Origin of the sequence: Rhizobium sp. GR12 (genome assembly GCF_036596185.1) — a bacterium.
Lineage (GTDB): Bacteria > Pseudomonadota > Alphaproteobacteria > Rhizobiales > Rhizobiaceae > Agrobacterium > Agrobacterium nepotum.
On sequence record NZ_JASXTH010000014.1, the window covers coordinates 1 to 115343 of the forward strand.

General features: G+C 59.4%; 102 protein-coding genes and 2 pseudogenes. 56 read left to right on the forward strand and 48 right to left on the reverse strand.

The window, feature by feature from the left end; translation table 11 throughout:
- From QSK43_RS21675 to QSK43_RS21685, 3 genes and pseudogenes are all read left to right on the forward strand, one after another.
- On the forward strand, positions 1-314 hold a 314-nt coding region (locus QSK43_RS21675), incomplete at its 5' end, for a hypothetical protein (protein ID WP_332305217.1).
- A gap of 286 nt (positions 315-600) precedes the next feature.
- Positions 601-822, forward strand: a pseudogene (locus QSK43_RS21680) (fumarylacetoacetate hydrolase family protein); the annotation flags it as partial.
- A 21-nt stretch (positions 823-843) separates the two neighbouring features.
- On the forward strand, positions 844-1623 hold the full coding sequence (locus QSK43_RS21685) for a 2-keto-4-pentenoate hydratase (RefSeq protein WP_332305218.1): 780 nt from the start codon (positions 844-846) through the stop codon (positions 1621-1623).
- Between the two features lie 111 nt (positions 1624-1734).
- On the opposite strand, the gene QSK43_RS21690 is transcribed toward QSK43_RS21685, so the two are convergent.
- Together QSK43_RS21690 and QSK43_RS21695 are read right to left on the reverse strand one after the other, a co-directional pair.
- The gene (locus QSK43_RS21690; RefSeq protein WP_332305219.1) at positions 1735-2685 is read right to left on the reverse strand and encodes a bile acid:sodium symporter family protein; all 951 of its coding nucleotides are present in this window, start codon (positions 2683-2685) and stop codon (positions 1735-1737) included.
- 727 nt (positions 2686-3412) lie between these two features.
- Positions 3413-4327, reverse strand: coding sequence for a nucleotidyltransferase and HEPN domain-containing protein (locus QSK43_RS21695; protein WP_332305220.1), 915 nt, complete (start codon positions 4325-4327; stop codon positions 3413-3415).
- Between the two features lie 768 nt (positions 4328-5095).
- On the opposite strand from QSK43_RS21695, the gene QSK43_RS27220 reads away from it, so the two are divergent.
- Positions 5096-5419 (forward strand): ATP-binding protein, encoded by a 324-nt coding sequence (locus tag QSK43_RS27220; protein WP_442967877.1) that lies wholly within the window; start codon positions 5096-5098, stop codon positions 5417-5419.
- Between the two features lie 56 nt (positions 5420-5475).
- Here QSK43_RS27220 and QSK43_RS21705 read toward each other — a convergent pair whose 3' ends face one another.
- The 5 genes and pseudogenes from QSK43_RS21705 to QSK43_RS21725 all read right to left on the reverse strand — a co-directional run bounded on the left by QSK43_RS21705 (position 5476) and on the right by QSK43_RS21725 (position 16196).
- Positions 5476-5673, reverse strand: coding sequence for a hypothetical protein (locus tag QSK43_RS21705; RefSeq protein ID WP_332305221.1), 198 nt, complete (start codon positions 5671-5673; stop codon positions 5476-5478).
- 2 nt (positions 5674-5675) lie between these two features.
- The gene (locus QSK43_RS21710) at positions 5676-12620 is read right to left on the reverse strand and encodes a hemagglutinin repeat-containing protein (protein WP_332305222.1); all 6945 of its coding nucleotides are present in this window, start codon (positions 12618-12620) and stop codon (positions 5676-5678) included.
- A gap of 36 nt (positions 12621-12656) precedes the next feature.
- Positions 12657-13109, reverse strand: a complete 453-nt coding sequence (locus QSK43_RS21715; protein ID WP_332305223.1) for a hypothetical protein — start codon at positions 13107-13109, stop codon at positions 12657-12659.
- Between the two features lie 18 nt (positions 13110-13127).
- Positions 13128-15026: a ShlB/FhaC/HecB family hemolysin secretion/activation protein gene (locus tag QSK43_RS21720; protein WP_332305224.1), complete on the reverse strand. Its 1899-nt coding sequence runs from the start codon at positions 15024-15026 to the stop codon at positions 13128-13130.
- Positions 15027-15405: 379 nt separating this feature from the next.
- A pseudogene (locus tag QSK43_RS21725) lies at positions 15406-16196 on the reverse strand (hypothetical protein).
- Positions 16197-16335: 139 nt separating this feature from the next.
- Between QSK43_RS21725 and QSK43_RS21730 the strand changes: the two are divergent.
- Positions 16336-17403: a linear amide C-N hydrolase gene (locus QSK43_RS21730; protein WP_332305328.1), complete on the forward strand. Its 1068-nt coding sequence runs from the start codon at positions 16336-16338 to the stop codon at positions 17401-17403.
- 92 nt (positions 17404-17495) lie between these two features.
- Here QSK43_RS21730 and QSK43_RS21735 read toward each other — a convergent pair whose 3' ends face one another.
- Positions 17496-18023 (reverse strand): dihydrofolate reductase family protein, encoded by a 528-nt coding sequence (locus tag QSK43_RS21735; RefSeq protein WP_332305225.1) that lies wholly within the window; start codon positions 18021-18023, stop codon positions 17496-17498.
- A 46-nt stretch (positions 18024-18069) separates the two neighbouring features.
- Between QSK43_RS21735 and QSK43_RS21740 the strand changes: the two genes are divergently transcribed.
- The 4 genes from QSK43_RS21740 to QSK43_RS21755 all read left to right on the forward strand — a co-directional run bounded on the left by QSK43_RS21740 (position 18070) and on the right by QSK43_RS21755 (position 20416).
- Complete coding sequence (locus QSK43_RS21740) at positions 18070-18639, forward strand: TetR/AcrR family transcriptional regulator (RefSeq protein WP_332305226.1); 570 nt, start codon at positions 18070-18072, stop codon at positions 18637-18639.
- 164 nt (positions 18640-18803) lie between these two features.
- A complete protein-coding gene (locus tag QSK43_RS21745) occupies positions 18804-19403 on the forward strand; it encodes a superoxide dismutase (RefSeq protein WP_332305227.1) in 600 nt (199 codons plus the stop codon).
- A 104-nt stretch (positions 19404-19507) separates the two neighbouring features.
- Positions 19508-19843: a ferredoxin FdxA gene (fdxA, locus tag QSK43_RS21750; protein ID WP_111803180.1), complete on the forward strand. Its 336-nt coding sequence runs from the start codon at positions 19508-19510 to the stop codon at positions 19841-19843.
- A gap of 9 nt (positions 19844-19852) precedes the next feature.
- Entirely contained in the window at positions 19853-20416 is a 564-nt protein-coding gene (locus QSK43_RS21755) for a flavin reductase family protein (RefSeq protein ID WP_332305228.1), read from the forward strand.
- A gap of 184 nt (positions 20417-20600) precedes the next feature.
- Here the strand turns inward: QSK43_RS21755 and QSK43_RS21760 are convergent, their stop codons facing one another.
- The 4 genes from QSK43_RS21760 to QSK43_RS21775 all read right to left on the reverse strand — a co-directional run bounded on the left by QSK43_RS21760 (position 20601) and on the right by QSK43_RS21775 (position 25529).
- The gene (locus tag QSK43_RS21760; protein WP_332305229.1) at positions 20601-21557 is read right to left on the reverse strand and encodes a hypothetical protein; all 957 of its coding nucleotides are present in this window, start codon (positions 21555-21557) and stop codon (positions 20601-20603) included.
- A gap of 99 nt (positions 21558-21656) precedes the next feature.
- Positions 21657-23342: an ABC transporter permease gene (locus QSK43_RS21765; RefSeq protein ID WP_332305230.1), complete on the reverse strand. Its 1686-nt coding sequence runs from the start codon at positions 23340-23342 to the stop codon at positions 21657-21659.
- The gene (locus QSK43_RS21770) at positions 23339-24424 is read right to left on the reverse strand and encodes an ABC transporter ATP-binding protein (RefSeq protein WP_332305231.1); all 1086 of its coding nucleotides are present in this window, start codon (positions 24422-24424) and stop codon (positions 23339-23341) included. Before QSK43_RS21770 ends, QSK43_RS21765 begins: the two co-directional genes overlap by 4 nt.
- A 112-nt stretch (positions 24425-24536) precedes the next feature.
- Complete coding sequence (locus QSK43_RS21775) at positions 24537-25529, reverse strand: ABC transporter substrate-binding protein (RefSeq protein WP_332305232.1); 993 nt, start codon at positions 25527-25529, stop codon at positions 24537-24539.
- A gap of 293 nt (positions 25530-25822) precedes the next feature.
- Between QSK43_RS21775 and QSK43_RS21780 the strand changes: the two genes are divergently transcribed.
- Positions 25823-26956 carry an ROK family transcriptional regulator gene (locus tag QSK43_RS21780; RefSeq protein ID WP_332305233.1) on the forward strand — a complete coding sequence of 378 codons (1134 nt, stop codon included), beginning with the start codon at positions 25823-25825 and terminating at the stop codon, positions 26954-26956.
- Positions 26957-27048: 92 nt separating this feature from the next.
- Here QSK43_RS21780 and QSK43_RS21785 read toward each other — a convergent pair whose 3' ends face one another.
- The 6 genes from QSK43_RS21785 to QSK43_RS21810 all read right to left on the reverse strand — a co-directional run bounded on the left by QSK43_RS21785 (position 27049) and on the right by QSK43_RS21810 (position 32849).
- Complete coding sequence (locus QSK43_RS21785; protein ID WP_332305234.1) at positions 27049-27843, reverse strand: inositol monophosphatase family protein; 795 nt, start codon at positions 27841-27843, stop codon at positions 27049-27051.
- A complete protein-coding gene (locus tag QSK43_RS21790; RefSeq protein ID WP_332305235.1) occupies positions 27831-28727 on the reverse strand; it encodes a glycerophosphodiester phosphodiesterase family protein in 897 nt (298 codons plus the stop codon). Before QSK43_RS21790 ends, QSK43_RS21785 begins: the two co-directional genes overlap by 13 nt.
- Before the next feature lie 47 nt (positions 28728-28774).
- Complete coding sequence (locus tag QSK43_RS21795) at positions 28775-29638, reverse strand: ABC transporter permease (protein ID WP_332305236.1); 864 nt, start codon at positions 29636-29638, stop codon at positions 28775-28777.
- Positions 29635-30492: an ABC transporter permease gene (locus tag QSK43_RS21800; protein ID WP_332305237.1), complete on the reverse strand. Its 858-nt coding sequence runs from the start codon at positions 30490-30492 to the stop codon at positions 29635-29637. The genes QSK43_RS21795 and QSK43_RS21800 overlap by 4 nt, the downstream gene beginning before the upstream one ends.
- Complete coding sequence (locus QSK43_RS21805; RefSeq protein ID WP_332305238.1) at positions 30492-31532, reverse strand: ABC transporter ATP-binding protein; 1041 nt, start codon at positions 31530-31532, stop codon at positions 30492-30494. Before QSK43_RS21805 ends, QSK43_RS21800 begins: the two co-directional genes overlap by 1 nt.
- An 87-nt stretch (positions 31533-31619) precedes the next feature.
- Positions 31620-32849: an extracellular solute-binding protein gene (locus tag QSK43_RS21810; RefSeq protein WP_332305239.1), complete on the reverse strand. Its 1230-nt coding sequence runs from the start codon at positions 32847-32849 to the stop codon at positions 31620-31622.
- Positions 32850-32993: 144 nt separating this feature from the next.
- On the opposite strand from QSK43_RS21810, the gene QSK43_RS21815 reads away from it, so the two are divergent.
- Positions 32994-34142, forward strand: a complete 1149-nt coding sequence (locus QSK43_RS21815) for an ROK family transcriptional regulator (protein ID WP_332305329.1) — start codon at positions 32994-32996, stop codon at positions 34140-34142.
- 59 nt (positions 34143-34201) lie between these two features.
- Here the strand turns inward: QSK43_RS21815 and QSK43_RS21820 are convergent, their stop codons facing one another.
- Both QSK43_RS21820 and QSK43_RS21825 read right to left on the reverse strand, forming a co-directional pair.
- On the reverse strand, positions 34202-36187 hold the full coding sequence (locus QSK43_RS21820) for a phosphatase PAP2 family protein (protein ID WP_332305240.1): 1986 nt from the start codon (positions 36185-36187) through the stop codon (positions 34202-34204).
- A 234-nt stretch (positions 36188-36421) separates the two neighbouring features.
- Positions 36422-37702 carry an ABC transporter substrate-binding protein gene (locus QSK43_RS21825; protein WP_332305241.1) on the reverse strand — a complete coding sequence of 427 codons (1281 nt, stop codon included), beginning with the start codon at positions 37700-37702 and terminating at the stop codon, positions 36422-36424.
- Positions 37703-37896: 194 nt separating this feature from the next.
- Here QSK43_RS21825 and QSK43_RS21830 point away from each other — a divergent pair, with 194 nt between their 5' ends.
- From QSK43_RS21830 to QSK43_RS21855, 6 genes are read left to right on the forward strand one after another with little or no spacing between them, the layout of a single operon-like run.
- Complete coding sequence (locus QSK43_RS21830) at positions 37897-40422, forward strand: hypothetical protein (RefSeq protein ID WP_332305242.1); 2526 nt, start codon at positions 37897-37899, stop codon at positions 40420-40422.
- 13 nt (positions 40423-40435) lie between these two features.
- On the forward strand, positions 40436-41530 hold the full coding sequence (gene bglB, locus QSK43_RS21835) for a beta-galactosidase BglB (RefSeq protein WP_332305243.1): 1095 nt from the start codon (positions 40436-40438) through the stop codon (positions 41528-41530).
- Entirely contained in the window at positions 41527-42879 is a 1353-nt protein-coding gene (gene pglB, locus QSK43_RS21840) for a polygalacturonase PglB (protein ID WP_332305244.1), read from the forward strand. Before bglB ends, pglB begins: the two co-directional genes overlap by 4 nt.
- Positions 42879-43985, forward strand: a complete 1107-nt coding sequence (locus tag QSK43_RS21845; RefSeq protein WP_332305245.1) for an ABC transporter ATP-binding protein — start codon at positions 42879-42881, stop codon at positions 43983-43985. The genes pglB and QSK43_RS21845 overlap by 1 nt, the downstream gene beginning before the upstream one ends.
- 1 nt (position 43986) lies before the next feature.
- The gene (locus QSK43_RS21850) at positions 43987-44982 is read left to right on the forward strand and encodes a carbohydrate ABC transporter permease (protein ID WP_045021602.1); all 996 of its coding nucleotides are present in this window, start codon (positions 43987-43989) and stop codon (positions 44980-44982) included.
- 2 nt (positions 44983-44984) lie between these two features.
- On the forward strand, positions 44985-46043 hold the full coding sequence (locus QSK43_RS21855; RefSeq protein WP_332305246.1) for a carbohydrate ABC transporter permease: 1059 nt from the start codon (positions 44985-44987) through the stop codon (positions 46041-46043).
- 11 nt (positions 46044-46054) lie between these two features.
- Here QSK43_RS21855 and QSK43_RS21860 read toward each other — a convergent pair whose 3' ends face one another.
- The 9 genes from QSK43_RS21860 to QSK43_RS21900 form a co-directional block, all read right to left on the reverse strand.
- A complete protein-coding gene (locus QSK43_RS21860) occupies positions 46055-47101 on the reverse strand; it encodes a LacI family DNA-binding transcriptional regulator (RefSeq protein WP_332305247.1) in 1047 nt (348 codons plus the stop codon).
- 219 nt (positions 47102-47320) lie between these two features.
- Positions 47321-48106: a TIM barrel protein gene (locus QSK43_RS21865; protein WP_332305248.1), complete on the reverse strand. Its 786-nt coding sequence runs from the start codon at positions 48104-48106 to the stop codon at positions 47321-47323.
- Between the two features lie 7 nt (positions 48107-48113).
- Entirely contained in the window at positions 48114-49124 is a 1011-nt protein-coding gene (locus QSK43_RS21870) for a Gfo/Idh/MocA family protein (RefSeq protein ID WP_332305249.1), read from the reverse strand.
- 10 nt (positions 49125-49134) lie between these two features.
- Positions 49135-50034, reverse strand: a complete 900-nt coding sequence (locus QSK43_RS21875) for a sugar phosphate isomerase/epimerase family protein (protein ID WP_332305250.1) — start codon at positions 50032-50034, stop codon at positions 49135-49137.
- Between the two features lie 156 nt (positions 50035-50190).
- Entirely contained in the window at positions 50191-51132 is a 942-nt protein-coding gene (locus QSK43_RS21880) for a sugar ABC transporter substrate-binding protein (RefSeq protein WP_332305251.1), read from the reverse strand.
- Positions 51133-51418: 286 nt separating this feature from the next.
- Positions 51419-52447, reverse strand: coding sequence for a LacI family DNA-binding transcriptional regulator (locus QSK43_RS21885; protein ID WP_332305252.1), 1029 nt, complete (start codon positions 52445-52447; stop codon positions 51419-51421).
- 185 nt (positions 52448-52632) lie between these two features.
- Complete coding sequence (gene pcaF, locus QSK43_RS21890) at positions 52633-53838, reverse strand: 3-oxoadipyl-CoA thiolase (RefSeq protein ID WP_332305253.1); 1206 nt, start codon at positions 53836-53838, stop codon at positions 52633-52635.
- Between the two features lie 11 nt (positions 53839-53849).
- Positions 53850-54545 (reverse strand): CoA transferase subunit B, encoded by a 696-nt coding sequence (locus QSK43_RS21895; RefSeq protein ID WP_332305254.1) that lies wholly within the window; start codon positions 54543-54545, stop codon positions 53850-53852.
- On the reverse strand, positions 54542-55249 hold the full coding sequence (locus QSK43_RS21900; protein ID WP_332305255.1) for a 3-oxoacid CoA-transferase subunit A: 708 nt from the start codon (positions 55247-55249) through the stop codon (positions 54542-54544). Before QSK43_RS21900 ends, QSK43_RS21895 begins: the two co-directional genes overlap by 4 nt.
- A 137-nt stretch (positions 55250-55386) precedes the next feature.
- Here QSK43_RS21900 and QSK43_RS21905 point away from each other — a divergent pair, with 137 nt between their 5' ends.
- Complete coding sequence (locus QSK43_RS21905; RefSeq protein ID WP_332305256.1) at positions 55387-56148, forward strand: IclR family transcriptional regulator; 762 nt, start codon at positions 55387-55389, stop codon at positions 56146-56148.
- Here QSK43_RS21905 and QSK43_RS21910 read toward each other — a convergent pair.
- Positions 56118-57053 (reverse strand): helix-turn-helix domain-containing protein, encoded by a 936-nt coding sequence (locus QSK43_RS21910; RefSeq protein WP_332305257.1) that lies wholly within the window; start codon positions 57051-57053, stop codon positions 56118-56120. The genes QSK43_RS21905 and QSK43_RS21910 overlap by 31 nt on opposite strands.
- A 117-nt stretch (positions 57054-57170) precedes the next feature.
- On the opposite strand from QSK43_RS21910, the gene pobA reads away from it, so the two are divergent.
- Positions 57171-58343, forward strand: coding sequence for a 4-hydroxybenzoate 3-monooxygenase (pobA, locus tag QSK43_RS21915; protein WP_332305258.1), 1173 nt, complete (start codon positions 57171-57173; stop codon positions 58341-58343).
- Here the strand turns inward: pobA and pcaQ are convergent.
- A complete protein-coding gene (gene pcaQ, locus QSK43_RS21920) occupies positions 58340-59281 on the reverse strand; it encodes a pca operon transcription factor PcaQ (RefSeq protein WP_332305259.1) in 942 nt (313 codons plus the stop codon). The genes pobA and pcaQ overlap by 4 nt on opposite strands.
- A 95-nt stretch (positions 59282-59376) precedes the next feature.
- On the opposite strand from pcaQ, the gene pcaD reads away from it, so the two are divergent.
- The 11 genes from pcaD to aroQ all read left to right on the forward strand — a co-directional run bounded on the left by pcaD (position 59377) and on the right by aroQ (position 67913).
- Complete coding sequence (gene pcaD, locus QSK43_RS21925; protein ID WP_332305260.1) at positions 59377-60174, forward strand: 3-oxoadipate enol-lactonase; 798 nt, start codon at positions 59377-59379, stop codon at positions 60172-60174.
- A gap of 3 nt (positions 60175-60177) precedes the next feature.
- The gene (gene pcaC, locus QSK43_RS21930; protein ID WP_332305261.1) at positions 60178-60597 is read left to right on the forward strand and encodes a 4-carboxymuconolactone decarboxylase; all 420 of its coding nucleotides are present in this window, start codon (positions 60178-60180) and stop codon (positions 60595-60597) included.
- Positions 60594-61334, forward strand: coding sequence for a protocatechuate 3,4-dioxygenase subunit beta (gene pcaH / locus QSK43_RS21935; RefSeq protein ID WP_045021628.1), 741 nt, complete (start codon positions 60594-60596; stop codon positions 61332-61334). The genes pcaC and pcaH overlap by 4 nt, the downstream gene beginning before the upstream one ends.
- Before the next feature lie 2 nt (positions 61335-61336).
- On the forward strand, positions 61337-61957 hold the full coding sequence (gene pcaG / locus QSK43_RS21940; protein WP_332305262.1) for a protocatechuate 3,4-dioxygenase subunit alpha: 621 nt from the start codon (positions 61337-61339) through the stop codon (positions 61955-61957).
- Positions 61958-61975: 18 nt separating this feature from the next.
- On the forward strand, positions 61976-63037 hold the full coding sequence (locus QSK43_RS21945) for a 3-carboxy-cis,cis-muconate cycloisomerase (protein WP_332305263.1): 1062 nt from the start codon (positions 61976-61978) through the stop codon (positions 63035-63037).
- Between the two features lie 368 nt (positions 63038-63405).
- The gene (locus tag QSK43_RS21950; protein ID WP_332305264.1) at positions 63406-64074 is read left to right on the forward strand and encodes an amino acid ABC transporter permease; all 669 of its coding nucleotides are present in this window, start codon (positions 63406-63408) and stop codon (positions 64072-64074) included.
- A gap of 10 nt (positions 64075-64084) precedes the next feature.
- Positions 64085-64735, forward strand: a complete 651-nt coding sequence (locus tag QSK43_RS21955; protein WP_045021635.1) for an amino acid ABC transporter permease — start codon at positions 64085-64087, stop codon at positions 64733-64735.
- Between the two features lie 43 nt (positions 64736-64778).
- Positions 64779-65615 carry a transporter substrate-binding domain-containing protein gene (locus QSK43_RS21960; protein WP_332305265.1) on the forward strand — a complete coding sequence of 279 codons (837 nt, stop codon included), beginning with the start codon at positions 64779-64781 and terminating at the stop codon, positions 65613-65615.
- Between the two features lie 151 nt (positions 65616-65766).
- On the forward strand, positions 65767-66528 hold the full coding sequence (locus QSK43_RS21965) for an amino acid ABC transporter ATP-binding protein (RefSeq protein ID WP_332305266.1): 762 nt from the start codon (positions 65767-65769) through the stop codon (positions 66526-66528).
- 57 nt (positions 66529-66585) lie between these two features.
- Positions 66586-67473, forward strand: a complete 888-nt coding sequence (locus QSK43_RS21970) for a shikimate dehydrogenase (RefSeq protein WP_442967873.1) — start codon at positions 66586-66588, stop codon at positions 67471-67473.
- Entirely contained in the window at positions 67470-67913 is a 444-nt protein-coding gene (aroQ, locus tag QSK43_RS21975; RefSeq protein ID WP_332305268.1) for a type II 3-dehydroquinate dehydratase, read from the forward strand. The genes QSK43_RS21970 and aroQ overlap by 4 nt, the downstream gene beginning before the upstream one ends.
- Here aroQ and QSK43_RS21980 read toward each other — a convergent pair.
- A complete protein-coding gene (locus tag QSK43_RS21980) occupies positions 67885-68580 on the reverse strand; it encodes a TetR/AcrR family transcriptional regulator (RefSeq protein WP_332305269.1) in 696 nt (231 codons plus the stop codon). The genes aroQ and QSK43_RS21980 overlap by 29 nt on opposite strands.
- Before the next feature lie 121 nt (positions 68581-68701).
- Here QSK43_RS21980 and QSK43_RS21985 point away from each other — a divergent pair, with 121 nt between their 5' ends.
- On the forward strand, positions 68702-70603 hold the full coding sequence (locus QSK43_RS21985; protein ID WP_332305330.1) for a bifunctional sugar phosphate isomerase/epimerase/4-hydroxyphenylpyruvate dioxygenase family protein: 1902 nt from the start codon (positions 68702-68704) through the stop codon (positions 70601-70603).
- Between the two features lie 52 nt (positions 70604-70655).
- On the opposite strand, the gene QSK43_RS21990 is transcribed toward QSK43_RS21985, so the two are convergent.
- Complete coding sequence (locus tag QSK43_RS21990; RefSeq protein ID WP_332305270.1) at positions 70656-70949, reverse strand: putative quinol monooxygenase; 294 nt, start codon at positions 70947-70949, stop codon at positions 70656-70658.
- Positions 70950-71408: 459 nt separating this feature from the next.
- On the opposite strand from QSK43_RS21990, the gene QSK43_RS21995 reads away from it, so the two are divergent.
- From QSK43_RS21995 to QSK43_RS22015, 5 genes are all read left to right on the forward strand, one after another.
- Positions 71409-73229, forward strand: a complete 1821-nt coding sequence (locus tag QSK43_RS21995; RefSeq protein WP_332305271.1) for an ABC transporter ATP-binding protein — start codon at positions 71409-71411, stop codon at positions 73227-73229.
- Between the two features lie 41 nt (positions 73230-73270).
- Positions 73271-74806: an ABC transporter substrate-binding protein gene (locus QSK43_RS22000; RefSeq protein WP_332305272.1), complete on the forward strand. Its 1536-nt coding sequence runs from the start codon at positions 73271-73273 to the stop codon at positions 74804-74806.
- A gap of 76 nt (positions 74807-74882) precedes the next feature.
- Positions 74883-75806, forward strand: coding sequence for an ABC transporter permease (locus QSK43_RS22005; protein ID WP_332305273.1), 924 nt, complete (start codon positions 74883-74885; stop codon positions 75804-75806).
- A gap of 6 nt (positions 75807-75812) precedes the next feature.
- Positions 75813-76661: an ABC transporter permease gene (locus QSK43_RS22010; protein WP_332305274.1), complete on the forward strand. Its 849-nt coding sequence runs from the start codon at positions 75813-75815 to the stop codon at positions 76659-76661.
- 5 nt (positions 76662-76666) lie between these two features.
- Positions 76667-78397: a M14 family metallopeptidase gene (locus tag QSK43_RS22015; RefSeq protein ID WP_332305275.1), complete on the forward strand. Its 1731-nt coding sequence runs from the start codon at positions 76667-76669 to the stop codon at positions 78395-78397.
- A 12-nt stretch (positions 78398-78409) separates the two neighbouring features.
- On the opposite strand, the gene QSK43_RS22020 is transcribed toward QSK43_RS22015, so the two are convergent.
- Positions 78410-78781 (reverse strand): hypothetical protein, encoded by a 372-nt coding sequence (locus QSK43_RS22020; RefSeq protein ID WP_332305276.1) that lies wholly within the window; start codon positions 78779-78781, stop codon positions 78410-78412.
- A 477-nt stretch (positions 78782-79258) separates the two neighbouring features.
- On the opposite strand from QSK43_RS22020, the gene QSK43_RS22025 reads away from it, so the two are divergent.
- The 11 genes from QSK43_RS22025 to QSK43_RS22075 all read left to right on the forward strand — a co-directional run bounded on the left by QSK43_RS22025 (position 79259) and on the right by QSK43_RS22075 (position 92151).
- Complete coding sequence (locus tag QSK43_RS22025; protein WP_332305277.1) at positions 79259-80431, forward strand: ABC transporter substrate-binding protein; 1173 nt, start codon at positions 79259-79261, stop codon at positions 80429-80431.
- A gap of 81 nt (positions 80432-80512) precedes the next feature.
- Positions 80513-81376 (forward strand): branched-chain amino acid ABC transporter permease, encoded by an 864-nt coding sequence (locus tag QSK43_RS22030; protein WP_332305278.1) that lies wholly within the window; start codon positions 80513-80515, stop codon positions 81374-81376.
- 1 nt (position 81377) lies between these two features.
- A complete protein-coding gene (locus QSK43_RS22035) occupies positions 81378-82385 on the forward strand; it encodes a branched-chain amino acid ABC transporter permease (protein ID WP_332305279.1) in 1008 nt (335 codons plus the stop codon).
- Positions 82382-83146: an ABC transporter ATP-binding protein gene (locus tag QSK43_RS22040; RefSeq protein WP_332305280.1), complete on the forward strand. Its 765-nt coding sequence runs from the start codon at positions 82382-82384 to the stop codon at positions 83144-83146. The genes QSK43_RS22035 and QSK43_RS22040 overlap by 4 nt, the downstream gene beginning before the upstream one ends.
- The gene (locus QSK43_RS22045) at positions 83127-83843 is read left to right on the forward strand and encodes an ABC transporter ATP-binding protein (RefSeq protein ID WP_332305281.1); all 717 of its coding nucleotides are present in this window, start codon (positions 83127-83129) and stop codon (positions 83841-83843) included. Before QSK43_RS22040 ends, QSK43_RS22045 begins: the two co-directional genes overlap by 20 nt.
- A 255-nt stretch (positions 83844-84098) precedes the next feature.
- The gene (locus tag QSK43_RS22050) at positions 84099-84914 is read left to right on the forward strand and encodes a MurR/RpiR family transcriptional regulator (protein WP_332305282.1); all 816 of its coding nucleotides are present in this window, start codon (positions 84099-84101) and stop codon (positions 84912-84914) included.
- Between the two features lie 207 nt (positions 84915-85121).
- On the forward strand, positions 85122-87038 hold the full coding sequence (locus tag QSK43_RS22055) for a bifunctional 5-dehydro-2-deoxygluconokinase/5-dehydro-2-deoxyphosphogluconate aldolase (protein ID WP_332305283.1): 1917 nt from the start codon (positions 85122-85124) through the stop codon (positions 87036-87038).
- A complete protein-coding gene (gene iolD, locus QSK43_RS22060; RefSeq protein WP_332305284.1) occupies positions 87035-88861 on the forward strand; it encodes a 3D-(3,5/4)-trihydroxycyclohexane-1,2-dione acylhydrolase (decyclizing) in 1827 nt (608 codons plus the stop codon). The genes QSK43_RS22055 and iolD overlap by 4 nt, the downstream gene beginning before the upstream one ends.
- Before the next feature lies 1 nt (position 88862).
- Complete coding sequence (iolE, locus tag QSK43_RS22065; RefSeq protein ID WP_332305285.1) at positions 88863-89771, forward strand: myo-inosose-2 dehydratase; 909 nt, start codon at positions 88863-88865, stop codon at positions 89769-89771.
- A 184-nt stretch (positions 89772-89955) separates the two neighbouring features.
- The gene (gene iolB, locus QSK43_RS22070; protein ID WP_332305286.1) at positions 89956-90768 is read left to right on the forward strand and encodes a 5-deoxy-glucuronate isomerase; all 813 of its coding nucleotides are present in this window, start codon (positions 89956-89958) and stop codon (positions 90766-90768) included.
- Positions 90769-91023: 255 nt separating this feature from the next.
- The gene (locus tag QSK43_RS22075; RefSeq protein ID WP_332305287.1) at positions 91024-92151 is read left to right on the forward strand and encodes a Gfo/Idh/MocA family protein; all 1128 of its coding nucleotides are present in this window, start codon (positions 91024-91026) and stop codon (positions 92149-92151) included.
- 162 nt (positions 92152-92313) lie between these two features.
- Here QSK43_RS22075 and QSK43_RS22080 read toward each other — a convergent pair whose 3' ends face one another.
- The 3 genes from QSK43_RS22080 to QSK43_RS22090 form a co-directional block, all read right to left on the reverse strand.
- Positions 92314-93276, reverse strand: a complete 963-nt coding sequence (locus tag QSK43_RS22080; protein WP_332305288.1) for a 2-hydroxyacid dehydrogenase — start codon at positions 93274-93276, stop codon at positions 92314-92316.
- A gap of 356 nt (positions 93277-93632) precedes the next feature.
- Entirely contained in the window at positions 93633-94655 is a 1023-nt protein-coding gene (locus QSK43_RS22085) for a LacI family DNA-binding transcriptional regulator (RefSeq protein WP_332305289.1), read from the reverse strand.
- A gap of 131 nt (positions 94656-94786) precedes the next feature.
- Positions 94787-95296 (reverse strand): MarR family winged helix-turn-helix transcriptional regulator, encoded by a 510-nt coding sequence (locus tag QSK43_RS22090; protein ID WP_332305290.1) that lies wholly within the window; start codon positions 95294-95296, stop codon positions 94787-94789.
- Between the two features lie 79 nt (positions 95297-95375).
- On the opposite strand from QSK43_RS22090, the gene QSK43_RS22095 reads away from it, so the two are divergent.
- The 3 genes from QSK43_RS22095 to QSK43_RS22105 all read left to right on the forward strand — a co-directional run bounded on the left by QSK43_RS22095 (position 95376) and on the right by QSK43_RS22105 (position 98642).
- On the forward strand, positions 95376-96176 hold the full coding sequence (locus QSK43_RS22095) for a creatininase family protein (protein ID WP_332305291.1): 801 nt from the start codon (positions 95376-95378) through the stop codon (positions 96174-96176).
- Between the two features lie 115 nt (positions 96177-96291).
- A complete protein-coding gene (locus QSK43_RS22100; RefSeq protein WP_332305292.1) occupies positions 96292-97404 on the forward strand; it encodes a CobW family GTP-binding protein in 1113 nt (370 codons plus the stop codon).
- Positions 97405-97649: 245 nt separating this feature from the next.
- Positions 97650-98642, forward strand: a complete 993-nt coding sequence (locus tag QSK43_RS22105) for a WD40 repeat domain-containing protein (RefSeq protein ID WP_332305293.1) — start codon at positions 97650-97652, stop codon at positions 98640-98642.
- Between the two features lie 90 nt (positions 98643-98732).
- Here the strand turns inward: QSK43_RS22105 and QSK43_RS22110 are convergent, their stop codons facing one another.
- Both QSK43_RS22110 and QSK43_RS22115 read right to left on the reverse strand, forming a co-directional pair.
- Positions 98733-99914, reverse strand: a complete 1182-nt coding sequence (locus QSK43_RS22110; protein ID WP_332305331.1) for an MFS transporter — start codon at positions 99912-99914, stop codon at positions 98733-98735.
- A gap of 271 nt (positions 99915-100185) precedes the next feature.
- Positions 100186-100473 carry a hypothetical protein gene (locus tag QSK43_RS22115; protein WP_332305294.1) on the reverse strand — a complete coding sequence of 96 codons (288 nt, stop codon included), beginning with the start codon at positions 100471-100473 and terminating at the stop codon, positions 100186-100188.
- A 271-nt stretch (positions 100474-100744) separates the two neighbouring features.
- Between QSK43_RS22115 and QSK43_RS22120 the strand changes: the two genes are divergently transcribed.
- From QSK43_RS22120 to QSK43_RS22130, 3 genes are all read left to right on the forward strand, one after another.
- A complete protein-coding gene (locus QSK43_RS22120; RefSeq protein WP_332305295.1) occupies positions 100745-101923 on the forward strand; it encodes a hypothetical protein in 1179 nt (392 codons plus the stop codon).
- Positions 101924-102048: 125 nt separating this feature from the next.
- Positions 102049-102690 carry a DUF1007 family protein gene (locus QSK43_RS22125; RefSeq protein WP_332305296.1) on the forward strand — a complete coding sequence of 214 codons (642 nt, stop codon included), beginning with the start codon at positions 102049-102051 and terminating at the stop codon, positions 102688-102690.
- The gene (locus QSK43_RS22130; RefSeq protein ID WP_332305297.1) at positions 102684-103745 is read left to right on the forward strand and encodes a nickel/cobalt transporter; all 1062 of its coding nucleotides are present in this window, start codon (positions 102684-102686) and stop codon (positions 103743-103745) included. The genes QSK43_RS22125 and QSK43_RS22130 overlap by 7 nt, the downstream gene beginning before the upstream one ends.
- On the opposite strand, the gene QSK43_RS22135 is transcribed toward QSK43_RS22130, so the two are convergent.
- The 4 genes from QSK43_RS22135 to QSK43_RS22150 all read right to left on the reverse strand — a co-directional run bounded on the left by QSK43_RS22135 (position 103736) and on the right by QSK43_RS22150 (position 106458).
- The gene (locus QSK43_RS22135) at positions 103736-103978 is read right to left on the reverse strand and encodes a hypothetical protein (RefSeq protein WP_442967878.1); all 243 of its coding nucleotides are present in this window, start codon (positions 103976-103978) and stop codon (positions 103736-103738) included. The two genes, QSK43_RS22130 and QSK43_RS22135, sit on opposite strands and share 10 nt — an antisense overlap.
- Positions 103971-104660, reverse strand: a complete 690-nt coding sequence (locus tag QSK43_RS22140) for a GNAT family N-acetyltransferase (RefSeq protein WP_332305299.1) — start codon at positions 104658-104660, stop codon at positions 103971-103973. The genes QSK43_RS22135 and QSK43_RS22140 overlap by 8 nt, the downstream gene beginning before the upstream one ends.
- 355 nt (positions 104661-105015) lie before the next feature.
- Positions 105016-105711: a tellurite resistance TerB family protein gene (locus tag QSK43_RS22145; protein WP_045021699.1), complete on the reverse strand. Its 696-nt coding sequence runs from the start codon at positions 105709-105711 to the stop codon at positions 105016-105018.
- Between the two features lie 108 nt (positions 105712-105819).
- Entirely contained in the window at positions 105820-106458 is a 639-nt protein-coding gene (locus QSK43_RS22150; RefSeq protein ID WP_332305300.1) for a 2-dehydro-3-deoxy-phosphogluconate aldolase, read from the reverse strand.
- 169 nt (positions 106459-106627) lie between these two features.
- Between QSK43_RS22150 and QSK43_RS22155 the strand changes: the two genes are divergently transcribed.
- The 3 genes from QSK43_RS22155 (at position 106628) to trhO (ending at position 109066) form a co-directional block, all read left to right on the forward strand.
- Positions 106628-107140, forward strand: a complete 513-nt coding sequence (locus QSK43_RS22155) for a CYTH domain-containing protein (protein WP_045021804.1) — start codon at positions 106628-106630, stop codon at positions 107138-107140.
- Positions 107100-108008, forward strand: a complete 909-nt coding sequence (locus QSK43_RS22160) for a CHAD domain-containing protein (protein ID WP_332305301.1) — start codon at positions 107100-107102, stop codon at positions 108006-108008. The genes QSK43_RS22155 and QSK43_RS22160 overlap by 41 nt, the downstream gene beginning before the upstream one ends.
- A 101-nt stretch (positions 108009-108109) precedes the next feature.
- Positions 108110-109066, forward strand: coding sequence for an oxygen-dependent tRNA uridine(34) hydroxylase TrhO (gene trhO, locus QSK43_RS22165; RefSeq protein WP_332305302.1), 957 nt, complete (start codon positions 108110-108112; stop codon positions 109064-109066).
- Positions 109067-109279: 213 nt separating this feature from the next.
- Here trhO and QSK43_RS22170 read toward each other — a convergent pair whose 3' ends face one another.
- The 5 genes from QSK43_RS22170 to QSK43_RS22190 all read right to left on the reverse strand — a co-directional run bounded on the left by QSK43_RS22170 (position 109280) and on the right by QSK43_RS22190 (position 115283).
- Positions 109280-111523, reverse strand: coding sequence for a putative bifunctional diguanylate cyclase/phosphodiesterase (locus QSK43_RS22170; protein ID WP_332305303.1), 2244 nt, complete (start codon positions 111521-111523; stop codon positions 109280-109282).
- 215 nt (positions 111524-111738) lie between these two features.
- Positions 111739-112518 carry a MetQ/NlpA family ABC transporter substrate-binding protein gene (locus tag QSK43_RS22175; RefSeq protein ID WP_332305304.1) on the reverse strand — a complete coding sequence of 260 codons (780 nt, stop codon included), beginning with the start codon at positions 112516-112518 and terminating at the stop codon, positions 111739-111741.
- A gap of 53 nt (positions 112519-112571) precedes the next feature.
- Positions 112572-113240 (reverse strand): methionine ABC transporter permease, encoded by a 669-nt coding sequence (locus QSK43_RS22180; RefSeq protein WP_332305305.1) that lies wholly within the window; start codon positions 113238-113240, stop codon positions 112572-112574.
- The gene (locus QSK43_RS22185; RefSeq protein WP_442967879.1) at positions 113230-114315 is read right to left on the reverse strand and encodes a methionine ABC transporter ATP-binding protein; all 1086 of its coding nucleotides are present in this window, start codon (positions 114313-114315) and stop codon (positions 113230-113232) included. The genes QSK43_RS22180 and QSK43_RS22185 overlap by 11 nt, the downstream gene beginning before the upstream one ends.
- Positions 114316-114653: 338 nt before the next feature.
- On the reverse strand, positions 114654-115283 hold the full coding sequence (locus QSK43_RS22190) for an NAD(P)H-dependent oxidoreductase (protein WP_332305306.1): 630 nt from the start codon (positions 115281-115283) through the stop codon (positions 114654-114656).
- Between the last annotated feature and the right edge of the window lie 60 nt (positions 115284-115343).

A 115343-nucleotide genomic window follows, 5' to 3' on the forward strand; every position in this document is an offset into this window, starting at 1 on the left:
TAAAGCTGGGTACCGCTAGAATCCGTGCGCGATTACCCCTGAAGAGGCCGTCTAGGCGCATCGAAAATCGCGCTTACATAGAACCAATCAGCGCTGTTGATCTGGACGTGCAACGCCTCGACGGAATCGGTCTTCTCTTTGAGCAAGTTCGTACGGTTTGTAATAACCGTACATGCAGAACAGATGCATATCTCAACGCTATCGCCCGAGACATCAAGGCGTCGCTGAAACAAGTGCGTCGTGCCGGTCAATCCGCAGCATGGACAACTTTCATTATTCATTTAACCCTCCCCAAACAACTTATGCGACAATAATTAGAAGGTGCGGAAAGTGCAACGCTTGATGCCGTAAGAGCCGGCTGCGGACATGAGGATGATGCTTACGTCTTACGGGGTCCTTCGAAGTTGAAAACAATCAAGATTGATCAAGCTGGAATGGCGTTCCTGGCGCCAAGCTGGCTTAAGCTTGCTGGAACCTCACTCATGCAGATCGGAATGGCGCACGTTTGGATAGGTTTCGCGAAGCGCCCTTTGCAGGAATTCACAGGTTCGCTCGAATTTTCCTCTTTGGCAGCGGGTTGTCTATTGCAGGATAACCCCGGAGACCGGATCCACCGCGAAAATGATCCTCCCGATCGCCTCTCTGGTTTCCTATATCAGTCGCTTCACGCGGCTCATGCCCGGTGACGTCGTCACGACCGGCACGCCACCCGGTGTCGGCCTTGGAATGAAGCCGCCGGTCTTCCTGAAAGCCGGAGATGTAGTCGAACTTGGCATCGATGGCCTTGGCAAACAGCGCCAAATCGTGACACCATTCCGCTAAACAGTATCAGGATGCGACGGAATGACGGCAATCGAAAAACTGGCCCAGGGCCTTGCGAAAGCAGACCTGGACAGCACTAAAATTCCACTGGCGACGATTGAGGCGGATGGTCTCGTTCCCAGTAGTCTTGAAGCGGCCATGGCCGTTCAGGGCGCTTTTGTTGAAGTTTCCGGTAAAACGGTGGGGGGCTGGAAGCTGGCGATCCGGCCGGACAGTACGGCGGTCGCTGCGCCGATGGTAGATTGTTGCCGCGTCGGTGACGACAACATCGCATCTTTTTCGGGAGCGGGCATCGAAGGCATCGAGGTGGAAATCTGCTTCACTCTCGCCTCCGATATCCCTGCGGCAACCACGACTCCGCAAAGCAGAGCCGATATTCTGAAGCATATCGACGCCGTTCACCTTGGCGTCGAGCTTCTTGGCTACCGGCTGGTGGAGAAGAACCAGGTCCCTTTCCCGCTCTTTCTGGCGGATCGCCTTGCTAATCGCGGGTTTGTTCTTGGGCCGGAAATCGGTGCGGCAATCGTTGATACCTTCACCGAAAATACCGGGAAGCTGCCGCATCTGACAGTGATCGAGGGCACAGATGTCCGTTTCGATGCGGCGGTGAAACACCCCAACATCGATCCGCTCGCCCCGCTCCTCGCCTTTGCCAATTCCCCCCTCAACAAGGACGGACTGCTGAAACGCGGGCAGATCGTCACCACCGGCAGCCTATGTGGTGCGATAACAAGCAGCCTTGCCGCCGAAACGCATATCGATATGAAATCGGTCGGCGCTTTCACACTTTCATGTTCGTGATCGTCGTCGACGGCGATTTTGATTGAGGCGTTACGGAAATAGGGAGTTATGTCCCGCAGCCCCCCTTTCGGACTGCTTCATATCCCGTAGGCCAATTTTCGGCCGGCGATCTTATCCGGCTTTCGTAGTCGCCTTCGTGTCCACGCGCCCAGAAAACCAGTTGGCCAGGAGCGCGCCGGAAATATTGTGCCAGACGCTGAAAATGGCGCTGGGAACAGCTGCAAGCGGCGAGAAATATGCCGTCGCAAGTGCGGCACCGAGACCGGAGTTCTGCATTCCCACCTCGATGGCGATTGCCTTGCGCTTGGCGAGAGAAAGGCCGGTCGCCTTTGCCGCGAAGTAGCCAAGCAGATAGCCAAGGCCGTTATGGAGAACCACGACCGCAAATATCATCAGACCGGATTGGACGATCGCACCCTTCGATGCGCCGACAACCGCCGAAACGATCAAAACGATGCCGATGACGCTCACAAGCGGCAATGCCGGCACGGCCGCCTTGACGACACCCGGCAAAAGCTTCTGCAATGCGGCACCAAGGGCCAGCGGCACCAGCACGACCTTGACGATGCTGAGGAACATTGCCCAGCCATCGACCGGCAGGAACTGGCTGGCGAACAACCAGACGAGGAAGGGCGTCACCAAGGGAGCAGCAAGCGTCGTCACTGATGTGCAGGCGACGGAAAGGGCGACATCGCCCTTCGACAGATATGTCATGACATTGGACGATGTCCCACCCGGGCAGCAGCCAACTAGGATAACGCCTGCTGCCACTTCCGGCGGCATGGGAATGATCCAGGTCAGCAGGACCGCAAGCAGCGGCATGATGAGGAACTGGCCGAGCACCCCGATGGTAACCTCGACCGGGCGCTTTACGACTTCACGAAAATCGTCGACCGAAAGTGTGAGCCCCATGCCGAACATGATGATCGACAGAAGCGTGACGATCCACGGTCCAATCTGCTTGAACGTATCTGGAAAATAAAAGCCGAGCACGGCAAACAAGATGACCCAGACCGCAAAAGTTTTGCCAACGAAAGCCGAAACGGCCGCCAGTGTTTTCATGTCTACACTCCCAAAATGAACATGAGACCCCGTCTAGACTCCTAGGGTGCTCTGTCAAGGTCATTACGCCGTTGCTACAACCTCGCGGTTAAAAACGATACGTCGCAAATCCGGGAAGATCGAATACCTCTAGGTCAACAAGCTAAGTTGGCCAAATCTAGCCACCAGTGACCGCAGCATCTGCCCCACCAAATATGAAGCCAGATTGGTGGCAAAACCCATCGGGACGCAACCATATCTAGCGCGACTCGAGTTTTAATTTGGCCTTGCTTTTTCATATCCCCATTTGTGTTCGGGAATGCTTATTTTATCAGCGGCTTCGATCCGTCTCCCCGAAAAAGCTCGCCTGGGCACATAAGGATCATGACGGCCTATGTCATCGACGCCAAAGGTCTTGTTTCGAACCGAGGCAGGTCCATAAGCCGCATCCCGTGGACTTCATTTCGGTTCATCTTCACTATACGAGTGGCGTCCGCACCACTGGGTTACCAGTCTACAGCGCGTCTGCGGACGCTTATAGCGGCAAGCGCCAACAGCATTAAGAAACCTGGGTGACGTAGACAAGCGAGCAGCGACCGAAACACGTTTGCTCGAGGAAATGACGGCCACCCATGCCGACCAAAACGTGACGATGAACAGGATTGAAAGAATAGGTTGGACCCTGTGGTTCATCACGTTGCGATGGCTGCCACCTGAGATCAGGAGAATTTGCGCTAACCCGTGAATCTCAAGCGCTGGCGTTCGCGGCCTGTGTAAGCTTTTCGATGTGCTCGCGGCAGAGCGTCTCAACCAGCTTGTGAAGTTCCGCCGTCCGCTCCTGAAGCCAGCTGAGCGCCTCTTCGGAAACCTCAAAACGCTTCGAATAGCGTGCCTTGACGTAGGCCTCGTTCAAGATGTTGTACCATGTGGTAAATCGCTGACGATCGCGCGGCCAGATGTCGATCAAACGGTGATCACGACCTTCGGAAAGTCCGCGGAGGAATTTGAGGTTGTGCGACGCGGGGGAATAGTTTGTCAGTGTCAGGAGGTAGCAGTTGTAGGCAGTCTCCACTGCCTGATGGAGTGTAAAGGCCGCTAAATTGAGGTACCCCGACTTCAGGTAAAAACCGACGCCTTCGAGGAAACCCGCTGCATTTTTAAACTGCTTTTCAAAATGCTCCTCGGCCACCCTGAGTGCATCGGCAGGTCTGAGCGGCTTCGGTTCAGCCAGCGGCCTGTCGTCAAATTCGTAGAGGACGATGCCTTCACGGGCGAGATCGACAAAGAAGGGTTGGCCGTCATTTAGAAAATTGCTGATCTCGCGAGCGCCGTGCATGATGAGCCCCACGGGCGTCTCGATCTCCTTGTCCCACATCAGCCGGTCTGTTGTCTTGTCCCAGTATTTGGGATCGGCAAGTTCCTTGTTGCTGACGATGACGAGAATATCGAAATCCGAGCGATAGCCTTTCGACGTATGCGGTTCATCCACCCAGGTGCCACGCGCGTAAGAACCGAACAGAATGATTTTGAAAATCCGCCCGTCTTTCTTGGCATCGGACTTCGAGCGCTCCACCAGATCAGCAAACTCTTCCTGAATAATTCCGACGACGCGCGCGAGCTCGCGTTGCTTTCGTTCCGGCAAATGCTCAAGGCTGGTCTTCATGTCTGCTCCGCTTATCGACGGTGTCCTGTATGGGCCATTGTGAACTTCTTTAAAACTTCGATTATTGGCAGCCGCCAATCGAGTGCCTGTCTCCCGCACCCAAAATCTTCCGGCGCGTTGCCTGCGCCCACTCCTGTTTGCCCAGTCGCGCCTGCAAACTCACTCCTCCTATCGTCCATCTCCCTTGTCACTTGTCCCTGATCCGCCGTGCGATCGGTTTGCGCGTATCGCCCTCCCCGGATTGATGCGTTTGTTTCCTATTCAAACACGAGCAATGACCTGTTGGCGACTGCTACTTTTAGTAGTCCAAATATCCGTTCGATGTTGCTAGCGTCTCCGTCGGTAAACAGACAAGGGCTCAATTAGACGACAGCTTGCCCAGTCTCGGGGGCTTGGACAGAGTCGATAGTAGGCCCCGACGATTACGCCCGCCGATGCGCCGCAAGCCCTGACGCTCATCAACGAGCCGAAGGCCAATGTCAAACGATACGATGCCCTTAGAAAGGCGGAGGCCCGCCATACGTCATAATCCGGCAAGTGGAGCGATCGTTATCATGCTGAGGCAACTGAAGACTCACGGCATGGCACAAGCCGTCGGCGAACTCACGGAGCAAGGATCGCAGGCGTTCGAGGCCGCCATTCCGATCCTGTCGTAGCTTCTAAAAGCGGAAACGGCTGAACGGGGGTGGATCGAGTGCCTATTAGCCCAAATCCTCCCGCTTTACCGCCTATCGTGATCTGAATGGCTTCGATTTTGCCACCGGCGAGATCAACCAGGCGCTGGTCCGTCAACTTCATCGCTGCAACTTCCTCAACGACGCCAACAACATCTTTCTGGTCGGCGGTCCAGACACAGGCAAGACGCATCTCGCGGCGGCAATCGGTGCCGTCGAACTGGTCAACGCGCTCGAACAGGAGAAACGCAAGTGCGCCCTGACCAGATCGCCAACCGGCTCCTCGCAGTCGTTCTTCAGCTCCTGGTTCGAGAGGCCACCGAAGCCTCCATTGACCGACCGCATTTCCATGTCGGGATATCTGCCCGGAACCATGGATACGGGGTCCACAGGTTTGGCAGGGTTACGCAGATACTAGACGGCTTTTATTGGTAATAGTGCTGCATGTAGCGGGCTAGTGGGAGTTGATAAACTCTATTTATTCAAATAGATAAGCAAGCATTTCCCGTCCTTTTTCCCCACAAGACTGATCGGTCGAACATCATCACCTCCATCGATAGATATTTCTACCGGCAAGCCTTGATTTTCAAAGGACTGAAGTTCCTTTATCAACTCTTCAATGGTTTTCCCTTTATTAGCCCAATCCTTATTATCTGTGTTTTTAACGTTCATTATCAATCCCCTATACGTTTCAGATTTGAGTCATAAGTTCCGAGGCGCGTCCCCTTACCTCCAAGGTCCTTAACGGAAGTGGCCATCTTCCAAGCGCCTCCATTGTGGCCATCCAAATCTCTCGTTATGTATAAAGTCCCATTTTTGTATACTGGTTGCCCACCGTGAATCGTTTCATTTATTTTTTTGAATCCAAGCGCCTCGGCTGCAATCTTTGCCTCTTTATTGGACTGATAAACTGGCCCTCTACCGCCACTTTTGGCCACCCCGCCCAATATAGCCATTGCGATGATTGTGCTGACGTCAAGACCAGTCTTTTCGAGCTGGGCGGATTTTGCATCCCACGTTAGCGACGAGTCGTTCCAGATCGCCCAGCGCTCAGGTCCGAACTCTTCCGCGAACCGTGCACCTTCCCCTGTTCCTTCAAGATAGGCTTTGAGATTACTGCCGTAAGGCTGCCCGTCGAGCTTCTCGATGGCGTTCAGTAGCCACCAAGACATCATCGCTCCCTCCCCAGTCGAGGAAATACTGCTGCCGGCCGCAAACCCGGCGGAGCGCAGGGTCTGCGCCCGTTCGGCCAACGTCAGGCTGTTCAAATAGGCGTAGATTGCATCCTTGCATTCTTCGTAGGTCTTGATCCCAAGCTCGATGAAGGTGCCGTCCGCCTGGCGGATCGTGCAGTTTGTCTCGTAAGCATAGGCGGGTGTGACGATCCAGTTGAACAGGTTGAACCCCTGCTTCTGGCCGCAGCCGACGAAGGAGCCGCCATTGGCGAGCGCCTCAACGCCTGCCTTGACCTGAGCCTGCTCCTCCGCTGTCAGTTCGCGGCCGAGCAGGTACTTGTCAATGAAGCCACCCGGCGCAACCATTTCCTTCAGTCCGGAGCCAATCGCATTGAGGCTGTTGGTCGACAGGTAGACCTCAAGACCGACATGTTTGTCTTTGGTGATTTCGTACGCGTTGTCGGGATCGCGGTTGAGCTCGTGGAGCGGCAGGGTGGAGGCGCCGTCCGCCTCCAGTGCCGCCTGCTGTTCCTTGTCGCGAATGACGATTTCTCCTGGGCCGACGGTGGCGCGCACCGTCTGGCGGGTATCGTCGAGCTGGTAGGAGCCCTCCAGTGTCGAATTGCCGATTGGATTCGAGGTCGAGCCCTTGCCGCCGGTGAGATCGAGACCGAGATTGGCGCTGAAGCCCTCATACTGCTTCTGGCCCTCGAAGTTCTCATGGGTCAGCGTGCCGGTTTCGAGCGTGAGATCACCTGAGCCCGAGACGATCTTGCCGGCGCCGAGATGGGTATTGCCGCCGACGGTCACGTCCATCGTGTCCGCGGAAACGAGACCCGACTGCTCGGAAACCCAGTTCGTAGACCCGGAGCCCGCGCCGCCGCCAACCTGGATGCCGGAAAGGAGGCTCTTCCCGCCGCCGAGGTTGAAGCCGCCGGAGGTGGATTTGTTCGTCGTCTCGCCGGTATCGGGAACGGAGACGATGGTGAGATCGCCGCCGATGTCGGCCGTCACCGTCTCACCGGCAACGACGGCGCCGGCGAGCGTCGTGTTGTTGCCTGACTGGATGACGATGTCGCCGGTACCGGTGACGTGGCTGTTGACCTGGGTGGTGCCGTTGGCGTTCGCCTTGGCCGTGGAGGCATTGGCTCCGCCTGTCAGACCGACGCCGACGCCGCCCGACAGGCTGACGCCGCCACCGATGCCAATGCTGGCGCCTGCCGACGTGCTGCTGGACGACGAGCTTTGTGTCGCCTCGGCGCTTTTAAGAGTGATATCGTTGCCAGCTTTCAGCGTAATGTCGCCGGCCTTGTCGTCATCACTGTCGACCGGCAGGCCATGGGTATCGTAGCCGGCCGAGATCTGCGCGCCATGGCCGGTGATATCCCCGGATGTGGCTTCGATCGTCACCGAGCGGCCGGCATTGATGTCAGTGGTGACGGGAACGGAACCCGTCCCGGCGGCCTTGTCTTTTGTATAGTTGAAGCCGACGGTGAGCGAGGCCGAAGCGACATTGCCGTTGACGACGGCGTCGAGCGCATCATAGGCCTTGAGCGATGCAAAGGCGGCGTTAGCGGCGGAATAGCCGTCGTTGATGGTCGTTAGCTTCTGAGCTGCGCCGCTCACACTGGTGGCTGCGTTTACCACGGAGGTTGACACCGAGAGGCTGATGCCCGCGAAGAGCTCCTCGTGCAGGCTTTCATAGTTGGACTTGTCCTGCGCGGAAAGCAGATTGACGTTGCGCTCAGCGAGGATAGCCACGTCACGCTCTGCGGACACCTGAGCCGCCTGCAGGTTGGCGTCGCGGCCCGCTGATATCGTGAAGTCACGACCGGCAAACAGGATGGATCTGGCGTTCGTCTCTGATGACTGGCTGGCCTGATCGACCGACTTACCGTAACCGATACCGATGGATGCGCTGCCATTGCCGGACTTCACCTGAATACCGAAACCGGAGCGCTGCTCCTTCTCGGCCGACGCAGCACTTTCAGCGCCTGGCGTGATATTGACATCACGGGCCGCCTCCAGCGCGATGTCACGCCCCGCCACGATGGAAGAGCCGATGACATTCACGTCGCTCTCGCGCGCCGTAAGCGTTACATCGGTTCCAGCGCTCAGCGCGGAGCCAACGTTCAGGGCGGACGACTGGCTCTTTTCTTTCTGCTCCTTGCCCCAGAGTGAAAGGAAGCCATCGCCAGACCCCGCAAACAGACCGGATTTCTTGCTGCTGCTTTCCAGCGCATGCTGCTCCTCGGCCCCGATGATGGCGACGCTGTCGCCCGCGACGCTGATCGCATCGCCTGCCGTTATGTTCGAGCCAGCGATGACGGCGTTGCCACCAGCATCCAGCTTGATGTTGCCGGACGCGGAAAGCTCGGAGCCAACTGTCGTTTCGTCGTAGTTGTACTGCGTCGAACTCTTTTTCGAGAGGAAGCCCTTGGATGATGAACTCTGCTCGAACTCCGCAGTATTCTTGCCCGACGCGATCAGCAGATCGCCGCCGGCGCTGACATTGATATCGGCTTTGTTGGTCTCGTCGCCGGCAGTCACCGTCGAGGCCGAGAGGACGGTATCTCCACCTGAGACGATGGACACACCCTTCCCGCCGCTGACCGATGATCCGACTACGGTCTGCGTTTCCGTGTGGCTCGTCGTCTGTTTGCTTCCGCCGAACAGACCGCCCTTTTTCTTATAGGCGTAGTCAATCGTAGTAGTGTCGACAGCTTCGGCAATCGTCACATCACCGGTCGCTTTCAGACCAACGGCTCCATCGCCGGCAATCGTGCTGCCGATGACGTTGAGGTTGCCGCCTGCATTGGCTGAGACCGAACCGCCCGCGGTGATCTCGGAACCCTGGCTTGTGGTTCTCACAACCGTCGTCGAACTCCGCTTGTCGCGCAATGTGCTGGTTGTCGACCTTTCAGTCACGGAGATATTGATGTCTCCATTCGACGTCAGGTCGAGACTGCCACCTGCTTTCACCTTCGCATTGGCCAGCAGAATGCTCTCGTTCCCCTTCAGCGAGGCATTGCCACCCGCCGTGAAGGTGCCGCCGATCGCCGCGATCGACGAACCGGAAACAGTAAGATCGCGGGTCGATGCAATCATGCCTGATGTTGCAAGCAGGCCAGTATCGATTGTCACCTGATTGCCGGCGATCAGCGCGCCCGCAGAATTCAATCTTTCCCTGTCATTGGCGGCGAGATGTAGTACCGGCGCAAGAACGGTCGTACCGTTCACCGTCTGCCACTCATATACGACGACGGATTCGGTGAGGCTGGCGATCTCCTCAGCCGTAAGCGGTTCGCCGAGCGGGCGCTGCTGCGCTCCCAGATAGGCGGCTCCGTTGTCGAGCAATTGCTTTATCTGAGCGATTGAATCCTGCCCGGTAAAGCCGGAACCCGTCGTCAGTCTGAGCTGCTGCTCAATATACTGGTTCTCGAAATAGGCATCGCCAAGGAACTGGATCTGCCGGTCCGGCTGGTAGCCGATGCGGCCAAGGAAATAGCTGGAACCGTAGAATTTCGAGACATCGAGGAAGGCGGCACGGGTCTCATAGAGGAACGTCTGACCGGGAATGGTGCCGCCAAAGCCCCCGGACTGTGGGCTTGCAACGGAGCCAAGTGTGAACAACGCACCGCTTGCCGTCATGCCAGCGAGTAATCCGGTGGGATCGCTCGAAGGCGCAGGCGCTGCTACGCTGGCATGATCTGCGATCGTACCAGCGGCGGCGGTATTGTTAACAGCACCAAAACCAGTAATGCCCAGCGCTCCGCCTGAACGGATGCTTGCGGGAATCCCGCCGATCGCCTCGACGCTTTCCACGGTCCGTCCCGGCCCGATATCCTTTGACGTATCTCGTGTTCCAAACGGGCTGGGGCCAGGCATGGCGACCTGCCATGAGCCCTCATGGCCACCTGTGTCGCCGGTCGTTTTCGTTTCCGTCCATTCGTAAATGACATCCGGATAATACTGGCAGCCGCCGTGCTGGTTGCAATTGAGCGAAGTCGTGCGCTGTAATTGCAGACCGAGATTGTTCAGCGTGCCGGAGCCAACAAGTTTCATGCCGGAGCCGGCTTCGATGCTACTATAGGCATTGGTAAGATCGAGGGTATCAACAAAAAGCGTATTGCCCGCCTTGATTGTCGCTGCGGGGCTACCAGCCGATGTAAGGCGGTCCTCGGTCACATCACGATAGACATGGCGAATGGGCGCACCAATGACAAACTGCTTGCCAGCAAAAGAGACGGGAGATGAACAATCTCCACATTCGCGTGCATAATAGGTGTCATAGGGCGACACGAGTGCGTTTGAGATTTGCTGGCTCGTATAGGTCGGAGCCACGCTTTTCTCGTTACGCAGGTTTGCCGTAAGGATCGAGATATTGCGACCAGAGGAAATTAGGCCGGAACTGTTGACCGTAGCAGCATTGCGTGCGCCGGATGAGTTACCGGCGATTGCAAGATCACGGTCGGCGACAATGGCCCCCTGATCATTGGCAAGCACACCGCCCACGAAGAGCGCCGCGTCATTGCCGGCATAGATCAGCCCCGTGGCGGTGTTGGTCAGGTTGCCGTTGACATTGAGGGTAAGATCATTGCCGGCAGCCAGCTGACCGGTGTTTATAAGTTGTGAAAGGGAGAGCGTCAGATTATGGGCCGCCAGAATATTGGTAGCGCCGTTAGCACTAAGGCTACCCGCTTTGATCGCGATATCACCTGGCCCCTGAGCGGAACGAGCAGTGCTGCTCGCGGTGACAGCATTGAGCCGCGCACCCGTCAGATCTGTCGTTCCAGATGACGTGAGATCAATGCCGCCTGATGTCAGCGTGCTGTTGGTGAGATTAATATTATTGGCATCGATGTAGAGTGTGCCGGATGTGGCAAGTTTGCTCCTGTCATTGGAGAGATCGGCATTTTGCTGCCTGATCCTGATGTCGCCACCGGCGGCTGTGCGCTTATCGAAACTGATCAGCCCGCCGGTCGAAGCTAGCAAAACGTTTCCGTTTGCTTCCAAGCTCTCATAACGGATGTTGCCTCCGGCCGAAGCCCGCAAATTCCCTTCAGCAAGCACGAGCCCCGAAATCCCGAGATCAAGGCCGGAAAGCAGCGCCAGATCGCCTTTCGAAAGCAGCGAGCCCGCTGTGATTGCGCCTGAGGCCGCCGTAAGCGACATCGCCGCGCCAGACTGGGCCGTGCCGCTGATGGCAATGGAGCCAGCCCCGGACCACAGCGAAACGGGTCCGGTAGCCGACGCGTCGGCCAAGGCAATACGCCCATCTGCCAGAAGGTTGAGTGCACCACTGGCCCCGAGAGTACCGGCGACATCGATGAAGCCGGCCCCACCATTAATCAGAATATCCTTTTCAGCACCGATCGAAGCGACCTTGGTGTCCTTGCCCGCCTTGACCGACACCGACTTTTTCGAGGTCAGACGACCAGTTGAAACGCTTCCCTTCGAGGAAATATTCACGCCGTTATTGCCAGAGGCATTGCCGATCGAGATTTTGCCGTCGGCCGACAGCGAGAGCTCCCCGGCATTGGCGGCCATGTCTCCGCGCATGCGAACGCCGGCGCCCTTTTCCGTGACGACCATCTTGATGCGGCCGGCCTGCATGGCCCCGAGTGCTGAACCGTCGATTGCGTATTCAGGTGTTCCGGAGGTCGCATCAAGTGGAGTTGCATCCCCCGTGGCATAACCGAACTTGCTCTTGCCTGCCGTCAGGCGCAAATCCTCGCCATAAATCGTGCCGTCAATATGGATGGTGCGGGATACGATATCGAACAGATCGACTCTCCCGTCCCCTGTCGCAAAATTCGCACCGTTCGGACCAAACGTGACGTCTCCGCTACTGACCGTGAAGCCATTGAGACGTCCATCAGCGCCGATGTCAGGCACACCCGTCGTCAGCGTGGCGCGTGGCGTGTTGATGAAACCGCAGCCGTCGCAGGTGATCCCGTTCGGATTGGCGATAATGACGTCGGCGCGGCCGCCGAACACTTCGGTCGGCCCGACGAGAGAACTGCGATTTTGCGACGTCACCTCATTGAGGATGACCGTGGCAGCACCTCTGCCTTGAAGGTTTGGATTGCCAGGTGCCACACCACCCAGCTTCGACGTACCGATCTCACCATTGAAGTTGTTGAGAATGACCCCCGGTGTGCCGACGTTGAAATTGTTGTATTTGTTGTGCGACAGGCCCTGGCTGTTGGGTCCGACGATATCGATGAGCGGCACGCCGTTCGGAGCAGCCCCTATCCCGGGGCGATTTGCAAAAGATCCTCCAGCTTCCGGCGATATGTCCTGTGCGTGAAGAAGCACTGGCTGAAGCACGAGCGTAAAACTGACAACGGTGGCAATGATTTTTTGAGCCAGCGTCCCGGCATTGGCGAACAACGCGAGGTCGGTTGTTTTGCGTGGAAGACGCTTAAACTGTGATGTCATTGTTGTTCGCCTCTCGTGGCAGACGGAATTTGGGGCTTAGCGGTCTTTTCTGCTCGTGTCGGCCGGAGACGGCTTGGTGTCGAGTTTCTTGTAGACATCCGCCAGCTTCGACTGCGGGGCCGGGCATTTTTTGCTTTTGGCAATCTCGCCAAGAACCTGATTGCGGTTACGCAATGCGTCGATCTCCAGTTTCTCTGGCGATTTCGGATCCATAAAGAAAAGAGCCGGCCAAAACAGAAGAACACCTGTCGCACCGAGGACGACGTTTTTACCCTGCGCATCGGATCGTTCTTTCACCGTCGCCAGGACCTGCCGTTCGTTAGCCTCGAATTCGCGCTTGATGCCGGCGCAATCGAAATCGCTGTCGGTAGGGTTTGTCGAAGCAACCGGATGCGCTGCCCGGCCACCGCAACCGGAAACGACACTGGCAGTCGCCACCAGCGCGAATACGACAGACAATTTGGGGGTGTGAAAAGAAGATCTGACCATAATATTCTCTTTTGAAGCCTACCAGCGTGCCGTCACGCTGACGAAAATGAGATTGCCGCGTCCGTGACTGACGCTGCTGGAAAATGCCTGGGAGTAGCCGAAATCGGCACTGATGTTTCCCCCAACGAGTTTCGCACCAACGGTCCAACTCGCGAGATAGCCGTCTGGAATATCGAAGCGATGCTGCGAGAACACGCGGCCATAATCGAGGCCCAGGTAGGGGCGTAATTCGCCTAGAACGGGCGCCAGACTTGTGCCCTCCCATGGCATTGTCCGCCATGTGAATTCGTTGCGGCTGAAAAATCCGTTGTTACCGAATATGACGCTTTCCCTCAGGCCGCGTACGTTGCTGGAGCCACCAAGCCCGATCTGTTCTGCGCCAAACATGTTATCGGGCGAATATTGGGCATTGAGGAGCGTCGTTAACTCGAACCGCTGGCCAGCCGCCTCGAACGGCCGGGTCGCGCTGACGGTCGTGTTGAATTTCAAAAACCGGGGATCCGCCGTGCCCGCCCCCGGCTCTCCGGCCTCCACGGCGTCAAAGAGATCAAGACCCTTATCAACCGCAAAATCGAGAGCGATGACGCCACCCAGAATTCTCTGTGAACGCGACAAGCCCAGACTGCCAATCGTGTATCGACGGCTTCCCACCTCAATTCGATTACCGAGAAGAAAGTTGTCGGTCTGCTTGTAGGTGAGACCGCCTCTGAGGGTCGTGATGGAATCCTTGTCGCGCAGAATGACGCGATCTATGCCAAATCCAGCCTGACCGGAATTACCCGAGGTTTCGATCGGCCCAAAATTGCCGGGAATAGCGCTGTCATATTCGTACCAGGAGCCATTCGTTGAAAACGTCCAGTAGCCATAAGGTACGCTTGTATTAACCGAATAGCTGTTGCTATGCCCGCGGCCATCGTCGTCCCAAGGATAGTCAGGGCCGCTGCGACCGTAGGAGAAACCCAATTGATCATTGATGCCCAGCAGGTCGTCTAAGCCGACGGAAACATTGGTCTGGGAGTAACCGGTACTCTCTTGACCGAGGTTGTTGTTGGAAACGCTCGCATACCAGCGTTTGGCTGGCTTGTTCTCGACATTGAGGATAGACGTTCCATCGTCCTTACCTGGCAACATCGAGGTCTTCGCGTCGTTCGATGACAGGCGGTTGATCTGGTCCAGCCCCTGTTCAATATCGCGAATATTGGCGACCTCACCCTTCACGCCGGGAAAAGCCGTAGCGAATGAATCGTTTCGTCCGGCCGGTTGACCGTTAAGATAGATATCCGAGATCGTGCCCTCGACGACGACCAGCCGCAGCAAGCCTGTTTCGGCAATGTCCTGCGGGGGAACATAGGCGCGTGACGTCACGAATCCTTTGTCCAGATAGAGGTCGGTTATGGCCTTGAGCAAAGTGGTAATATCCGCAACGCCGACGCAGCGATTGTCGTAGCGCTTCGTGACTTTTCCGAGCGCAGCGCCAGACAGACTTGCAGCGCCTTCGATCTCTACACGCGAGATATTGAAGCATGGACCAGCGGATTTTGCGTCGCCTCGTGCTGCCCGGGCCGCACGGCTAATGGCGTTATCCGGCGTGACCTGCTTCAGGTTTTCCAGCCGTTGCAACTGTTCTTGTTGTTCTTGTCGCCTGGAAAAATCATCCGCAGGCGACTGGGCATTTGCCGGGTCTGACGCGAGAAGGCCTGCGAAAATCGAAACGACAAAGGTCCACTTGAAACTGTTGGTCGCGTTCCGCTCCACCCGCGCAGCGACTGAGTAATCGGCAGCAACTCGAACCGCCGAGACAATTGCAGGACGAAAATCCGGAGGGAGTGACGGTCGGTAACCATAAATGAAAGCAGCAAGTGGCATGTTTAGGAGGCCTGCATTTGAAATGAAGTTTGTCGCGGCGATGCCGCCCATGCTTCACTCTGCAGCTATCCTTGCTGTCGATCCCCTACCGGGTGCATAGATCAGTTCATCTGATCCAAGAAGCGTTAAAGTAGTAGCTTTCTTTACGAGACGATAGTCTCTAGTCATCTTCTCAAAGAACCGTACACATTAAAAATTCACGTAATAATCAATCCTGCCAACGCCATGGCATGGATATTATTTTTCATCCGTGAATTTTAAGCGCGACCCGCCAATTTCATGCCATTCGGTTCTTCGAGTCAAATAACAACCAGAAGTTACTGCAATGCGCATCTTTCTGCAAGACCGAGATGAAAACCAAAGTTAAGGAGAAACTAAAATTGTTTCTGGGATGGGTGTGAAAAGGCAATGAGACACGCGACAACAGTGACTAAAACCGGTACGTCAACCCGACAACCGGTCCGCTCAGCCGTGAATCGAAGACGTAACCATCGTGCGAATAATCAACGTCGAGCACCTTGTAGCCTGCCGAGACCGACAATGTGTCGGTAAAGATGTAGTTCACCGTCGCGAGTGCTGACCAGGTGAGATCGGATCCCGCACCGAAACCGCCGATATCCACCTGCCCCTGAACGGACAGCTTATCCGTGAGACCGAAAAAGGCGCGTGCGCCGATGACGGGGTCGACCCAGCCGAAACTCTCTCTGTGGGTGGCGGAAACGCTGCCGATCACGGATGGCTGGCAGTGACCGCAACGTCGTTTGAAATGTGCCAGAAGCGCGCGCCTGCGAGCGCGTCGAGCGAAAACCCGTCTGCATCGATGACACGGTAACCCGCCTGCAACGTCGCCATGAATTCCTGTGTATCCACATTCGCATTGATGGCGGCACCGGCAGGCAAGGTTGGCAACCCGGAATTTGCAGCGCCGGTAGCGGACCGGCTGCCTTGCTGTCGGTGGTATCGACATACAGCAAATCACCGGACAGGACGAAACGGTCGTAACGGCCCCAGATGTTGAGAAATCCACCGAAATTGAGATCATCCATGACATCGGAAAAGGATTTTTAGACATGAAGGGTCGGGGCACGGCGATATGTTTCCATTCAAACCCGTCGCCCACATATAACCGGTAGCCTGCAAAGCCAAGTCGGCCCCCTCAACCGTCGCGGGCGTGGCGATGACGTGATCTGCGCCTGAGGCCGCAGTTGCGGAAAAAGCCATAAAGGCTGCAAAGGCTGAGAATTTTAGCAATGGCTTCTCTCCGATGGATCAGTGAAGCTAAACCGATTTGACTCCCGTCAACAAGTCCGATTTTCTATCATACGCTGTATCTTACGCCGCGAGCACCGGAGGCTTTCCCATCCGCCTGAAGACCTTGCCGATTTTTTCCGCCTGCACTGCGACCATCTTTTCCATCGCCACGCTCACCACATCGGTTGCCGAAGCCTGCACGCGTTTCGTCTATATTGGTGAGAATGACCAGGTCATGACGGCAAGGTCCATGGACTGGAAAACGGATGTGGGAACCAATCTCTGGGTCTTTCCCCGGGGCATGGAAAGGTCCGGCGAAGCCGGGCCGAACTCCGTCAAATGGACATCGAAATACGGCAGCGTCATTGCTTCAGGTTACGATATTTCGACGACAGACGGTATGAATGAGGCGGGCCTTGCTGCGAATGTTCTCTGGCTGGTCGAGTCGAGCTATCCCGCTTATGACGGGAAATCGCCGGGCCTTTCCATCGCCGCCTGGGTTCAATATGCTCTCGATAATTTCGCAACGGTGGACGAGGCCGTCAGCGCGCTCGAGAAGAACCCTTTCACCATTGTCACCGACAATGTTCCCGGCGAAGAACGTCTGGCGACCTTACACCTCTCCCTTTCGGATGCGACTGGTGACAGCGCGATCATCGAATATATTGATGGCAAGCAGGTCATCCACCACGGTCGTCAATATCAGGTGATGACCAATTCGCCGACCTTCGATCACCAGCTGGCGCTCAACGAATATTGGAAGCAGATTGGCGGCACCGTCATGCTGCCGGGCACCAATCGCGCCTCGGACCGGTTCGCCCGGGCTTCTTTCTACGCAAACGCCATCCCCAAGAGCGAAAATCCGGTCGAAGCCATCGCCAGCGTCTTTAGCGTCATCCGCAATGTGTCGGTTCCCTACGGCATAACCACGCCGGACCAGCCAAATATTTCCTCCACCCGCTGGCGCACCGTGATTGACCACAAACGCAAGCTCTATTTCTTCGAACCCGCATTGACGCCGAACATCTTCTGGATCGACGTTACAAAACTCGACCTTTCGAAAGAGACGGGTAAGGTCAAGAAACTCGACCTGGGGCCCAATCAAATCCACATCTATTCGGGGATGGCGAATGAGAGCTTGAAGGACACCAAGCCTTTTAAGTTTCTCGGGCTTTGAGGGCGGAAACCGCGCAGTCAGGCCGGGAGCAGCTGGCAAGGTCTGTATCGACCATTCCTCGCCGCCCCACTAACATCATGAACCCGGGAGCATCACGAGAAGCGGTAGTGCAATCGAACGCAGCCCTTTTCGATTGCCGTGGCGCTGACGAGAGTGGGACTGGCCCGATGCCCGGTGAGCGGAAAAAGGGGCTCACCTGAGCCGAGGATTTCCGGGATGACATAAATCTCGATCTCATCCAGTGCATCACGCTCCAGAAAGGCCATCTGCAGCTTTCCCCCGCCCAGCATCCAGACATCGCCGTCATCGAGTGCGCGCAATTCCTCGATCAACGAGCCCACATCGCTGCGCGCCTCCAGAGCTCCCTTTGGCGCCTTGATCGGCCGCGACGTGACGACGATGACGCGCTGATCTCCGTAAGCCCAGGGCGACTGTTCACCGGCGATGAAATCATAGGTCGCCCGCCCCATGACCACCGTTCCAATTCCTTTCAGGAAAACGCGATAATCGTGTTCGCCGAGGTCCATATCATCATATTTGTAGAGCCAGTCCAAGGAGCCGTCTTCAGAAACGATCCGCCCGTCCAGGCTCGCCGCGATATATCCGCGAATGACCGCCATATTATCCTCCTTGATTTATAAATGAATATACATTTATATATATGTCATGCCAAGACACAAGTCGATTTCAGATGATCAGGTGCTGGATGTCCTGCTGCCCCTCATGTTGCAGACAGGCCCCGACGGGCTGACTTTTGCCGCAGCCGCAAAGGCCTGCGGCCTATCTGCGGCAACCCTGGTGCAGCGTTACGGCAAGCGCGAAAACCTTGTCGAAACCGTTCTTCTGCGCGCCTGGGACAGGCTGCAGGCGGAAACGGAAACGGCCGATGAGGAGGAGCCATTGACGCCGCAGGGCGCCATATCCCTTCTTATGCGCCTCATGCCGCCTCAATCCGCAGAGTGGAACGCCAGTGACGGACTGCTGCTGCTCAGGGAAGACATTCGCAATCCGAAGCTGCGCGCGAGAGGAGCGCTCTGGGGACACACGCTCGCCCAGGCGCTTGGCTGCCGCCTTACCCACGACAAGGCTAGCGAGGAACGGCTTGGCTGGCAGATGGCCGCCTTGTGGCAAGGCGCACATACATGGTGGGCATTCGTCCGCGGGGAAGATGCGGGCTCGGCCATTCGCAGGGCACTCGAAGAATGGGTCGCCGCGGTGAACGTCGACGAGCGATAATCCGCGCCATCGTGGCGCATGTTTCATAAGCCCGCCAGCTCGTGGATTTACCCCCCCAAAAACCACTTGACCTCAACTGTGATTGAGGTCCTAGAAGTATTGTCACCTTGTTTTCGCAAGGCTTTTTCCATGCTCTTGAGCAAACAGTGACAAAGGAATACCCCATGGCTTTCCAGCTTCCCGACCTCCCCTATGCCCATGATGCGCTCGCCCCTTCTGGCATGTCCGAGGAGACGCTGAAGTTTCATCATGATCTCCATCACAAGGCCTATGTCGATAACCTCAACAAGGCGATATCAGGCACCGAATGGGAGAAAAGTAACCTTGAGGACATCGTCCGGGGCACCTATGAGAAGGGTGCGGTGGCGCAATCCGGCATCTTCAACAATGCCTCCCAGCATTGGAACCACAATCTCTTCTGGGAAATCATGGGGCCACAAAAACATGCGATCCCCAAGGTGCTGGAAGATGCGCTGACGCAGTCTTTCGGCTCGGTGGTACTGTTCAAGCAGAATTTTGCGCTTGCCGGCGCCTCGCAATTCGGCTCGGGCTGGGCGTGGCTGGTGGTGGATACCAACGGTTCGCTGACGATCACCCGCACCGAAAACGGCGTCAACCCGCTGTGCTTCGGCCAGAAGGCGCTTCTCGGCTGCGACGTGTGGGAACACAGCTATTACATCGATTTCCGCAACAAGCGTCCGGCCTATGTCGAGAACTTCCTCGACAATCTGGTGAACTGGCAGGCAGTCGCCGCCCGTTTTTAGTTTGAGCCCCACTGATCCGGCCGGCCCCGCTGCCCTGGGCGGCTGGCCGGATCAGGCGCAGCCGGACAGCCGCCGTCCGGCTGCAACTCCATTCGAGCATTCCCATGCCCTATGTCGTCACCGAAAACTGCATCGCCTGCAAATACATGGACTGCGTGGAGGTCTGCCCGGTCGAATGTTTTTATGAAGGCGAGAACATGCTCGTCATTCACCCGGATCAATGTATCGATTGCGGCATCTGCGAGCGCGAATGTCCGGCCGCGGCAATCCGGCCGGATACCGAGGCGGGTCTGCATGTCTGGCTCGACCTCAACCGCCACTATTCCGGCATCTGGCCGCGCGTGCACCAGAAAAGAACGCCGCCTGATGATGCCGACATCATGAATGGTGCTGCGGCCAAGTTTTCCATTTTTTCGAAGAACCCGGGAGCGGGCGGTTAGCCCGGCAGCATGTCTCACAATTTCACGCTGATCGATGGCGGTGTGGTCAATCACGCGCATGTCCCGCTGAAAGCCTCCCCCTCTCCGACAATCTCGCCGCTTGAATTCAAGGACGCTATGGCGAACCTCGTCTTCACCGTGGCCGTGGCCACGGCCTCCCATGCGGGCGAGCGGATCGGACGTACGATCACGTCCTTCATGCCGCTCAGCGCCGAACCGCCGCTTCTAATGATCTCCATCGATGCCAGTAGCCGTATGGTCGATCTTGTCGCAGCAAGCCGGCGCTTTTCCGTCACGGCGCTGTCCAGAGGGCAGGAGGAGATCGCCGATGTGTTCGCCGGAAAAGGAAACCTGCCGGACCGTTTTTCCGTCGGCCATTGGGATGTCTGGCCGTCGGGAAGCTCAAGGCTTGCCGACGCGCTGCTCTCGATGGATTGCGAACTCGTTGGCTCCATTGATGCCGCCGACCACATCCTGTTTGTTGGATCGATCATCGAAGCGAGCTTCGATCCACTGCGCAAACCCTTGCTCTGGAGTGAACGCAACTATCTAGGCACGGAGGTAAGCCGTTAGCTAAACCATAGACTTACCTTCCCATGATCTCATGTGCGCAGCGTCTTTGTTCGCCCTCAAGGGCAAGACCTTTCGAATGGGGGCGATAGCGCACTACAAACACTGCCAATGAGCGGTGGAATTTTCACGGTCGTCACTTCGAAAGACGGACAGCTTCGAAATACTTTTCGGCGCGGATATCTCTTCACCGCGCCTTCATGCACACCACGGTCCTGTCGTCGCTGAATTCGCTCGATGTTGACCCCTTCACCGACGGGTACTCGTTGATCTTGTGAAAATCCACAGCCTCGACGCGGGCAAATTCTGCTTCCCAGTCAGCGATATCGGTTCCCGCTGGCAGAGACAGATAACCGTCGGAAAAGATTTCGAGGCTCAACAGCGTGTCCTTGACGATGCGGAGATCGACCGTCCCCTCCTCAATGACCTTTCCGCCATTGACCGAGGCGTAACCCAGCACGTGTCCCTGCCTGTTTGCGAATTGCGGCTGGACGCGAATTCCCCCCATCAGGAATTCCTCGACCGCTTCGATATCGTTCTCAATACCGCTCATACCGGCAGCGGTAATGACAACGTTTTCCGCCTCCTTCGCACTCATGATGCCGTTTTCAACAGCGGAACGCAGGCCGGAAAAGATAGTCGCACGCGTGCGGGCCTCGGCCGCATCACCATCCTTAAAGACAGCAAAAAGCTGTTTGAACACAAGGATCCGTGCCGAGGTACTCACCTTGTCTATCAGCTTCGCATGTTGCAGCAGTCGGGAGCCATTGATGCGCACTCCGGAGTCACCGGCGAGAAGCAGGCGAAAGCTGTCTCCGATGTCGGCCACGATTGCCAGGGTTGTCGAGGGTGGATGGCTGGCATTGATGCGCTCTGCTTCCTGTTTCAGGATATCGCTGATGTTTTGAAAAAGCTCCGGAGCGGGAAGCTTTTCCAGCCTGCCGTCGAGGCTCATCTTCGCCACAGCATTTGCGGCGGCAAGGGCGGCAATACGGCCCGAGCTCAACCCGCCGTAACTTGCACCGGTCGGGTCGGTCGCACCGTCAAAAACGGCCAGAACCCGTCCCGGTATGATCAGCGCAACATCGTCCCCGGGCGTTGCAGCGTTCTTGTATTTCGATTGCGAAAAGCTCGCGATATTCATCGTCGTGTATTCCTTGCAGAGGGAGGCTGGGCAGAAGGAGGCTGGCGGCGACACGTATGTCGCCGCTCCTGCAGTCGTTTAGTGAGGGCAGGTACGGTTTCAGACGAAAGAGGCTTCTTTGTCTTCCGAGAGACGGAACACCACGAAGACGCAAAGGCCGGTGCTGACCAGAAGCACGGTTGAAAGCGCTGCAGCCGTGCCAAACTCGCCGTCAATCACCTGAACATAGATGAGAACCGGCATGGTGATCGTTCGTGCCGTGTAGAGGATCAACGTCGAGGACAACTCGTTGATTGCCGTGATGAAGCTCATCAGCGAACCAATGATGAGACCGGGCAGCATCAGCGGCACCGTCACCGACACGAAGGTCTTTGCCGGCGAAGCCCCGAGATTGACCGCAGCCTCCTCGATGGACGGCTTGATCTGCCTGAGGATCGATGTGGTGGAGCGGACGCCGTAGGGCAACCGGCGGATAAACACCAGGAGGATGATGATGAGCGCCGTACCGGTGATGTCAAAGGGCGGATAGCGGAACGTCGTGACGTAGCCGATCGCCATGACAACGCCGGGGATGAGGTAAGGCACCATCAGCAGAAGATCGAGCGAGCCGGAGACCGCATTGTCGCGTCGCACCACGATGAAGGACAGCAGGCCGGAAACGATCGCAATCAGTACCACGGCAGCCAGTGCAAACGTGAAACTGTTGGCAATCGCCTGCGGTGAATCGCGAAGAATACGGGCATAGCTGTCCAACCCGAAGCCGCTGGTAAAGACGGGACCGCTGGTTGCGAGGAACGAGGTGTAAATGACCGTGAGCGACGGCAGCATGGCGATGAAGACGACCAGATAGCAGAAGCCGTGCACGATGAACGATTTCAGCGGGCGCATCGACTGCTTGACCGGCCGGTTGGTCAGCGAACTGGCGTAACGACGCCTGGCAAGAATGTGCCGCTGCAACAGAAGTGCCGCCATGGAGATCGCAATCATCACCATGGAAATTGTCACCGCCATGGTCGGCGTACCGGCCATTTCGGAGGTGTATTGCGCATAGGCGATGGTCGAAAGCGTCCGGATGCCCTTGCCGAGGATTGCAGGCGTTCCAAAGTCGGCGATGGACAGCACGAAGCAGATGATCGCGCCGGTGCTGACTGCCGGAAAGACCAGCGGCAGGGTGATCTTGCGGAACCGCTGGAACGCAGTGCAGCCGAGGTTTTCCGCCGCGTCCTCATAGGACTTGTTGATGGTGTTCAGCGCATTTTCCGTCATCAGGAAGATGTAGGGGAAGAACTTCAGGCTGAAGACCATCACGATGCCCGGGATCCCGTAGATCGTCGGCAACGAAATGCCGGCGAAGGACAAGAGATTGGTGACAGCACCGTTGGCACCGAACAGCATAATCCAGGCATAAGCACCAATGAACGGCGGTGCGCACAGAACCAGAACCGCGAAGGTGGCAATGAAAGTGCGCCCCTTTATGCGATAACGGGACGTGCAAAAGGCAAGCGGAATACCGAGAAGGCAGGCGCCCAGCATGCCCAGCACACCGACGAGAAGCGTATTCCAGAGTGCGACGGTATAAAAACGCCGTGTGAACACTTCCGCATAGTTGCTGAGACCGAACGCACCGGTTTTGGCATCGAAGAAACTGATGAAGAAGACGCTGAAAATCGGCAGGATCAGGAAGATCGCCAGCAGGATGACGGCAAACACCGTCACGCTTGTCCAAAAACCTGGCAGTCGAAGGCGGAAACCGCCCGCTGTTGCAGTCGCGGTCATATCCGTCATGACAGGCGCTCCCCGGTTACGCCCTCGCCGAACAGCTTTGCATCGGCCGTGTACCAGGAAAAAGTGGCTTTCTGGTTGGGCTGCAGCGCGATGATCTCAGGCGATGGCTTGGTGATCGCCTCGATCTCCTCACCAGACGAGAGCACAGCGGCAACATTCATCTCGCGACCGGTAAAGCTGACCTGCCTTATGGTCACGGGCAGTTCGATGCGCTCATTGCCATCAATCGCGGAGGGACCAACGGCAATCGCCTCGGGGCGGATGGCGGCGACGATCTTCCGCTGCGGCGAAATCGCATCCGCCTGCGGCAACGCGACCTTATGGCCGGAAATGGATATCTGCCCGCCGGAGCGGTCAAGTGCGAGAAAATTGTTTGCCCCCACGAAGGACGCGACAAAGCGGTTGGCGGGATTATTATAAACTTCCCAGGGTGGTGCAGCCTGCTGAATGACGCCGCCATACATGACGCAAACCAGATCAGACATGGCAAGCGCCTCTTCCTGATCATGCGTGACATAGATGGTGGTGATGTTCATGGCCTGCTGGATTTCGCGGAGCTCCCGCCGCAGGTCCACGCGAAGTTTGGCGTCGAGGTTGGACAGCGGTTCGTCCATCAACAGCACTTTCGGGTTGATGACGAGTGCGCGCGCCAGACCGACGCGCTGCTGCTGGCCGCCGGAGAGTTCGTGAGGCATACGCCTGGCGTAGGGAGCGAGCTGCACGACATCGAGGATCTTGCCGACCCGTTCACGGATCTCGGCTGAAGATGCCTTGCGCTGCTTCAGACCGAAGGCAATGTTGTCAAATACCGAAATATGCGGAAACACCGCATAATCCTGAAAGACCATGCCAACGTCGCGCTTGTGGGCGGGCACATGTTCGATCGCCTGTCTTTCGATACTGATGCTACCGCTATCCTGCTGATGAAAACCGGCAATCGTGCGCAAAAGGGTCGTTTTGCCACAACCACTCGGTCCGAGAAGCGTAAAAAACGATCCGGAAGGGATGGAGATGTTGATGTCGGACAGTGCAACGACATCCCGATAACTTTTCTTGATGCTGGTAATTTCTACGGCGGCCATGTGCTGCTCCATGACAAATCCTGCGCGGCACGCGACCACGGGGACGGAACGAAAATGCGATTGTGAGTGAGATAGTGTGGGGACGGCGGCCTGCACCGCCCCCGGCAATGTCTTACTGAACGTCGAGCAGGAGATCGTTCCACTTTTCCATCAGGCGTGCGCGGTTGTCCGCAGCCCACTTGAAGTCGTATTTTGCGTCCGGAACATCGGACAGGGGAACAAGTGCGACATTGGCCGGAACATCGGTTCTGACCGAGCGGCGACCGGCTTTCACCACGACTTCCTGCGCTTCCCTGGAAACGATGAAATCGATGAAGGCTTTGCCGTTTTCGGCATTTGGCGCACCCTTGACGAGCGCCATGCCATCAGGTGCGATTGCCGTACCTTCTTTCGGATAAATGATTTCGACCGGCGCGCTGCCGAGCTTGTAGCGCAGCGCAGCATCTTCGAGCGTAATACCGACTGCCTGCTCGCCATCATTGACAAAACGCGGAACCGCACCTGAAGAGGTGGAAAGAACGGAGTTGCCGAGAATACCGGTATAGACTTCCCAGCCCTTCTCCTCGCTGTCAAAATCCTGCAATACCGTCGCCATCTGGATATAGGCGGAGCCAGACTGGTCAGCGCGGGCCGAGGAAATCAGGCCCTTATATTCAGGCTTGGCAAGATCGGCCCAGGATGTCGGAACCGGTGCGCCTTTCAGCGCCTCCTTGTTGACGATGAAGGCCGTAACGACAGCCGTAAAAGGCACCCAGTTCACGCTCGGGGTAAAGGCAGGGTTGATCGATGCAGCTTCGGTGGGCTTGTAAGGTTCAAAAAGGTCGGCGGAAAAATCGATAACCGTGCCGTCGACGCTCCAGATCACGTCGCCTGCCGCCTTGCCGCTCTCCGCCTTGATGCGGTTCATCAGCTCGCCGGACCCGGCTTTGACAAGCTCGACCTTGGTGCCGGTTTTCTTTTCAAACATGGGTAGCAACTCATCCATGAGCTGCTGTGGCGCGGCAGAGTAGACGACGACAGTGCCTTCCGCGTGAGCGAAAGCCACGCTGGCAAGGAAGGTAGCGCCGGCAAAAAGGCGCGCGAAAATAGTGCATGATTGACGCATAAGGGGCTCCGTTTTTTTTGTTCCCTGACAGACGAGGCCCTGCGACATGATTTCTTTTTGATTTTGCCTGTCGCCACCCGCTGTCTGTTATTTATTTTCTTTACGTAAATTAATTAGTCAAGCCGGAATTTATTCTGAAAACGAAAATAAAATATCCCTCTGAAAAAACTCAGCATTTAAGAACCACTGCGGGTAATCCTTGAACCCATAAAGCCAGGACTCCGCGGAAAACAAGGTGCACAATCACAGAAATTGCGCTAATCATCCGGCGTAACTTCTCGTGGGAGACTTGTTTGATCGACCTCGGCTACAACGAACGGCGCCTGCTCGAAATTTTGCGCGGCAAGGGAGGCATGTCGCGTATCGAACTGGCACGCGAGATGGATGTTTCCGCACCGACCCTCACCCGCCTGACGGCCAATCTCCTGGAGTCCGGCCTCATCATCGAAGCGGAGGAAACGCGCAATGATGGCAAACGGGGGAAACCATCCACCGCTATCGAAATCAATCCGAACGGGCTTTTCACACTCGGGGTCTACTTCAATCCAGACGATCTACGCGTCTGCGTGGCCGATCTCAACGGCACGATAAGGCAGGAAATCAGGTCCGAGCTCGAAGGACACAGTTTCGAACATATCATGGAAATGGCCGAGGCGGCCGCCCGGCAGGTGCTTGAAAAAGCAAAGATCAAAAAGAAGGATGTGCTCGGCTGCGGCATCAGCTTTCCGGGCCATTTCAAACGGGATCGCGGCCATGTCTTCCGTATCAGGCAGTTCGAAAGCTGGCGTGATATCGATGTCGACAAGGACTTCCAGCCCTATTTCGATTTCCCGGTCTTTCATGAAAATGACGGCAATACCGCCATACTTTCTGAGCTGTATTACGGTGCCGGTCGAAATATCCGCAATTTCGCGATGATCTGGCTGACCTACGGCATCGGTGGCTCTTTGGTGGTGCAGCGCCATCTCTATCGCGGCACAAATGGTAATGCGGGCGAGTTCGGTGGCCTGTTTCCCAAGTCTCATCCACGCCCTTCGGGACAGGACCTTTGCGACACGCTCGCCGCCCACGGAATCGGCATCCGGCGTCTGAAGGATATCGACGAGAGCTATTCCGACCATCCCGCCGTGGCTTCATGGCTGGAAAGGGCAACCGATCAGCTTCGTCTACTTTCATTGACGGTTGCCCGAACGATGGACCCCGGCGCCATCATTTTCGGCGGATCGCTTCCCGACTGGATCCTCGAACATATCGTGCAGCGCATCGGCTCGCTGGAAATGCTCGGCGAGGATTTTTTCGTCGAGCCGCCGGAAATACGCAAATCAATGATGAGCGATCTACCGCATCTCGGCGCCGCCAGCATACCCATCTATCGGGCCACGACGCCCAGCTATTATTCCGGACGGGCGCTGAAAGGGTGGGCTTAACAATAGGTCGTCAAGGGCTTTTTCAGTCCAAGAGCATTTGAAAGGTGCCGGGTGTATCGATATAACGCCCGGCACCCGCTTTCCCGAGACCTTCACGCAGCCTTAACCGGTATTTCTTCTGCAATCTCCGGCCAAAGCTCCTCCGTCACAGCCATCAGCGCCGGCGTGGCGGCGGCGACCCAGGGAATGCCGGTTTCGCTGCGCGTTCCGATCCGCACATCAAGGCCCGCTTCCCTTGCAAGAACCACGCCGCCGGCGATATCCCACATGGTCGTCAGCTTCTGCAGATGACCGTCGAAGGTGCCGCGCGCTGCAAAGACCAGCGAGATCGATGTCGAGCGGATGGATTCCACTACCCAGCCGGCGTGTCTCAAGCCCACATTGAGAGCCGCAACTTCCTCGGCATCGGCGGACGCGCTGTCGCCGAGCGACATTACCCGCACCTCCTCGAAGGGAACGTTGCGGGCAAGCGGCTTGCCGTTCAGCAGCAGCCCGGTGCCCTCGGCAGCCGCGTAGATTTCCTTGAAAACCGGCATGGCGACGACACCGAGTTCCGGTCGGCCGTTATGCACGAAACCGAGCGAGATGCCCCAGAGCGGCGAGCCGCGCAGGAAATTGGTGGTGCCGTCAATGGGATCGATGATCCAGTAGGCGTCATCAGCCACCCCGCCCATTTCCTCGCCGAGGACGGTTTCGCCCGGAAATGCCGCTGCCAACCGGTCCCGGACCAGCCTTTCGACCGTGGTATCGGCTTCCGAAACAAAATCCTGAAACCCCTTCGTCCGGGTGGCGATGGTGCCGCGCGCCTCGAAAAAGCGAAGGGCAAGGCCCATCGCTTCCTCGATGATTCCGACCGCGCGATCGAGACGTTGATTTATCGCGTCCATGATCTGCCCGTCTCTCCGGCATCCGCCTTCAGCCAGCCCTTGAAGGCCTCGACTTCGTCCGTCTGAATTGCGCCGACACCGACCTGCGCGAGAGCACCCCAGACACCTTCAGCATTGGTCAGCGCACGCGTATCGTTGAAATCGAGACAATGGGAAACATCGAGCGTGTTGATCCACAGCCGGATGTTCTGGCGTTCCAGCTCAGTGCGGCCTTCAACGAGGTCAGCAATATCCGTGAACTTCACCTCGATCATCGGCGCCCGCAACGCTTCAATGCGGCGCAAATCTTCGGCGAAGTGGCCCTTTCTCACCCGGAACATCGGCATATGCGGAATTTTGCCGAACCAGTCGGTGTCGAGCACTTCGAAATTCCCGGCTTCAGGATCGATATCAGTTTTCACCAGCACCTGTTCTTCAACGCTGAGGCGCAGCACGGTTTCCATGACCTGCGGCAGATCACGGGCGAACTTGGTGTCGATATTGACGGTGATTTTGCCGCGGGCCTCTTCGAGCAATTCTTCGAGCGTCGGCACGCATTCATCGGTAACGCCTGCCGCGTCACCGCCAGCACCGGCTTTGAGCCTTACAGCGCGCACCACCTCGAAAGGCAAGGCGCTGACGATCCCCGTACCCGTCGTCGTGCGGTCGAGCGTTTCGTCGTGAATGACGACCAGACGGCCGTCGGCCGTCGCCTGCGTGTCGATCTCGATCATCTCGACGCCCGCAGCAACTGCCGCGCGAACGGAGGCAAGCGAGTTTTCAGCGGTCGCAGCCCAGAAACCGCGATGAGCAATGGTCAGTATCGAAGGATTGTCACGCGAGCAGAGGGCAAGGACATTGCAGGAATTGGAGGTTTTACGGGAGGCTGCAAGGGTTTGATGCATGGTTTTCACTTTCGGACGTTGCGATTACCGGGATTGGCTGACCCAGATCAGATTTTCCCCATGCCCGCCGCCATCAGATCGTCACGCAGAATGCGGCCGGCGATGATGAAAACGACGAGAGCGGGAAGAAGCAGGATGAAGGAGACGATGGAGGCGAGCGGAAGCTGCATCGAATAGGGGTCGAGATACATGTAGAGCTTGATCGGCAGCGTCTCCACGACAGGCGCACCGACGATGAAGGACTTGTCGAATTCCTCGAAGCTGCCGATGAAGGACATCAGGCCGCCGGCCAGAAGACCGGGCACAGCAAGCGGCAGGATGATGTGGAGGACGATGCCGACCGTTCCCGCGCCGAGCGAACGCGCGGCATGGATGAGGTCGTCGGGAATGGTCTCCAGCGCCGCCGTCATCAGCCGGATCATCAGCGGCAGGGTGCCGACGATCTGCACGAGGATCACCCCGGTCACCGAATAGGCAAGGCCGAAGAGAAGAAACACCTGACCGATGCCGACCGCGACCACCAGTCCCGGAATGATGATGGGGGCCAGAATGAATATCTCCACCAGCCGCTTCAGCCGGAAGGGAAAGCGGGCCATGGCCCATGCGGTGGGCAGGGCGATCGCTGCCGTCAAAAAGGTGACGACGAAGGCGATTAGGATGCTGTTGATGGCCGCTCGGATGAGACTTCCATCGGCAAGAACACTCGCCCAGCGCGCCATGGTGTAATCCTTCGGCACGACCAGCGGCGGCGGCCAGCCATCGGCGACGCTCCACAGAAACATCAGTGCCAGCGGCACGGCGATGGCAAGCGCCAGCGTGGTGAAGAGCCCGATGGAGACGAAAATCCGGTCTTCCGGCGTGAAGGTACGGCGGCGGGCAATGGTGACGGGTTCAAGGGCAATGGCGCTCATGAGGCGTCTCCTCGGGTTTGGCCGGGGCCGATGCGGGATGTCAGGGAATAATAAACAAGCAGAACGGAGACCGCGAAGAGGCTCAGCACCATGCCCATGGCATAGACCTGATTGAAGCGGCCCTGATTGAACTCCTTGATCATGAGGACCGAAAGCGGCTGGGCCGTGGGCGGGCCGACGATGTCGGGAATGGCGTAGGAGCCCATGGAGCCGATGAAGGTCAGAAGAATGGCGGCGGTGATGCCGGGCATGGCGAGCGGAACTTCCACGAACAGAAAGGTCTTGAGCCGCGAGGCGCCAAGCGTGCGCGAGGCATAACGAATGTCCTCCGGTATGGCAGCAAAAGCGCTGGTGATGATCAGCGTCATGAACGGTATCTGCTTCCAGACGCTTGCCAGAATGACGCCGACGCCCCAGTCGTCACGCACGAGTTTCGGCAGTCCCAGTCCGAGCGGCGCAACGAGACGGTCGAGAAAACCGCCCCTTTCGAAAACGACGATCACCATCAGGCCAACGATGATGCCCGGCACCGCCATCGGCAGCTTGTAAAGGCCACTGAACAGCTTGCGGCCGAAAAAGCTCTTGCGGATGAGAAGTGCCAGCGGCACCGAGGCCGCAAGCGAAACGACGACCGGCATCACGCCGTAGTAGATGGAGGTCGTCAGGCCGCGGATCATCGATGGGCGTGTGAAAATCCGCTCATAGAACATCAGCGTGAAGCTGCCATCGTCCAGCCTGACGCTACCGATCAATGCGGAGAGCAGCGGCCCGCCGAAGAAGACCAGCAGATAACCCACCCCCGGCGCCAGCAGTAAAAGCAGCTGGGCACGCCTTTCGCGAAGCATCCCGGCCATCACGCCGTCTCCCCCGCCGTCCTGTCATCGAGAAGATGAACCGAGCCAGGAAATTGCAGGGTGACCCGTCGCCCGGCGTCGATCAGATTTTCCGCGCCGGACTGGCTGACTCTGATCTGGCTACCGCCGATCTCGACAGTATAGAGCGCGTTGGCGCCCATGAAGGAAACGGCAGAGACCGTACCGACGCCAGCCTCATCGGCGCTGATGTGGATGTTTTCCGGACGAACCGAAATCTGGGCGGTGCCAGCGGCCATTGCATCCAGCGTCACGCACTGTCCCCATGGCAGTTGCGCCTTTGTCCCATCCGCTGAAACTGGCAAAAGGTTTGTCTGGCCGAGAAAGCCGGCGGTGAAAGCATGTTTGGGCGCACGGTAAAGTTCGAGCGGCGTGCCAACCTCAACGACCCGGCCGGCGTTCATGACGACGATCCGGTCGGACATCGCCATGGCCTCGGCCTGATCATGCGTCACATAAAGGCTGGTCGCGCCGATCCTGCGGTGAAGTTCGGTCAGTTCATGGCGTAGCGTGTCGCGCAGTTTAGCGTCGAGGTTCGACAGCGGCTCGTCGAACAAAAGCAGGCTCGGCTGCATGACGATGGCGCGCGCCAGCGCCACGCGCTGCTGCTGCCCGCCGGACAGTTGCCGCGGCATGCGATCCACCAGACCGCCAAGATTGCAGATTTCAAGTGCATGGGCGATGCGGCGCGCGCGCTCGTCCCTTGGCACCTTTTTCATCCTGAGGCCGAAACCGAGATTTTTTGCGACCGACATATGCGGGAAAAGCGCATAGGACTGGAACACCATGGCGATATCGCGCGCCTCCGGCGGCGCCTGGTCGATACGTTTGCCGCCAAGGCGGATCTCACCGCCCGACGGCTGGCTGATACCTGTCAGGATGCGCAACAATGTCGACTTGCCGCAACCCGAGGGCCCAAGAATGGTGACGAATTCGCCGCGCTCGACGGTGATCGAGACGGGATGAAGCGCCCGGCTCAATCCATAATCCTTGCTGATATTGCTGATCTCGAGTTCGCTCATGGCGAGGCTCCCTCATCTTTTGCGACCAAGGTTCTCCGGATCGTGCAAACCACCTGCGGCCCACACGACCCGGCGATCCGGACGGCGTTACTGGTTGAGCACTTTCTCATCGAGCGCTTCGGCAAGCGCGGTCGACATGTCCCAGAAAGCCGGAGCTGACAGGCGCGGATAGACACTTTGCGGCAGAACATGCTCCTGCACGGCCTTCGGCATCAGGTCGTTCGTGACATCGACGCGCGGCGAGCGCGAGGCCTTGTTCTCGAGCTTCCAGAGCTGAAATTCCTTGCTCATCGCCATATCGATGAGGAGCAGCGCGGAAGCGACATTCTTTGCATTCGCCGGAACGAACATGGCGTCGCCCGAGCCGACCTGGCCTTTTTCCAGAAGCGTGACACGGAAGCTTTCCGGCAATTGCTTGGTACCAAGGAAGCTCATGACCTGATCTTCCCAGACGGTGCCCATATGGAGCTGCTGGTTGTTGATGAGATTGAGCGTATCGGCATTGCCGTTGGTCAGTTCGGCGACCGCAAGCAGACGGTGGTAATAATCCCAGACGGGATCGAGGCATTCGGATTCCATGGCCCAGTCTTCGGCCTGCTGCAGCGTCTGATTATAGTCCGTAAGCTTTGCGCGGCAGTCGCCGGTGAGATAATTGAGCGCCACCGAATAGATGAAACCGCCGCCCGAGCCGCCCTTGGCCGGCAGGGTGACGCCGAGACGCTTCGGGTTCTTCTCCGCCCAGGCGAGAAGGTCCTCGAAGCTTTTCGGCACGTCTTCTGCCTTCACGAAGGCGGAATCATAACCGATTGCGGTCTGGTTGAGATGCACCAGCGGGAAGCTGCCGCCATGCGGTTTGCCGAACAGGGTTTCGGCCAGTTCCGGATTGTAATTGGCCATATTGGGCAAGATCTTCGTCAGCGCAATATTGCCGACCACACCCTTGGACGACAGAAGCGGATAGCTGCCGCCGCCGGCAAAATAGGCGTCGACGGGCGAATCCTGGCCTGCCGCCTGTACCGCGATCAACTGCTGGTTCGCCTGATCGCCCTTCACGTCGCTATAGGCGACCTTGATGCCGTATCTGGCTTCGAAGCGGGTGATCAACTCTTTCCACGTATCGGCGAAACTGCCCGCAAAATTATACATCGTCACCGAGCCCTCGGCCTTGGCGACGGGAACGACGACGTCATAGAAATTTTCGCGCGTGACCTTCGACAGATCGAAGTCGAGGTTTTTCATGTTGCTGTCTGCCGAAAGGCAAGGCGCTGCCGTCGTCGCCAGCGCAAGCGCGGCGATCGCAATGAATTTCATGCTCATTGAATGGTTCCTCCTGGGGACCCGTTGTTACAGGCTTCTTATTAATACACTCTAAGTGTAATATTTGTGACAGTCCAGTGAAAAATGCTGTCGCAGACGGTTGCCCTTGTTGCCGCCGCCCTGCGCAGCCGCTATCCAAAGGCAATGACCATCGATCAGACGCCGCGCCAGATCTTCAACCGCCAGCCGCTCGCCAGCGACAACGAGCGCCTCATTCTCGATATCGTCCGCCGTCACGGCCCCATTGCCCGCGCTTCGATCACCGGTCACACGAACCTGACGCAGCAATCCGTGCATCGGCTGATCGAAGGTCTGCTGGAACGCGGGCTTCTGCGCACCGGCGCACCGTTGAAAGGCACGCGTGGCCAGCCAAGCCCGACCATCGAACTGGCGCCGGAAGCGGCCTATTCGCTCGGCATTTCCATCAACACCGACTCCGTGGTGATCTGCATCGCCGATTTCCGCTGCATCGTCGTGGTCGAGGAAAAGCTGAAGATGCTTCCCGTCGACCGGGAGATGACGCTTGCCGCGCTATCGCGGGCCCTTGAAAGATTGCTGACGGAACACGGCATCCCACGCGAAAGGCTGCTTGGCCTCGGTTTTTCCATGTCGGGATTTTTCGTTTCGGAAGACCGGGCCTTCAACGCGCCGGAACCCTTGAGCGACTGGTCTCTGATGGACCTGACGCCGATCCTCGAGGAAAGATTCAGCCTGCCTGTCTGGCTGGAGAACAACGCAACCACCGGGGCGATAGGCGAAAGCCTTCGCGGCGTGGGATCATGGTGCCAGACCTTCGCCTACCTGTCCTTCAACTATGGTTTCGGCGGCGGACTGATCCTTGGCGGCCAGCCGTTTCACGGCTTTCACGGCAATGCCGGCGAATTCAGCGGCATATACAGCCCGGAGGAATCGGCAAAACGTCCGGCGCTGCAATATCTGATCGCGACACTGCAGAAAAACGGCGTCGACATCCACTCGATCGAAACGCTCTATCATCAGTTCGATCCCTCGTGGCCGGGCGTCGAGGAATGGCTGATCGAGACCATGCCGCAGGTGGACCGGCTGGTGGCGAGCCTGATTGCGGTTCTCGATCCGCAGGCGATCGTCTTTGGTGGGCAATTACCGCGCGCGCTGGGTCAGATGATGATCGAACGGGCGCATATGCCGTCTCAACGCGAACACCGTTACGGCGTCGGCCCGAAGGAAGCGAAACTCGTCCTCAGCGAAACAGAGGGTGATCCCTCCGCGATCGGTGCGGCACTGCTGCCGCTCAGGGTCCGTTATTTTCTGTAGTCTGAGACCAACCGGGCGCGGCGGTTTAAACCGCGCCCGGAAAACCGGAGTCCGATGGCCTATTCGACCACCACCGACAATCCCGAGCCGGTATAAATCGGCCGCACCTTCACGTTGCCCGCGTCTATCGCCGCAAAAGTCCCGGTCAGGCCATTTGCGGTGATCACGTCAAACCGCGTGCCCGCGGACGGCGCGACGTCATCGAAGACAAGCCGAAGGGTCGTCGTGCCATCCAGCGCCGCATCGCCCTTGATATGCAACGCGGACTTTTGCGGGCCGAGCGCCAATGTGCCACCCGTCTGCGCATAATCGCCGCCGATGACGACATCGCTGTCGCCCTTCAGCGAGAGCGTACCGCCCGAGACCAGCACGCCGCCGGTTCCAAGCGCATCGGCGGAAGAAGCCATGAGCGTTCCCTCCTGCAGGACGGTGCCGCCGCTATAGCTGTTGGCGCCGGTGAGCGTGAGCGCGCCGCTGCCCGATTTGACGAGACGCCCTGCTCCGGCGATATCGTTCGTCCAGCGGTCGGCCGCGTTGAACCCGCCAGCAGCGGCATCCATCATCACGTCGACATCACCGTTAAACGCGCCGAAACCGGCAGCGGCGGCAACCAGATTGATCCGGCCCCAGCCGTTGCTGTCGTCGAGCAGCGGATAACCCGCCTCGATGCCGGTAGAGAACAGAACGGCACGCCGCTGCGCGGCATCGAGATAAGGCAGGCGCGTCTCCAGCAGAACCTCGGCCCCCTTTGGCACCACCATCGGCGCATCGCCCGTGATTTTGTCGCGGCTGAAGGAAAATGTCATGCGCCGGCGATAATCAGCCGCATTTGTCGCCGTATCGGCAAATCGGTCGGCATTCGGTTTTTCGCCATGGGCGAAATCGATGAGGGACTGTCCCTCGGGCAGACGCCTTGTGAAATAGGCGTTCAACGTTTCGTGGGCGGCCTTCTTCACCTCGGCGTTTTTCGGGTCCTGCAACATGGCGGCCGCCATCGCGGTCGCAGTGATCCGGCCACCAATTACATCGAGCGGTGAGTGCATGCCGGCGACGATGCGGCTTTCGCCGAGTTCCGACGCGGCAGTCAGCAATTCGGAAAACCGCTCGGGCACGGCATAGGCGTAAGCGATGGCGGCGAGATAGGCGGCATTGGTGTGACCGCTCGGAAAGCCGCCATCCTTGCCGCGTCCGCGATTTTCGCGGGCATATTTGAGCGCGGGTACAACGACACCTGGATGGGTTTCGTAAGTTTCAAACTTCCGGTCGCCGATGGTCTCGGTGCCGGTCTCTATCACCTCACCCTTGTCGTTCATGCGCCAGGGGCGTGGTGAGGAATAGAAATACTTCGCCGGCGACGTCGTACCTTCCGGGCCACGGATCACCTTCATGAAGGCCACGAAATCCTTCAATTTAGAATCGGCCGCACCGGCTTCGGTGCCCTTGTCATCTTCCTTGCGGGTGATGACTTCGTTTGGATCGAAATCCGCCAGGGTGTGATTGATGGTCGTCGTCGCGCCCGCCCCTTCACGATACCAGGCGGCAAGCGGTCCCATGCCGTCAATGACGCTATAGCCCTGCGAACGGCGGTCGTTCATGTAGGCTTCGAGGGCGGCGGCGTGCGTGCGGTTCTCGCCGGTCACGGACAGCACGTAACGCATGTTCTCCCGCCAGATGTCAGGATTGACGATCTTCACATGGCTGAAATCACTCGGACCGTCGCCATTGGCGCCGCCATCTGCCCATTTCCCGTCCCCAAGCGTCCAGATGTGATTGAAACCGGAGAGGATTTCGATGATCGGATTGTCGCGGTCGTCATAGGCGCGGACGTCCTCGTCCCTGGTATTCTTGCCGGTCTGGTTGCGATAGGTATCGGAAAGCGGCAGCGGATATTTCGCTGCGGGTTCGGGCACTGTAATGGCATACCCCTGGCCTGCCGGTGCGGTGCGCTCGAATGCCTGCGCGTTCGGGATAAGAACCAGCAACGCAACGGAGGCTAACAAGGCCGACCGCGCGGACGGAAAAAACGACATCTTCAGTTTGGCCATGACGAATCCTATGATTTTCAGCGAATGACGCGTGACAAGAGCGGGCGCACGCAGCTTTTGGCGCGCCTCGCCGACAGCTTTATGCCGGGCGTATTGCAGTTTTTTTTCGGTGTGATGTTTTAGACAGATCACATATGCCGGTACAGCCAGCGAACAAGCGGCGAGATCTGCCCGGAGCATAATTCCGGGCAGATCAAAAACTTGGTTATTTCGTAAGAACAGAACGGCCGCTCATTATTTCTTGACCGCGACGGCCTCGTTGATCTTGGCGACATCGTCTTCCAGAACCTTGTAGGTCTGGTCGAGCGTCAGTTCGCCGACGATGAGCTGGCTCATGCGCTGGACGATCTGCTGATACATGGCGGTTCCACCCTTGGCGTGTTCGAATTCGCGGGCGGCCTGCGGCACATTCTTCTTGTTGTCGAGGAAGACCTTCATCGCCGCCTTGGCGTTTTCGCTCTTCAGCTTGTATTGCGGATCGACGATTTCGGCACCCGTCAGGACCACGTAATTCTCGGCGACTTCCCGCTGCACCTTTTCAGAGCCGAGGAATTCGACGAAATGGGCGACATCTTCGGGATATTTGGTGCGTTTGAAACCGACGACTGCAGTACCGCCGGGCATGGCGTAGCATCCGGCATCACCGCAGGGCGCGTTGATCGCCGTCCATTCGAAACTGTCGCCGATCTTGTTCTGGAACGGATTGACCATCCAGTTGCCGGCCAGATAGGTCACGACGTTGCCGTTGACGAACTCGTCACCCATGTTCTTGTATTGTGAACCGCCTGCTGCTCCCCACATTTCCTTGGGGAAGCTGCCGTTCTGCGTCCATGAGAAAATATCGGCGATGTATTTTTTCGCCGCATCGTCGGGGAAGCTGAACTTGCCGTCCTTCACATAGGTTGAGCCATAAGCAAACGCGCCGCCGGAGAAGCGGTGGCCAGAACGGTCCATGGTGAAGGGGATCTGCACACCGGTCGCCTTGGCGACGCGAGCCGATGCCTCGACGATCTCGCTGAATTTCGCGGTCGGGCCGGGCAAGGGTTCACCCGCCTGCTCGAACAGGGTCTTGTTGACGAAGGGCAGGTTGAGCGTCTGCGACGCCATGTAGCCGTTGATCGACTGCGGATCGTTGACGCCGGGCAGGCGAAGCTGGGCAAGGCTGGAGCCGTGCAGTTTCGCAAAGCCATCCGCATCCTTCATGTAGGGACGCATATCGAGATAATAGGAGGCGAGCTGCCAGTCGGTAATCTTGGCGACATCCGGCCCCTCGCCTACCGCCAGCTGCACCGGCAGTTGCTTGGAAACGGCATCGTAACCGGAAGACACGAAGTTGATTTTTACACCCGGATTGGCCGCTTCGAACTCCTTGCTGAGTTCCGACATGCGCTGCACATATCCCTGGTCGTCATCCGTAAAAAGGAACGTGATCGTTCTGGTCTCCGCCTCTGCGACCGAAAGGCCCGCGATAGAGGCAAATACGAGGGCGCTGACGCCCGAAAACATTTTCACCATGCTCATCCTCCCAATGAAAAACTTTTCATAAATCGAACCGAAGCTCCTCTTCTTAATTCGATTTATGATGTTTTGCGACTTGACAGAATAAACGTCAAGCTGTTTGTTTCGGCTAAATCGCACAAATCGACGCAGTAAAGCGAAGCAGTATTTGTGAAAATAATTTCATAAAGATCGAAGGGAGGCGATCCATTATGACTGATGGACCATTTGCGGCGGCAGCGTCTCAGCCGACTTATACCGTCGCTGACGGCGAAACGGTGGCTGCCTGGATCGTCTCGGATCTGGTGGAGACATCGTTTCCGGGCATCGCAGCGCCGGCGGAAGACCGGGTCAACTATCGCTTCATCAACGGTTTCGTGGATGTCGGCGACCTGCCCTGCCGCAAGGCCTTTCAGCAAACCATGATCGGCCGCGACATCGCGCCCAACGCCGGCTGGGCGGTCTCCCACCTCAACCTGCCGGGTTCCAATCGCCGCGTCGAATTTACCGGTTTCTGGCATGTTCCGACCCATGTGCAGCGCTGGCTGAAGGGCACGTTCCGGAGCGACACCGCAAGACAGGCGCATTTCAGGCTGCGCACATGCGGCGGCGTTCGCATCTGGGTGGGCGGCGTCGAACAGGTCCGTTTTGAGCCCTTTATCCGCAATGTCGAAGCGAGCCGCGATATCACGCTCGACCTTGAGGCTGGCGATAACGACGTGTTGCTGCTCTGCGAAGATCTGGCGGAACGTGACATTATCTGGTTCTTCGAGCTTGAGGTCGTCGACGCCACGCCGCTGACAGTCGTGCTGCCGGTACCACTCGACCGGGAAGAGACGAAACGTCTTGCCGCACTGGTACGCGATGTTCGCCCCGCCCGGGACGTCTTTTCCGGCACGGCGCTTGAACTCATCTTCGATGCCGCACCGGTGAGTGACCTGCCGGTCCATATCGAGGTCAAAAGCCACGGCCACGAGCGCGCCGCCCTTGCCGAAGCGGATATTGTGCTGAAAGCCGGGCAATCCACCCTGACTGTTCCCCAGACCATCGGCATCGCGGACGGATATCACGGCGTCAAGATCACTATGGGTTCGGGAGCCGGAATAGTGACGCGCGTCATCGACGCGGCCTTCATGGGCGTGGTGGCGCCACAACCGGCAGCCGCCTATATTAGCGCGCGAAAGAACGCAGCATTGTCTTTCAGTGCCCGCTTCGGCGCATGGCGCATCGGCCGTGCCCTGGCGATGGTCGCCACCGGCAGCGATGACATGAAAACGATCGGCGGCATTATCGATGCGACGCTGCGTTCCATCGACCGCCGGGAGGACTGCTCCGATTTCGTTCTGGTGCCGCTTCTCTGGCTGGTGCGCGCCTATGGCGACCGGCTGCCGGTAGAAATGCGGTCGCGGATCGATGCCTCGATCCTCGCCTATCGCTATTGGGTGGACGAACCAGGCAACGACGTCATGTGGTTCTGGAGCGAAAACCACGTTCTCTGCTTCCACACCAGCCAGCTGCTCGCGGGAGACTATCTGCCGGACGCCGTCTTCAGCGCCTCCGGGCGCACCGGCAGGGAGCAGGCGGCGCTGGCCGCAGGCCGGCTGGAGCGCTGGTTCGACAGCGTCGAGGCGCATGGTCTCGCCGAATGGAACTCGGCCGCCTATTACCCGGTGGATTTCATCGGCCTCCTCGCCATCGAACATTGGGCGGGACAGGAACTTGCCGCCCGCGCACGCCACCAGCTCGATCTCATTTTCGAAATGATCGCGCTGCACACACTTGGCGGCGTTCCCTCCGGTTCGCAAGGCAGAGCCTATGACAAGGAACTGCGCGCCGGGCCGCTGACGGAACTGGCACCTTTCGCGCAGGTTGCGTTCGGTCAGGGATGGCTCAACAGTGGCGTCGCCTCTCTGCCGATGTTCTGCTGCGGTGACTACCTGCCGCCGCCGCATCTTGCCGCGCTTTCGCAGTTGCCAAGCGGACGCATGGTCGAGGCGCGTTACGCGCAGGGGCTGGAGCCGGGCAAGCTCGTGCTTTTCAAGAACGAGGCCGCCCAGCTTTCCACTGTCGTGGACCACAAGACAGGCCGCAAAGGCCATCAGCAACACGTCATGGACATCAAGCTTGCCGGTCACCCCATGGCGCGGCTGTGGGTCAATCATCCCGGGGAGGATGATCCATGGGGCACGCAACGCCCCTCCTACTGGGCCGGCAGCGGCATCCTTCCGCGCGTGGCGCAGCACCGGGATCTGGCGATGATGATCTTCGATACGGACGATCATCGCAATGACTGGACCCATGCCTATCTCGGTCGCGACGGGCTGGACGAGGTGTTGACAGAGGGCAACTGGCTCATCACCCGCTCCGGCCGTGGCTTTGCCGCACTTTATGCGACCAATGGTCTTGAGACCATCACCACCGGTGCGACCGCCAACCGCGAGATCAGATCACCCGGCCGCCGCGCCGGCTGGATCGGCGTAATCGGATGCGGAGACGCGGACGAATTCACCCGCTTCCGCGAAAGAGTTCTCGCCACGCGGATAACGTTCGACGCCGACAAGCGCCTGCTGTCGGTCACGCCACCCGGTGGCGCCAAACTCTCTCTCTCCTGGGACGGCACCTTTACCATCGGCGGGCAGGCCACGGCCTTCGACCACGAGCAGCCCCAGCCACAAATCACATTCGACAGTGCCGAAACCGCCGCAGGCAACGGCGTGGCGCAGCCATTTTACTCCTAAGCGGAATGACCAGATGAACCAGCAAAGTATCGAGAAAGAAACTCTTAGGACGACGATCGACAACGTCGCCGCCGCCTTCAGCCGCCTCAAGGGCATTCAGGAAGGTCTGGCAAGCGGCAGTTCAGACGGCAAGATCCAGTTCGACGAATGGGATTGGGAAGTGGGCGTCGGCCTTTATGGCTTCCTGCGCCGGGCGCTGGCTGCAAACGACCAGAAGGCGCTGGATGATCTGGTAACATGGTATGGCTGGCAGATCGAGCGCGGCCTGCCGCCGCGCCAGATCAACAGTTCCGCGCCCATGCTGCCGCTCGTCATCCTGACCGAACATGTCGACCGGCCGGATTTCCGGGCGCTGGTGGAAGACTGGGCCGACTGGCTGGTGCACAAATTGCCGAAGACCGAGGATGGCGGCTTCCAGCACGTCGTCAAGGAACGGCTGAATGAGGGCGAACTCTGGGACGACACGCTGTTCATGGCTTGTCTGTTCCTTGCCCGCGCAGGTGTGGTGTGCAAGCGTCAGGACTGGATTGACGAGGCGGTCTACCAGTTCATGATCCATGCGCGCTACCTGTCGGACCCGGTGACCGGACTGTGGTATCACGGCTGGACCTTTATCGGACGCCACAATTTCGCGCATGCCTTCTGGGCGCGCGGCAATTCCTGGATCACCGTCGCAATCCCGGAACTGTTTGAACTGGTGCCGGCGCTAGCCGAAAAGGATAAGCGTTTCCTCGCCAACGTGCTGGCAAGCCAGGTGCGTTCACTGCGCCAATACCAGCGTGAGGACGGTATGTTCCACACGCTTCTCGACGATCCGACCTCGCCGGTCGAGACATCGGCCACGGCAGGCATTGCCTACGGCATTCTGCGCGGCATCGAGGCCGGTATTCTCGGCGAAGAAAACCGCGCCCATGCCGAGCGGGCGCTAAAGGCGGTGCTGGGCAATATCGATGACGAAGGCGTCGTTCACGGCGTGTCGGACGGCACGCCCATGGGCCACGACCTCGATTTCTACCGCCGCATTCCCAATCTGCCCACGCCCTACGGGCAGGCTCTGACGATGCTGCTGTTGATCGACGTGTTCCTGAAAAGGCCGCAGGCATCATGAGTGCTCACACCAATATCACCATTGCCGCGGTGGGACGCGACGCCACTGCCGAAATCCAGCAGGCAATAGATACCGCATCGGCCGAAGGCGGCGGCGTCGTGTCGCTCTTGGCCGGGCGGCATGTCAGCGGCGGCCTTCAGCTTAAAAGTGGCGTGGAACTTCACCTTGCGCAGGACGCGGTGCTCGCCCCGATTTCCGACTACGATGCCTATGCCCATACGACAGTTTCTGTCATCGCCGAGGATTCCGATCGCGGCATGATCATCGCAAAAGGCGCAAGCAACATCGCCGTTACCGGCCCCGGCCGTATCGAGGCGGGCGGTGAAAACTTCATCATTGGCGACGACGAAGCCATGGGAACCTATATCCCGGCGGCAAAGCGTCCGCGTGTCATGGTGCTGGAAGCCTGCCGCGACGTTCGCCTTGAAAACCTCGTCGTCAGCGGTTCGCCGATGTGGACGCTGCACATGGTCAATTGCGAAGATTTGAATTTCCGCAACGTCCGCGTTGAAAACGATCGTCGCCTGCCCAACACCGACGGCATCGTGCTGGATGCCTGCCGACGTGCGCTGATTACGGATTGCACCATATCCACCGCCGATGACGGCATCTGCCTGAAGACCAGCGCCGGGCCGGATGGCAGGGCCGTCGGCGTCTGCGCCGGTATTACGGTTCGCCGCTGCACCGTCTCAAGCATGAGCTGCGCCCTGAAACTCGGCACAGAATCCTTCGGCGATTTCACCGATGTGGTGTTCGAGGACTGCAAAGTCATCGCATCCAACCGTGGCATCGGTCTTTTTTCCCGTGATGGCGGGAAAATGCGTAATATCCGCTTTTCACGCATCGAAACCGAATGCCACGAAACTCCGGGCGGTTTCTGGGGATCGGGCGAAGCCGTGACGGTCACCGTGGTCGACCGCCGTCCCGAACGTCAGGCCGGCAAGGTCGAAAACCTCGTGGTGGAAGATCTGAGCGGTTCGATGGAAGGCGCGATCAATCTCGTTTCCACCTCGAAGGCGGGCATTCACAACGTAACGCTCAGCCGCATCACGCTGTCGCAGCGGCCGGGCAAACTCGGCACCGGCCTGCAATATGATCTTCGCCCGACCAATGCGGATATTGCACCAAGCCCGGAGGCCGCCGGCCGCGCCAACGCCTGGACACGCAGTGCCGACGGCGGGATCGTCGGACTGGAGGACTATCCCGGCGGAATGCCCATGGTCTACCTCTCTGGCGTTCACGGATTTACGGCGCGAGATGTCGCTATCGGCAGAACGACGCCCTTGCCCGAGGGCTGGAATGAAAAAGAGATCGTCGCAGAGACGACCTTGCCCGAAGGGAGCAGGTAATGGGAAGTCTGAAGCTGGAAAACCTCAACAAGGCGTTTGGGGCCGTTCATGTTCTGCATGACATCGATCTCGAGATCGAAAACGGGGAATTCGTTGTTTTCGTCGGCCCATCGGGCTGCGGAAAATCCACGCTGCTGCGCATCATCGCCGGTCTTGAGGAAGTCTCGTCTGGCAGCATCGGCATTGGCGGGCGCGATGTCAGCGCGCTTTCGCCTGCCGAGCGCAAGATCGCCATGGTCTTCCAGTCCTATGCGCTCTATCCGCATATGAGCGTGCGCAAGAACCTTGCCTTCGGCCTTGAAAACCTGCGTTTCAAGCGGGCGGAGATCGAAAGCCGCATCAACGAGGCCGCGCGCATGCTGGCCATCGAACCCTATCTCGACCGCAAGCCGAAACAGCTTTCCGGCGGCCAGCGCCAGCGCGTCGCCATCGGTCGCGCCATCGTGCGCGAGCCGGATATCTTCCTGTTCGATGAGCCTTTATCGAACCTCGACGCGGCGCTGCGCGTGCAGACCCGCGCCGAAATCACAAGGCTGCATCGCGATATCAAGACGACGATGATCTATGTCACCCACGATCAGGTGGAAGCCATGACCATGGCCGACAAGATCGTGGTGCTGCGCGCAGGCCGCATCGAACAGGTGGGTAGTCCGCTGGAGCTTTTCGACAATCCGCGCAACCTCTTCGTCGCCGGCTTCCTTGGTTCACCGCGCATGAATATGCTGAAGGGCACATTCGTCACCGGCAGCGACGGCAACCTCGCAATCGACGCCGGATACGGCGTGTCCCTGCCCTGCCTTGTCGACCCGGCCGCCGCTACCCCCGGACAGGCGGTTCTCGCGGGCATTCGTCCCTCGCATTTTGTGATCACACAGGAAAAGGGCCTGCCCTTCGAGGTGCAGTACCACGAAAGCCTCGGCACCGAGACCTATCTCTATGGCAATCTTCAGGGTCAGAAGGAGCAGATCATCGTGCACCAGGCCGGCCATTTCACGCCCGCTTCAGGCTCGGTCCTGAACATCATGCCGGCGCGCGAACGAGTGCATGTATTCGATCCCACCACGGAGCTGGCGCTGCCGCGCCTCGACAGCCAGGGGAGAGGTTAGCATGGCCAGCCAGAAGCTTGCGAGACTGTCCGACCGTGCGCTCGATGCCGTGATGGCAATCGCCGAGGTGCCGCTCAACCTCATCGAACGGCTGATCGGCAAAAAGCGCATGCCCTATATTTTCCTGATGCCGAACCTCGTTCTGTTCGGCATCTTCACCTTCCTGCCGATCGCCATTGCCGTCGGTTACGCCTTTACCGGTGGCACCGAACTGCTGATCAGCGACCGCCCCTTCGTCGGTCTCGACAATTTCAGCAAGCTGCTCGATTGCCAGAGCTACATGGACCCCGGAAGCTGCCGGGAATCGCTGTTCTGGACCGCGATCTGGAACACGCTGTGGTTCGTCGGCTTCAACGTCGTCGCGACGCTGTTCGTCGCGCTGGTCACGGCCCTCATCCTGAACAGGGCGATTGCCGCGCGCGGCTTCTTCCGCGCCATGTTCTTTTATCCCGTCCTGCTGTCGCCTGTTGTCATCGGTCTCATCTGGAAATGGTTTCTAGACCGCAACGGCCTGCTGAACGCCTTTTTCCAGATGCTCGGCGTGCCGCCGGAAATCTTCCTTCTGGATGTCGGCTGGTCGCGCTTCTTCGTCGTGGTCGTATCCGTCTGGTTCCATATGGGCTTTTACACGCTCATCCTGCTGGCCGGGCTTCAGGCCATTCCCAAAGATCTCTATGAGGCAGCCGCAATCGACGCCGCCTCGCCCCGGCGCACATTGCTGCGCATCACCTTGCCGCTGCTTGCCCCCAACCTTCTCGTCGTGCTGATCCTTTTGATGATCCGTTCGGTGCAGATATTTGATGAAGCCTGGGTTTTGACCAATGGCGGCGGGCCGGGCACGGCCAACACGTTCGTGGTGCAATATATCTATCAGATGGCTTTTGGCAGCGATCTCAGGCTCTTCGGCCTTGCCTCGGCCGCATCGGTTCTGATGGGCCTTGTTCTGCTCGCGCTGACGCTCGTGCAATTGCGCCTCGGCAAAAAGATGGAGTCCTGACCATGTCCGGCAATCTCAATGCAGTCACGTTCCTGACGCGAACCCGCCGCCCCGGCAGGATCGGGCTTACCGATATTCTCTCATGGGTCTGGCTTATCGGCGGCACGCTCGCCGTGCTGATACCCGTCGTCTGGGCCGCCATGTCCTCGCTGAAGCCGGAAGCCGAGATCACCCGCTTCCCGCCAAGCCTTCTACCGCGCGCCGCCGTACAGGTGGAGGTGCAGGGTTACGACAGGCCGCTCAGCCTCTGGACCGTCACCATCGACGGCACGGTGCGGGAAATGGCCATGGTCCGGCGCGTCGGCATCAAGGCGCAGATGGTGGATCCGGCCAATCCCGGCCCGCCGGTCAGCGTCGATACGCGGGAGATGTCGCCCGTCCAGAAACTGACGATCGCGACGCAGAACTTCACTGATCCCCTGACGCAGTTCAACTTCCTCACCTTCCTCAAGAACTCGGTCTTCGTCACCGTCGTCGCAACGGTTCTGACGCTGATCGTCAACGCCATGGCAGCCTTCGCGCTCTCGAAATACCGCTTCCGCGGCGAGAAGGCGATTTTCGTACTGATCATCTCGACCCTGATGATCCCGCTTACCGTCGTCATGGTGCCGGCCTATCTGGTCATCGTCGGTGTCGGCCTTGTGGACAATCTCTGGGGCGTCATCATCCCCACCGTCGCGACGCCGACAGGTGTCTTTTTGCTCAGGCAATATATGCTGACGATCCCGGATGAACTTATCGAGGCCGCGCGTGTCGATGCGGCAAGCGAATTCCGCATCTTCTGGCGCATCATCCTGCCGCTGACGGCGCCCGCACTCGCGGTTCTCGCGATCTTCTCGGTGCTCTGGCGCTGGAACGACTTCCTCTGGCCGCTGATCGTCCTCAGCAGCCGCGAGAACTTCACGTTGCAGGTGGGTCTGAACGCCTTCCAGGGTGAGTTCTCAGTGCAATGGCACTATATTCTCGCCATGACTTTCCTCAGCCTTGCTCCTGTCACCGTCGTGTTCGTGTTCCTGCAACGCTACATCACGACAGGGATTGCCGGGACCGGCATGAAATAGAACGCGCCGCATCACTTGGGGGGCGGCGCGATGCTGCCCCTCAGGACAAGGCGACAGCCAAGTTCCAGTCGGTGCGCCGGGCGCGACGGATCGGCGGCGACAAGCCGCTGCTCCAGCAGGGAAAGTGCTGCACCGCCAAGCCTGTCGGCGGGCAATTGAATGGTGCTGAGGGGCGGCGCACTGAAGGCGGCTGGCATGATGTCGTCAAAACCCAGTACCGAGACGTCATCGGGAACCCCGACACCGGCCTCCGTCAGGGCCTTCAGACAGCCGAGCGCCAGATTGTCGGCGGCGCAGAAAATCGCCGTAGCGTTTCGGAGCGGCCGGTCTTCGGCAAGCAGGCTACGAATGGCGGCTTCACCCCATTGGGGTTCATAGCTCTCCACCTCAACGACCATGTTTGCCGGCGCCGGAAATCCAGCCGCAAGAAACGCGTCACTATAACCGTCGTAACGACGACGGATCGTCGTGCGACCCTTCCAGGTGATGTGCAATATATTGCGATGGCCAAGCGAAAGCAGGTGCTCGATGCCAAGACGCGCGCCGAAACGGTTTTCCGCCGTCACCGTATCGACGATCATGGCCGGGTCCTCGCCATTGATCAGCACCACAGGTTTGCCGAGCGCCGAGAGCGCCTGCACCAGTTGCGGCCGGTCGTCGTTCAAAACCACGATGCCATCGACATTGTCGGCGTCCGCCGCCTGCGCCACCGCGACCGGATCAAGCCGGCTCGTGGCGCTGACGAAAGGAACGATGCGAATCCCGCGCCGCTCGCATTCGCGCCGGAAGCCGTTCAGCATCGTCCAGCTGACCATGTTGAGATCGCTCTGCGGAGCGGCATCGTTAGTCATGGCCAGCAACACGACGCGCAGGGTAGCTATCGTCGCCTTCTGCCGGCGGTTTTCGAGATAACCCAGCGTCCGCGCCGCCTCCAGCACACGCTCGCGAACCAGCATGGTCAGAGGAGCCGTGCCGTTGAGAGCGTGTGAGGCGGTGCTGAGCGAAACATTCGCCTGCTTCGCCACGTCCTTAAGCGTCGTTTTCCTGTCTATTTTCATAAAGGGGAAATTCAACCGATCTTCAACGGATGGCGCGGGCGGAAAGCCTGCTCAAAGCAGTTGATTTCAAGAATACCCGAGCCTGATTGCTGCCTGTTTGTCACACGAAGACTACAGCATCATCCGTGAAAGCGGAATTGATTTCTCAGTCTTTTTCCCGATCATCCTGCTCTCGAGCTCCAGCGCCGGCCGTGGCGAAACGCCGGGCGGCAAAGGCGATCATAGTGCTCTGAAGATGTAGTCGATGCTGTCCTTGACGGCAGCGGCAGGGTCCTTCAATTCATGAATTTCCGTCGCGAATGGCTCAAAGCTGTAAGGCCCCTTGTATCCCGCCGCTTCAAGCGTCCTGACCTGGGCGATGTTCTCCAGTCGGTCGTCGCCATCCACCAGAACGCGGTGAGCGTCCAGCATGTCGGCTATGGAAACCGCGGGATCAATCACGCCGGAAATATGGACGAGGCCCGTGCGTTCGGGGAAAAACACCGTCTCACCTGCCAGATGATGGTGGAAGGTATCGTGCACCAACCTGTAAATGTCGCCACCATCGGCCGCGTCGATCGCCTCGATTGCCAAGGCCTTGGTGCGCAGGGACGAGACGGGGAAACCGAGCGGCTCGACAAGGCCGGTCAGTCCGTGTTCCTCAAGGATCGGCTTCATGGCTTTCAGCGCGGTCACGAGATCGTCGAACCGCACCTGTCGTCCATCGTTCAGCGGGCACATGACGAGCGCCTTCGCGCCGCTCGCGGCCGCGTAATCGGCCATGGCGACTGCCCGCTTTGGCAAATCGCCCGACCAGACGTTGAAGGGGTAAAGCGCGTTGATGGAGATGATCGTCAAGCCGGCCTTCCCGGCCGCCGCCTTTACCGCCGCCGGGTCCGCCGTGCCGACGACATCCGGCAGGTCGTTGCGGATTTCGACTTCGGTCAGGCCGAGATTGCAGGCTGTCGCGAAGAATTCCTCGAGCGAGAGCTTCGGCGCGGCGATGTGGTTGATGGCAAAACGCATGATATCCTCACTGATAAAGGGCGGGACGCACGGGAAGGTCGATGATGACCGCAGCCCCCCCGGTTTCCTGCGCGGCGACGCAGGCATCGGATGTGATGGCGGCCACGTAACCGTCCCAGGAATTGGGTCCCGATGCAGTTCCCCTCGCCGCCGCATGGATGAAGTCCTGCAATTCCACATCATAGCTGGCGATGAAGCGGTCTTTCCAGTCGGTGAGGATGTCGTTCTGCAGCTTTGCGCCCAGGCGCGTCTGGACGGACATTGGCTCGGGCAGGCTGGCAATGCCGTCTTCTCCGACCACCTGACACTGGATATCATAGCCATAGTGGCAATTGACGAAGATTTCGACGTCAATGATCGTGCCCTTGGCAGTCTCCAGAATAACGATCTGCGGATCCTTCAGGCGTGCGTGGCTTCTGGCGGACGACCGGGGAAAGAGAACGCGCGCCGAAACATAGTCGTCGTCTAGCAACCAGCGCAGTACGTCGATCTCATGGATCATCGTGTCGTGGATAGCCATCGGGGTCACATATTGCTCCGGAACGGCGGGATTGCGGTGGGCAGCGTGCACCATGATCGGCGCGCCGATCCTGGTGTCGACGGCCTGTTTCAGCGCGACATAACCGGCGTCGTAACGGCGCATGAAGCCGACCTGAACCAGCCGCCTGCCCTGCGCCACTTCGGCGTCAACGATGCGTTTTGCCCCTTCCGCCGTAGTCGCCAGCGGCTTTTCACAAAAACACGGCTTGCCGGCGGCAACGGCGGCCAACACATATTGCTCATGCGTCGCGCCCCAGGAGGTGACCAGAACCGCGTCCACGTCCGCCGATGCGATCAGCTCCTCGCCGGTGGCGAAAATGAGGGCGTCCGGGGCGATATCGTTCCTCACCGCTTCGGCGGATCCGGGATTGACGTCACTCAGCGCCACGATCTTTGCGCCTCCAAGAACCCTGTTTATGCGGCGGGCATGGTCGCGGCCGATCGCGCCGGTGCCGACGACACCAATTCTCACAGTCATGGGAAAAACCTCACTTACGATATTTTTCGATATAGTTGTTGATCTCAGCACACATGAACCTGCCCGATTCATCGGCCCTGTCCTCCCAGGCGAAGACGCAGGAGGTCATAATGCCGTCGAAGCCGATTTCGGAAAGCGTGCCGAAGAAGTCGTCCCACGGCACCTCGCCCTGGCCGATGTTCAAGTGCTGGTGCACCCGTGCCTGCGTCCCGGGCGGGTTGAGAATGTAGCGCAGCCCTGAACTGGCCTTGTGGTTGAAGGTGTCGCCGACATGCACATGGGCGAGCACATCCTTCGCCTCGCGCAGCATCGCCTTGGTGTCATCGCCGAAATAGAAAGTATGCGGCGCGCAATAGAGGAATTTCACATTCTTCGAATTGACCGTGCGGATGATGTCGAGCGCCGGTTGCAGCGTCTCGCACCAGTCTTCCGGATGCGGCTCGACGTTCAGCTGAATGCCTTCGCGCTCGAAGATCGGCACCAGTTCTTCCATGGAGCGCCACCAGGCATCCTCGCAGGCCTCGATCATCGAGCCGGTATGGCAGCAATAGCAGGAGCCCTTGTCGGGATGCGGGCCTCGGCCGAATTCGGAGTTCATCGTATCAACCTCCAGTTCGACGGCGATCTCGATGGCGCGCTTCCAGTGCTTCACCGCTGCTTGCCGCTCGGTCTCGTCATTGGAGGCCCAGCGATACATCGGCAACAGCGAAGCAATGCCGACATCGGACTCCTTCAACGCTTTCTTGAATGCCTTGATCCGCTCGGGAAACACGCGCGGCGCCTTGAACCATTCGAGGAAATCGGCGCGCGGGGAAAGTTCGATCCAGTCATAGCCAAGCTCCTTCACTTTGGCAGGAAGATCATTGAGGCTGAGATGGCGGTGCATGAAAGGGTCGATGGCGATGCGCATATACGCTTCCTTGTCGTCAGTGTCTGTTGAGAGGTCGTGCGGACAGATGGTAGACCGCGGTCCGGGAGAAGAGACCGCGGCCTTTGACCGGCTTTTCATGGGCGGCCCTGGTTTTAATCACGAGACCGCGAATGCATGCCGATCAAGGGGTCGGGTTCAGTTTTTCGCCTGATATTCTTTGAGATTTGCAGGCGTGACGAGCTCAAAGGGGACGAAGACCTTCTTGTCGATCTTCTCACCTTTGGCGAGTTTCAGCGCCGCATCCACGGCGCCCTTGCCCTGACCGGCGGCGTTCTGGAAAACGCTGACATCCAGTTCGCCCGCCGCCATGGATGCAAGCGCGTCCTGCGTCGCGTCAATACCCGCAACGATGACCTCAGCCATCGGTCGTCCGGCCGCCTTCAGCGACTGGATCGCGCCGATCGCCATCTCGTCGTTGTTGGAAATCACCGCATCGAACTGAACGCCAGCCGAAAGCCAGTTGGTCATCAGGTCCGACCCCTGCGTGCGCGACCAGTTGGCGGATTGCTCCTCCACAAGTGTGATGAAACCGCAATCGGAAGTGGCGACAACCTCCTTGATATCCTCTGTCCGCATGCGGGCAGCCTGATTGGAAAGCTCGCCCATCATCACCACGGCCTTGGCTTCCGTTTTGCCCGCCGCCTTCAGAAGCCGGCAGACCTCCTGCGTCTGCAACGTTCCCGACTGTTTTTCATCGGAAGCGACGAAGGCCTGTTTGTCCGGCAGGCTGTCGAGATTGACCGGTTGACGGTTGACGTAGACGAGCGGGATACCGACGGCAGTCGCGGCCTGCGAAAGCGCCACCGTCGCATCCGTATCGACTGGATTGACGATGATGGCGTCAACGCCGGCGGCAATGAAGTTCTGCACCTGGCTCAACTGTTTGCCGACATCGTTCTGCGCGTCCTCGATCTGCAGCGAGACGCCGTTCATGCCCTTCGAATAGTCGATCATGCCGTTGCGCAGCACAGTCAGAAAATTGTCATCGAACAGGGCCATCGAAACGCCGATGGTCTCAGCCGACGCCGTGGTCGCCAGCATGGTGGCCAGAGCCGCAATCGCTAAATGTCTTTTCATGTCGTCGTCCTCCTCCGAAAATCTTGAAAAGAAACCGGTCGCACGGCCACAAGTGCATTTGCGCCGTAACCGCTTTCCGGCAAAAGGATACCCGTCGCCGGAGATGGAGATCTGCGGCGTTTGGCAACCTGGAAACATCATTATTGTCGTGGATCAGCCTCCTGCCCGCTCCACATGCCGGCAACATGGTCCTAATCCGGGGCCGGCGTCAACGCGTCTTCGGCAAGCAGAACCATCATGACTGATAGAAAGAGATGTGGCATTTATGATAGAATCTATCAAACCATCAAAGACTCTCAGGAACCCACAGATGGGCGGGCACAAATCTTTGCCCCGGCGTTTCCGCCATTCCATGTTCGATGGTGTGAACCATGGTGGCGACGAGATCCGCGCATAATTCACGAAGCGGCGTCTGGAACACGCCGGCAATACGCCGCTCCAGCAGCGCCTGCCGGGATTCCGGCGTCAGTTCGTTGACGAGGCAGACGATGGTTTCCTGGCGGTTCTCCTGCTGCAGGGCCTCGATCACGCCCTCCATGCCGCCGCCGATGCAATAGATGCCGACGAGATCCTGGTGTTTGGCGATGGTGTCCATGACAAGCTCGTAGGTCAGGCGCCGCGTTTCCAGTGTGATCAGCGCATCCATCACTTCGAAATCCGGCGCATATTCCCGCATATAGCTGCGAAAGCCGGTTTCCCGCAGCGAATGGCCATGAAAACGGTGGCCACCGAGCAACAGCAGCACCTTGCCCTTGCTGCGCGCCAACCTCGAGATCATCCACGCCGCCGTACGCCCTACCTTCATGTTGTTGGCGCCGAGATAGGCTTCCCGCACGCCTTGGGCAAAATCGGAAAGCAGGGAAAAGGTGGGAATACCCTTGCCTTTCAGCGCCTCGACAGCCGCCGTGACATCGTGATGATCAGGCCCGGTGGCGGCAACTGCCTGTACCCGCCCCTTCATGCCCGTCAAAAGTGCGGCAAGTTCGCCCGGCTCGCCCGACTGGGCAAATTCGATGCGCAGGTTCAGATGACGGTCCCTGACGTTGCGTGCCGCGAGCTCCAGCTCATCGGCGAATGTCTGGTAAAAGGAGTGTCGTTCCTTGCGCAGAATGATGCCGAGATTATAGGATGGCAGATCGGCCAGCATGCGCTGGCGGATGATGTTGGTGGCGTGAAAGCCGATCTTTTCCGCCGCCTCGAACACCCGCCGCGAGGTTTCCTCCCGCACCGGCAAGCGACCGTTCAACACCCTGTCGACAGTCGCAACGCTGACGCCGGCGGCGTTTGCAACATCTGTGATGGTCGGACGCTTCATGAAGACACCTCTGCGCGCGGAAAGAATCCCGTCATGTCCCGCAAAACATGTCACGGATCATGATAGAATCCAACGCAGAGCAGGAGATTTCGGCAGCGATACCAAAGGTGACGCTGAACGCTCCCAAAGGATATGCACGGCAGTGACATCCGGACCGTCTAGATGACGGCCGAATGGCGATCCTGTCAGACCCGCTCGAGCGCCACGGCAATGCCCTGGCCGACGCCGATGCACATGGCCGACAGCGCGTAACGCTTGCCGGTCAGCGAAAGCTCGAGTGCGGCAGTACCGGCAATGCGCGCACCGGACATGCCGAGCGGATGGCCGAGCGCAATCGCACCGCCGTTGCGATTGACCCGTGTGTCATCGTCGGCAATGCCGAGCTGGCGAAGTGTTGCTAGGCCCTGGCTGGCGAAGGCTTCGTTCAACTCGATCACATCGAGCTGTTCCGGCTTCAGGCCGAGCCGTGCCAGGAGCTTGGTCGAGGCCGGGGCCGGGCCGATGCCCATGACGCGCGGCGGAACGCCGGCAGTTGCACCGCCGAGAATGCGGGCGATCGGCGTCAGGCCATATTTTTTGGCCGCCGCCGCCGAAGCGATGATGAGTGCGGCCGCACCGTCATTGACGCCGGATGCATTGCCCGCCGTCACCGTCGCGCCATCGCGTTTGTTCACCGGCTTCAGCTTCGCAAGCGATTCGATGCTGGTTGCGCGCGGATGTTCATCTTTCGAGACCACCAGCGGATCGCCCTTGCGTTGCGGGATCGTCACCGAGAAGATTTCCTTGTCGAGACGACCATTGGCCTGCGCTTCAGCAGCCTTTGTCTGGCTACGTACGGAAAAAGCGTCCTGATCTTCGCGGGAGACCTGATAATCGACGGCCACGTTATCACCGGTCTCCGGCATGGAATCGACGCCATATTGCGCCTTCATCAACGGGTTGACGAAACGCCAGCCGATGGTGGTGTCGTAGATTTCGGCATTGCGCGAAAACGCGCTTTCCGCCTTCGGCAGAACGAAGGGCGCACGGCTCATGCTTTCCACGCCGCCGGCGATCATCAGTTCCGCCTCGCCGGACTTGATGGCGCGGGCGGCGGCGATAACGGCATCCATGCCTGAACCGCATAGCCGGTTGATGGTGGTTCCTGTCACCGAGACCGGCAGGCCAGCCAGCAGCAGCGACATGCGCGCGACATTACGGTTGTCCTCGCCCGCCTGATTGGCGCAGCCGAAGATCACGTCCTCGACGGCTTCCCAATCCACGGACGGGTTACGCTCCACAAGCGCCCTCAGTGGCACCGCGCCCAGATCGTCGGCGCGGACGGAGGAAAGGGCACCGCCGAAACGGCCGATGGGCGTGCGGATATAATCGCAGATGAATGCATCGGTCATCGGTTTTTTCCTCACAGTTGCGGGGCGACGAGATCTGCGACCTCGCCATCGACGGCCAAAGGCGCGCCGGTCATGGCCTGCAGTTCTTCAAAAGTCATGGCGGCCAGCTTTTCACGCAGCACGAAACGACCATCCACCACGTCGATAACGGCATGGCTGGTATAGATGCGGGTGATGCAGCCGACGCCGGTCAGCGGGAAGGCGCATTTTTCCACCAGCTTCGGTTCGCCGTTCTTGGTTACATGTTCGGTGATGACGAAAACCTGCTTTGCGCCATGCACCAGATCCATGGCGCCGCCAACGGCCGGCACACCCCTGGAGCCGACGCGCCAATTGGCGAGATCGCCGTTCTGCGCCACCTGATAGGCCCCAAGAATCGCCACATCCAGATGCCCGCCGCGCACCATGGCGAAACTGTCGGCATGGTGGAAGAAGGAGGCGCCGGGTTTCAGCGTCACGGCCTTCTTGCCGGCATTGATGAGGTTCCAGTCCTCTTCCCCTTCCGGCGGCGCTTCGCCGAAATTCAGGATGCCGTTTTCGGTGTGGAAAATCGCCTGACGGCCGGGCGGCTGGTATCGCGCCACCATTTCGGGAAAACCGATGCCGAGATTGACGTAAGCGCCATCCTCGATGTCCTGCGCCGCGCGCCAGGCGATCTGGGCGTTGGAAAGCTTGATATCGTCGCGGGTGTCGATTGTCTGGGTCATGCGTAGGCTACTCCCGCGCGAATGAGAATTTCTTCCTGTTGCGGATCGGCGATTTCCACGACGCCGTTGACGAAAATACCGGGTGTCACGACATGTTCCGGATCGATCTCGCCGGCCGCGACGATCTTCGAGACCTGCGCGATGGTGGTTGCCGCCGCCATGCACATCAGCGGGTTAAAATTGCGCCCGGCCTTGTTGTAGGTGAGGTTGCCATAGGTATCGCCACGCTCGGCTTTCACGATGGCGAAATCCGCCTTCAGCCAGCGTTCCTGCACGTAGGAGCGGCCATCGAATTCGGCGATCGGCTTGCCATTGGCAAGCTCGGTGCCAAAGGCCGTCGGGGTGTAGAATGCCGGAATGCCCGCACCGCCGGCACGGATCCGCTCGGCAAGCGTGCCCTGCGGCACAAGCTCCAGTTCGATTTCGCCGGCCAGATACCTGTCGGTGAAAGCGCGCGGATCGGAAGAGCGCGGAAACGAGCAGATCATCTTCCTGACCATACCCGCATCGATCATCGCGGCAATGCCGATCCGGCCATTGCCCGCGTTGTTGTTGATCACCGTCAGGTTCTTCGGGCCTTTGTCAATCAGCGCGTGGATCAACTCGATGGGCGCGCCGGAGCCGCCGAAACCACCGATCATCACCGTCGCGCCATCGCCGATACCGGAAATGGCCTCGGCCGCGCTGTTGATTGTCTTGTCCATATCAATCCTCCATCCAGCCGAACGGTAAAAACCCGGAGGGCTGCCTGACGGAGACCTAAATCCGAATCCGTCTCGACGGCAAGAATTTTGTGCGTTATATGATTTTTGTTCGTATATCGCACAAATGGAGCCGCAACGTGGCCGTCAACGAGAGAGACATGATGGGCGGTCTCGCCAAGGGACTGAGGGTGATCGAGGCGTTCAGCGCCGAGCGTCCGCGCCTCTCAATTTCCGATGCAGCTGACATCGCAGGCCTTGATCGCGCCACCACGAGGCGCTGCCTGCTGACGCTTTCGGAACTGGGTTACGCAGCCTACGACGGCAAGTTCTTCACCGTCACGCCCAAGGTTCTGCGGCTCGGAACCGGTTGTCTGGCTACCATGCCACTGCCGCGCATCGTCCAGCCTCTGCTTGATCGTCTGTCGGAAGAGGTCGGCCAGAGTACATCCGTCTCCATCCTGGACGAGACCGAAATCGTCTATGTGGCGCGTGCCGCCCAGCAGCGGGTCATGTCCATCGCCCTGATGCCGGGATCGCGGTTGCCCGCCTATTGCACATCTATGGGCCGCGTTCTCCTCTCAGTTCAAACGCCGGAGCGGCGGCGGGAAATCCTTGAAACCTCGAAGCTTGTGGCACGCACGGAGAAGACGATCATTGCCATCGACGTCCTGCTCGCCGAAATCGAGGTCACCGGCAATCGTGGTTATGCCCTGATCGACCAGGAAGTGGAGATCGGCCTTCGCTCCATTGCCGTGCCGCTGAAAACCGTGCGTGGGCAGACGGTTGCCGCGCTCAATGTCGGGCTTGCCGCGTCGGTGGCTTCAATGGACGATCTGGTGGAAAGGTATCTTCCCGCACTTCTGGCCGTTCAGCGGGAACTGGCAAGAATGCTGGTGTAAGCGCGGGTCTGGGACAGGTTTTTCCCCACGCCGTCGCCTGCCATTTTCCGCTGTTCAGCCAGCCGCCATGCCCGTGGCGTCATGCCGGTCTCCCGCTTGAAAAAGCGGTTGAAATAGGCGGGATCGGCAAAGCCCAAACCTTCCGCGATCATCTGTACGGTGGAGACCGTGAAGATCAGCTCCTGCTGGGCAATCTCGATCTGGCGTCCGGCCACCAGGCGTTGCAGGCTGAGGCCGGAAACGGAGCGGACGAGGCGGTTGAGATGGGTTTCGGACAGGCCGAGTTTCTGCGCATAAAATTCCGCCTTGTGCGGCTCGCGAATATGACGGGCAATCAGTGACAGCAAAAGCTCGAACCGTTTTTCGGCAAGCCCTTTGCCCGCCACCTCCACCAGCGGCCGCGCCGCCCGCGCCAGAAGCGTGACGACAGTGGCGAGCTGGCCTTCGATCATGGCGTCGCGGCCAATCTCGCGGGCCTCATATTCACCGGAGACATGCTCGAAACCGTCGCGCAGGCGATCGCCCTCAGGGAAATCCCGCAACGGCAACAGCACCGGCTGCTGGAAATTCCGCAGCAGCAGCGCCTGCACGGATGCCGGCAGCGCGCCCGGCAACAGGGTAACGATCACCCCACCGATATCACGCGAAAAACGAAAACCGTGTTCGAAACCCGGCGGCACGACAATCGCCACCGGCGGGCGGATAGCCTCGGTGCGACCATCCAGCAGCGCATCGCCCTCTCCTCCCCAAATGTACAAGATTTGCAGGAATGCGGCATGGCGGTGCAGGCCGATTTCGAAACGATGCAGGCTGCTTCTGGAGAATAGCGTCTCGCAATGAAAGCGAAATTCAGTGCCTTGTGTCACCTCTTCGCCATAGAGTCCGTCATTGGCCTCGTTGCGCATTTGACCTCGCCTCCCCGCATGATGGTCGAATTATGCAATTTGCGGATCAGAAAGTCCATTGAGCTTGTGACCCGCACTGGTCAATTTCCTGACGGGAGACAGTTCCGGGAGGAAACAATGCGCACCAAGGTCGTCATCATCGGCTCCGGCCCTTCTGGCCTGCTGCTCGGCCAGCTGCTTGCCAATGAGGGCATCGATACCGTCATTCTCGACCGCGCCGGCAAGGACTATATCCTTGGCCGCGTCCGGGCCGGTGTGCTGGAACAAGGAACGGTACATCTTCTGGAAAAGGTCGGCGCCGACAAAAGATTGCACAAGGAGGGCCTGCCGCATGACGGTTTCTCCTTGACCTTCGACGGACGCGATCACCGTATCGACCTCTTCGATCTGACTGGCGGCAGCCAAGTGATGGTCTACGGACAGACCGAGGTGACGCACGACCTGATGGATGCCCGCGAAAGAGGGGGGCTCTCGACGATCTACGAGGCATCGAATGTCGAGCCGCATGATTTCGATGGTGCGAGGCCCTATGTCACCTATGAGAAAGGCGGCGTAACCCACCGGATCGATTGCGACTTTATCGCCGGCTGCGACGGCTTTCACGGCGTCAGCCGCAAATCCGTGCCGCAGAGCGCGATCAGGGAATTCGAAAAGATTTATCCTTTCGGCTGGCTCGGCATTCTGGCCGAAGTGCCGCCCGTCAGCCACGAACTCATCTATGCCAACCACCCGCGCGGTTTTGCGCTGTGCTCCATGCGTTCACACACCCGCAGCCGCTATTATCTGCAATGTTCGCTGGAAGACCGGCCGGAGGACTGGAGCGATGAGCGGTTCTGGGATGAAATCCGCCGCCGCCTGCCGGAGAACCATGCCGAGGCCATGGTGACGGGTCCTTCTTTCGAAAAATCCATCGCGCCGCTCCGGTCCTTCGTCTGCGAACCGATGCGTTTCGGACGGCTGTTCCTCGCCGGCGATGCCGCTCATATCGTGCCGCCGACAGGCGCCAAGGGCCTCAACCTCGCCGCCAGTGACGTACATTATCTGAGCGAAGCGCTGATCGAATTTTACCGCGAAGGGTCAGAGACTGGCATCGCTTTCTACTCGCAGAAAGCGCTTTCCCGCGTCTGGAAAGCCGTGCGCTTTTCCTGGTGGATGACCACCATGATGCATCGTTTCCCCGATACCGGTGACTTCGGCCAGCGCATTCAGGAAGCGGAACTGGATTATCTCGTCCATTCCCGCGCCGCCTCCACGGCACTTGCGGAAAACTATGTCGGGCTTCCTTATTAGGAAACAGTTTCGGATTTCGGGTCCAGCAAATCGCCTGCGGCTTCGCGAATGGCCTGTATCAGCAGCGAAAGCGGCAGGGACGGCTGCGTATCGGCCCTGACCGTCAGTCCGACCGGGCCGCTGGTATCGCCGGTATCCACCGGCAATATTGCCAGAATACCATCAGCCACATCGCCCGCGACTACGCCTTCCGAAATGATCCAGACGGCGTCGCTGGTGCGCAAAAAGGCGCGGCCGAAAGCATCCGACACTGTTTCGATGCGGATCGGCAGGGCCGGTACGCCATTGGCGATCAGGAATTGCTCGACGATGGGGCCGATCACCGACTGCCTTGTGGGCATCAGCACGGGGAATTCGTGCAGCCGGTCAAAAACCGAAATGCCGGGCGACAGCAGCGGATGACCGGTGCGCACAACGAAACGCACCTTTTCGGAATATAGATGCTCGAAGGAAAAGCCCGCCATTTTTTCCGGCGCGGCCAGGCGGCCGACAACGAGATCAAGATCGCCGACCCTGAGCTGTTCGAGAAGCACGGCGTTTTCGCCGGTGACGATCTTCACCGGGCTACCGGTTTTTTCGGCGAGGAACCCGGCCATCGCCTTCGGCATGATCCGAACCGACACGGTCGGCAAAGCGCCGACGCGGACGGGAGGACCGGCGCGCGCCGCCTCCTGCGAGACCGAATCGACCGCCTGGCGAAGTGCGGTCATCGTCGCGCCCGCATGACGCAGGAAAACCTCACCGTAGCGGCTGATGCGAATGCCGCGCCCCTCGCGGTCGAACAGCGAGACTCCGAGGATTTCCTCCAGCTCACGAATGGTTTTCGTCACCGCCGGCTGGCTGACATGCAGAATTTCCGCTGCGCGAATGACGCTTTTCTGGCGTGCCACCTCCACGAAAGTCTGAAGGTGCCGGAACTTGATACGCTGCTCGGTCATCGCACATATAATCCACAGGTTATAGTTTTCACCGATAATGTCATTTTACTTAACCGGAACGCGCTTGCAATATCAGCAACAGGAGGAAGTACACCATGCATTTTCTGCGCTGTGGCGAAAACGCGATCCATTACCGTGCGCACGGACTGGAAAGCGGCAGGCCGGTCATCGCCTTCATCAATTCGCTGGGCACCGATTTCCGCATCTGGGACGCGGTGATCGAGATGCTCGGCAACGATTATGCTTTCGTTCTGCACGACAAGCGCGGCCATGGCCTGTCCGATATCGGCCACCCTCCCTATTCGATAGACGATCACGCCGAGGACCTTATCGCCATCCTCGATCATCTTTCCGTTAAAAAAGCAGTCATCTGGGGTCTTTCGGTCGGTGGACTGATCGCGCAGGGGCTTTATGCCCGCCGTCCCGATCTCGTGGCCGCCCTCGTGCTCAGCAACACCGCCCACAGGATCGGCACTGCCGAGATGTGGAATGCGCGCATCGACAAGATCGGCGCTGATGGCCTTGCCTCGCTGATCGATCCGGTGATGGAGCGCTGGTTCACATCAGCCTTTCGCCAGCCGGACAATGCGACCTATGCGGGCGCGCGCAACATGCTCTCGCAACAGCCGGAGGCCGGATATAGCGGCACCTGCGCTGCCATTCGCGATGCGGATTTCACGCGTGAGGCAGGCCGCGTCAACGTTCCCACACTGTGTGTGGCGGGTGATCAGGACGGCTCGACCCCGCCTGCGCTGGTGCAGTCGCTGGCGGATCTCATTCCGGCCAGCCGCTTCGTCACCATCGCTGATTGCGGCCATATTCCATGCCTTGAACAGCCGTCTGCCTACGCGCGGGCAGTCGGCGATTTTCTCAAGACCTTGCCGGAGCACTGACAAATGGCGGACCATATCGACAAGAACGAAAGATTCGAGCAGGGCATGAAAACCCGCCGCGCCGTGCTTGGCGACGCGCATGTCGACCGCGCGCAAACGGTGACGACCGGGTTCGACCAGCCATTCCAGCAGCTCATTACCGAAGCGGCCTGGGGCACGGTATGGTCCGGTAGCCACTGGACGAAGCGCGAGCGCTCGATGGTCACCATCGCCTTGCTTGCCGCACTCGGCCAGGACGAGGAGCTTGCCATGCATGTGCGCGCCACCGCCAATACCGGCGCCACCGAGGCGGATATTCGCGAAGCGCTGCTGCATGTCGCGATCTATGCCGGCGTGCCCGCCGCCAACCACGCATTCAAGACCGCCAAGCTTGCTCTGGCCGGAATGAAGGCCGATAGTTCCAGCGAGGAGGAGACGAAATGAGCAATACAAAGCCCGAAACCGGGCCGTTCTTCGCACGCGACCGCGATATCCATCCGCTTGCCTATGCCCCCGGATACAAGACCTCGATCCTGCGTTCGCCGCAGCGCGCCCTGATTTCGCTGGAAGGCACCAAAAGCGAGATCACCGGGCCGGTCTTCGGCCACAGCCTGCTGAACGCGCTGGATAACGACCTGATCCTCAATTACGCCCGCCCCGGTGAAATGCCGATCGGCCCGCGAATTCTGGTCCATGGCCGGGTGCTGGACGAGCGCGGCCGCGGCGTGGACGGCGCGCTGGTGGAATTCTGGCAGGCCAATGCCGGCGGGCGTTATCGTCACAAGAAAGAAACCTATCTCGCCGCCATCGATCCGAATTTCGGCGGCGTCGGCCGCACGATTACGGATGAGAACGGCTATTACTGGTTCAAGACCATCCAGCCGGGCGCTTACCCCTGGCCGAACGGCGTCAACGACTGGCGGCCAGCCCATATTCACTTCTCGGTCTTCGGCCACGGCTTTGCCCAGCGGCTGATCACCCAGATGTATTTCGAAGGCGATCCGCTGATCTGGAAATGTCCGATCGTCAAAACCATTCCGGACGAGGATGCAATCAAGAGGCTGATCGCCCCGCTCGACATGAACTCGAACATTCCGATGGACATGCTCGCATACAAATTCGACATCGTGCTTCGCGGCCGCCGCTCCACTTTTTTCGAAAACCGCAAGGAAGGTAACTGATCATGGTCCAGCCGCTCGGTTATCTCAAGGAATCGGCCTCGCAGACGGCAGGGCCTTATGTCCACATCGGCTGCACCCCCAATTTCGTCGGTATAGAAGGCGTGTTCGAAAAGGACCTCGGCTCTGGTGCGCTCTACAATGACAAAGCCCGTGGCGAACGCATCAGCGTGCGCGGCACGGTCTATGACGGCGCGGGAAATGCCCTGAAGGACGCGCTGATCGAGATCTGGCAGGCGGATACGGACGGTTATTACAAGAGCCCCAGCGAGACGCGCGGCAAGGCGGACCCGAATTTCACCGGCTGGGGCCGCTCGCCGGGCGACATGGATACCGGAGAATTCGTTTTCGAAACGATCAAGCCCGGCAAGGTGCCGTTCAGGGATGGCAGGCCGATGGCACCGCACATCACCTTCTGGATCGTCGCGCGCGGCATCAATATCGGTCTGCACACCCGCATGTATTTTCCCGAGGAGCAGGAGGCCAATGCGGCCGACCCGGTTCTTGCCCGCGTCGAGCAGAAAAGCCGCATCACCACGCTTGTCGCTAAAAAGGAGGAAGGAAACATCTATCGTTTCGATATCCGCCTTCAGGGCGAGGGCGAAACCGTGTTTTTCGATATATGAGTGGAGCCGTAACCCGAGATGAGCCTTTCCCCCTTCGAACATCCGTTTCTGTCAGGCCTTTTTGGCGACAGTGATATCATCGAGCTGTTTTCGGCGAGAGCGGATATCGACGCCATGATCCGCTTCGAGACGGCGCTGGCGCAGGCGGAAGCCGGGGCGGGTGCCATTGCAGCAGATGCGGCAGATGCGATCGTCTCCGGACTTTCCGATTTTGCAGCCGATATCACGGCCCTTCGCCATGGCGTTGCCAAAGATGGCGTCGTGGTGCCTGAACTCATCAGGCAAATGCGGGCAGCGGTCGCGGGTGCTTCGGCGGAAAAGCTGCATTTTGGCGCAACCAGCCAGGATGTCATCGATACCAGCCTGATGCTGCGGCTGAAGGCGGCGGTGGAAATCATCGCGGCCCGGCTCGGCCACCTCATCGATACGTTCAGTGATATCTCGGCCCGCGACGGCGGCAACCCGCTGACGGGATATACCCGCATGCAGGCCGCGATCGCCATCACCGTCTCCGACAGGGTGGCGAGCTGGATCGATCCGCTGGAACGGCACCTGGTGCGGATCGATACCTTTTTGCAGAACGGTTTTGCTGTTCAGTTCGGCGGCGCGGCCGGTACGCTGGAAAAGCTCGGCGACAAGGCCGGTGCGGTGCGTGCCGATCTTGCCAGGCGGCTCGGCCTTTCCGACCGACCGCAATGGCAGAGCCAGCGCGACGGCATCGTCGAATTTGGCAATCTGCTGTCGCTCGTCACCGGAACGCTTGGCAAGTTCGGGCAGGACATCGCGCTTCTGGCTGAAATCGGCGCAGAAATCCGCATGAGCGGTGGCGGCGGTTCGTCGGCCATGCCGCACAAGCAGAACCCGGTCAATGCGGAAACGCTGGTGACGCTGGCACGCTTCAACGCCGTGCAGATTTCAGCATTGCACCAGTCTCTCGTCCACGAGCAGGAACGTTCGGGCACAGGCTGGATGCTCGAATGGATGTCGCTGCCGCAAATGGTGACGGCAACGGGGTCCTCGCTGCTGATCGCCGAGCGCCTCGCCGCCCAAATCGACCGGCTGGGAGCAGGCGAAGAATAGCGCAAGGAACAACTGGTTTTTCGCAGAAATGAGCGATTTGCGAACGCTCTTTCGACAATTCGGGAATGGTGCAGACGCGCATCGAAAACGCTTGCGCTATTTCACATTAGTCATTGATAGAAAACGACTTTCCTGAACAATCCGAATAACGAAAAAATGATTTTCAAACTGTTTTTAACGGGAGTTGGCGCTTGACATAAAATTGAACTAACTGGTACAAACATTTCAAATAATACTGTGCGGCGATAAGGGGTATTGAGCTTTCGCGGCGCGGCAAAAACGAACGGAGGGCTTTGGAGCGATAGGTTTCCAAAGCGATGCGAGCAAGGCGAAACGCCTGTTCGGACCCGAACGGGTTGGGAGGAAATATGTCTTACAGTCTCGATTTTTCGGCGGTCATAGACCGCCTGCCCGAGCTGCTTCTGGCCTGTCTTGCAACGATCGGCCTTGCAATCGCCGGCATGTCGCTCGCCACCGTCATCGGGGTTCTCGGCGTCGTCGCCCGCCGCTCGCGCTTTAAGCTGCTGCGCGGTCTCGTCATCGGTTTTGTGGAAGCCATCCGCAACACGCCGTTTCTGGTGCAGATATTCTTCATCTTCTTCGCCCTGCCGCAGATCGGTATCAAGCTCAACCCCACGACCACCGCCATCATCGCGCTGGCGCTGAACGGCGGCGCCTACGCCATTGAAATTATTCGTGGCGGCGTGGATTCCATTCCCAAGGGGCAGATTGAAGCGGGATTGGCGCTCGGCCTGCACCGGGCGCAGATCTTCCGGCACATCATTCTCAAGCCGGCGTTGCGCGCAGTTTATCCGTCGCTCACCAGCCAGTTCATCATGCTGACGCTGACCACCTCGGTCTGCACCTCGATCGCGGCTTACGAGCTGACTTCCGTCGCGCAGCAGATCGAAGCGGACACCTTCCGCTCGTTTGAGGTCTATTTCTCGATCACGCTGCTTTATCTGGTCATTTCCTCGCTGATGATGGGGGTTTTTTCCCTCATCTCCCGCACATCGTTCAGCTATCCGGTCAAGTGAGGAAAAGACAATGGCATCCATTGGTCCCAACGAACTCTTCTTCCTGCTGCAAGGCCTGAAATGGACCCTTGCGCTGACCCTGATCGGCTTTATCGGCGGCGGCGTTTTCGGCCTTTGCATAGCGCTCGGCCGCGTGGCCGAAAGCCCGGCGATCCAGCGCGCCAGCACCGGCTACATTGCGGTCTTCCAGGGCACACCGCTTCTGATGCAGCTCTTCGTCGTTTATTACGGCGTGGCGCTTGCGGGGCTGAATGTCGATGCCTGGATCGCGGTCGCCATCGCATTCACCCTGCATGCCAGCGCCTTTCTGGGCGAAATCTGGCGCGGTGGCATTCAGGCAGTGCCGAAAGGCCAGACCGAAGCCGCCAACGCGCTCGGCCTGCATTACGTGTCGCGAATGAAGGACGTGGTTCTGCCGCAGGCCTTCAAGATCTCGCTGCCCGCGACCATCGGTTTCCTGGTGCAGCTCATCAAGGGCACGTCGCTTGCCGCCATCGTCGGTTTTGTCGAACTGTCCCGCGCCGGCCAGATCGTCTCCAACCAGACGTTCCGCCCGCTGACGGTCTTCGCCATCGTCGGCATCATGTATTTCCTGATCTGCTGGCCGCTTTCCCTGTGGGGCGCCGGCGTCGAAAAGCGGATGCAAGCCGCTTCCCGCTAATACCCATCAACATGTCATCAAGCTTTGTAAGGAGGAGCAAAAGATGAAATCCAACGGTAAATTCTCACGTCGCACCCTGCTCGCGCTCGCCGCGGCAACGGTCGCCCTGCCCTTTATCGCACCGGTCGACGCCTTCGCCGGCACGGTCGATGAGGCCAAGGCCAAGGGCAAGGTCGTGATCGGCATCCAGGGCGACAATTCGCCATGGGGATTCGTCAACTCGAGCGGCGTTCAGGATGGCCTCGATGCGGATATTGGCAAGGCCTTTGCCGAATATCTCGGCGTCAAGGTCGAGTTCGTGCCACTTGCCGTGGCAAACCGCATTCCGGCCCTGCTCACCGGCAAGGTCGACCTGCTTTTTGCAACAATGGGCATGACCGCCGAGCGCGCCAAGACCATCCAGTACTCCAAGCCCTATGCCGGTAATGTGCTTTCCGTCTACGGCCCGAAGGACAAGAAGATCGGCAACTACGACGATCTGACCGGCGTTTCCGTCGGCGTTCCGAAGTCGAGTGCCATGGACACGGCCATCACGGCAGGTGCGGGCTCCAAGGCCAACATCCTGCGCTTCGACGATGACGCCGCCAACATTCAGGCGTTGATTTCCGGCCAGGTCGAGGCCGTTGGCGGCAACCAGTTTTATGGCGACCGCCTCAATCAGGCTGCCGAAGGCAAATACGAGCCGAAGTTCGACCTGACGACGCTTTACAACGGCGCCGGCACCCGTCCGGGCGAAAAGGACTGGAACGAGAGCGTCAACGCCTTCCTCGACAAGATCAAGTCGGATGGCCAGCTGGCCAAAATCTACGACAAGTGGATGAAGCGCGAAGTTCCCGCTTTCCCGGAAAGCCTGCCGGATATTCCTTTCACCGTGAAGTGAGGGATTGATCTCGACCAGATCAAGGCGAATGGCAGCCTCGCAGAGGTCTATGCCAAGTGGATGAACGGGAAGTGCCACAGTTTCCGGCGTCGCTTCCCGACATTCCCTACACCGTCAACTAACGCTGCTTCCCAGCATGAAGGAAAGTTCCATGTCGCAATCCTCCGCCGCACAGGCTCCGCTGATCGCCCTTGAAGAGGTTGGAAAGTGGTATGGAGCCTTCCATGCGCTTAAAGGCGTCAACATGACGGTTCGCAAAGGCGAAAAAATCGTTCTTTGCGGCCCGTCCGGCTCGGGAAAATCCACCCTTATCCGCTGCATCAACCATCTGGAGGAAATCCAGGAGGGCAAGATCACGGTCGAGGGAACTACGCTGTCGGATTCCAGCCGCGCCATCGATGCGGTTCGCCGCGAAGTGGGCATGGTGTTCCAGAGCTTCAACCTCTTCCCGCACAAGACCATCATGGAAAACTGCACGCTTGCACCCATGCGGGTGAAGGGCCTGTCGAAAGCCGAAGCGGAAGCGACCGCGCGCAAATATCTGGAGCGCGTGCGCATTCTCGATCAGGCCGACAAGTACCCGACACAGCTTTCCGGTGGCCAGCAGCAGCGCGCGGCGATTGCCCGTGCACTCTGCATGGAGCCGAAGGCCATGCTGTTCGATGAGCCGACATCGGCGCTCGATCCGGAAATGGTCAAGGAAGTGCTCGATACTATGATCGGCCTTGCCCGCGACGGCATGACGATGATCTGCGTGACCCATGAAATGGGCTTTGCCCGCCAGGTCGCCGACCGCGTGGTCTTCATGTCGGAAGGCGAGATCATCGAGGAAGGCCCCCCGGACGAGTTCTTCCGCGATCCCAAGCACCAGCGCACCCGAACCTTCCTTGGCGAAATTCTCGCCCATCACTGATGGTTTTCCAGAGCCGACAGGCAGGCGGGATTATCCCCGTCTCTCCCACCCCGTCCGATGAGCGATGACCTGATCATGACAGACACAAAATCCTTCAAGGTTGCCCTGATCGGCGCCGACATACAGCTTTCCAAATCTCCCGCGCTGCATATGCGCGAAGGCGCGGCCCACGGCCTTGATTATTCCTATGAGCTTCTCGACGTCGTGGCGCGCAATGTGGCCGAGAGCGCACTTGCCGATCTGCTCGACGAGCTGGAAGCGCGCGGCTTTGCCGGCACCAACATCACCCATCCCTTCAAGCAGGCGGTCCTTCCGCACCTCCATGAATTATCCGACGATGCCCGCATGCTTGGCGCGGTAAATACCGTCGTCTTCAAGGACGGACGCCGCATAGGGCACAATACGGACTGGTACGGTTTTTACGAAAGCTTCGTGCGTGGCCTGCCTGATGCGAAACGTGACCGGGCGCTGCTGATCGGCGCGGGCGGCGCGGGCGTTGCGGTGGCCCATGCGGCGTTGAAACTCGGCATTGGCCGTCTCGATATCTGCGACCGCGATCTTGGCCGCGCCGAGCGGCTGGCTGGCGAGCTCAACGGCCGTTTTGGCGAAGGCCGCGCCTTTGCCGTGAATGATCCGGCGGCGTCCCTCCCCTTCGCAGATGGGTTGATTCACGCCACGCCGATGGGCATGCCCGCCCATCCCGGCATGCCAGTAGAGGCCAATCTCCTCGAACAACGGCACTGGGTGGCCGATATCGTCTATATGCCGCTCGTTACCGAGCTTCTGGCGACAGCGGCTAAAAAAGGCTGTCGCACCTTGCCCGGCGGTGGCATGACCGTGTTTCAGGCTGTCGGCGCATTTCGCCTGTTCTGCGGCCGCGAGCCGGATCCTGCGCGCATGACCGCGCATTTCACCGAACTTTGCATGGCGGAGGGGGTGGCATGAGCCTCTTTACCATCCTCAACGGCCCGAACCTCAACCTGCTCGGCCAGCGCCAACCGGAAATCTACGGCTACGAGACGATGGCCGATGTGGAGGGCACTTGCCGCAAAATAGCAGAAGCCGCAGGCCACGGGATATTCTTCGCCCAGAGCAACCGGGAATATGAGCTGATCGACTGGATCCACGCGGCGCGCGGCACATCGGCGGGCATCGTCATCAATCCCGGCGCCTTTACCCACACCTCGGTGGCAATCCTCGATGCGCTCAACGCCTTCGAAGGGCCGGTGATCGAGGTTCACATTTCCAACATCCACAAACGAGAGGTTTTCCGCCACCATTCCTATGTCTCGACGCGCGCCGAAGGCGTGATCGCCGGTCTCGGCATCGAAGGCTACGGGGTGGCGCTCAGCCACCTCATCGGCCGTCTTTCCCGATCGTCGTGATATGGTCGGGGCTCAGCACATAACGCAACACCATGTCGCTGACACGCCGCGACAATGTCTCCTGGCCCTCATCGGTAAACAGGCTGTCGCCGAAGATGAACGAGAAGGTCGCGACGTTCGAGACGTTGAAAAAGGACAGCGCGCTGATCTGCCAGTGCAGTTCCAGCGCATCGATGCCGTTGCGGAAAATGCCGCTCTTCTGGCCGCGCAGCAGCACGCTTTCCAGGGCATCGATGGCGGGCCGGTTGAGCTGGCGGATCGTTTCGGACGATTGCATGTGGCGGCCGTGGTGAATATTCTCGATCATCACCATGCGGATGAAAGCCGGATTGCGGCGGTGATGGTCGAAAGTGAACCGACAGAGCTTTTCAAGCGCGGCGGTCGGCTCCATGCCGTCCAGCTCCAGATCGCTTTCGCCCCCGCGCACCTTGGCATAGGCTTCTTCAAGAACGCGCTGGTAAAGCCCTTCCTTGTCGGTAAAATAATAATAGATCATCCGTTTGGACGTGCGCGTGCGGGCGGCGATCTCATCGATGCGCGCCCCCGACAGGCCGTTTTGCGAAAATTCCTCCATCGCAACGGAAAGAATGTCGCGGCGCACGCCTTCCGGATCGCGCTTCGCCTGCCGGATTTCACGAGTGCCGTTCGAAGTTGCGCTTTTTGTCATCATCCATCCATCAGCAGGGCGAACGGCTTACCGCCGCACCTTTATTATTAACCAATTAGTACATAACGCTGAAAGGGAACGCAATATGGCGATCTATGACACAGGCAAACAGGGCATGCCAATGCGCACATCCATCGCCACCGTCTCCATCAGCGGCGAATTCCCCGAAAAACTGTCAGCCATTGCCAAGGCCGGCTTCTCCGGCGTGGAGATTTTCGAGAATGATTTCCTGACCTACGACGCCTCACCGCGCGAGGTAAAGGCCATGGCGGCGGATCACGGGCTCGACATCACCCTTTTCCAGCCTTTCCGCGATTTCGAAGGCATGCCGGAACCGCTGCGCGCCCGCACCTTCGAACGCGCAGAGCGTAAATTCGACATCATGGGCGAACTCGGCACCGATCTGATGCTGATCTGCTCGAATGTCTCGCCGGTCTCGCTGGGCGGCATAGACCGCGCCGCCGCAGATTTCAGCGAACTTGGCGAGCTTGCGGCAAAACACGGCGTGCGCGTCGGTTACGAGGCGCTTGCCTGGGGCCGCCATATCAGCGATCACCGCGATGCCTGGGAGGTGGTGCGCCGCGCCGACCACGCCAATGTCGGCATCATCCTCGATAGTTTTCACACGCTGTCACGCAAGATCGATCCCAACTCCATCCGCTCCATTCCCGGCGACAAAATCTTCATCGTGCAACTGGCCGACGCACCGCTGATCGACATGGATCTCCTCTACTGGAGCCGTCATTTCCGCAACATGCCTGGCGAAGGCGACCTGCCGGTGGTGGATTTCATGCGCGCCGTCGCCGCAACCGGTTATAGCGGCCCGCTGTCGCTGGAAATCTTCAACGACCAGTTCCGTGGCGGCTCGGCCCGCCTGCTGGCCGAAGACGGCCACCGTTCGCTGGTCAACCTCATGGATCAGGTGCGCCGTCTGGAACCGGATATCCGCATCGATGTGCCAGCTATGCCCGAACGGGTGCGCACGGACGGTGTGGAATTCGTCGAATTCACCACGGCACCGGAGGAAAAGGCCAATCTGGAAGCGCTGCTCGCCACGCTCGGTTTTGAAAAAACTGCCCGCCACCGCAATCGCGATGTCGATCTTTATACGCAGGGCGATATTCGCATCGTCATCAATACCGGCGGCACCGGCGAGAGTTTCGCCGGCGCGTCCTATTCCATCCACGGCACCAATGCCTATGCTTTCGGCCTGAAGGTCGATGATGCGCAGGCGGCACTCGCGCGTGCGGCAGCGCTCGGCGCACCGACTTTCGCCGAACCGCGCAAATCGGGCGAAGTCGCGGTTCCCGCCATTCAGGGCGTGGGCAATGGCGTCATCTATTTCCTCGACGGATCAACAGCGCTCGCCTCCATCTGGGACAAGGAGTTCGTGCTGGTAGAAGCGACGACACCGGCGGGCGATGCCGGACTGGCCCGGATCGATCACCTTGCTCAAACAACGCATTACGACGAAATGCTGACCTGGCTCCTGTTCTATACATCGCTGTTTTCGACACGCCGCACACCCATGGTCGATGTGGTCGATCCGGGCGGACTGATACGCAGTCAGGCGATCGAGAGCCTGCCATCGCCGCATTTCCGCCTGACCATGAACGGCGCCGACAACCGAAAGACCTTTGCCGGTAAATTTCTGGCCGAGGGTTTCGGCACAAGCATCCAGCACATCGCTTTTGCGACCGACGATATTTTCGCCACCGCAAACGCGTTGCAGGCACGCGGTTTTCATGCGCTTCCGATCTCGCGCAATTACTATGACGATCTGGAGGCCCGCTTCGGGCTGGAGCCGGAATTCTCCGATGCGCTCCGGGAGGCGAGTATCCTCTACGACCGCGACGACAGTGGCGAATATTTCCAGATCTACAGTCGCACCTTCGGCGAAGGTTTCTTCTTCGAAATCATCGAGAGACGCGGCGCTTATGGTGGATATGGCGCGATGAACGCCCCCTTCCGTATCGCCGCGCAACGACGTCTGGCCCCGCCGGTCGGGATGCCCAGGGAATAGGTGTCAATGTCACCCAGGCGACCACCGTGCCGTCAATGCCGGTCACGAGAGCCTACTCAAGCGTCGTTATATTGTAGTCACGTGGAATGGCCGAGGTAGCGGCGAACCATTCGGACGAGCGCGTTCGCTGCTGATGAAAATCAAAGGCGGCACGATCCATAAAAAGCTCCTCCACCCTCCAGATCAGAGGGTCATCGGTCTGCGACACGTCAAAGGAAATGCAGCCCGGTTCGGCTCTGGTCAGGCGAAGGTGATCGGGAAGATGGGCCTCTACAAGCTGGACATCCGCCGCCGATGCGCAACGCAGGAAGCCAGATAAGCTGACCGCGCCCATTGTATTCGTCATACTCGTATCCTCTTCGGGTATTGTTCACTGGCCCTGTACCATGAGCAGCCGCACAATCATCCCCCATTGCGACATCACGATAGAGCGCGGCATCCGTCGAGAAAAACCTCCGCCCAAAATAAATGCATATGCGTTTTTGTAGAGCAGTATACAAAAATTGTTCAACACTCTGGACATGATTGTCCGGTTTTGTTAGCTTTTTTTGCAAAACAAGGGTGGGGGAATACAGGTTCATGCGCATCATCGATTCTGAGGCTGACGCCGGGCATTTTTCCGGCACCGATGGGGTTGCCATGATGCTCGCCAGTAACGCGGCCTGAGACGCGATGCACCTTCTCTTAACACTCCCGTCCTCCGGCAAAGCGTTTTATCCTCTGCGCCTGCCACACGCCCCTGCCCCTTCACTATTTCAGATGGCCGCGCCAGAATTGCCGCATATGCCAAGCCGGAGACGTTGATATGACTGCCTCAAACCGCAACGCCCTTCTCTCGGTTGAAAATCTGAGCGTCGAGTTCGGCGACAGCCGCGTCGTGGACGATATTTCCTTTGCCGTGGAAGCCGGCAGGACGGTGGCGATCGTCGGCGAATCCGGGTCGGGGAAATCGATCACCTCGCTTTCGACCATGCGTCTTGCGGACATGATGGGCGCGAACTACCCCGCAGGCCGCATCATGTTCGAAGGCAGGGATCTGCTGAAAGCCTCGCAGAAGCAGATGCGGTCGATCCGCGGCAAGGAGATCGCCATGATCTTCCAGGAGCCGATGACGTCGCTGAACCCCGTATTCACCATCGGCGACCAGATCTGCGAAGTTTTGATGCTGCACGAGAAGATGGGCAAGACGCCCGCCATGGCCGAGGCAAAAAAGCTGCTGGACATGGTGCGGCTGCCCGATGCGGCCGAGCTTTTGCACCGTTATCCGCACCAGCTTTCCGGCGGCATGCGCCAGCGCGTGATGATCGCCATGGCGCTCGCCTGCCGGCCGAAGCTCCTGATCGCCGACGAACCGACGACGGCGCTTGATGTGACTATTCAGGCGCAGATCCTCAACATCATGCGCGATCTGCAAAAGAAGCTCGGCATGGGCATGGTCTTCATCACCCACGATATGGGCGTGGTGGCGGAAATGGCCGATGATGTCGTCGTCATGTGGAAAGGCAAGAAGGTCGAGGAAGGCCCGGTCAGGGATATCTTCGCCAATCCGCAGCATCCCTATACGCGTGCTCTGCTTTCCGCCGTTCCGCGCCTCGGCAGCATGACCGGCGAAGAGTTTCCCAAGCGCCTGCCGCTCACCGTGTTGCAGGATGGCCAGCCGGTCGTGGTCGGCGAGGAACGCGTGCAGAACACCGCGAAATACGACGATAAGCCGCTGCTTTCGGTTCGTGACCTGTTCGTCCGCTTCGATATTCGCAAGAACCTGTTCGGCAAGGCGACGCACCGTTGCAGCGCCGTGCAGAAGGTGAGCTTCGATATCCATGCCGGTGAGACGCTGGCGCTCGTGGGGGAATCCGGTTCGGGCAAATCCACCATCGGCCGCACCATCCAGCAGCTGCAATCCGCGGTATCAGGCGAAATATCCTTCAACGGACGGAGCTATTCCGAGATGTCGGCGGCGGAACGTTTCCGCATGCGGCAGGAAGTGCAATATATCTTCCAGGATCCCTTCGCCTCGCTCGATCCCCGCAAGACGGTCGGTTTTTCGATCGCCGAACCGATCAATACCCATGGTCTGATCAACGACGCCAAGGCGGTGCGCCGCCGGGTGGACGAACTGCTGGAGCGGGTGGGCCTGAGTTCGGAACATGCCTCACGGTATCCGCACGAGTTTTCCGGTGGCCAGCGGCAGCGCGTCTGCATTGCCCGCGCGCTCGCCTCCGATCCGAAGCTCATCATCGCCGATGAAGCGTTGTCGGCGCTCGACGTCTCCATCCAGGCGCAGATCATCAATCTGTTCATGGACCTCCAGGCCGAACGTGGTCTCGCTTACCTGTTCATCAGCCATGATATGGCGGTGGTGGAAAAGATGAGCCACCGCGTCGCAGTGCTTTATCTCGGCCAGATCATGGAAATGGGCAGCCGCCAGCAGGTTTTCGAAACGCCGACGCATGATTACACGCGCCGTCTGCTGTCCGCCGTGCCGGTTGCCGATCCGCTGATCGAGCGCCGCATCGCCATGATCGAGGGCGAAATCCCCAATCCAGTGCGTCGCGTCGGCGATGAGCCTGCCATTCTCGTCCACGAGGAAATCAACAGGGGCCATTTCATCGCGAAGACCGCCTGAATAATAACCAGAACCACAACCATCTGAAGAGGAACAGGTAGATGACAAAAATCAAAAAGGGGATGACGGCGACGTTCGTCACGCTTGCGCTGGCCGGCACGGCATTCACCACAGCACCGGCTTTCGCCGCCGGCAAGATGACCATTTCCAGCCCGCAGGACCCCGGCAGCTGGGATCCGATCGACACCTTTCTCGTGCAATGGGCAGCCGTTGCCACCAACATCTTCGATGGCCTGACCTATCGCGGTCCGGACCTGAAACTCGTGCCCGGCCTTGCCGAATCCTGGGAAGAGCTGGACGAGGGCAAGCGCATCCGCTTCAAGCTGCGCCAGAACGTCAAGTTCCATAATGGCGAGCCCTTCAACGCCGCAGCCGTCAAGTTCACCTTCGAGCGCCTTCTCGGCGAACAGGGTGCCAAGGGCCCGCAGCGCTCCAATTATGTCGCCATCGAAAGCGTCGACGTCATCGACGACTATACGGTGGACATGAAGCTGAAGGCGCCCGATCCCGTGCTTCTCACCAAACTTGCCGGCTATGGCGGCATGATCGTTCCGCCGAAATACATCCAGGAAAAGGGTGAGGACAATTTCAACCTCAACCCTGTTGGTACCGGCGCGTTCAAATTCGTCTCCTATCAGCCGAAGACCAATATCAGGCTCGAAGCCAACCCCGATTACTGGGGCGGTGCGCCAAAGCTCTCCGAACTGGAATACCGCTTCATTTCGGAGCCTGCGACCGCCGTTGCCGAGTTGCAGGCCGGCCGGGTCGATCTCGTCATTCCGCCCACCATCCCGATCGGCATGATCCCGGTCATCGAAGGCGATTCCAAGCTGGAGATCGTCAGCGTTCCCGGCCCCACGGTCGATGCGCTACGTTTCAACACCCGTGACGGCATCACCGCCGACCCGAAGGTCCGCAAGGCCATCATCATGGCCGTCGACCGCGGCACCATCGTCAAGTCGATCCTTGCTGGTCAGGCTTCGGAAATCGCCAGCTTCCAGAGCGCGCTGTCCTTCGGTTACGATGCCGATCTGAAGCCGCTGCCTTACGACCCGGAAGGTGCAAAGAAGCTGCTCGCGGAAGCCGGCGTCAAGCCGGGTGCGGCTTTGCAGATCGATATCAGAGGCAACGACGCGACGATGAACGAAGTGGCGCAGGTCATTTCCAGCTATCTGTCCATGGTCGGCGTCACCGCCACGATCAAGCCCTATGAAACCAACGTTCTGCTGAACGACATCATCCCGCAGGGCAAGACCGGCGCGATGTTCCAGCAGAAATGGGGCGGCTGGACCTTCGATTACGACAACACGGCCTATTCCATGTACCACTCGGGGGAAAAGTGGAACCCCTATGACAAGGACGAAAAGCTGGACAAGCTGCTGGAATCGCAGCGCCCGCTGACCGACCGTGCCGAGCGCGAAAAGATCCTTAAGGAAGTCGGGGCTTATGCCGCCGAACGCGCGCTGGAAATTCCGCTTTACAACAGCAATGCCATTTACGGCATCAACAAGCGGGTCAAGGGTTTCGTGGCTCCGCCGGATAACCGCCTGAAGCTTACCGACGTCACCGTCGAATAATCAGGCTCATCCTCCCCAAAAGCGCCTTGCCCGCCATCCCGCGGGCAAGGTCGGGTCTCTCTTCAAGGTAAAAAACGTGGCCGGTTTCCTCATCAAGCGATTGCTCCAGGCGTTTTTCGTCGTCATCGCCATCACCCTTCTCGTTTCCTTCGCGATCCGCCTGACAGGCGATCCGGCTGTCACCATGTTCCAGGGCGGCGGCAGCATGACGGAAGACGATCTGGCGCGCATCCGTGCGGCGCTTGGAACCGACCGGCCGTTCTTCGTGCAATATTTCAGCTTCCTCAAGGGGCTGGCAACGCTGGATTTCGGCCGCAGCTTCACCGGCAGCACGCCGGTATCGCGGCTCATTGCCGATGCCCTGCCGGCCACACTGATTCTCGCCTTCATCTCCATGGCGGTGTCGATCGCGCTTTCCATTCCGCTCGGCATCAAAGCCGCAACCTCGCGCGGCAAGACGGCAGATCAGGTGATCCGCATCTTCTCGCTCGTCGGCCTGTCCTTCCCCAATTTCTGGCTGGCCACCATGCTGGTGCTGCTGTTCTCCATCACGCTCGGCTGGCTGCCGCCGAGCGGCATGGGCGGCTTTGCGAGCTACATCATGCCGGCCGTCACCATGGGTGTGATCCTGACGGCAACAAATGTGCGACTGGTGCGCACGGCCATGCTCGATACTCTGCGCTCGCAATATATCATGGTGGCGCGCGCCAAGGGCCTCAGCGAAAACAAGGTACTTTACAAGCATGCACTGCGTAACTGCGCCATTCCGCTGATTACCTATTTCGGCCTGCAATTCGGCGGACTTCTGGGCGGCATCGTCGTCATCGAGCGCGTCTTCAACTGGCCGGGTCTCGGCACGCTCGCTTTCGATGCGGTGGGCGCGCGCGATTATCCCGTGCTTCAGGCCGTCATCACCGTGCTGTCGCTGATGATCGTCGGCATCAACCTTCTGGTCGATATCGCCTACGGGCTGGTCGATCCGCGCATCCGCACGGAGTAATTGACGATGACTGCCAAAACCTCGCGCCTGTCGCGCTTCACCAATCTCGAATTCATTCTCGGCGCCCTGCTGACCGTCGTTATCTGCCTTGCCGTTCTTCTTTCCGACGTGCTGTTTCCGGGCGGCGCCGAAAAGATCGACCTGATGGCGCGTCTTGCCAAGCCGTTTGCCAGTGCCGCCCATCCGCTCGGCACCGATCCGCTTGGCCGAGACGTGCTGGCCCGTGTCGTGGCCGGCGGCAAGATTTCTCTGCTCGTCGGCTTCACCTCTGTCATCGGCGCGGTTGTCTTCGGCGTCGCAGTCGGTCTGGTCGCCGGTTATTATCGCGGCTTCTGGGACATGCTGGTCATGCGCTTTGCCGATATCCAGCTCGCCATGCCCTTCATTCTCTTGGCCATCACCTTCATCGCCATCGTCGGCGGCAGCCTCACCAACACCATCATCCTGCTGATCGTCTCCCAATGGGTGCAATATGCCCGTCTGGTTCGTGGCTCCGTGCTGACCCTGCGCGAACGGGAATTCATCCTTTCCGCCCGCGCCATCGGCGTGAGGGACTGGCGCATCATTCTCCAGCACCTGCTGCCGAATCTCATCGGCCCGGTGATCGTGCTGATGACGCTCAACGTTGCCAACAACATTCTGCTGGAAAGCAGCCTGACCTTCCTCGGCCTCGGCGTCGATCCCACCATTCCAAGCTGGGGCGGCATGCTGGCGGATGGCCGCACCTATCTGCAAACGGCATGGTGGGTCAGCGTCTTCCCCGGTCTTGCCATCCTCCTGACCGTGCTCGGCCTCAACCTTCTGGGCGACTGGCTGCGCGACAGCCTCGACCCCACCGGCAGAACCTCAAGGTGATCGCGATGAGCCAGATTTTCGAACAGTCCTTCGACCGCAGCCTTGATGAACTCGTCGCCCGCGCGAACCCCGGTCAGTCCTTCGAGGCATGGACCTTCGACGACACGAAAAGCCGTCGCGAAGCCGAAAGCAGGCTGAAGGAAAAAGGCGTCACCGCCCGCATCCGCAGCGCCTATAAGCCGCTTCTCTTCACCTTTCTCGAGGAGATCGATCTTGATGGCGTCGAGACCGTCGAAGTGCGTTACCCGGTGCACGCAAGCACCCCGGCCAACAGGTTCCGGCTGGAAGCCTATCCGCTGGCGGCAATGGTCGGCGACGCGAAGATCGACTTCATCGCCCGCAACGACAATGCCTTCCATTATGATGTGACGCTCAAGCGTGGAGAGCGGACAGAAACGCTCACGGTTCTGGCTCCAAACCGCGTTCACAAAGATGTCGTCGGCGAAACCAATGTCTCGCCGACCGGCTGGTTCAGGCTCGGCGGCGACGAGGCGGGCGAGCGGCTGGAAACCGATTACGAGCGGCTTTTCCAGGCGGCGATTGAAGCTATCGCAAACCACGACTGGGGCAATGAAGAACCCTATTTCGAGGAATTGAACATCCGCGTCGCGCATCCGGCCGAAGACATGGCCCTGCCGGTCGGCGACGAGGTGGTCAGCCTGCGCGAAGCCCTGCACGAGGATGTCTATTTCTCCCTGCTGGAATTCTTCCAGAAGAAGTCCGGCCGCCCGCTGGGCGACCGGGGCCTGAAACCCGGCCAGATCGTTCCGGAAATCGTCAAGAGCAACGGCCATGTTTCGGTCCGTATAGAGACCCGTGTGCTCACTACCGCCTTCCTCGATGGCAGGGAGCAGCCAATCGATGCGGCCAGCGAACCGGTAGCGACAGGTCAGATCGCGCGGATGCTTGCGGATATCGGCGGCCAGGCCTTCGAGGCCCGTTCGCGGTCGGGCCGCGTCCTTGCCGCCCGTTACGTCGCCGGCAGCGATGCCGCCGTGATGATCAGCGGCGGCCAGCACCCCAATGAGACCACCGGCATCGTCGGCGCCATCCGCGCCGCCCGCGCGCTTGGCCAGAGAAAAGGCGCGCATTTCACTATTTCCCCGCTGGAAAATCCGGATGGTTACGCCCTGCACCAGCGGCTAAGGGCCGACAACCCGCGCCACATGCACCACGCGGCGCGTTACACGGCGCTCGGCGACGATCTGGAGTACCGCACGCGGGAAAATTCGGGCGTTCATCTCAACGAGAAGGAAATCCGTTTTAGCGCGCAGGACATGAGCGGCGCGAGCCTGCATGTGAACCTGCACGGTTATCCCTCCCACGAATGGACCCGCCCGCTTTCCGGCTATGTGCCGCGCAATTTTGCCATGTGGACCCTGCCGAAGGGTTTCTTCCTCATCATCCGCCACCATGCGGATTGGGAAAGGCAGGCGGAAGCCCTGCTCGACCGGGTCACCCGCCATATCGGCGCGATCCCGGGCCTGCTGGATTACAACAACCGTCAGATCGCGCTCTACGAGATCCATGCCGGGGAAACCGGCTTCCGCATCATCAACGGCTTCCCGTGCATGTCGTCCATCGACGACCGCCACACCGTGCCTATGACGCTGATCACTGAATATCCCGATGAAACGATCTACGGGGACGAATTCATCGCCGGGCACACCGCACAGATGGAAACGGTTCTTTCCGCTTACGACGCCTGGCAGGAAATCCTCGGGGAAATTGCGTGACTGGAGAGGAGCTTATTTCGCCGGCACAGCGGCAAGCTTTTTTTCCCGCTGTTTCTGCAAGAGCTTTTTGCCCTTGCTGAGAATATGTAAATTCGCCGCGTCCAGCTTGTTGTAACCCGCCTGAATAATATCGATATCGGCGACATGCCCGATCGCGGCGAGTTTGTACATGACGTCGCCGACGGCCACGTCAACGGTTGGCGGTAGCAGGTTTGCAACGTCCTTCGACGCAGACTGAATGCCATCCGCCGTTCCGCCCATGACGTGATACAGCGCCAGCGCCTTGCGAAGAAAAGCTTCACGGCGCTCGATCTTGTTGCCGAGTATACTTTCTCCAACGCGGTTTCGCATCAGTTCAACTGCTTTATTCTGATATTCGCCCATGCAGACACCAATAAATTAAAAATATTCTTCGCGAGACTACGAACAATCCCCTTAGAACTGGTTAAGGCATGTGGGCTGCGCGGCTTTTCCCGTCACTCTCCATCCATATGAACCGGCCGTTTTCATAACGGGGCATTCCAGCGCGGCACGCCGGAACGCGGCCGTTCATGATGGCTGCGACGCCTGCGGAGATTGAGAATCGCCGCGTAATCCTAGAGCACATTCTGTTTGAACGGAATCGTTCGACCTGGGCTACCTCTTTGTTTTTACGAATTTTCCGGACGTAAAACCGCTACGCACTTTTACTGGAAATACTCTATTGTATGGTCCAGGATCGGGCAGAGCCGGATGAAGCGGGAACTGATAACCATAAGGTTATTGATTACCCCCTTTTTTTCATTTTACTTTGGCCATCACACTTACCAGTCTGACTGGCTGGATCGGTGGAGGGAGCCACGGATCAATTGGGAGGAAATCATGAAATTACGGATCACCGCCGCAATCGCGGCCATCTGCTTCAGTTCCGTTGCCTATGCCGAGACGATCAAGGTCGGCGTGGTCGGTCCGTTCTCCGGCCCCTTCGCGTTGCAGGGCAAGAACTTCAAGGCCGGCATAGACGCCTGGTTTTCGCTTCACGGCAACAAGGTCGGCGATGACACGATCGAGGTTGTTTACCGCGATGTGCCGCAGGCCGATCCGGCGCAATCCAAGGCGCTGGCGCAGGAGCTGGTGGTGAAGGAAGGCGTGCAATATCTTGCCGGCTTCTATTTTACGCCTGATGCCATGGCCGTCACGCCGCTTCTGAAGCAGGGCAATGTGCCCATGGTCATCATGAACGCGGCCACATCGGCCATTGTTACAAAAAGCCCCTATGTGGTTCGCACCTCGTTCACGACATGGCAGACATCAAGCCCCATCGCCAAGGTGGCTTTCGATGGCGGCGTCAAGAAGGTCATTTCGCTGGTCAGCGATTACGGCCCGGGCGTCGATGCGGAGAACGCCTTCAAGGCGGCCTTCACCGCAGCCGGCGGCGAGGTCGTGGAAAGCATTCGTATGCCGCTTTCCACCAATGATTTCAGCCCGATCATGCAACGCGTGAAGGATTCCGGCGCTCAAGGCGTTTTCGCCTTCCTGCCCTCCGGCCCCACGACGCTCGGCTTCGTGAAGGCGTTCAACGACAACGGTCTGAAATCATCCGGCATCAAGCTTTTTGCGCCGGGCGACCTGACGCAGGAATCGGACCTGCCGGCGCTGGGCGAATCCGCGCTCGGCATGCAGACGACCTTCCATTACGCCGTCTCACACGATTCACCCGAGAACAAGACCTTCGTGGAGGCCGCATCGAAGGCGATCGGCAATCCGAAAGAACTGTCCTTCCCCGCAGTCGGCGCATTTGACGGCATGTATGTCATCACCAAGATGATCGAGGCGACCGGCGGCAAACAGGATGCTGAAAAGGCGGTAGAGGCGGTGAAGGGTCTTTCCTGGACAAGCCCGCGCGGCCCTGTCAGCATCGATCCGCAAAGCCGCCACATCACGCAGAACATCTATCTGCGCGAAGTCGCCAAGAGCGATGATGGCAATTATTATAACAAGGAAGTCCAGACTTTCGAAAAACAGGGCGATCCGGGCCTTGCCGCCGCGAAGTAAGCACTGAGACGGAAATGACCGGCGCCGCCTTCGCGGGCGGCTCCGGCACGGGCGCAATCGCATGGGGAGGAGCTTTCAAACATGCAAACGGTTTTCAGCATCCTTGTCGATGCGCTTGCCTATGGCATGGTGCTTTTCATCATCTCCATCGGCCTTTCGGTGACGATGGGGCTGATGCGGGTGGTCAATCTGGCCCATGGCGCCTTCGCCATGATCGGCGGATACCTCGCCTCCTACGCCGCCCATGGTCTCGGCCTCGGTTACGCGGCGGCAATTCTCGTTGCGATCGTCGGCACCATCGTGATCGCCATACCGCTCGAGCGGTTCCTCTATCGGCGCATTTATGGCGCGCCCGAACTGACGCAGGTGCTGATGACCATCGGCATCACCTTCTGCATCATCGGCATCGCCAATTTCGTCTTCGGACCGACGCTCAAAACCATCCCGCTGCCGCAACAATTGGCCGGTCCAACCGATCTCGGCTTCCGCACCATCGCCACCCACCGCATCTTCGCCATCGTCAGCGGCCTCGTGGTGGCGGCGACGCTATGGTTCACTTTCGAAAAGACCGCCTTCGGCATCAAGCTGCGGGCAGCGGTGGACAATGCCGCCATGGCGGCAGCACTCGGCGTGCGCACCGAAGTCATCTATGCCGTAAGCTTCGCCATCGCCGTCGGCCTCGCCGCCATGGGCGGTGTCATCGGCGCAGAATTGCTGCCGGTCGAGCCCTATTATGCGCTGCGTTACATGGTCACTTTCCTCGTGGTCGTCTCCGTCGGAGGTGCAGGCTCGATCCCCGGCGCATTGATCGCCTGCCTGCTGCTTGGCACCATCGATACGACGGGACGTTACCTCGCCCCCGAATACGGCGAATTCTTCTTCTATCTTGCGGTCATCGTGATCATCACGCTGTTCCCGCGCGGCCTCCTCGGAAGGGCGAAATGAGATGGTGGTGCTCATGAACGACGCAACCGAAACCGCAAAGCCCCCGAAGGCCCGCTCATCGCTGCGCACGCTTGGCGGCCCGCTCGTCATCATCGCCGCCGCCGTGACCGGTTATTTCCTGTTTCCGGACAATCTGGCGCTTCTGACGCGTATCATCGCGATAGCGCTTCTGGTGCTCTCCATCGATCTCGTCACCGGTTATTGCGGCGTCGCCACGCTCGGCCATGCGGCGCTGTTCGGTGCCGGGGCTTATGCCGCCGGCATTGCCGCCGCCCATTTCGGCATTACCGATCCGCTTCTCATGACCCTTATCGGGGCAGCAGTCGGCGGCGTCGCCGGGCTGTTATCCGGCATGGTTCTGTTGCGGGCGCACGGCCTGCCGCAACTGGTGCTTTCCATCGCCGTCGTCCATCTTTTCCATGAGGCAGCCAACAAGGCTTCCGACTGGACGGGCGGCAGCGACGGGCTTGCCGGCGTCTCGCCCGATGCCCTGTTCGGCACGTTCGAATTCGATCTTTACGGCCGCACCGCCTATATCTATGGCGTCTGTCTGCTGCTTGTCGTTTTTCTAGCACTTCGGGTCGTCGTCCATTCGCCGTTCGGCATGTTGTGTCGCGGCGTCAAGCAGGACAGCATCCGCATTCAGGCCATGGGCGGATCGGTCAACGGCACCATTCTCAAGATGTTCGTGATATCAGGCATCGTCGCCGGCATTGGCGGCGCGCTGAACGCCATTTCAACCCAGGTCGTCGGCCTCGACAGCCTCAGCTTCACGCTTTCGGCGGAAGCGCTGGTCATGCTGGTGCTCGGCGGTGCAGGTTCGCTTTATGGCGCGCTGATCGGCACCGTCACCTTCATGTGGTTCGAGGATGTCGTTTCCGCCGCCAATCCGTTCCACTGGCTCACCATCGTCGGCCTGCTTCTGATCGCCGTCGTGCTCTTTGCCCCACGCGGCCTTTACGGCGCAGGCGAACAGATCATCGCGCGCCTGCGGGGAGATCGCAAATGAGCGCCATTTTCGAAGTGACCGGCCTGCAGAAGAACTTCGGCGGTCTCGTCGTCACCAATAATGTCTCGCTGTCTCTTTCCCCGGGAGACCGCACGGTGCTGATAGGCCCCAATGGCGCGGGCAAGACCACCTTCGTCAACCTCGTTACCGGCAACATCAAGCCATCCGCCGGCACAGTGCGGATCGCCGGGGAAGACGTGACCACGCTCAGCGCCAGCCAGCGGGTGAAACGCGGGCTCGTGCGCTCGTTTCAGGTCACGCGGCTGTTCCAGGACATGACGCCGGAGGAACACGTTGCGCTCGCCATCCTGCAACGGGAAGGCAGGACGGGCCGGATTTTCGGCCGCTACCGCGCGATGCCCACCGTAATGGAGGAAGCGCACGACATCCTCGCCACGCTTGGCCTGCTTGCGATTGCCGAAATCCGGGTTCGTGAAATCGCCTATGGCCAGCAGCGGCTGATCGAAATCGCGCTTGCCATGGCGCTCAGGCCCAAAATCCTGCTGCTGGATGAACCCGCCGCCGGCGTTCCCTCCACGGAGACGGCGCGTATCGAACAGGCGCTCGACCGCCTGCCCGGCGACCTCGCAATATTGATGATCGAACACGACATGGATCTGGTCTTCCGTTTTGCCAAACGTGTGGTGGTGCTTGCCGCAGGCGCCGTCATCTTCGACGGTTCGCCTGGTGAAGTCACCAGCAATGCCGAAGTCCGCCAAGCTTATCTCGGAAGTTACGCCAATGCCCGCAGCGCCGCTTGAAATCGCCAACCTGACCGCCGGTTATGGCCCCACCCGCGTCATCGAGGGGCTGTCGCTATCGGTTCCCGCCGGTTCGCGTTTCGCGGTGCTCGGCCGCAACGGCGTCGGCAAGACCAGCCTGTTTGCCACGCTTGCCGGGCAGACGAAACGTTTTGCCGGCGATATTCGTCTCGGCGGACAGGATATCGCTGCCCTGCCAAGTGCTGCCCGCGCCCGCGCCGGTCTCGGTTATGTGCCACAGACCCGCGATGTCTTTCCGACGCTAACAGTTGAAGAAAACCTCTTCGTCGGCCTCAAGGGACGGCCGAAATCGGCAATCGAGGAAGCCTACACGCTGTTTCCACGCCTGAAGGAAAGACGTCGCAATCTCGGCTCGCAACTCTCCGGCGGCGAGCAGCAGATGCTCTCCACCGCCCGCAGCATCCTCGGTCAGCCGCAGGTTCTGCTTCTGGACGAGCCGCTCGAAGGCCTCGCTCCCGTCATCCGCGAGGAGCTGATGGCGGCCTTCTCCAAACTCGCACAATCGGGCGAAATGACCATTCTCCTCATCGAACAGCGCATCCAGATGGCCATCGACTTCGCCGACCACGCCATAATCATGGAACGCGGCCGCATCGTCTGGGAAGGGCCGTCGGCTGATCTTGCAGAGAACCCGGATATTATCGATACGCATCTTGGTGTCGGTGGATTGCACTAGCTCATCCCCTTCCGTCATACCGGCCTTGAGCCGAAATCCAGCCGACGCGCGTCGGCGCGACGAGGGACTCTTTTCAGCCCAAAGACTTGTGCTGGCTGGATACCGGCTCAAGGCCGGTATGACGGAAGCGGCGGGTTCCTACATCACAACAAACTCCATCCCGTCACAAATTTCCCCTTCCCGAAAAACCCAATGGAATAAAAATTCCACAACGGCTAAAGTGCCCATGATTTCAATGTGCACAAGGGAACGACAATGACGGCAATCGAGGCGCCAGACTCCGTGAAGGCTTTTGAGGAGCGGTTGCTCCACGTCGCGGAAGGCCTGCCGAAACGATTACGTCAATGCGCCGATTATGTCGCTTCCAATCAGGATCGCATCGCCGTTTCCACCGTTGCCGAAATGGCTGATGGTGCCGGTGTTCAGCCCTCCGCCTTCATGCGGTTTTGTCAGATCATGGGTTTTTCCGGCTTTTCAGAGATGCAGCGCCTGTTTCGCGATTCCTATGTCGGCGGCTGGCCGGATTATGCCACCCGGCTCGACCATCTGCGTGAAAAGGGAGACGAGAGCGCGTCGGGCCTGCTGGCGGAATTCGTCGAAGCCGGCCGATCCTCCCTGGAAATGCTTCTGAAATCGGTCGATACGAAGCAGCTTGACGAGGCGGTTGCGGCGCTGGCACAGGCGCGCACAGTGCACATCATCGGTTTGCGGCGCTCTTTCCCCATTGCCAGCTATCTCGCTTATGCTTTTGAAAAAATGAAGGTGCCGGCAGTTTTGCACAGCGCTGTCGGTGGCCTTGGCAATCTGAGCGCCATCTCCCGCGACGACGCGCTGATTGCGATCACCTTCTCTCCCTATTCGGCGGAAACGCTGGAGCTTGCGGAAATGGCCCGCGCAAATGGCATTCCAGTCGTCGCCATGTCCGATTCGGCCGTCAATCCGCTCAGGAAATCCGGGGCGACGCTGTTGACGGTGACGGAAATCGATTTCGGGGCATTCCGCTCGCTTTCCGCCACGCTCTGTCTCGCCATTACACTGGCTGTCGCTGTGGGAACTCGCAAAACAGCCTGAATATTTTTATTGAAAACATCAAAAATAGAATTTATGATCCAAAACCATGAAACGGGCATTCCATTATCGTCCGTCTCGTGAGGGACGATAAGTGGGCGGAGGAGGCTCACCGGTGGGATGGCGAAAAATTCGGGCGATCCGTCCGGAATGCCGCTCCGGACATGTGAGGCAGACCGCCGCATTTCGGCGGTCCGAAGGAGGAACCTTTTGAAGAAACTTGATCTCATCACGATCGGGCGCTCGTCGGTCGACCTGTACGGTTCGCAGGTCGGCGGCCGTCTGGAGGACATGGCCTCCTTTGCCAAATATATCGGCGGCTCTCCCACCAATATTGCGGCGGGTGCCGCCCGGCTCGGCCTCAACAGCGCCGTCATTACCCGTGTCGGTAATGAACATATGGGCCGCTTCATTCGTGAGCAGCTGGTGCGCGAAGGCGTGGACGTGCGCGGCGTCAAAACAGACCCGGAGCGGTTGACGGCGCTGGTGCTACTCGGCATTCGCGACCAGAACCAGTTTCCGCTGATTTTCTATCGCGAAAACTGTGCTGACATGGCGCTCAGCGAAGACGACATCGATCCCGCCTTCATTGCCGAGACGGCCTGCGTCTGTGCCACCGGCACGCATCTGTCGCATCCGAAGACGGAAGCTGCCGTGCTGAAGGCGCTGAACCTCGCCCGCGAAAATGGCGCGAAAACCGCGCTCGATATCGATTACCGGCCCAACCTCTGGGGCGTCGCCGGCCATGGCGATGGTGAGAGCCGCTTCGTGGAATCGCAGAAGGTCACCGCCAAGCTGCAATCCACGCTGCACCTGTTCGACCTGATCGTCGGCACCGAGGAAGAGTTCCACATTGCCGGTGGCTCCACCGATACGCTCGCCGCATTGAACGCCGTACGCAAGGTTTCGAATGCGACGCTGGTGTGCAAGCGCGGGCCGATGGGTGCCTCGGTCTTCACCGGCGATATTCCCGCAAGCCTTGATGATGGCGAGACGGGCGAAGGTTTCCCGATCGAAGTCTTCAACGTTCTGGGTGCGGGCGACGGTTTCATGGCCGGGCTTTTCCGCGGCTGGCTGCGTGGCGAGGATTGGCCGACAACGCTGAAATACGCCAATGCCTGCGGTGCCTTCGCCGTCTCCCGCCACGGCTGCACACCCGCCTATCCGAGCTGGGAAGAACTGCAATATTTCTTCAAGGCCGGCATTCGCAACAGGGCGCTGCGCAAGGACGAGGCGCTGGAGCAAGTGCACTGGTCCACCAATCGTAAGGGCGAATGGGACACGATGCGGGTCTTCGCCTTCGACCACCGCATGCAGCTGGAAGCCATTGCCGACGAACTGGGCGTGAAACACGAGCGTATCGGCGCCTTCAAGAAACTTTGCCTTGAGGCGGCGCAGACGGTTGCCGATGGTAAGGCGGGTTACGGCATACTCTGCGATGGACGCCTTGGTCGCGATGCGCTCTTCGCCGCCAGCGGCTCCGGTCTGTGGATCGGCCGGCCGGTGGAATGGCCGGGCTCGCGCCCGTTGACGCTGGAACCCGAACTCGGCAAGGATTTCGGCGGCCTGTCCGAATGGCCGCTTGAAAATGTCGTGAAGGTTCTGTGCTTCTACCACCCTGATGATACGGATGAGATGCGCGCTGCGCAGGAGGAGACGGTCATGCGTCTCTTCCAGGCGACACGCCGCAACCGGCTGGAAATGCTGCTGGAGGTCATTCCCTCCAAGGTCGGCCCGACCGACGATCTGACCGCCGCGCGCATCATCGAACGCTTCTACGAGATCGGCGTTTATCCCGACTGGTGGAAACTGGAGCCGATGAAAACCACAGCCGCGTGGAAGAATGCCTGCGACGCCGTGCATCGCAACGATCCTTACGTGCGGGGCATCGTCGTTCTCGGTCTCGACGCACCGCAAAGTGAACTGGAGGAGAGCTTCCGCCTTGCCGCCGGTTTCGATCTGGTCAAAGGTTTCGCCGTCGGTCGCACGATTTTCGCAGATGCTGCGCGGGCATGGCTCGGCGGTAAGATGACAGATCAGGAAGCGGTGAAGGACATGGCGCAGCGCTACACAAGCCTGTGCCGCATATGGGATGAGGCGCGCGCCAAAAAGGGAGAGGCAGCGTGAAAACAATCAGATTGACGGCTGCGCAGGCAATGGTTCGTTACCTCGCCGCGCAGATGAATGAGCACGGCGAGACCTATATTGCCGGTGTCTGGGCCATTTTCGGCCATGGCAATGTCGCCGGCATCGGCGAGGCGCTTTATGGCATTCGCGAGGAACTGCCGACCTATCGCGGCCAGAACGAACAATCCATGGCCCATGCCGCGATTGCCTATTCCAAGCAGTTGCGCCGCAGGCGGGCAATGGCGGTCACCTCTTCCATCGGCCCCGGTGCCGCCAACATGGTGACGGCGGCAGCGCTTGCTCATGTCAACCGCCTGCCGGTTCTGCTGATCCCCGGCGATGTCTTCGCCAATCGCGGTCCCGACCCCGTTCTGCAGCAGCTGGAAGATTTCGGCGACGGCACGATGACTGTCAATGACTGCTTCCGCCCGGTGAGCCGGTATTTCGACCGCATCATGCGCCCGGAACAATTGCTGACCGCCCTTCCCCGCGCCATGCGCACCATGACGGACCCGGCCGATTGTGGCCCAGTAACGCTTGCCTTCTGCCAGGATGTGCAGGCGGAAGCCTATGATTATCCCGTCAGCTTTTTCGAAAAGCGCATCTGGCGGCAACGCCGGCCCGAGCCTGACGTGGTGGAATTCGAAGAGGCCGTCGCCGCGCTGAAAGCTGCGAAGAACCCTGTTATCGTTGCCGGTGGCGGCGTGCATTTCGCCGGCGCCACCGAAACGCTGAGAAGCTTTGCCGAAAAACATGCCATCCCCGTGGTGGAAACGCAGGCCGGCAAATCGGCGCTGGCATGGGATCACGATCTCAATTTCGGCCCGGTCGGCGTAACCGGTGCAGAAAGCGCCAATATCATCAGCGAGAAGGCCGATCTGGTTTTTGGCGTCGGCACCCGCTTTCAGGATTTTACCACCGGCTCCTGGGCGCTGTTCAAGAACCCGGACCGCAAGATTCTCGCCCTCAATGTGCAGCCCTATGACAGCGCCAAGCATGATGCGATCAGCCTGACGGCGGATGCGAAGATCGGGCTTGAAAAACTGTCAGCCGCGCTTGGCAGCCACCGTTTCACGGCACCGGATGCCAAGCTTAAGGCAGCATGGTTCGAGAAGGCCGATGCCGATACGGCGGCACCGGGCGAGGACAATGCCAACAGCCTGCCCACCGACATGCAGGTGATCGGCGCTGTACAACGCCAGTCCCGCGACAATACCGTCGTCATGTGCGCGGCGGGCACCATGCCCGGTGAGTTGCATCAGCTGTGGAAATCCAAGCTGCCGCTTTCCTATCACATGGAATACGGTTTCTCCTGCATGGGATATGAGGTGGCCGGCGGTCTCGGCATCAAGATGGCGGAACCGGACCGGGACGTGATCGTCATGGTCGGCGACGGCTCCTACATGATGATGAATTCCGAGCTTGCGACATCGGTCGCCATGGGCGTCAAGATCACGCTCGTCATCACCGACAATCGCGGTTACGGCTGCATCAACCGCCTTCAGATGGAAACCGGTGGCGCGCAGTTCAACAACCTCTACGCCCACACCAACGTCAATCCCATCGCCATCGACTTCGTCGCCCATGCCGGCTCTATGGGCGCGGATGCGCGCAAGGTGTCCACCATTTCCGAGCTGGAAGCGGCGCTCGCTGCCGCCCGCGCGGCTACCCGAACGACCGTGATCGTCATCGATACCGACCCCTATCCGACACCGCAGGCCGGTGGTCACTGGTGGGATGTCGCGGTGCCTGAAGTTTCCGAACGCGCCGAAATCGGACCGGCGCGCGACCGTTATGAAAACCATCTCAAGGAAAGACAGTAAGATGATCCGTTACGGAACCAACCCGATTGCCTGGTCCAATGACGACGACCGCACGCTGGGCGCTCATATCAGCCTCGAACAGTGCCTCGACGAAACCGCCAAAATTGGCTTCGACGGCATCGAGAAGGGCCACAAGTTCCCGACGGAGCCGGAAGGCCTGAAGGGCGTGCTTTCGCCACGCGGCCTGTCCTTCGTCTCCGGCTGGCATTCGCTGAACCTTCTGACCGACAGCATCGAATCCGAAAAGCAGGCCATGCAGCCAGCGCTTGACCTCTTGAAGGCCATGGGTTCGAAAGTCATCATCGTCTGCGAGACCTCAAACGCCATTCACGGCGCCGACGACACGGCGCTGGTGGACCGTCCGCGCCTTTCGGCTGAAGACTGGGCCAAGTTCGGCGCGGGTGTTGAGACGCTTGCGGCTTACGCTGCCGAACAGGGCATCACCCTCGTCTACCACCACCACATGGGAACCGTGGTCGAGAGCGAAGACGAGATCGACCTTCTGATGCAGCATACCGGGCCGAAGGCCCATCTGCTGCTGGATACCGGCCACTGCCTGTTCGGCGGCGGCGATCCCGTGCGCGTCGCACAGAAATACATGCACCGCGTTGGCCATATCCACGCCAAGAACGTGCGGCCGGTGATTGCCGAGCAGGTTCGGGGCGAACGACTTTCCTTCCTCGAAGGCGTTCGCCGCGGTGTGTTCACCGTGCCGGGCGATAGCGAGGGCGGCGTGAACTTTCCGCCGGTGCTGAAAATTGCCGCGGAGCATAATTACAGCGGCTGGCTGGTCATCGAGGCCGAACAGGACCCGGATGTGCGCAACCCGTTCGAATATCAGAGCCTCGGGCTGAAATCGCTGAAGGCTTTTGCGCGTGAGGCGGGGCTGGACACGGCTCAGGCGGCTTGAACGGAAGCGGGCGACCTACTCCACCCGTCTTACCGGCCCTTGAGCCGGTATCCAGCCAGCCCAAGTCCTTGGGCTGAAAAGAGTCTTCCCGCCGCGCGGACGCGCGTCGGCTGGATTCCGGCTCAAGGCCGGAATGACGAGATGGCATGAATTAGCGAACTACTCACTAAAAAGGAACACCACCATGACCTCACTTCTGCGCAAGCCGGTCGCGACCAGCGGCAAGGTGCACGACATCACGCCCCAAAGCGCGGATTGGGGTTATGTCGGTTTCGGCCTTTACCGCCTGAAGCCGGGCGAAACGGCCACTGAGAAAACCGGCGATACCGAAGTCATTCTGGTGCTTGTCGAAGGCAAGGCCGAAATCTCCGGCGGAGGCAAGGATTTCGGCGAACTTGGCGACCGCATGAACGTGTTCGAGCGCAAGCCTCCGCATTGCGTCTACATCCCCGCAGGCTCCGAATGGTCCTTGACGGCGACGACGGATTGCACCGTCGGCGTCTGCACCGCACCGGTCGAGAAGGGAACCCGCGAGGCGCAGCAGATCGGGCCTGATGGCGTGCAACTGACCGAGCGCGGCAAGGGCGCCAATACGCGCTATATCTTTCCTATCGCGATGGAAGAGCGCGATGTGGCCGACAGCCTGCTGGTGACGGAAGTATTCACGCCATCCGGCAACTGGTCGTCCTATCCGCCGCACCGGCATGACGAGGACAATTATCCTAATATGACCTATCTGGAAGAGACCTATTATCACCGGCTCAATCCGGCGCAGGGTTTTGGTTTCCAGCGCGTCTTCACGGAAGACGGCTCGCTTGACGAGACCATGGCTGTGGCGGACGGCGATGTCGTGCTGGTTCCCAAGGGCCACCACCCCTGCGGCGCGCCCTATGGCTACGAGATGTATTATCTGAACGTGATGGCCGGGCCGATGCGCAAATGGCGGTTCAAGAACCATCCCGATCATGACTGGATTTTCAAGCGCGACAATCCGTGATGCACGCCAGCATACACAGCACCCTCCTCATCCTGTGCTTGTCACTGGGATCCAGCCAGCCCAAGTCCTTGGGCTGAGAGGAGTCTCACCGCAGCACAGACGCGCGTCAGCTGGATTCCTGTGACGTCCTCGGGTTTGTTCCGGGGAACAGGAATGAGGATTGCGGGAACGCACCAAGCACATCGAGACCTTTGAGAAAAAAGCAGAAATGCACAAGTCACTGATTTCATTCTAGCAATTTCGGGAGGAGAGACCATGGCCGCTCTGGGCGTAGGCCTTATTGGCACGGGTTACATGGGCAAGTGCCACGCTTTGGCGTGGAACAACGTCACCAGCGTCTTCGGCGATGTGGAGCGCCCACGGCTGGTAACGCTGGCGGAGGTCAATCCCGAACTGGCGGCTAAGAAGGCCGCGGAGTTCGGTTTCGCCCGCTCAACGGGTAACTGGCGCGATCTGCTTGCCGATCCGGAGATTGACGTAATCTCCGTCACCACGCCGAATGCCTTTCACCCCGAAATGGCGATTGCCGCCCTCGATGCCGGCAAACATGTCTGGTGCGAAAAGCCGATGGCGCCCGCCTTTATCGACGCGGTGAAGATGCGCGATGCGGCCCGCCGGTCGGGAAAGGCAGCGACGATGGGCTACAACTACATTCAGAACCCTGTCATCCGCCACATGCGCCGCCTGATAGACGAAGGCGCGATCGGCAATGTCTACCATGTCCGCGCCGAAATGGATGAGGACTTCATGGCGGATGCCACCCAGCCCTTCTACTGGAAGAGCGAAGCCTCCTCCGGTTACGGCGCGCTGGATGATTTCGCCGTTCACCCGCTGTCACTGCTGTATTCCCTGTTCGGCCATGCCGAAAGCGCGATCACCGACATGGTGAAACCCTACGAAACGCGGCCGCTAAACGGTGGCGGCGAGCGAGCGGTTGAGACGCACGATCTCGCCAGCGTGCTTTTAAAGCTAGAAGGCGGCATTTCCGCCGTGCTGATCGCCAACCGTTCGGCCTGGGGCCGCAAGGGCCGTATTGCCATCCAGATTTACGGTTCCACCGGCTCAATCCTTTTCGATCAGGAACGGATGAACGAATTCCAGCTCTATACCACCGACGGACGCCCGCAGGAGCAGGGTTTTAGAACCATTCTCGCCGCCCCGCACCACAAGCCCTATGACCGCTTCATCCCCGCCCCTGGCCACGGGCTCGGCTTCAACGATCTGAAAGTGATCGAATGCCGGGAACTGATCGCCGCCATCGAGGGTAAGAAGGCGCATATCATCGATTTCGAGGAGGGCCTGAAGATCGAGCGCAGCATTCATGCCATGGCTCGGTCGTTCGCCGAGCGGCGATGGGTGACTACGCGCGAGATTGCGGAATAGGAATGCTGACTGGTTGACGGAAAGAGCCGACACCTCTCTTCCGTCATGCCGGACTAGTTCCGGCATCCAGCCACGGCGCGTCTGCGCCGTGGAACAGCCTTTTATGATCAAAGACTTCATCATGCTGGACCCCGGATCAAGTCCGGGGTGACGGTGTGTGCCTTACCCCTTAACCGGCGTTTCCGGCACCGGCGTCAGCACCGTGCCGTCCCTGAACCAGCCGAGGATATTGTCGGCTACCAGGTCTGCCATGGCATTGCGCGTCGGGATGGACGCAGACGCAACGTGCGGCAAAAGGGAAACATTCGGCAGCGACAGGAACGCTTCCGGCACCTTCGGTTCGGCGTAGAAGACATCGAGACCGGCGGCACCCACAGCACCGCTCTTGAGGGCCTCTAAAAGCGCATCTTCATCGACGCTAGAGCCACGGCCGACATTGATGAAAACGCCCTGCGGACCAAGTGCTGACAGGATTTCCGCGTCGATCACCTTGTGCGTTTCCGGCGTGCCCGGCACGATGCAGATCAGGATGTCGACGGCTTCCGCCATCTTCTTCAGCGAGCCGTAATAGGTATAGGGCAGGCCATCGCGCTTGCTGCGGGTGTGATAGCCGATCTCCACCTTGAAAGGCTCCAGCCGCTTGGCAATTTCCTGGCCGATGCGGCCCATGCCGAACAGGCCGACCTTGCGGCCGCGCAGCGAAAACGGCGAAAGCGCGAAGGGTCCTTCCCCAAGCCACTTGCCGTCGCGAAGCCAGGTTTCAGCCTGATAAAGACGGCGTACGGTGTTGATCAGCAGCGCAATCGTGGTATCCGCCACTTCGTCGTTCAGCACGTCGGGCGTATTGGTCACCACGATACCGCGCGTAGCGGCGTGTCTGGCGTCCACACCATCGTAACCGACGCCGAAATTGGCGATGATCTCGAGCTTGGGCAGCGCATCGATCCATTTGGCGTTGACGACGCCGGAAACGGCGATGGCGTTGATGCGCGCAGCCGCACCATCAGGCAGAACCGGCTCGGCACCGGCGGGCACAGTCACGATCTCGACCTTGCCTTCGAGGCGTTCGAGAACGCGCGGGTTGATCTTGCCGGGAACGAGAACGACGGCTTGTCTGTCAGACATGGGTGGAAATTCCTCCTGATAATATTCCAATATCGTCAGAGCCGGATTCCAAGTGGATACCGCTTGCGGCTTCCACAATCCCGCTCCTCTGAGCTGATCTTTTCAAACTCCGGCGGCCGTGAAAAGGGCAATAAGGGGATGCTATGGGGGCAGACGGAACTTTCATGCCGTTTTTTTTCGATACATGCATGTCCGTCATGCCGGACTAGATCCGGCATCCAGCCACCCCAAGTCCTTGGGTTGAATAGACTCTTCACGTCGCGCAGACGCGCGCCGGCTGGATTCCGGCCCAAGGCCGGAATGGCGGAGGCTGCAACGCGCAAACCGCACCCACCATCTTCCCATCATGCTAAGCTTCAAACCCGCGGACGCACCGGCCCTGTCGACTGGCGGATGCGCATTTCCGGCTTGATGAGGTGGATACCGTCAGGTTCGTGGCTGCCCGCCAATCTGTCCAGCAGCGCCCGCGCCGCAAGACGCCCCACCTCGGCCTGCCCGTTGGACACGGTGGTCAGCGCCGGTGTGGCGATGGCGGCCTCCTCCAGATCGTCGTAACCCGTGACGGAAATATCGACACCCGGCACCAGACCCGCGCGCGAAACGCCATTCATCAGGCCGATGGCGACCAGATCGTTCCAGCAGACGGCAGCGGTCGGTTTCTGCGGCAGCGACAGGAAATGCACAGCAGCCTCGAAACCGCCCTGCTTGGAGCGCGGACCGGGAATGCGCAGGTTCGGATCAACCTCGATACCCGCCTTGCGCAGCGCATTGACATAACCTTGGTAACGGTCGCGGCCGGTCGATGTCTGGTCGGTACCACCAACCATGGCGATGGTGCGGTGACCAAGGCTGATCAGATGATTGGTCGCCAGCGAAATGCCGTAGCTGTCGTCACCGCGATAGGTCGGCATGTCAACGCCGTCGAGAGAGCGGGCCACCAGAATGGCGGGCATGCCGTTCTCCTCGGCCAGCGTCATATCCTCGATCGGCGTGCCGATGGCGGGCGACATGATGATGCCGTCCGAACCAAGCTGCAGCAGCGTTTCGATAAAGGTGCGCTGTTTTTCGACCGAATCGTAATGGTTGGAAAGAATGAAGGTCTGGCGGCTGCGGTCCAGCTCGGTTTCGATGGCTTTGAGGATTTCCCCGTAGAACGGGTTCATCACATCGTGGAACACCACACCGACGATGCCGGAGCGCGAGGTGCGCAGGCTGGCGGCCCGGCGGTTGTAGATGTAACCGAGCGCCCGGGCCTGTTCCTTGATCTTGTCACGCGTATCGGAGGCGACCAGCGGACTGTCGCGCAATGCAAGGGAGATGGTGGCAGTTGAAAGACCCAGACTTTCGGCGATCGTCGACAATTTGATCTTTTGTGCCACGGTATTTCTCCCCAAACCATGTCAGTGACGGATGTCGCTGTTTAAATCGCAATTAAACAATTTAAACAAAATCCGCAACTGGTTTAAGGAAACCCAACAAAAAGACGGTGTATTTTTAAAAATTCAACAAATTATTGAAGATTGGTATCGATTGCCTTGAGGAGTTTAACCACGGTTCTGATATCCTTGGCCGAAAGCCCCTCTATCGCCCGCGCACCGCAATTGGCGATGGAGACGTTGATATGTTCGACGCTTTTCAGTCCCGTCTCCGTCAACTTCACCAGCGTCACACGGCCATCGTCGTCGTCGCCGCTGCGTTCTACGAAACCCTGGGCTTCCATGCGGCCGATGGTGCGCGTCATGGTGGGCGCCTTGACGCCGAGTTTCTGGGCGATCTGCCCTGGCGTCAGGCTGCCTTCCTGCGCCAGTGCCAGGATAACGCCGTCCTGCCCGGCATAAAGACCGCTTTCGGCAAGGCTGTGGCTCAGCGCCGTGCGCATGGAACGGGCGGCCTGGGTGATGGATTGCGCCAGTTCCTCAGGGTTGAAGCTCTCGTCCCTTTTTTTGGCGTCCTTTATTTTTTTGCCGCCCTTTTCCTTCTTGGCGCCTTTGTCCTTATGCCCAGTTTTGTCCTTGCTCATATGCGAGTGCCTTTTACCCTGTGGCGGAACCGATATATGTTGCTGGAAACCCTTACCGAATGTAGGCGCGGACTGCCAGATGCCAGACTCATACACGCATTATCACGACGAAAACGTAACAGACCCTCATCTTCGCGCAACAGGTGCAATTTCCGTGTTGCCGCTCGGTGCCCATGAACAGCACGGTCCTCACCTGCCTTTCGAGACCGATACGCTGATTGCTCAGGGGATTGTCGCCCGCCTCGCCACCGCTTTGCCCGCTGATTTACCGGTCTCCTTCCTGCCGGTGGAACCCGTCGGATATTCCATCGAGCACACGAATGTGCCGGGCACCCGGACGTTGCGTTACGACGAAGCCATCGAACGCTGGCTCGGCATCGCTGCGGCCGAATATGAAAAAGGCGTGCGCAAATTCGTGATGCTGAACGCTCATGGCGGCAACTCGCCACTGATGACCATCGTCGCCACCGAGGCGCGCGCCCGCTTCGACATGCTGGCGGTGGCCACCAGCTGGACCCGTTTCGGGGTGCCTGCAGATATCGTGAAGCCTGAAGACAAGGCGATCGACATCCATGGCGGAGATATCGAAACATCCGTGATGCTCGCGCTGTGCCCTGAACGGGTGGCGATGGAAAAGGCGGCCGTCTTCCCCTCCCGGCAAAGCGATTTCGCCAACCGTTTCAGGCATCTGCGTGCCTATGGCCCGCACGCCTTCGGCTGGTTGATGAGCGATCTGAACCCCGATGGCGTTGCCGGAAACGCCGCCGCCGCCTCAGCCGAAAAGGGCGAAAGGATCATTTCCCACGCCATTACCGGCCTTGTCGAACTGCTTGAAGACGTCCACGCTTTTGACATAACGTTATTTCATAACAAAATTTGAAAAACTGCGCCGAAACCGGCCAGAATCCCTTTGAACTGCCCGAACGTCGCGCCTATATGGACGTCGACACTTCTTTCTTGGGGCCTCAACCGGCCTTTCTCCACACGAGGTTTCCATGACCGAAACAGCACCAGTCAAGCCCATTCCAGTCACCGTCCTGACGGGATATCTCGGCGCCGGCAAGACGACGCTTCTCAACCGCATCCTGTCCGAGAACCACGGCAAGAAGTATGCGGTGATCGTCAACGAATTCGGCGAGATCGGCATCGATAATGATCTGATCGTCGAATCCGACGAGGAAATCTATGAAATGAACAATGGCTGCGTCTGCTGCACGGTGCGCGGCGATCTGATCCGTGTGGTCGAGGGCCTGATGCGCCGTCCCGGCCGATTCGACGGCATCATCGTCGAGACAACCGGCCTTGCCGACCCGGTTCCCGTTGCCCAGACCTTCTTCATGGATGATGACGTGCGCGCCAAGACCGAGCTTGACGCCGTCGTCGCGCTAGTCGATGCCAAGCACCTGCCGCTGCGTCTGAAGGACAGCCGCGAGGCCGAAGACCAGATCGCATTTGCGGATGTCGTCATCGTCAACAAGACCGACCTCGTCTCCCCGGAGGAAGTCACCCGCATCGAAGATATCGTGCGCGCCATCAATCCTTCCGCACGCATCTACAAGACCACCCGCTCCGGTGTCGACCTCGCCCGCGTTCTCGACCAGGGCGCCTTCAATCTGGAGCGTGCACTCGAAAACGATCCGCATTTCCTCGAGCATGGCCATGAGGACCACGCCTGCGGTCCCGATTGCGACCACCACCATCACGATCATGGGCACGACCACCATCATCACGACCATGATCATGCGCACCATGACCATGACCACGGCCACGATCACCACAACCATGGCGCAGTTTCGGCAATCCATGATGTGACGGTGCAGTCCGTTTCGCTGCGCGGCGGTGAGATGAACCCCGAGCGCTTCTTCCCGTGGATCCAGAAGGTGACGCAGACCGACGGCCCGAACATCCTGCGCCTCAAAGGCATCATTGCCTTCAAGGGCGACGCGGAACGCTACGTCGTGCAGGGCGTGCACATGATCATCGAGGGTGACCACCAGCGCCCGTGGAAAGAAGGCGAAAAGCGCGAAAGCCGCCTCGTCTTCATCGGCCGCGAACTCGACCGCGAAAAGCTGGAAAAGAGCTTCAACGCCTGCCTTGCCACGGCTTGAGGTTTTCGAGGCAGGGCACCGAGACGCCCTTGCGGGTTCTCGGTGCCTTCCCCATTCTCGACGTTATCCTCGGGCTTGACCCGAGGACCCATTGCCGCCAGCATGTGGATGGTCGGATCATCCAGGGGCATGCCCTGGGGACCGACCGTGACGCCACGGGTTGAAACCGCACCAACGGCTCTTCCCGCCTTGGTCAGACCGAAATCCACCAAACGAAAAACACACATACGAAAGACCGATGCCCCATGCCGACTGTTGCCCCGCTTGATATCGCAGGCCACGTGGTCTCGACCCATTTTCTCGGCGACATTCCGCTGTTTGCCACCGCCGCCGGCACCATTCACCGGCTGGATGGCGGCGAGAAGGTGACGCAGGCGCATGACGGGCTTCTGACCTGCATCCGCGACCCCTACAGCGCCACCCTGCTCTCCGGCGGCGAGGACGGGCGCGTCCTGCGCATCGGCCATGACGGCAGCATCAGCGAGTTGGCGAATGTGCCGCGCAAATGGGTCGGCGTCGTTGCCGGCGGTCCGCAGAAGGCGGTCGCCTATGGCGTCGGCAAGTCCAGCTTCGTGCGCCTGTCCGATGGCACGGTCAAGGAATTCAAAGAGGAGCGCACGGTGGAGGCAATCGCCTTCGCGCCCAAGGGCCTGCGTATTGCTGTCGCGCGTTATAACGGCGTGACGCTGCATTGGGTGGCGAGTGCGGGCGATCCGGTCGATCTGGAATGGAAGGGCGCGCATACCGGCGTCATCTTCTCGCCTGATGGTAAGTTCCTCGTCACCACCATGCAGGAAAACGCCCTGCACGGCTGGAAGATGGAGGCGACCAAAGGCGGCATGGAAGCCCGCCACATGCGCATGACGGGTTATCCCGCCAAGGTCAAATCCATCTCCTGGTCTCCGAAGGGCAAGTGGCTCGCCTCTTCCGGCGCCCCCGCCGCCATCGTCTGGCCGTTTGCCGGCAAGGACGGCCCGATGGGCAAGGCGCCCGAAGAACTCGGCAGCCGCGCCAACATCATGGTCACCAACGTCGCTTTCCACCCGGTGGAAGACGTGCTGGCCATCGGCTTCATCGACGGCATGATCCTTGGCGTGCGCCTAGCAGACGGCAAGGAAGCCCTGCTCCGCCGCCCCGGCAAGGGCGCCATCACGAGCATGGACTGGAGCACCACCGGCAAGCTGCTCGCCTTCGCCTCCGAGGCCGGCGACTGCGGCATCATCGACATTTCGGCGTAAGGGGGCGACGGGCGTACGCCCGGTTTCAACGGAAGCCTAATCTCTGTCCTCATTCCTATGCTTGTCACAGGAATGAGGACAGACAGCCGTCTACTCGCTCACCTGACGCCGCGTCAGAAACAGGAGCAGCAGGGCGGCACCGGCGCCGACCGAAGCCAGCCGGATCGACGTGCCGAAGCTTGCATATTGCGACACGAAGCCCATCAGCGGCACCGCAAACAGCCCCGCAAGGAAGATCGAATTCATGTAGAGCGCGGTCGCCCGCGCCGTGCGCCCGCGCGCAAAACCCTGCACGAAGGTCAGGCATGTACCGGCGCAAAGTCCGTAGTAGGCACCTTCCAGCGCAGCGCCAACCAGCATGGCTGGAAGGGTCTGGACCGAGGCTATGACATTGAAGGCGACGATCGCCATCACTGCAGAGACGCAAAGAAGGATACGGGCACTGACCCGGCGCATGATCCTCGGCGCAAGCAGGATCAGCAGAACCTCCATGGCGCATTTGACGCTGAGCGACAGGCCGGGCACATAATCCGGCAGGCCGACCTCACGTACCAGAAACACCGGCAGGGCCGAGGCGCATAAAGCATGCGCAAAAGACATGCAGAAGCTGGCCGCCGCCGCCAGAAGCAGCGGCAGGTTGCGCCGCGTATCGGTGTCGCCCTCTTCCCGCCGTTCCATCGGGCATGTCTGGCCGCGCGGCACGATGGCAAGGGCAAGCCCGCCCCAGATCGCCGCCATCAGCATGGCATTCAGGAACACCGCCTTTGCGCCGGCAAGATCGACGATCAGATAGGCGGCGGCCGGAAGCAGCATCCATGCCAGCGACACCATGGTCCGCAGGAAGGCGTTATAAGCGGCCGTGTCGAGCGCCTTCACCCGACCGTGATAGCGGCCGTAACTGAAAATGAGGGTGCTGGCGGCGTTGGAAAGACCCATGCCGGTTGCCGTTACCGCCACAAGCAGTGCCAGATGCCCGAAGGTTGCAGCCGCCGCCGCAACAAAAGCGCCAAGCACGGAGAGCAACAGCAACGGCCGCACCCGCACACCGGCATCGACACGCTCGCCATACATGCGGCTGGCAACGATCGAGGCCACCATCGCGGTCACGCTGTAGAGACCAAGCGTCGCCGGCGGATGGCCGAGCACCTGAATGATATAAAAACCGATAAACGGCACCACAGCCGCATTTGTCCCGCCGGCAATGAAGACCAGCATAGCAATCATATAGGCCTGGCGATCAAATGCGCCCGGCGAAGCGTTTTTATGCAGCATGGGGATCGACTGGCGGCTGGGAGAGAAGACGGGACCGTGAAGGCCACCTTCACACCAAAACGGCATGCCGTTCAAGCCCGCCCGCAATTTCATTTCCGGGGAACGCAGGCAAAAAAAAGGGGCCTTATGGCCCCCTTTCAGTCATGCGATGCGCCGTTTGTTCTTGCCGGAGACCGTGCGTCATACACACGCAACTCGCGGACTGCTCCCGGCTTATGTCCTGCGCGCATCGTTTTCGCCGAAAATCCCTGTCGATTTTCGATCCGGACGATCAGTGGCGGCGCTTCTTGCCGCGATCATTCTTGTTGTCGATGACGTCGACGGACGTCTTGTTGCCGTTCAGAAGGCCGTTCAGGATACCGGTCTTGTTGCCGTTCAGAATCCCGTTGTTGGACAGGATACCGCTGACACCCAGATCGATGCTCGGCGACACGACGACGAGCGCGCCGCCCTTATTGCTGTTTCCTGACAAAATGCCTCCCAGAAGACCGCCGGCATTGGCCTGACCAACGGAAGCGATAGTAAGAATAGCGGCTATGCAAGCAAACTTGGCAATCATTTCTCTCTCCTCTTATGTTTGATCACGCCCCATGGCGTATTCGAACTGTATATTTAGAGGATTCTAATTCAAGCAAAGTCTAATATTAGAATAAACTATTAACACTAATACTGATTGTTTTAATAAAATTTTATACAACCGAGACGATTTTATTACAGCAAATCTCATCCAGCAACCGTCATGACTTATACCCAAGACAGCAACACGCCACGGCGGGCTTTGTTAACCATACAACTATAAGATATTGCTTAATTAGCGACCGGAGATGCAAATGCGGCTGGGGGGATACATCGCGCTTGTTCTTGGGCTTGCCTGCGCCTCGGTTGCGCGGGCGGGTGAAAAGGCCGATGAACACAATATCATCTACAAGACAGGCATCGGTTACGACACCAATTATTTCGGCGACACCAACCGGCTGGTGGCGATTTCGTTGCGCGCGGGCCTCGGGCTGAACGGAAAGATCGCGCTGGAAGGCGCAGAACTGCGTTATTCGCTCGATCATGAGGAGGTCCGCCTCCCCCGTTACCGTTTCGCCAATGAACACAACACCATTGCCAGCCTGGGGCTGACCACACGCCTGTCGGAGCGGCTGGAATGGGCCGTGGAGTTGCGTGGCACGCGCAGCGACGCCGGCGATATATTCCTGCATCTGCCCGAAGAAGACGTCGGCTACCGGCGACTGGACCATAAGCTGGAGGCCTCAACCCAGCTTGGTATCGTCGCTTTGGGCGGTAAGAACACGCTGACGGCGGGCTTTGCCAGCCTGATGAAAGGCAAGGCGCGTTTCCGTCCGGCCTATTTCATGCCCACCCGCCTGGAAGCCAATGAAGCGCTTCTGTCGCTGAAGGCCGAGCATGTGCGACCGTTGGCCGGCGGCGAGGCCGGACTGACGCTTGCCTATGACCGCCTCGTCGTGCCGGAAAGCCAACAGGAGAGATACGAGCGTTTTGAAGCCAACACATTACGCGGCTCGCTTGCCTATGGTTACAGGTTTTCCGAACGTTTCGCAGTTCTGGCCGAGGTGGGCCTGACAACGATTTCCGGCGACGAAATCAGCGACAAGGTGAAGCGCACCCGGCCCTATCTCAGGGCCGAGGCGGAGGTAAAGGCCACCGACCGCATCGCCTTCGGTGCAGGCTTCTCGCAGGATTATGCGCTTTTCGACCCCGATGACCCCGTTGCCGAGTTTCACCGCCGCTGGCAGTTCGTGGTGAAAAGCAAGCTCGCTGACAAGGTGGGGCTGAACCTTGCGCTGCAGCGCATTCACAAGGACTGGATCTATTATAATTACGACACCAGCGAGCGCAGGCTGGTGGCCACCCTGTCCTTCGATATCGGCAAGAGCAGCAAGCTGGAGATGGAATTCAACCGCCTTTTACACGGCGAGCGCGATACCGACCTCGCTTATAGCGGCTCCAGCGTCACCTCCCGTTTCAGCGGCACCTTTTGAGACAGCCGGCTGGAACACACGGCCTGGCGCAAAGCCATATCGCCGCCATGGCCATCAGGTCGAAATTCGGTCCCAATTTCTGCTAGAGTCGGGTTTCGAGATTCGAAGGCAGGACAGACCGGATAATGAACAGACGATTATTGCTCCTTGCGGCTGGCCTGACCTCCATACCCGTTGCCGCCGCGGCACATCCGCATATTTTCGCCGAAGCGCGCATGGAAATCGTCGAGGGGCCGAACGGCACCATTCAGGAAGTGCGCAACATCTGGCGTTTCGACGAGATGTTCTCGGCAAGCGTGGTGATGGATTACGATAAGAACGGCGACCTGAAGCTGGACAAGACCGAGCTGGCCGATATCGGTAATACCGTGCGGGATTCGCTTGCCGAATATTCCTACTACACCTTCATCACCGCCAACAGCAAAGCGGTGGAATTCGGCAAACCGGACGCTATCCATGTGGACTACAAGGACAAGCAGATCCTGATGTTCTTTTCCGTCAAGCCGACCACGCCGCTTTCCATCAAGGGTAAGCTCAGCTTCGGCGCGTGGGATCCGACCATGTATACGGCAATCGATTTTGCGAAAGACGGCGATCTGGCGACCGTGGGCAAGGATCTCGCCGCCTGTAAGCACCATGTCGTGCGCCCCGACCCGGACGAAGTGATCTCGCAAAACCAGAGCTCGCTGACCGACGCCTTCTTCAACGACCCGACCGGCACCGACATGACGAAACTCTTCGCCACCCGGCTGGAGGTGACATGCTGAACCGCCCCCGCCGTCTGGCCGACCATCTCACCATCGCCGCGATCTGCCTGCTGGCTGTGGCGGGCGCTGCCCACGCGCAATCGCCGCTCGGCATCGGCTCGGCCGAGCCGTCCTTCGCGCTTGGCGGGCCGTTTGCGCCGCTGATGCAATGGATCAACGTGCATCAGCAGATGTTCTACCGGGCGTTGACCGGCGCATTGAAGGCCATGCGTGAAGACAACTGGGCGATGGCATCGCTGATCGGTCTTTCCTTTGCTTACGGCGTTTTCCATGCCGCCGGCCCCGGCCACGGCAAGGCGGTCATCTCCTCCTATATGATCGCCAATGAAACGCAGCTGAAACGCGGCATTCTCATTTCCTTCATTTCCGCGCTCATTCAGGGCGCAATGGCCATCGGCCTCGTTGTCGCCGCCTGGCTCGTCCTGCGCGGCACATCGATCACCATGACGAAAGCCACACAGGCGATGGAGATCGCCAGTTTCGCCATGGTGGCGTTGTTCGGCGCGTGGCTTCTGGCGCGCAAGCTCTGGTCGTTGCGCATTAGACGCGTGCCGGTCTCCGTCTTCGCAACAGCGGGCGAAGCGACAGCCGTCAGAACCACGGGCATGGGCACCGGCCTCAGGTTTCAGGGCAAACCGGTTTTTACCGACCACGACCATAGCGGCACCGGCGACCTTTGCACGGCCTGCGGAAAATCGCATGCGCCCGATCCGCTGCTTTTGAAGGGCAAGAACTTCAGCCTGCACGAAGCATGGTCGGCCATCATCGCCGTTGGCCTCAGGCCCTGCTCCGGCGCCATCATCGTCATGAGCTTTGCGCTTTTGAACGGGCTTTTCCTCGGCGGCGTGCTTTCGGTGATCGCCATGTCGCTCGGCACCGCGATCACGGTGTCGCTGCTTGCCATCATGGCCGTGTCGGCCAAGGGACTCGCCGTGCGTTTCGCCGGTCCCGGCAGCCGCAGGGCAGCGGGCATCAGCCACGCGATCGAGATCGCCGGGGCGCTATTCGTGCTCCTGATGGGCCTTATGCTGCTCGGCGCATCGCTTCAGTTCTGACTTTTATGTGCATCGCGGCGGCGCTGGTAGCGGGCGCGCAGCCAGAACAGCAGGAAAAAGCACAGCACCGCCATCGCGCCGAAGCTTGCCGCAAGCCAGGGCGAATACTCCCCCAGCCACAGCATGATTTTCGGCATCACGTAAAACACCAGCCCGAAGCCGATGATGATGGCGGCGGCCGCTAAAAGGGGCGACCGGTCTCTCTTCTCAGACGTCGGCTTATTGTCAGGCATAGTCATGGGCAAGCTCCGCACGGATATCCTCAAGCTTGCGCTTCTGCGCGCCATCCGCATCGAAATTATCAGGTGAAAGCCAGATTTCGAACGCCTTGCCGATCAAGGGCCATTCGCCGTCAATCATCGAAAACCACGCCGTATCGCGGTTCTTGCCCTTCGAGACCATATGCTGGCGGAAGACGCCCTCGAAGGTAAAACCGTAACGTTTCGCGGTGATCCTGGAGGGCTCGTTTTCGTTGTGGCATTTCCACTCATAACGACGGTAGCCCAGATCCTCGAAAACATGTTTCGCCATCAGATAATGCGCCTCGGTGGACAAAGGCGAGCGCTTCATCTTCGCGCCATGGGCGACGGCACCGACCTCGACCACGCCATTGGCGGGATCGGGCCGCATGTAACTGGCCATGCCGACGACATCGCCGCTGGCGTTTTCCACGAACACCAGCGTCACCCAGCTGAGTTGCCCGGCACTGACAAGCCAGTCGCCGAAGGCGTCGGCATCGGGAAAAGCGCTTTGCGGGAAATATTTGAGAAGCGCATTCGTCCCCTCGCCGCCAAGCGCGGTCCAGAGCTTTGCAAGATGCCTGTCGCGATCAAACGGTTCCGCCGTCACGTAACGGCCCTTCAGCGTCACCGGCTGCGGTGCCGGACATCCCTTAAAATCACTCAGATCGCGCATTCTCTTCCCCATTGTCTGGGAGAAGGATTAGGCCAAGCGGGGATGGATGACAACCGGGAAGTGGGGTGCATTGCGTGGTCCTCGGTGGGTGTGGCTTACACCTTGGTGGGTGTGGCTCACCCCCTCTGCCCTGCCGGGCATCTCCCCCTCAAGGGGGGAGATCGGCCAGAAGAAAACGCTCGCTCATTTTCAACGTTAGGGATGGCCGAAAGATCGCCGCGTATCGATCTCCCTCCTTGTGGGGGAGATGCCCGGCTGGGCAGAGGGGGGTGAGCCACACGCTTAAACGCTTAAACGCTTAAACGCTTAAACGCTTAAACGCTCAAACCTCATGCCCAAGCCCCACGCACTACCCTCAAACCTTCGCAGCCACCACCGTCGCCTCGATGTGATCGACCAGCGCATCCGGCAGCCCAAGCCGCCCGGCGAGGAGGTCGAGATAACCGCGCTCAGCCCGCGTATCTGCCTCAATCGCAAGACGCGAGGCGGTGTAGATTTCCACCTTCTGCTCTTCCGTACCGGCAGCGGCCACCAGCGCGTCGATATCCAGCGGATCGGCCAGTTCCTTTTCGAGGAAGCGTTCCGCCTCCGTGTCGAGACCGGAAATCTGCACCTTTTCCATGATATTGGCGCGCTCCTTCTCGTCGATATGGCCGTCGGCCTTGGCAGCGGCGATCATCGCCTGAATGAGCTTCAGCGCGAAATCGTTGGAAAGAGCGGGAGATTGCGGGTGAAAGGCCGAATCGGCCGGCGGCGCAAGCAGTTCCGGCTCGGGTTTCGGCGCGACTTCCGGCGCCTGGCCGGATTTGTAATTCTTGTAGGCGAGATAACCGAGACCGGCGATAGCCGCAACGCCGCCGATGGTGGCGACATTACCGGCAAGCTTGCGGCCGGTCTTCGTGCCCAGAATGGCGGCGGCGAGCGCGCCAGCCTTCATGGGATTGTTCCTGGCGATATCGGCGGCCTGCCCGGCTCTGTCACGGACGCTTCCCGAAAGGCCCGGCACCTGTGAGCCGAGGAATTGTTCAAGAAGCTTCTTGGCGTCGAACATCAAATTCTCCTGTAAAAGGTCAAGTCTACAGGGAAGATAGGAAGCCATGGCACGAATATGAATGACAAACCCGCTCACGCCTTCGTGAACGGGTTTGAAGAAACGGGATCAGCCGCGCAGTGCTGCGGCTTCCGCCGCAAGCTTGGTGATGCCGGCCCAGTCAGCCGTCGCCACCAGTTCGCGCGGGGCAACCCACGAGCCGCCAACGCAGACGACGTTCGGCAGGGACAGATAGTCGTTGGCATTCTTCAGCGAGACGCTGCCGGTCGGGCAGAACATGGTGCCGGCAAGCGGCGAGGACAGCGCCTTGAGGTAAGGCGCGCCGCCGGCCTGCTCGGCGGGGAAGAACTTCAGCACCTTGTAGCCCTCGTCGCGCAGCGCCATGACTTCGCTTGCGGTGGCAGCACCCGGAAGCAGCGGCACTTTGGAGCCACGCGCGGCCTCAAGCACGCTTTTGTTGATGCCGGGGCTGACGATGAAGGTGGAACCCGCCTCGGCGGCCGCCTCGAAATCCCTGGCATTGAGAATGGTGCCCGCGCCGACATATGCGCCTTCCACTTCCGCCGCAACCGCGCGGATGGCATCAAGGGCCGCCGGCGTACGCATGGTGATCTCGATCGCTTTCAGACCGCCTGCGACCAGAGCGCGCGCGAGCGGCACGGCGGAAGCGGCATCATCCACGATCAGCACCGGCACGACCGGCTGAAGTTTGAGAATGAAGAGCAGTTTTTCGGAATCCTGGGCCAAGAGAGCCTCCTTGCGCGATTGAAACGATTGAAATCCCGTTTACCGATTAGCCTGCCCCGGCTTTGATGTCGAGGCGTGACAAGGCCATTTTTATCCAGATACTTCAATCAATTCGCTTCTTCATAACCTCCTCTTGCGATAATCTGGCGCACCAGTTTGCGGAGTCAGCATGGCCAAGGAAATTGAACGGAAGTTTCTTGTTGCAGGCGATGAATGGCGTAACGAGGTGACGCATAGCATGGCTTTCCGGCAGGCATATGTCGCCTCCCTGGAAAATCGCTCTGTCAGGGTCAGGATCGTCAACCGGCGTGACGCGACACTGACGATCAAGATCGGCGCAAGCGCGCTTGTCCGCGATGAATATGAATATTCCATCCCCCTGGCAGATGCCGAGGAGCTGATGGCGAGCGCGCCGGGCGTGGTGATCGAGAAGACGCGCCACACCGTCGATCACCGCGGTTTCACCTGGGAAGTAGATGTTTTTGAAGGCATCTATCAAGGGCTTGTCGTGGCCGAGGTGGAGATGGATGACGAGAATGCCGATCCCGATCTGCCATCGTGGCTCGGCAAGGAGGTAACCGGCGACCGCCGCTTTTCCAACCAGGCGCTCGCCATGGACAGTCCGTACGGAGACTTGCCGAATGTCTTTCAGGATAGATCCGAGAAAACCCTTCGACAGTGAAATCCGCCGCGCCGGGCTGGAACTGATCGAGGATACGATAGCAACCCTTCGCGACCGGCCCTCCGGAAGCTATGAGGCGGTGCACGATGCGCGCAAGCGGTTCAAGCGGCTGCGCGCGCTCTACCGCCTCATCGCCAAGGCGGCGCCCGATTTCCGCGACCAAGAAAACACCCGCTTTCGCGATATAGCCCGCTCGCTCGCCTTTGCGCGGGAAGCGACGGCGCTGGTGGAGACGGCAGAATATCTCGAGACTTTCGCGCTCTCCAACACGCAGGGCAAGGCGCTGCGGGCGATCACGAAAATCCTGCGCAAGCGCCGCGACCACGCCATCGAACAGGGGGAGGATCTTGATGACGCCATAACGGCCGCCATTGCCGGCTGCGAAGAAGGGCGCGAGAGGCTGAAGGCGGTGTCGCTTCCCGACGGCCCGAAACGCACAACGAGACTGTTGAAGACGGGTTGGGCCAAGCAGAGGAAGAGGGCGCGCAAGGCGCTGGTCAATTGCCATGACCACGCCGACGCCGAACATTTCCACGAATTGCGCAAGGCCGGGCAGGTCTACTGGATGTATCTCCGCCTTCTGCACCGTCTCTGGCCCTCCGCCATGCGCGCCAAGCGGGCCGACACCAAGCGGCTGGTGGACATCCTCGGCCATGAGCATGACCTTTCGGTCCTCGCCGCCTTCGCCGGGCGGGAGCCGGAACGTTTCGGCAATGGCGAACGGCTGGCCCTGCTTCTCGAGACGATCATGGAGAGGCAGCAGGCACTGCGCGCGGAAAGCCTTGAGCTGGCGAGCAAAGCCTTTTCCGAATCCGCTGGCGCCGAAAGCCGCATCATCGGCATTTTGTGGCGACAGGCGGCGAAATAGGCTGGAAAGCCCCCGGACGCTGCGAATTTGACGATTTTCAAAATACCTCGGACGGCGGATAAATATTGATTTGCGGTCGCCGCCGCTGTATTTCAGCGCCCATGATCGACACCACCATTCTCCCCCGCCCGGAAATAGCGCCCGACGCCACTGGCGATTTCCTGGTGGCCGCGCTTTATCATTTCGCCCGCCTGCCGCGGTTCGAAAGCCTGCGCGAGCCGCTGTTTCAGCTCTGTCAGGAAAACGGCGTCAAGGGCACGCTGCTCCTGGCGGCTGAGGGCATCAACGGCACCATTGCCGGGCCGGATGCGGGGACGCGCGCCGTGCTCGCCTTCCTGCGCGCACAGCCGGAATTCGCCGCGCTGGAGCACAAGGAAAGCCGCGCATCGGCCATGCCTTTCGTGCGCATGAAGGTGAAGCTCAAGAAAGAGATCGTCACCATGGGCGTGCCGGATATCGATCCGAACCGCATCGTCGGCACCTATGTCGAGCCGCGTGACTGGAACGGGCTGATCTCCGATCCCGATACCATCGTCATCGACACGCGCAACGATTATGAGACCGCCATCGGCCTCTTCAAGGGCGCGGTCGATCCGAAGACCAAGACCTTCCGCGAGTTTCCCGACTGGGTGAAAAACAATCCCGGCCTGCATAACAAGCCGAAGATCGCCATGTATTGCACCGGCGGCATCCGCTGCGAGAAGGCCACCGCCTTCATGAAGGAACAGGGCTTCGACGAGGTCTACCACCTCAAGGGCGGCATTCTCAAATATCTGGAGGAAGTGCCGGAAGAAGAGAGCCTGTGGGAGGGCGCCTGTTTCGTGTTCGACGAGCGCGTCTCGGTGGTCCATGGTCTTGCCGAAGGCGACCACCAGCTCTGCCACGCCTGCCGCAATCCCATCACACCCGAGGTGCGGCAATCGCCGCTGTTCGAGGAAGGCGTTTCCTGCCCGAGCTGTTACGAAGACCGGACGGAAGAAGACCGTCAGCGGTTCCGCGACCGGCAGCAGCAGATCGAACTGGCAAAGAAGCGCGGCGGGCGGCATCTGGGGCGGTGATGTCGTTCGGCCAGAGCCATGCAGTCGTCGCATTTCGATTGAGCAGGTGCCGCGTATTTCTTCTCCCCGAGGGGGAGAAGGTCGCGGCAGCGGGATGAGGGGGAAAGGGTGCGGTCAATCACTAACGTTGCCCCCTCATCCGGCCCTTCGGGCCACCTTCTCCCCGGCGGGGAGAAGAAACTGGCCGTAACCGCCGGCAATACACCGTCACCCTTACTCTCCCGCCCGGAGCGCAAACAGCGGCGCCGTCTGCTCCTCCAGCATGGCGGTAATCTCTTCGGCGGCGACCGGTTTTGAGAACAGGTAACCCTGCAACTCGTCGCAGCCGCACAGATGCAGGATGGCCGCCTGCTCTTCCGTCTCGACACCTTCCGCTGTGACGGGAATATCGAGCGATTTCGCCAGCGCCACGGTCGCCTGCAGCATTTCCAGCGACCGCCCGCCCTTTTCGAGCGCCATGACCAGTGACCGGTCGATCTTCATACGGTCGAAACCGAAGCGGCGCAGATATCCCACACTTGCGAAACCGGCGCCGAAATCATCGAGCGCGATATGCAGGCCGAGCTGTTTCAGCTTGTCGATCGCCGCACTTGCCCGCTCCGGATGCTGGATGAAATAACCCTCTGTCATTTCCAGCCGCAGCCTTGCGGTCGGTGTCTGCGTGGCGGCGAGAATATCCGTGATATGACCGGAAAAGGCCGGATTGCGGAACTGAACGGGTGAAATATTCACCGAAAGCTTGATCGATGGCCATTGTCCCGCCGTCTCGCAGGCTTTGCGCAGAACCAGAAGACCGAGCCGGTCGATAAGGCCGCTGGTCTCGGCAGCAGCGATGAAGATATCCGGCGGCACAAAGCCGTATCCCGGCCTTTGCCAGCGGGCAAGCGCCTCCACCCCGGTGATGCAGCGCGTAGCGGCGCTGACGACCGGCTGGTAGACCACCGATATCTCGTCATTCAAAATGGCATATCGCAGATCAGCCTCGAGCTGCAATTTTTCCTCGCGCAGCGCATCCATTTTCAGCTCGTAGGAAACGAAACGCCCGCGTCCGTTTTCCTTGGCCTGATACATGGCCATATCGGCGCGGCGCAGCAATTCCTCGCCGGTGATATCGCCGGAGCGGGAAACGGAGGTACCGATGCTGCAACCGATGCTCGCCACCCGCTCACCGATGCTGAAAGGCTCGGTGAAAAGTTCGAGCAGCGCCTGACAGAGCTTGCGGCCTTCCGACCATACATCATTGCCCTGAATGGCGATGGCGAACTCGTCGCCGCCGAGCCGTGCGAGCACTGCACCTTCCGGCATCAGCACCCTGAGCGCCGCCGCCACGCCCTTGATCAGCCGGTCGCCGGCGGCGTGGCCATAGGAATCGTTGATTTCCTTGAAACCATCGAGATCGAGATAAAGCAGCTTGATATCGGATTTGTCATGCCGGGCCTTGCCGACCATGCGGTCCAGTCTGGAGAACAGGCCGGCACGGTTGCTGAGCCCGCTCAGACGATCGCGCAGCGCGTCTTCCCGTGCCGCCGCCTCGTCGGCCTTCAGCCGGTCGAGCGTGGCCGAGCCGATGATGAGAAGCACCAGAAAAAACGTGCCGGCAATGCCGAGCGCAGTGAAGACGACCGGCCGCGCCTCGTGAAAACTGACGTCACCCGGCAGATGCGAGCGCCAGACAAGCCGCGCCAGCACATTGCCGAGCGGATTGACGATATCCACATGGTTGGGCGCCGGCCCGTCGCCATATTGCAGTTCCAGCCCTTCGACGACATAGTTGCGGGCAAGCTTGTCCACCGTCGCCTGCCTGAGATGGCGGGCGAAAATCAGATAGCGCCGCTCCGCGCCGACCTGTGGCAAGGCGCCGGATTTGAGCCGCACCAGCGCCACGCCTGCGGCAGCGACGCCATCGCGGGTTTCGATGAAGCCCGTAACCTGGGAGCTGACGCCGGGACGCATGGAGCGTACCCGTTCGACCATTTCCCTGAGACCAGCCCCGAAATAGGCGTCGGGCTTCCAGGCGACCGGCTTGCCGTTCTGGTAGGCCATCTGGACCTTGCCGCCCTCATCAAGGACGACGGCGGTATCGAAAAGATCGCTGTTGACCGTCATGTCGCCATAATTGCTGGCCACCCAGTCGAACCTGTCGGGGGCGTAGACATAGTCGGCGGCATCGTCCCAGGCAGCGTAGTCGTTCAGCGTCGCGCCCAGCTGTTCGCGGAACGTGACAAGGGCGCCGGCCGTCGTCTCGCGCGAGCGGGCATTGTCGAGAGAATTCGCCTTTTCCCTGACCTGGCTGAGGGCGGACAAAACCAGCGCGGTGACGATGAGAAGCACCAGCGCGAAGGTGGACAATACGACGCCGACGGCGGTTCTGCGCCCGACCGGCAAATATTCCCCAATATTTCGCGGCGCAATCCGCATAAAATCCCCTTCGAAAGCACTATCTTGCAAAGGAAACATTCAAAAGCCGTTAAGTCCGGCTGTGATGCGCACCCAAAAAAGAACGGGTATAAAACGACAGTCGGAACAAAACTGCGAAAAATCCTTCCATGAAATGACGGGGGTTTTTCATGCGGCGCCGATTTACGGCTGCCCCCGTAAACAAAAAACCTCCCCCGCGAACGGGAGAGGCTGCAATTTTTGTCGTGACTGGCTGGATTACCGGGACGGCCAGATTACCAGGACGGAATGACCGTGCCGTTGAACTTCTCCAGAATGAAGGCCTTCACTTCCGGGCTCTGGTAGGATTCAACCAGCGTCTTTACCCAGGGCTTGTCCTTGTCCTGCGCACGAACGGCGATGACGTTGGCGTAAGGAGACTTTTCGCTTTCGATGGCGATGGCGTCCTTCTTGGGGTTCAGACCCGCTGCCGTGGCATAGTTGGTGTTGATGACCGAAGCGTCGGTGTCATCCAGCGAGCGCGGCAGCTGGGCAGCGTCAAGCTCGACGATCTGGATGTTCTTCGGGTTTTCGGTGATGTCGGCAGGCGTCACCTTCAGACCGGCTTCTTCCTTTACCTTGAGCACACCCTTGGAAGCGAGAACGAGAAGCGCACGGCCGCCATTGGTCGGGTCGTTCGGAATGCCGACCGTCGCGCCGTCCTTCAGTTCGTCGAGGCTCTTCACCTTTTTCGAATAGACACCCATCGGGGTGGTGATGGTGGTGCCGACGCTGACGAGATCGAACTTGCGGTCAGCGATCTGGTTGTCGAGGTAAGGCTGATGCTGGAACGAGTTGGCCTGAAGTTCACCGTCTGCCAGCGCCTGGTTCGGCACGACGTAATCGGAGAATTCGATGATATCGATGTCCAGTCCCTTGGCGGCCGCGATCTTCTTGACCTGTTCCATGATCTGCGCGTGCTCAGCGGGCGTTACGCCGACCTTAATGGTTTCGGCAAGCGCCTGACCTGCGGTCAAGAGAGCGGCGAGCGATGCCGCGAGGATGATTTTTTTCATGGGTCTCTCCTTGGGTTTGTTGTTCTTGGGATTGTTGCTCTGTAACGGCGTTATCAGTTCTTGCGGGTCCGCTTGTCGAAGCCGCGGGCCAGTCTGTCGCCGGCGCTCTGCACCAGTTGCACCAGCACGATGAGCACCAGAACCACGACCAGCATCACGTCAGGCATGAAGCGCTGGTAACCGTAGCGGATGCCGAGATCGCCCAGCCCGCCGCCGCCGACAGCGCCGACCATGGCCGAATAACCGATGAGGCTGACGAGCGTCAGGGTCAGCGCAAGCGTGATGCCGGACTTCGCCTCCGCAAGCAGAACCTTGGTGACGATCTGCAGCGGTGTGGCGCCCATGGCGCGGGCGGCCTCGATCAGCCCCTTGTCGACCTCGCGGACCGCCGCTTCCACCAGCCGAGCGATGAAGGGCACGGTGGCGACCGTCAGCGGCACGATGGCCGCGCTGGTGCCAATGGAGGTGCCGGCCACCAGCCGCGTGAAGGGAATGATCGCCACCACCAGAATGATGAAGGGTGTGGAGCGCGCCGCATTGACGACGAGGCCGAGGATGCGGTTCGTTATCGGCGCGGGAAACAGTTCGCCCTTGCCGCTGGTGGCGAGGAAAACGCCCATGGGCACACCGATGATCGAGCCGACGATGCCGGCGACGGCGACCATGTGCAGCGTTTGCAGAAGGCCCTTCGACAGAAGGTTGAAAAGCATATCAGGCGACATAACCGAGCACCTCCGTGTGAAGACCGGTTTCGGTATAAAAGCGGCCGGCGCGAGCGGTTATCTCCGGCGACGCCGGATAGGAGACCACCAGCGAGCCGAAGGGTTCGCCGGAGATTTCCTCGATGGTGCCAGCAAGGATGTTCACATCAGGGCCGATTTCGGCCACAAGCCGGGCGGTCAGCGGCTGGAAGGCCGTCTCGCCGAAGAACACCAGCCGCACGAGAACGCGGTCGCCGTCCACGGCTTCAGGCTTCAGGCCTGATGTAACCCAGTGCGGCAGCTTCACGCCGACCGAGGACGACAGCAGGCTGCGGGTCGTCTCGTGTTTCGGCGAGGTGAAAATATCGAAGGTGCGCCCCTCCTCGACGATCAGGCCCCTGTCGATGACGGCGACCTGGGAGGCAATGGTCTTCACCACCTCCATCTCGTGGGTGATGAGCAGCACGGTCAGCCCGAGTTCGGCATTGATGCGCTTCAGAAGCTCGAGGATGGACTGGGTCGTCTCCGGATCGAGTGCCGAGGTCGCCTCGTCGGACAGGAGCAGCTTGGGTTGCGTGGCAAGTGCGCGGGCAATGCCGACACGCTGCTTCTGCCCACCCGACAGTTCCGCCGGATAACGCTTCGTCTTGTCGGAAAGGCCGACCAGTTCGAGCAACGGCGTCACCCTCGCCTCGATCTCTTTTTTACCGAGACCGGCGATTTCAAGCGGCAACGCCACATTGTCGAAAGCGGTGCGCGACGACAGGAGATTGAAATGCTGGAAGATCATGCCGATGGAACGGCGAAGGGTCCTGAGACTCTTCTCATCAAGGGCAGCGACATCGACGCCATCGACGACCACACGGCCGGAAGATGGTTTTTCAAGGCCGTTGGCGAGGCGGATAAGCGTGGATTTGCCCGCACCAGAGCGGCCGATGATGCCGGTGATGGAGCCCTTCGGCACGACATAATCGATGCCGGCAAGGGCTGCGAAACCCGGCTTGCCATCGGCACCGCCAAAGGTCTTTGTCACACCTTCGAACGTGACCATCGGATCATTGGCCGACCGCTCGGGGGGCGTCCGTTCTGGGACCATCTGTGGCCGGGTCGCGGGCGATGCCGCGTTGGATTGAAAACTCATTGAAAACTCTGGGAAAACGTGACGGATCGGGTCTCAAAAAATCCTGTTGCGGTGCTGAACCGCTCTCTTCATGCAGCCTTCTGGCACATTCGATGACAGCTGATTTTCCGGGTCATTTCGTCAGGCTTTCACTCAGAAATGCCGGGGATCGGCAATTCGATGGCGCATACTTGCCCGCAGGCGCCATCTTTTAACAGGGATGATTTTTCAATTATATGAAATCAGAGAAAAAATCTACCGCAAAGCCGTCGGGGCGGCCCTGCGGCAGTCAAGTTTTCGCAACCGTGTGAAAATCAGACGCGGCTGACGAATTCTTCAAGCGGGCGGCGGACCTTCTTCAGGTTCACCAGCCAGTCGCCTTCCGGCTCGCGGTATCCGAGCGGCAGGAGGGTGACAGAACGCAGGCCCTTTTCGCGAAGACCAAGGATTTCGTCCAGCTTGGCCGGATCGAAACCTTCCATCGGGGTGGAATCCACACCTTCGAAAGCCGCCTGCGCCACCGCCATGCCGAAGCCGATATAGGCCTGACGGGCGGCGTGTTCGAAATTCACTTCCGCATCACGCTGCGGATAGGAGGACAGGAGCTTCTGGCGATAGGCTTCCCAGCCCTCGTTCGAGGAGCCGCGCTCTTCATTGACCAGATCGAACATATGGTTGATCCGCTCCTGCGTGTAATTATCCCACGCCGCAAACACCAGAAGATGCGAACCTTCGGTGACCTGCGCCTGGTTCCACGCGATCTCGCGGATTTTCGCCCGCACTTCCGGATCGGTAACCACGATCACCTCGAATGGCTGCAGACCGCTGGAGGTGGGCGCAAGCCGCGCTGCCTCAACGATGCGCTCGACCTTGTCTTCCGACACTTTCTTGGAGGGGTTCATTTTCTTGGTGGCGTAACGCCAGTTGAGTTTTTCGATAAGCATGTTCGTTTTCCCTGGGAGGACCAGCCCGCACCGCCGGACGAGGCGGCAGCAGGCGCTACG

Excerpts from the sequence above, each read along its gene's own strand:
- QSK43_RS21685 (WP_332305218.1), top strand. The coding sequence starts at position 844 with ATGACGGCAATCGAAAAACTGGCCCAGGGCCTTGCGAAAGCAGACCTG.
- QSK43_RS21690 (WP_332305219.1), bottom strand. The coding sequence starts at position 2,685 with ATGAAAACACTGGCGGCCGTTTCGGCTTTCGTTGGCAAAACTTTTGCG.
- QSK43_RS21695 (WP_332305220.1), bottom strand. The coding sequence starts at position 4,327 with ATGAAGACCAGCCTTGAGCATTTGCCGGAACGAAAGCAACGCGAGCTC.
- QSK43_RS21705 (WP_332305221.1), bottom strand. The coding sequence starts at position 5,673 with ATGAACGTTAAAAACACAGATAATAAGGATTGGGCTAATAAAGGGAAA.
- QSK43_RS21710 (WP_332305222.1), bottom strand. The coding sequence starts at position 12,620 with ATGACATCACAGTTTAAGCGTCTTCCACGCAAAACAACCGACCTCGCG.
- QSK43_RS21715 (WP_332305223.1), bottom strand. The coding sequence starts at position 13,109 with ATGGTCAGATCTTCTTTTCACACCCCCAAATTGTCTGTCGTATTCGCG.
- QSK43_RS21720 (WP_332305224.1), bottom strand. The coding sequence starts at position 15,026 with ATGGGCGGCATCGCCGCGACAAACTTCATTTCAAATGCAGGCCTCCTA.
- QSK43_RS21735 (WP_332305225.1), bottom strand. The coding sequence starts at position 18,023 with ATGGCGGTCATTCGCGGATATATCGCGGCGAGCCTGGACGGGCGGATC.
- QSK43_RS21740 (WP_332305226.1), top strand. The coding sequence starts at position 18,070 with ATGCCAAGACACAAGTCGATTTCAGATGATCAGGTGCTGGATGTCCTG.
- QSK43_RS21745 (WP_332305227.1), top strand. The coding sequence starts at position 18,804 with ATGGCTTTCCAGCTTCCCGACCTCCCCTATGCCCATGATGCGCTCGCC.
- fdxA (WP_111803180.1), top strand. The coding sequence starts at position 19,508 with ATGCCCTATGTCGTCACCGAAAACTGCATCGCCTGCAAATACATGGAC.
- QSK43_RS21755 (WP_332305228.1), top strand. The coding sequence starts at position 19,853 with ATGTCTCACAATTTCACGCTGATCGATGGCGGTGTGGTCAATCACGCG.
- QSK43_RS21760 (WP_332305229.1), bottom strand. The coding sequence starts at position 21,557 with ATGAATATCGCGAGCTTTTCGCAATCGAAATACAAGAACGCTGCAACG.
- QSK43_RS21765 (WP_332305230.1), bottom strand. The coding sequence starts at position 23,342 with ATGACGGATATGACCGCGACTGCAACAGCGGGCGGTTTCCGCCTTCGA.
- QSK43_RS21770 (WP_332305231.1), bottom strand. The coding sequence starts at position 24,424 with ATGGCCGCCGTAGAAATTACCAGCATCAAGAAAAGTTATCGGGATGTC.
- QSK43_RS21775 (WP_332305232.1), bottom strand. The coding sequence starts at position 25,529 with ATGCGTCAATCATGCACTATTTTCGCGCGCCTTTTTGCCGGCGCTACC.
- QSK43_RS21785 (WP_332305234.1), bottom strand. The coding sequence starts at position 27,843 with ATGGACGCGATAAATCAACGTCTCGATCGCGCGGTCGGAATCATCGAG.
- QSK43_RS21790 (WP_332305235.1), bottom strand. The coding sequence starts at position 28,727 with ATGCATCAAACCCTTGCAGCCTCCCGTAAAACCTCCAATTCCTGCAAT.
- QSK43_RS21795 (WP_332305236.1), bottom strand. The coding sequence starts at position 29,638 with ATGAGCGCCATTGCCCTTGAACCCGTCACCATTGCCCGCCGCCGTACC.
- QSK43_RS21800 (WP_332305237.1), bottom strand. The coding sequence starts at position 30,492 with ATGGCCGGGATGCTTCGCGAAAGGCGTGCCCAGCTGCTTTTACTGCTG.
- QSK43_RS21805 (WP_332305238.1), bottom strand. The coding sequence starts at position 31,532 with ATGAGCGAACTCGAGATCAGCAATATCAGCAAGGATTATGGATTGAGC.
- QSK43_RS21810 (WP_332305239.1), bottom strand. The coding sequence starts at position 32,849 with ATGAGCATGAAATTCATTGCGATCGCCGCGCTTGCGCTGGCGACGACG.
- QSK43_RS21815 (WP_332305329.1), top strand. The coding sequence starts at position 32,994 with ATGACCATCGATCAGACGCCGCGCCAGATCTTCAACCGCCAGCCGCTC.
- QSK43_RS21820 (WP_332305240.1), bottom strand. The coding sequence starts at position 36,187 with ATGGCCAAACTGAAGATGTCGTTTTTTCCGTCCGCGCGGTCGGCCTTG.
- QSK43_RS21825 (WP_332305241.1), bottom strand. The coding sequence starts at position 37,702 with ATGGTGAAAATGTTTTCGGGCGTCAGCGCCCTCGTATTTGCCTCTATC.
- QSK43_RS21830 (WP_332305242.1), top strand. The coding sequence starts at position 37,897 with ATGACTGATGGACCATTTGCGGCGGCAGCGTCTCAGCCGACTTATACC.
- bglB (WP_332305243.1), top strand. The coding sequence starts at position 40,436 with ATGAACCAGCAAAGTATCGAGAAAGAAACTCTTAGGACGACGATCGAC.
- pglB (WP_332305244.1), top strand. The coding sequence starts at position 41,527 with ATGAGTGCTCACACCAATATCACCATTGCCGCGGTGGGACGCGACGCC.
- QSK43_RS21845 (WP_332305245.1), top strand. The coding sequence starts at position 42,879 with ATGGGAAGTCTGAAGCTGGAAAACCTCAACAAGGCGTTTGGGGCCGTT.
- QSK43_RS21850 (WP_045021602.1), top strand. The coding sequence starts at position 43,987 with ATGGCCAGCCAGAAGCTTGCGAGACTGTCCGACCGTGCGCTCGATGCC.
- QSK43_RS21855 (WP_332305246.1), top strand. The coding sequence starts at position 44,985 with ATGTCCGGCAATCTCAATGCAGTCACGTTCCTGACGCGAACCCGCCGC.
- QSK43_RS21860 (WP_332305247.1), bottom strand. The coding sequence starts at position 47,101 with ATGAAAATAGACAGGAAAACGACGCTTAAGGACGTGGCGAAGCAGGCG.
- QSK43_RS21865 (WP_332305248.1), bottom strand. The coding sequence starts at position 48,106 with ATGCGTTTTGCCATCAACCACATCGCCGCGCCGAAGCTCTCGCTCGAG.
- QSK43_RS21870 (WP_332305249.1), bottom strand. The coding sequence starts at position 49,124 with ATGACTGTGAGAATTGGTGTCGTCGGCACCGGCGCGATCGGCCGCGAC.
- QSK43_RS21875 (WP_332305250.1), bottom strand. The coding sequence starts at position 50,034 with ATGCGCATCGCCATCGACCCTTTCATGCACCGCCATCTCAGCCTCAAT.
- QSK43_RS21880 (WP_332305251.1), bottom strand. The coding sequence starts at position 51,132 with ATGAAAAGACATTTAGCGATTGCGGCTCTGGCCACCATGCTGGCGACC.
- QSK43_RS21885 (WP_332305252.1), bottom strand. The coding sequence starts at position 52,447 with ATGAAGCGTCCGACCATCACAGATGTTGCAAACGCCGCCGGCGTCAGC.
- pcaF (WP_332305253.1), bottom strand. The coding sequence starts at position 53,838 with ATGACCGATGCATTCATCTGCGATTATATCCGCACGCCCATCGGCCGT.
- QSK43_RS21895 (WP_332305254.1), bottom strand. The coding sequence starts at position 54,545 with ATGACCCAGACAATCGACACCCGCGACGATATCAAGCTTTCCAACGCC.
- QSK43_RS21900 (WP_332305255.1), bottom strand. The coding sequence starts at position 55,249 with ATGGACAAGACAATCAACAGCGCGGCCGAGGCCATTTCCGGTATCGGC.
- QSK43_RS21910 (WP_332305257.1), bottom strand. The coding sequence starts at position 57,053 with ATGCGCAACGAGGCCAATGACGGACTCTATGGCGAAGAGGTGACACAA.
- pobA (WP_332305258.1), top strand. The coding sequence starts at position 57,171 with ATGCGCACCAAGGTCGTCATCATCGGCTCCGGCCCTTCTGGCCTGCTG.
- pcaQ (WP_332305259.1), bottom strand. The coding sequence starts at position 59,281 with ATGACCGAGCAGCGTATCAAGTTCCGGCACCTTCAGACTTTCGTGGAG.
- pcaD (WP_332305260.1), top strand. The coding sequence starts at position 59,377 with ATGCATTTTCTGCGCTGTGGCGAAAACGCGATCCATTACCGTGCGCAC.
- pcaC (WP_332305261.1), top strand. The coding sequence starts at position 60,178 with ATGGCGGACCATATCGACAAGAACGAAAGATTCGAGCAGGGCATGAAA.
- pcaH (WP_045021628.1), top strand. The coding sequence starts at position 60,594 with ATGAGCAATACAAAGCCCGAAACCGGGCCGTTCTTCGCACGCGACCGC.
- pcaG (WP_332305262.1), top strand. The coding sequence starts at position 61,337 with ATGGTCCAGCCGCTCGGTTATCTCAAGGAATCGGCCTCGCAGACGGCA.
- QSK43_RS21945 (WP_332305263.1), top strand. The coding sequence starts at position 61,976 with ATGAGCCTTTCCCCCTTCGAACATCCGTTTCTGTCAGGCCTTTTTGGC.
- QSK43_RS21950 (WP_332305264.1), top strand. The coding sequence starts at position 63,406 with ATGTCTTACAGTCTCGATTTTTCGGCGGTCATAGACCGCCTGCCCGAG.
- QSK43_RS21955 (WP_045021635.1), top strand. The coding sequence starts at position 64,085 with ATGGCATCCATTGGTCCCAACGAACTCTTCTTCCTGCTGCAAGGCCTG.
- QSK43_RS21960 (WP_332305265.1), top strand. The coding sequence starts at position 64,779 with ATGAAATCCAACGGTAAATTCTCACGTCGCACCCTGCTCGCGCTCGCC.
- QSK43_RS21965 (WP_332305266.1), top strand. The coding sequence starts at position 65,767 with ATGTCGCAATCCTCCGCCGCACAGGCTCCGCTGATCGCCCTTGAAGAG.
- QSK43_RS21970 (WP_442967873.1), top strand. The coding sequence starts at position 66,586 with ATGAGCGATGACCTGATCATGACAGACACAAAATCCTTCAAGGTTGCC.
- aroQ (WP_332305268.1), top strand. The coding sequence starts at position 67,470 with ATGAGCCTCTTTACCATCCTCAACGGCCCGAACCTCAACCTGCTCGGC.
- QSK43_RS21980 (WP_332305269.1), bottom strand. The coding sequence starts at position 68,580 with ATGACAAAAAGCGCAACTTCGAACGGCACTCGTGAAATCCGGCAGGCG.
- QSK43_RS21985 (WP_332305330.1), top strand. The coding sequence starts at position 68,702 with ATGCGCACATCCATCGCCACCGTCTCCATCAGCGGCGAATTCCCCGAA.
- QSK43_RS21990 (WP_332305270.1), bottom strand. The coding sequence starts at position 70,949 with ATGACGAATACAATGGGCGCGGTCAGCTTATCTGGCTTCCTGCGTTGC.
- QSK43_RS21995 (WP_332305271.1), top strand. The coding sequence starts at position 71,409 with ATGACTGCCTCAAACCGCAACGCCCTTCTCTCGGTTGAAAATCTGAGC.
- QSK43_RS22000 (WP_332305272.1), top strand. The coding sequence starts at position 73,271 with ATGACAAAAATCAAAAAGGGGATGACGGCGACGTTCGTCACGCTTGCG.
- QSK43_RS22010 (WP_332305274.1), top strand. The coding sequence starts at position 75,813 with ATGACTGCCAAAACCTCGCGCCTGTCGCGCTTCACCAATCTCGAATTC.
- QSK43_RS22015 (WP_332305275.1), top strand. The coding sequence starts at position 76,667 with ATGAGCCAGATTTTCGAACAGTCCTTCGACCGCAGCCTTGATGAACTC.
- QSK43_RS22020 (WP_332305276.1), bottom strand. The coding sequence starts at position 78,781 with ATGGGCGAATATCAGAATAAAGCAGTTGAACTGATGCGAAACCGCGTT.
- QSK43_RS22025 (WP_332305277.1), top strand. The coding sequence starts at position 79,259 with ATGAAATTACGGATCACCGCCGCAATCGCGGCCATCTGCTTCAGTTCC.
- QSK43_RS22030 (WP_332305278.1), top strand. The coding sequence starts at position 80,513 with ATGCAAACGGTTTTCAGCATCCTTGTCGATGCGCTTGCCTATGGCATG.
- QSK43_RS22035 (WP_332305279.1), top strand. The coding sequence starts at position 81,378 with ATGGTGGTGCTCATGAACGACGCAACCGAAACCGCAAAGCCCCCGAAG.
- QSK43_RS22040 (WP_332305280.1), top strand. The coding sequence starts at position 82,382 with ATGAGCGCCATTTTCGAAGTGACCGGCCTGCAGAAGAACTTCGGCGGT.
- QSK43_RS22045 (WP_332305281.1), top strand. The coding sequence starts at position 83,127 with ATGCCCGCAGCGCCGCTTGAAATCGCCAACCTGACCGCCGGTTATGGC.
- QSK43_RS22050 (WP_332305282.1), top strand. The coding sequence starts at position 84,099 with ATGACGGCAATCGAGGCGCCAGACTCCGTGAAGGCTTTTGAGGAGCGG.
- iolE (WP_332305285.1), top strand. The coding sequence starts at position 88,863 with ATGATCCGTTACGGAACCAACCCGATTGCCTGGTCCAATGACGACGAC.
- iolB (WP_332305286.1), top strand. The coding sequence starts at position 89,956 with ATGACCTCACTTCTGCGCAAGCCGGTCGCGACCAGCGGCAAGGTGCAC.
- QSK43_RS22075 (WP_332305287.1), top strand. The coding sequence starts at position 91,024 with ATGGCCGCTCTGGGCGTAGGCCTTATTGGCACGGGTTACATGGGCAAG.
- QSK43_RS22080 (WP_332305288.1), bottom strand. The coding sequence starts at position 93,276 with ATGTCTGACAGACAAGCCGTCGTTCTCGTTCCCGGCAAGATCAACCCG.
- QSK43_RS22090 (WP_332305290.1), bottom strand. The coding sequence starts at position 95,296 with ATGAGCAAGGACAAAACTGGGCATAAGGACAAAGGCGCCAAGAAGGAA.
- QSK43_RS22095 (WP_332305291.1), top strand. The coding sequence starts at position 95,376 with ATGCCAGACTCATACACGCATTATCACGACGAAAACGTAACAGACCCT.
- QSK43_RS22100 (WP_332305292.1), top strand. The coding sequence starts at position 96,292 with ATGACCGAAACAGCACCAGTCAAGCCCATTCCAGTCACCGTCCTGACG.
- QSK43_RS22105 (WP_332305293.1), top strand. The coding sequence starts at position 97,650 with ATGCCGACTGTTGCCCCGCTTGATATCGCAGGCCACGTGGTCTCGACC.
- QSK43_RS22110 (WP_332305331.1), bottom strand. The coding sequence starts at position 99,914 with ATGCTGCATAAAAACGCTTCGCCGGGCGCATTTGATCGCCAGGCCTAT.
- QSK43_RS22115 (WP_332305294.1), bottom strand. The coding sequence starts at position 100,473 with ATGATTGCCAAGTTTGCTTGCATAGCCGCTATTCTTACTATCGCTTCC.
- QSK43_RS22120 (WP_332305295.1), top strand. The coding sequence starts at position 100,745 with ATGCGGCTGGGGGGATACATCGCGCTTGTTCTTGGGCTTGCCTGCGCC.
- QSK43_RS22125 (WP_332305296.1), top strand. The coding sequence starts at position 102,049 with ATGAACAGACGATTATTGCTCCTTGCGGCTGGCCTGACCTCCATACCC.
- QSK43_RS22130 (WP_332305297.1), top strand. The coding sequence starts at position 102,684 with ATGCTGAACCGCCCCCGCCGTCTGGCCGACCATCTCACCATCGCCGCG.
- QSK43_RS22135 (WP_442967878.1), bottom strand. The coding sequence starts at position 103,978 with ATGCCTGACAATAAGCCGACGTCTGAGAAGAGAGACCGGTCGCCCCTT.
- QSK43_RS22140 (WP_332305299.1), bottom strand. The coding sequence starts at position 104,660 with ATGCGCGATCTGAGTGATTTTAAGGGATGTCCGGCACCGCAGCCGGTG.
- QSK43_RS22145 (WP_045021699.1), bottom strand. The coding sequence starts at position 105,711 with ATGTTCGACGCCAAGAAGCTTCTTGAACAATTCCTCGGCTCACAGGTG.
- QSK43_RS22155 (WP_045021804.1), top strand. The coding sequence starts at position 106,628 with ATGGCCAAGGAAATTGAACGGAAGTTTCTTGTTGCAGGCGATGAATGG.
- QSK43_RS22160 (WP_332305301.1), top strand. The coding sequence starts at position 107,100 with ATGTCTTTCAGGATAGATCCGAGAAAACCCTTCGACAGTGAAATCCGC.
- trhO (WP_332305302.1), top strand. The coding sequence starts at position 108,110 with ATGATCGACACCACCATTCTCCCCCGCCCGGAAATAGCGCCCGACGCC.
- QSK43_RS22170 (WP_332305303.1), bottom strand. The coding sequence starts at position 111,523 with ATGTTTCCTTTGCAAGATAGTGCTTTCGAAGGGGATTTTATGCGGATT.
- QSK43_RS22175 (WP_332305304.1), bottom strand. The coding sequence starts at position 112,518 with ATGAAAAAAATCATCCTCGCGGCATCGCTCGCCGCTCTCTTGACCGCA.
- QSK43_RS22180 (WP_332305305.1), bottom strand. The coding sequence starts at position 113,240 with ATGTCGCCTGATATGCTTTTCAACCTTCTGTCGAAGGGCCTTCTGCAA.
- QSK43_RS22185 (WP_442967879.1), bottom strand. The coding sequence starts at position 114,315 with ATGGTCCCAGAACGGACGCCCCCCGAGCGGTCGGCCAATGATCCGATG.
- QSK43_RS22190 (WP_332305306.1), bottom strand. The coding sequence starts at position 115,283 with ATGCTTATCGAAAAACTCAACTGGCGTTACGCCACCAAGAAAATGAAC.